General features: G+C 47.7%; 90 protein-coding genes and 1 pseudogene (1 of these 91 running past the window's edge). 35 read left to right on the top strand and 56 right to left on the bottom strand.

What is annotated here, in order from left to right; translation table 11 throughout:
- Positions 1–212: 212 nt before the first annotated feature.
- Positions 213–1,130, top strand: coding sequence for a fructosamine kinase family protein (locus QUA62_RS06195; protein ID WP_333403066.1), 918 nt, complete (start codon positions 213–215; stop codon positions 1,128–1,130).
- 202 nt (positions 1,131–1,332) lie between these two features.
- Here the strand turns inward: QUA62_RS06195 and QUA62_RS06200 are convergent, their stop codons facing one another.
- Positions 1,333–3,033, bottom strand: a complete 1,701-nt coding sequence (locus QUA62_RS06200; RefSeq protein WP_333403068.1) for an ABC-F family ATP-binding cassette domain-containing protein — start codon at positions 3,031–3,033, stop codon at positions 1,333–1,335.
- A gap of 335 nt (positions 3,034–3,368) precedes the next feature.
- Here QUA62_RS06200 and QUA62_RS06205 point away from each other — a divergent pair.
- Positions 3,369–3,763, top strand: a pseudogene (locus QUA62_RS06205) (element excision factor XisH family protein).
- 8 nt (positions 3,764–3,771) lie between these two features.
- The gene (locus QUA62_RS06210) at positions 3,772–4,140 is read left to right on the top strand and encodes a XisI protein (protein ID WP_333403070.1); all 369 of its coding nucleotides are present in this window, start codon (positions 3,772–3,774) and stop codon (positions 4,138–4,140) included.
- Between the two features lie 209 nt (positions 4,141–4,349).
- Here QUA62_RS06210 and QUA62_RS06215 read toward each other — a convergent pair whose 3' ends face one another.
- From QUA62_RS06215 to QUA62_RS06225, 3 genes are all read right to left on the bottom strand, one after another.
- A complete protein-coding gene (locus QUA62_RS06215; RefSeq protein WP_333403072.1) occupies positions 4,350–5,150 on the bottom strand; it encodes a GUN4 domain-containing protein in 801 nt (266 codons plus the stop codon).
- A gap of 88 nt (positions 5,151–5,238) precedes the next feature.
- Positions 5,239–5,502, bottom strand: a complete 264-nt coding sequence (locus QUA62_RS06220) for a hypothetical protein (protein WP_333403074.1) — start codon at positions 5,500–5,502, stop codon at positions 5,239–5,241.
- 79 nt (positions 5,503–5,581) lie between these two features.
- The gene (locus QUA62_RS06225; protein ID WP_333403076.1) at positions 5,582–5,893 is read right to left on the bottom strand and encodes a hypothetical protein; all 312 of its coding nucleotides are present in this window, start codon (positions 5,891–5,893) and stop codon (positions 5,582–5,584) included.
- Between the two features lie 230 nt (positions 5,894–6,123).
- Here QUA62_RS06225 and QUA62_RS06230 point away from each other — a divergent pair, with 230 nt between their 5' ends.
- Complete coding sequence (locus tag QUA62_RS06230) at positions 6,124–6,933, top strand: pentapeptide repeat-containing protein (protein ID WP_333403078.1); 810 nt, start codon at positions 6,124–6,126, stop codon at positions 6,931–6,933.
- A gap of 232 nt (positions 6,934–7,165) precedes the next feature.
- Here QUA62_RS06230 and QUA62_RS06235 read toward each other — a convergent pair whose 3' ends face one another.
- Positions 7,166–7,534 (bottom strand): helix-turn-helix transcriptional regulator, encoded by a 369-nt coding sequence (locus QUA62_RS06235; protein ID WP_333403081.1) that lies wholly within the window; start codon positions 7,532–7,534, stop codon positions 7,166–7,168.
- A gap of 149 nt (positions 7,535–7,683) precedes the next feature.
- Complete coding sequence (locus QUA62_RS06240; RefSeq protein WP_333403083.1) at positions 7,684–8,040, bottom strand: helix-turn-helix domain-containing protein; 357 nt, start codon at positions 8,038–8,040, stop codon at positions 7,684–7,686.
- Positions 8,041–8,067: 27 nt separating this feature from the next.
- Between QUA62_RS06240 and QUA62_RS06245 the strand changes: the two genes are divergently transcribed.
- On the top strand, positions 8,068–8,616 hold the full coding sequence (locus QUA62_RS06245; protein WP_333403085.1) for a hypothetical protein: 549 nt from the start codon (positions 8,068–8,070) through the stop codon (positions 8,614–8,616).
- Positions 8,617–8,631: 15 nt separating this feature from the next.
- On the opposite strand, the gene prfA is transcribed toward QUA62_RS06245, so the two are convergent.
- The 31 genes from prfA to rplC all read right to left on the bottom strand — a co-directional run bounded on the left by prfA (position 8,632) and on the right by rplC (position 28,064).
- A complete protein-coding gene (prfA, locus tag QUA62_RS06250; protein WP_333403086.1) occupies positions 8,632–9,726 on the bottom strand; it encodes a peptide chain release factor 1 in 1,095 nt (364 codons plus the stop codon).
- 339 nt (positions 9,727–10,065) lie between these two features.
- Positions 10,066–10,374: a 50S ribosomal protein L31 gene (gene rpmE / locus QUA62_RS06255; protein ID WP_006634974.1), complete on the bottom strand. Its 309-nt coding sequence runs from the start codon at positions 10,372–10,374 to the stop codon at positions 10,066–10,068.
- A gap of 194 nt (positions 10,375–10,568) precedes the next feature.
- Positions 10,569–10,982 (bottom strand): 30S ribosomal protein S9, encoded by a 414-nt coding sequence (gene rpsI, locus QUA62_RS06260; RefSeq protein WP_006634975.1) that lies wholly within the window; start codon positions 10,980–10,982, stop codon positions 10,569–10,571.
- Positions 10,982–11,437, bottom strand: coding sequence for a 50S ribosomal protein L13 (gene rplM, locus QUA62_RS06265; protein WP_015178725.1), 456 nt, complete (start codon positions 11,435–11,437; stop codon positions 10,982–10,984). Before rplM ends, rpsI begins: the two co-directional genes overlap by 1 nt.
- Before the next feature lie 139 nt (positions 11,438–11,576).
- Entirely contained in the window at positions 11,577–12,419 is an 843-nt protein-coding gene (truA, locus tag QUA62_RS06270; protein WP_333403088.1) for a tRNA pseudouridine(38-40) synthase TruA, read from the bottom strand.
- 29 nt (positions 12,420–12,448) lie between these two features.
- Positions 12,449–12,799: a 50S ribosomal protein L17 gene (rplQ, locus tag QUA62_RS06275; protein WP_333174645.1), complete on the bottom strand. Its 351-nt coding sequence runs from the start codon at positions 12,797–12,799 to the stop codon at positions 12,449–12,451.
- A gap of 125 nt (positions 12,800–12,924) precedes the next feature.
- On the bottom strand, positions 12,925–13,869 hold the full coding sequence (locus tag QUA62_RS06280; RefSeq protein WP_332958426.1) for a DNA-directed RNA polymerase subunit alpha: 945 nt from the start codon (positions 13,867–13,869) through the stop codon (positions 12,925–12,927).
- A gap of 174 nt (positions 13,870–14,043) precedes the next feature.
- Positions 14,044–14,442, bottom strand: a complete 399-nt coding sequence (rpsK, locus tag QUA62_RS06285) for a 30S ribosomal protein S11 (RefSeq protein ID WP_006634980.1) — start codon at positions 14,440–14,442, stop codon at positions 14,044–14,046.
- A gap of 84 nt (positions 14,443–14,526) precedes the next feature.
- Positions 14,527–14,910 (bottom strand): 30S ribosomal protein S13, encoded by a 384-nt coding sequence (rpsM, locus tag QUA62_RS06290; RefSeq protein ID WP_006634981.1) that lies wholly within the window; start codon positions 14,908–14,910, stop codon positions 14,527–14,529.
- An 83-nt stretch (positions 14,911–14,993) separates the two neighbouring features.
- Positions 14,994–15,107, bottom strand: a complete 114-nt coding sequence (rpmJ, locus tag QUA62_RS06295) for a 50S ribosomal protein L36 (protein WP_015178722.1) — start codon at positions 15,105–15,107, stop codon at positions 14,994–14,996.
- A 368-nt stretch (positions 15,108–15,475) separates the two neighbouring features.
- On the bottom strand, positions 15,476–15,700 hold the full coding sequence (gene infA, locus QUA62_RS06300; protein ID WP_006276978.1) for a translation initiation factor IF-1: 225 nt from the start codon (positions 15,698–15,700) through the stop codon (positions 15,476–15,478).
- Positions 15,701–15,992: 292 nt separating this feature from the next.
- Positions 15,993–16,574 carry an adenylate kinase gene (locus QUA62_RS06305; protein WP_190657968.1) on the bottom strand — a complete coding sequence of 194 codons (582 nt, stop codon included), beginning with the start codon at positions 16,572–16,574 and terminating at the stop codon, positions 15,993–15,995.
- A gap of 5 nt (positions 16,575–16,579) precedes the next feature.
- A complete protein-coding gene (secY, locus tag QUA62_RS06310; protein WP_190657970.1) occupies positions 16,580–17,884 on the bottom strand; it encodes a preprotein translocase subunit SecY in 1,305 nt (434 codons plus the stop codon).
- Between the two features lie 102 nt (positions 17,885–17,986).
- A complete protein-coding gene (gene rplO, locus QUA62_RS06315) occupies positions 17,987–18,433 on the bottom strand; it encodes a 50S ribosomal protein L15 (RefSeq protein WP_190657972.1) in 447 nt (148 codons plus the stop codon).
- Positions 18,434–18,579: 146 nt separating this feature from the next.
- A complete protein-coding gene (gene rpsE, locus QUA62_RS06320) occupies positions 18,580–19,125 on the bottom strand; it encodes a 30S ribosomal protein S5 (protein WP_006634985.1) in 546 nt (181 codons plus the stop codon).
- A gap of 162 nt (positions 19,126–19,287) precedes the next feature.
- Entirely contained in the window at positions 19,288–19,650 is a 363-nt protein-coding gene (rplR, locus tag QUA62_RS06325; RefSeq protein WP_190657974.1) for a 50S ribosomal protein L18, read from the bottom strand.
- A gap of 2 nt (positions 19,651–19,652) precedes the next feature.
- On the bottom strand, positions 19,653–20,201 hold the full coding sequence (rplF, locus tag QUA62_RS06330; RefSeq protein ID WP_006634987.1) for a 50S ribosomal protein L6: 549 nt from the start codon (positions 20,199–20,201) through the stop codon (positions 19,653–19,655).
- 122 nt (positions 20,202–20,323) lie between these two features.
- A complete protein-coding gene (rpsH, locus tag QUA62_RS06335) occupies positions 20,324–20,728 on the bottom strand; it encodes a 30S ribosomal protein S8 (RefSeq protein WP_190657976.1) in 405 nt (134 codons plus the stop codon).
- 22 nt (positions 20,729–20,750) lie between these two features.
- Positions 20,751–21,296 (bottom strand): 50S ribosomal protein L5, encoded by a 546-nt coding sequence (gene rplE / locus QUA62_RS06340; RefSeq protein ID WP_190657978.1) that lies wholly within the window; start codon positions 21,294–21,296, stop codon positions 20,751–20,753.
- 135 nt (positions 21,297–21,431) lie between these two features.
- The gene (gene rplX / locus QUA62_RS06345; protein ID WP_006634990.1) at positions 21,432–21,794 is read right to left on the bottom strand and encodes a 50S ribosomal protein L24; all 363 of its coding nucleotides are present in this window, start codon (positions 21,792–21,794) and stop codon (positions 21,432–21,434) included.
- A 1-nt stretch (position 21,795) separates the two neighbouring features.
- Positions 21,796–22,164: a 50S ribosomal protein L14 gene (gene rplN, locus QUA62_RS06350; protein WP_006634991.1), complete on the bottom strand. Its 369-nt coding sequence runs from the start codon at positions 22,162–22,164 to the stop codon at positions 21,796–21,798.
- Positions 22,165–22,291: 127 nt separating this feature from the next.
- On the bottom strand, positions 22,292–22,540 hold the full coding sequence (rpsQ, locus tag QUA62_RS06355; RefSeq protein WP_015178711.1) for a 30S ribosomal protein S17: 249 nt from the start codon (positions 22,538–22,540) through the stop codon (positions 22,292–22,294).
- A gap of 38 nt (positions 22,541–22,578) precedes the next feature.
- Positions 22,579–22,890: a 50S ribosomal protein L29 gene (gene rpmC, locus QUA62_RS06360; RefSeq protein WP_190657980.1), complete on the bottom strand. Its 312-nt coding sequence runs from the start codon at positions 22,888–22,890 to the stop codon at positions 22,579–22,581.
- Positions 22,891–23,050: 160 nt separating this feature from the next.
- Positions 23,051–23,470, bottom strand: a complete 420-nt coding sequence (gene rplP, locus QUA62_RS06365) for a 50S ribosomal protein L16 (RefSeq protein ID WP_190657982.1) — start codon at positions 23,468–23,470, stop codon at positions 23,051–23,053.
- Between the two features lie 114 nt (positions 23,471–23,584).
- Positions 23,585–24,313 carry a 30S ribosomal protein S3 gene (rpsC, locus tag QUA62_RS06370; protein WP_190657984.1) on the bottom strand — a complete coding sequence of 243 codons (729 nt, stop codon included), beginning with the start codon at positions 24,311–24,313 and terminating at the stop codon, positions 23,585–23,587.
- Positions 24,314–24,427: 114 nt separating this feature from the next.
- The gene (gene rplV / locus QUA62_RS06375; RefSeq protein WP_190657986.1) at positions 24,428–24,787 is read right to left on the bottom strand and encodes a 50S ribosomal protein L22; all 360 of its coding nucleotides are present in this window, start codon (positions 24,785–24,787) and stop codon (positions 24,428–24,430) included.
- A gap of 97 nt (positions 24,788–24,884) precedes the next feature.
- On the bottom strand, positions 24,885–25,169 hold the full coding sequence (rpsS, locus tag QUA62_RS06380) for a 30S ribosomal protein S19 (protein WP_190657988.1): 285 nt from the start codon (positions 25,167–25,169) through the stop codon (positions 24,885–24,887).
- 112 nt (positions 25,170–25,281) lie between these two features.
- Complete coding sequence (rplB, locus tag QUA62_RS06385) at positions 25,282–26,145, bottom strand: 50S ribosomal protein L2 (protein WP_333281702.1); 864 nt, start codon at positions 26,143–26,145, stop codon at positions 25,282–25,284.
- A 159-nt stretch (positions 26,146–26,304) separates the two neighbouring features.
- Positions 26,305–26,613 (bottom strand): 50S ribosomal protein L23, encoded by a 309-nt coding sequence (locus QUA62_RS06390; RefSeq protein WP_006634999.1) that lies wholly within the window; start codon positions 26,611–26,613, stop codon positions 26,305–26,307.
- Positions 26,606–27,238: a 50S ribosomal protein L4 gene (gene rplD, locus QUA62_RS06395; RefSeq protein ID WP_190657994.1), complete on the bottom strand. Its 633-nt coding sequence runs from the start codon at positions 27,236–27,238 to the stop codon at positions 26,606–26,608. The genes QUA62_RS06390 and rplD overlap by 8 nt, the downstream gene beginning before the upstream one ends.
- A 190-nt stretch (positions 27,239–27,428) precedes the next feature.
- Positions 27,429–28,064 carry a 50S ribosomal protein L3 gene (gene rplC / locus QUA62_RS06400; RefSeq protein ID WP_333039608.1) on the bottom strand — a complete coding sequence of 212 codons (636 nt, stop codon included), beginning with the start codon at positions 28,062–28,064 and terminating at the stop codon, positions 27,429–27,431.
- A 431-nt stretch (positions 28,065–28,495) separates the two neighbouring features.
- On the opposite strand from rplC, the gene QUA62_RS06405 reads away from it, so the two are divergent.
- The 3 genes from QUA62_RS06405 (at position 28,496) to QUA62_RS06415 (ending at position 30,255) form a co-directional block, all read left to right on the top strand.
- A complete protein-coding gene (locus tag QUA62_RS06405) occupies positions 28,496–28,972 on the top strand; it encodes an NAD(P)H-quinone oxidoreductase subunit N (RefSeq protein ID WP_006635002.1) in 477 nt (158 codons plus the stop codon).
- A gap of 119 nt (positions 28,973–29,091) precedes the next feature.
- Positions 29,092–29,697 carry a vWA domain-containing protein gene (locus QUA62_RS06410; RefSeq protein WP_190657998.1) on the top strand — a complete coding sequence of 202 codons (606 nt, stop codon included), beginning with the start codon at positions 29,092–29,094 and terminating at the stop codon, positions 29,695–29,697.
- A gap of 72 nt (positions 29,698–29,769) precedes the next feature.
- A complete protein-coding gene (locus QUA62_RS06415; protein WP_333403091.1) occupies positions 29,770–30,255 on the top strand; it encodes a salt stress protein, Slr1339 family in 486 nt (161 codons plus the stop codon).
- A 241-nt stretch (positions 30,256–30,496) separates the two neighbouring features.
- Here the strand turns inward: QUA62_RS06415 and QUA62_RS06420 are convergent, their stop codons facing one another.
- From QUA62_RS06420 to QUA62_RS06440, 5 genes are all read right to left on the bottom strand, one after another.
- Positions 30,497–31,036: a dCMP deaminase family protein gene (locus QUA62_RS06420; protein WP_190658002.1), complete on the bottom strand. Its 540-nt coding sequence runs from the start codon at positions 31,034–31,036 to the stop codon at positions 30,497–30,499.
- A complete protein-coding gene (locus QUA62_RS06425) occupies positions 31,033–32,562 on the bottom strand; it encodes a thymidylate synthase (RefSeq protein WP_333403093.1) in 1,530 nt (509 codons plus the stop codon). The genes QUA62_RS06420 and QUA62_RS06425 overlap by 4 nt, the downstream gene beginning before the upstream one ends.
- A gap of 98 nt (positions 32,563–32,660) precedes the next feature.
- Positions 32,661–33,992: a response regulator gene (locus QUA62_RS06430; protein ID WP_333403095.1), complete on the bottom strand. Its 1,332-nt coding sequence runs from the start codon at positions 33,990–33,992 to the stop codon at positions 32,661–32,663.
- Positions 33,985–36,858 carry an ATP-binding protein gene (locus tag QUA62_RS06435; protein ID WP_333403097.1) on the bottom strand — a complete coding sequence of 958 codons (2,874 nt, stop codon included), beginning with the start codon at positions 36,856–36,858 and terminating at the stop codon, positions 33,985–33,987. Before QUA62_RS06435 ends, QUA62_RS06430 begins: the two co-directional genes overlap by 8 nt.
- A gap of 1,108 nt (positions 36,859–37,966) precedes the next feature.
- Positions 37,967–38,590: a Uma2 family endonuclease gene (locus QUA62_RS06440; RefSeq protein WP_333403099.1), complete on the bottom strand. Its 624-nt coding sequence runs from the start codon at positions 38,588–38,590 to the stop codon at positions 37,967–37,969.
- 178 nt (positions 38,591–38,768) lie between these two features.
- Here QUA62_RS06440 and QUA62_RS06445 point away from each other — a divergent pair, with 178 nt between their 5' ends.
- From QUA62_RS06445 to QUA62_RS06455, 3 genes are all read left to right on the top strand, one after another.
- Complete coding sequence (locus QUA62_RS06445; RefSeq protein WP_333403101.1) at positions 38,769–39,338, top strand: HD domain-containing protein; 570 nt, start codon at positions 38,769–38,771, stop codon at positions 39,336–39,338.
- Positions 39,339–39,388: 50 nt separating this feature from the next.
- A complete protein-coding gene (locus QUA62_RS06450; RefSeq protein ID WP_333403103.1) occupies positions 39,389–40,522 on the top strand; it encodes an ABC transporter ATP-binding protein in 1,134 nt (377 codons plus the stop codon).
- Positions 40,523–40,876: 354 nt separating this feature from the next.
- Complete coding sequence (locus QUA62_RS06455) at positions 40,877–41,281, top strand: hypothetical protein (protein WP_333403105.1); 405 nt, start codon at positions 40,877–40,879, stop codon at positions 41,279–41,281.
- A 74-nt stretch (positions 41,282–41,355) separates the two neighbouring features.
- Here QUA62_RS06455 and QUA62_RS06460 read toward each other — a convergent pair whose 3' ends face one another.
- The 3 genes from QUA62_RS06460 to rbfA all read right to left on the bottom strand — a co-directional run bounded on the left by QUA62_RS06460 (position 41,356) and on the right by rbfA (position 44,193).
- On the bottom strand, positions 41,356–41,586 hold the full coding sequence (locus QUA62_RS06460) for a DUF4327 family protein (RefSeq protein WP_006635016.1): 231 nt from the start codon (positions 41,584–41,586) through the stop codon (positions 41,356–41,358).
- A 486-nt stretch (positions 41,587–42,072) separates the two neighbouring features.
- A complete protein-coding gene (locus tag QUA62_RS06465) occupies positions 42,073–43,695 on the bottom strand; it encodes a glycoside hydrolase family 3 N-terminal domain-containing protein (protein WP_333403107.1) in 1,623 nt (540 codons plus the stop codon).
- Positions 43,696–43,749: 54 nt separating this feature from the next.
- Positions 43,750–44,193 (bottom strand): 30S ribosome-binding factor RbfA, encoded by a 444-nt coding sequence (rbfA, locus tag QUA62_RS06470; protein ID WP_333403109.1) that lies wholly within the window; start codon positions 44,191–44,193, stop codon positions 43,750–43,752.
- 206 nt (positions 44,194–44,399) lie between these two features.
- On the opposite strand from rbfA, the gene QUA62_RS06475 reads away from it, so the two are divergent.
- The 3 genes from QUA62_RS06475 (at position 44,400) to sipA (ending at position 45,575) form a co-directional block, all read left to right on the top strand.
- Entirely contained in the window at positions 44,400–44,768 is a 369-nt protein-coding gene (locus tag QUA62_RS06475; RefSeq protein WP_190658018.1) for a GIY-YIG nuclease family protein, read from the top strand.
- A 4-nt stretch (positions 44,769–44,772) separates the two neighbouring features.
- Positions 44,773–44,979 (top strand): hypothetical protein, encoded by a 207-nt coding sequence (locus QUA62_RS06480; protein ID WP_333403111.1) that lies wholly within the window; start codon positions 44,773–44,775, stop codon positions 44,977–44,979.
- A gap of 356 nt (positions 44,980–45,335) precedes the next feature.
- Positions 45,336–45,575: a regulatory protein SipA gene (gene sipA, locus QUA62_RS06485; protein WP_333403113.1), complete on the top strand. Its 240-nt coding sequence runs from the start codon at positions 45,336–45,338 to the stop codon at positions 45,573–45,575.
- A gap of 212 nt (positions 45,576–45,787) precedes the next feature.
- On the opposite strand, the gene QUA62_RS06490 is transcribed toward sipA, so the two are convergent.
- Complete coding sequence (locus tag QUA62_RS06490; protein ID WP_333403115.1) at positions 45,788–49,150, bottom strand: EAL domain-containing protein; 3,363 nt, start codon at positions 49,148–49,150, stop codon at positions 45,788–45,790.
- A 530-nt stretch (positions 49,151–49,680) separates the two neighbouring features.
- On the opposite strand from QUA62_RS06490, the gene QUA62_RS06495 reads away from it, so the two are divergent.
- Positions 49,681–50,121, top strand: coding sequence for a pentapeptide repeat-containing protein (locus QUA62_RS06495; protein ID WP_333403116.1), 441 nt, complete (start codon positions 49,681–49,683; stop codon positions 50,119–50,121).
- A gap of 152 nt (positions 50,122–50,273) precedes the next feature.
- Here QUA62_RS06495 and crtH read toward each other — a convergent pair whose 3' ends face one another.
- The 3 genes from crtH to QUA62_RS06510 form a co-directional block, all read right to left on the bottom strand.
- Positions 50,274–51,818: a carotenoid isomerase gene (crtH, locus tag QUA62_RS06500; RefSeq protein WP_333403118.1), complete on the bottom strand. Its 1,545-nt coding sequence runs from the start codon at positions 51,816–51,818 to the stop codon at positions 50,274–50,276.
- Between the two features lie 30 nt (positions 51,819–51,848).
- Positions 51,849–52,025 carry a hypothetical protein gene (locus tag QUA62_RS06505; RefSeq protein WP_333403120.1) on the bottom strand — a complete coding sequence of 59 codons (177 nt, stop codon included), beginning with the start codon at positions 52,023–52,025 and terminating at the stop codon, positions 51,849–51,851.
- A 1,852-nt stretch (positions 52,026–53,877) separates the two neighbouring features.
- Positions 53,878–59,268 (bottom strand): AAA family ATPase, encoded by a 5,391-nt coding sequence (locus QUA62_RS06510; RefSeq protein WP_333403122.1) that lies wholly within the window; start codon positions 59,266–59,268, stop codon positions 53,878–53,880.
- Between the two features lie 378 nt (positions 59,269–59,646).
- On the opposite strand from QUA62_RS06510, the gene QUA62_RS06515 reads away from it, so the two are divergent.
- The 4 genes from QUA62_RS06515 (at position 59,647) to QUA62_RS06530 (ending at position 61,878) form a co-directional block, all read left to right on the top strand.
- On the top strand, positions 59,647–59,832 hold the full coding sequence (locus QUA62_RS06515; RefSeq protein WP_333403124.1) for a hypothetical protein: 186 nt from the start codon (positions 59,647–59,649) through the stop codon (positions 59,830–59,832).
- 349 nt (positions 59,833–60,181) lie between these two features.
- The gene (gene upp / locus QUA62_RS06520; protein ID WP_006635025.1) at positions 60,182–60,832 is read left to right on the top strand and encodes a uracil phosphoribosyltransferase; all 651 of its coding nucleotides are present in this window, start codon (positions 60,182–60,184) and stop codon (positions 60,830–60,832) included.
- Positions 60,833–61,057: 225 nt separating this feature from the next.
- Positions 61,058–61,525, top strand: a complete 468-nt coding sequence (locus QUA62_RS06525) for a TMEM165/GDT1 family protein (RefSeq protein ID WP_333215347.1) — start codon at positions 61,058–61,060, stop codon at positions 61,523–61,525.
- Between the two features lie 59 nt (positions 61,526–61,584).
- On the top strand, positions 61,585–61,878 hold the full coding sequence (locus QUA62_RS06530; protein ID WP_333215345.1) for a TMEM165/GDT1 family protein: 294 nt from the start codon (positions 61,585–61,587) through the stop codon (positions 61,876–61,878).
- 564 nt (positions 61,879–62,442) lie between these two features.
- Here the strand turns inward: QUA62_RS06530 and QUA62_RS06535 are convergent.
- Positions 62,443–62,949, bottom strand: a complete 507-nt coding sequence (locus QUA62_RS06535) for a DUF4149 domain-containing protein (RefSeq protein WP_190732542.1) — start codon at positions 62,947–62,949, stop codon at positions 62,443–62,445.
- Between the two features lie 322 nt (positions 62,950–63,271).
- On the opposite strand from QUA62_RS06535, the gene QUA62_RS06540 reads away from it, so the two are divergent.
- The gene (locus tag QUA62_RS06540) at positions 63,272–64,528 is read left to right on the top strand and encodes an MFS transporter (RefSeq protein ID WP_333403126.1); all 1,257 of its coding nucleotides are present in this window, start codon (positions 63,272–63,274) and stop codon (positions 64,526–64,528) included.
- 175 nt (positions 64,529–64,703) lie between these two features.
- Here the strand turns inward: QUA62_RS06540 and hisIE are convergent, their stop codons facing one another.
- A complete protein-coding gene (gene hisIE, locus QUA62_RS06545; protein WP_333403128.1) occupies positions 64,704–65,354 on the bottom strand; it encodes a bifunctional phosphoribosyl-AMP cyclohydrolase/phosphoribosyl-ATP diphosphatase HisIE in 651 nt (216 codons plus the stop codon).
- Positions 65,355–65,686: 332 nt separating this feature from the next.
- Between hisIE and hemL the strand changes: the two genes are divergently transcribed.
- On the top strand, positions 65,687–66,985 hold the full coding sequence (hemL, locus tag QUA62_RS06550) for a glutamate-1-semialdehyde 2,1-aminomutase (RefSeq protein WP_333403131.1): 1,299 nt from the start codon (positions 65,687–65,689) through the stop codon (positions 66,983–66,985).
- Positions 66,986–67,222: 237 nt separating this feature from the next.
- Here the strand turns inward: hemL and QUA62_RS06555 are convergent, their stop codons facing one another.
- Together QUA62_RS06555 and QUA62_RS06560 are read right to left on the bottom strand one after the other, a co-directional pair.
- Positions 67,223–67,624 carry a biopolymer transporter ExbD gene (locus tag QUA62_RS06555; RefSeq protein WP_333403133.1) on the bottom strand — a complete coding sequence of 134 codons (402 nt, stop codon included), beginning with the start codon at positions 67,622–67,624 and terminating at the stop codon, positions 67,223–67,225.
- A complete protein-coding gene (locus QUA62_RS06560) occupies positions 67,608–68,267 on the bottom strand; it encodes a MotA/TolQ/ExbB proton channel family protein (protein WP_190732534.1) in 660 nt (219 codons plus the stop codon). The genes QUA62_RS06555 and QUA62_RS06560 overlap by 17 nt, the downstream gene beginning before the upstream one ends.
- Positions 68,268–69,021: 754 nt before the next feature.
- On the opposite strand from QUA62_RS06560, the gene QUA62_RS06565 reads away from it, so the two are divergent.
- The 4 genes from QUA62_RS06565 (at position 69,022) to QUA62_RS06580 (ending at position 75,371) form a co-directional block, all read left to right on the top strand.
- Positions 69,022–70,617: a TonB family protein gene (locus QUA62_RS06565; RefSeq protein WP_333403135.1), complete on the top strand. Its 1,596-nt coding sequence runs from the start codon at positions 69,022–69,024 to the stop codon at positions 70,615–70,617.
- Positions 70,618–70,731: 114 nt separating this feature from the next.
- Positions 70,732–71,739, top strand: a complete 1,008-nt coding sequence (locus QUA62_RS06570; protein WP_333403136.1) for a TonB family protein — start codon at positions 70,732–70,734, stop codon at positions 71,737–71,739.
- A 102-nt stretch (positions 71,740–71,841) separates the two neighbouring features.
- Positions 71,842–72,915 carry a hypothetical protein gene (locus QUA62_RS06575; protein WP_333403138.1) on the top strand — a complete coding sequence of 358 codons (1,074 nt, stop codon included), beginning with the start codon at positions 71,842–71,844 and terminating at the stop codon, positions 72,913–72,915.
- A gap of 368 nt (positions 72,916–73,283) precedes the next feature.
- Positions 73,284–75,371 carry an acylase gene (locus QUA62_RS06580; RefSeq protein ID WP_333403140.1) on the top strand — a complete coding sequence of 696 codons (2,088 nt, stop codon included), beginning with the start codon at positions 73,284–73,286 and terminating at the stop codon, positions 75,369–75,371.
- Positions 75,372–75,488: 117 nt separating this feature from the next.
- Here the strand turns inward: QUA62_RS06580 and QUA62_RS06585 are convergent, their stop codons facing one another.
- From QUA62_RS06585 to QUA62_RS06595, 3 genes are all read right to left on the bottom strand, one after another.
- Positions 75,489–76,751: an MFS transporter gene (locus tag QUA62_RS06585; protein ID WP_333403142.1), complete on the bottom strand. Its 1,263-nt coding sequence runs from the start codon at positions 76,749–76,751 to the stop codon at positions 75,489–75,491.
- An 89-nt stretch (positions 76,752–76,840) separates the two neighbouring features.
- Positions 76,841–78,022, bottom strand: a complete 1,182-nt coding sequence (locus tag QUA62_RS06590) for a PepSY-associated TM helix domain-containing protein (protein WP_333403143.1) — start codon at positions 78,020–78,022, stop codon at positions 76,841–76,843.
- 263 nt (positions 78,023–78,285) lie between these two features.
- Complete coding sequence (locus tag QUA62_RS06595) at positions 78,286–81,117, bottom strand: TonB-dependent receptor domain-containing protein (protein ID WP_333403145.1); 2,832 nt, start codon at positions 81,115–81,117, stop codon at positions 78,286–78,288.
- 50 nt (positions 81,118–81,167) lie between these two features.
- On the opposite strand from QUA62_RS06595, the gene QUA62_RS06600 reads away from it, so the two are divergent.
- The 10 genes from QUA62_RS06600 to QUA62_RS06645 all read left to right on the top strand — a co-directional run.
- Complete coding sequence (locus QUA62_RS06600; protein ID WP_333403147.1) at positions 81,168–81,419, top strand: hypothetical protein; 252 nt, start codon at positions 81,168–81,170, stop codon at positions 81,417–81,419.
- Between the two features lie 497 nt (positions 81,420–81,916).
- A complete protein-coding gene (locus tag QUA62_RS06605; RefSeq protein ID WP_333403149.1) occupies positions 81,917–90,478 on the top strand; it encodes an amino acid adenylation domain-containing protein in 8,562 nt (2,853 codons plus the stop codon).
- Between the two features lie 34 nt (positions 90,479–90,512).
- Positions 90,513–95,273, top strand: a complete 4,761-nt coding sequence (locus tag QUA62_RS06610) for an amino acid adenylation domain-containing protein (protein ID WP_333403151.1) — start codon at positions 90,513–90,515, stop codon at positions 95,271–95,273.
- A 1-nt stretch (position 95,274) separates the two neighbouring features.
- A complete protein-coding gene (locus QUA62_RS06615) occupies positions 95,275–98,550 on the top strand; it encodes an amino acid adenylation domain-containing protein (protein ID WP_333403153.1) in 3,276 nt (1,091 codons plus the stop codon).
- A gap of 97 nt (positions 98,551–98,647) precedes the next feature.
- Positions 98,648–100,336, top strand: a complete 1,689-nt coding sequence (panP, locus tag QUA62_RS06620; protein WP_333403155.1) for a pyridoxal-dependent aspartate 1-decarboxylase PanP — start codon at positions 98,648–98,650, stop codon at positions 100,334–100,336.
- Entirely contained in the window at positions 100,326–101,867 is a 1,542-nt protein-coding gene (locus QUA62_RS06625) for a condensation domain-containing protein (RefSeq protein WP_333403157.1), read from the top strand. The genes panP and QUA62_RS06625 overlap by 11 nt, the downstream gene beginning before the upstream one ends.
- Before the next feature lie 66 nt (positions 101,868–101,933).
- Complete coding sequence (locus tag QUA62_RS06630) at positions 101,934–102,983, top strand: TauD/TfdA family dioxygenase (protein WP_333403159.1); 1,050 nt, start codon at positions 101,934–101,936, stop codon at positions 102,981–102,983.
- A gap of 22 nt (positions 102,984–103,005) precedes the next feature.
- Entirely contained in the window at positions 103,006–106,245 is a 3,240-nt protein-coding gene (locus tag QUA62_RS06635; RefSeq protein ID WP_333403161.1) for an amino acid adenylation domain-containing protein, read from the top strand.
- Positions 106,242–111,998, top strand: coding sequence for an amino acid adenylation domain-containing protein (locus QUA62_RS06640; RefSeq protein ID WP_333403163.1), 5,757 nt, complete (start codon positions 106,242–106,244; stop codon positions 111,996–111,998). Before QUA62_RS06635 ends, QUA62_RS06640 begins: the two co-directional genes overlap by 4 nt.
- A gap of 64 nt (positions 111,999–112,062) precedes the next feature.
- Positions 112,063–115,343, top strand: the 5' portion of a protein-coding gene (locus QUA62_RS06645) for an amino acid adenylation domain-containing protein (RefSeq protein WP_333403165.1). It continues 1,060 nt past the right edge of the window; only the first 3,281 of its 4,341 coding nucleotides appear in the window; its start codon is at positions 112,063–112,065; the stop codon falls past the right edge of the window.

A 115,343-nucleotide genomic window follows, 5' to 3' on the forward strand; every position in this document is an offset into this window, starting at 1 on the left:
CCCCATACCATCCCCAGCTCGCTTGTTAAACCCCCAGGTGCCTCATATATTTGCCCCCTCACTCCCCCTCGACAATACCTCTATGCCTGGAACGTTATTTACACCACAGATCCTATCTGTATAGATAGGATCTGTGGTGTTTTTGCTAATTAAGTTTTAAGTTGCTATACCTGTTAAAGTAATTCCGATCGCCCTCACAACGATTTGATACTATGTGGGACCAAATTGCCGCGCACATCTGTGAAGCAACCGGAGAAACATTTTCGATAGACAACCGCCGTTCAGTCAGCGGCGGCTGCATCAATCAAGGCTATGCTATCAGCAGCAGTTCCCGCACTTACTTCGCGAAAATCAATCAAGCTTCCCAAGTTGCGATGTTTGAAGCTGAGGCCCTGGGTTTGCAGCAAATGCTGACAACCCAGACGATTCGAGTACCTGAGCCGATTTGCTGGGGAATTGAGGGGAATTCAGCTTATATTGTGTTGGAATGGTTGGATTTGGGAGGACGCGGGGGCGAGAGAGCTTGGGAAGAAATGGGGGGCAAACTCGCCGAAATGCACAAATATACCCCCCCCAGCCCCCCCTCGCTAAGAGGGAGAGAAGAGTCTAATCCTCCCCTTTTGAGGGACTGTTTTGGTTGGGATATTAATAATACGATCGGCTCAACTGTGCAAATTAATAATTGGACGGCAAATTGGGCAGAATTTTGGGCCGAACATCGGATTGGTTATCAGTTAAAATTGGCGAGGCGTCGGGGTGGTCATTTTCCGCAAGGGGAACGTTTATTAGAGGTAATTCCTGAGTTGTTAGCAGGTTATGAACCGCAACCTTCGCTGGTTCACGGGGATTTGTGGGGGGGGAATGCAGGGCTAACATCTGCGGGGGAACCGGTAATTTTTGACCCGGCTGCGTATTTTGGAGATAGAGAAGTTGATATCGCGATGACGGAGTTATTTGGCGGGTTTTCGGCGCATTTTTATCGGGGATATAATCAGGTTTTGCCGTTGGATGGAGGCTACGAGCGGCGGAAAACTTTATATAATCTCTATCACATTTTGAATCATTTTAATTTGTTTGGCGGGAGTTACGAGTCCCAGGCGAATCAGATGATTAATCGAATTTTGGGTTAAAATTTACGTAGTAGCTGGATTCGATTAAGTCAAAAATGAAGTCTTGGCACTGTGGCATCGGTCGAGGGCGAAGCAAAGCGTGCATTCGTCTCTATCCGAGGGTCGGAGTTTAACACTCGTCCGAAGACGACTTAAGCTTTGAGGCAGGGGTTTAAACCCCTGCCGGACTGAAGGCTTCACCTAGTTGTTGAGACCAGTGGGTCTATTTTTGCTTAGCAGCCGCTTTTTTCTTTGCTTCTTTTTCCGCTTTTTTAGCGGCTTTTTCAGCTTCGAGTTTTGCTAACTGGGCCAGCTCTTTTTCTTCAGCTATTTTATCGAGATAGTAGTGGTAATCTCCCAAATAAGGGCGAAATTCTCCATCCCGAATCTCGACAATTTTGTTAGCGACTTGGGAGATGAAATACCGATCGTGCGAAACGATAATTACCGTACCGTCATAATTCTGAATCGCTTCTTCCATCATCTCTTTCGCCGGAATGTCGAGGTGATTTGTCGGCTCGTCCAAAATTAGCAAATTCACGGGAGTCAACAGCATCTTTGCTAAAGCCAGACGGGCTTTTTCTCCGCCGCTCAAAGCGCCGACTTGTTTGAATACTGTTTCGCCGGTAAACAAGAACCGCCCCAACAAAGTCCGAACTTCTTCATTTTTCCAGTCGGGTACTTCGTCGTGAATGGTTTCGATCACGCTTTTATTCAAATCTAAGGCTTCTGCCTGATTCTGTTCAAAGTAACCGGGGATGACGTTGTGGCCTCCCAATTTGACTGTACCTTCAGAAGGCTTTTCTAAACCCATAATCAGTCGCAGCAGGGTTGATTTGCCCGCGCCGTTGGGGCCGAGAAAGGCTATGCGATCGCCCCTTTCAATTAATAAGTCTGCTCCCAAAAATAGGATTTTTTCGCCGTAGGTGTGCACCAAATCTTCAATTATTGCTACTTCGCGACCGCTGCGGGGTGCGGGGGGAAAGCGGAAATGCAAAGTTTTTAATCCGCCGGTGGGCGCTTCGATGCGTTCGATTTTGTCTAACTGTTTCTCGCGGCTTTTGGCTTGGGTGCTGCGAGTGGCGCTGGCGCGGAATTTTTCTACGAATGCTTGCTGTTTTTCGAGTTCTTTTTGCTGGCTTTCGTAAGCGCTGAGTTGGGCTTCTCTGGCTTCTGCTTTTTGCAGCAGGTAGGAGGAGTAGTTGCCGAGGTAGGTGCTGGAAACGCCGCGTTCTGTTTCGACGATTTGGGTGCAGAGCCGATCGAGAAATTCCCGGTCATGGGATACGATTACCATCGGGGTTATCAGCCCTTTCAGGTAAACTTCCAGCCATTCGATGGTTTCTAAGTCGAGGTGGTTGGTAGGTTCGTCTAACAGCAGGATGTCGGGTCTTTGCAGGAGAATTTTGCCCAAACTCATCCGCATTTGCCAGCCGCCGCTGAAGGCGCTGACTAATCGATCGCCGTCTTCGGGTTCAAATCCGATTTCGGGCAGAATTTTCTCGATTTGGGCTTCTAAACCGTAGCCGTTTAAGCCTTCAAATTGCCGTTGCAGCCGATCCATTTTGTGGATCAGTTCGTCAAGATTTTCTGGGGTGGAGGCTTCCAAGTCTCGATGCACTTGCATCAGGGATTCGTGCACTTCGTTGGCTTCGCTGAAGGCGCGCCAAAATTCTTCTCTGACGGTGCGAGTCGGATCTACTTCAAATTCTTGGGAGAGGTAGGCGATGTGGAGGCTGGCGGGGCGAATGACTTCGCCTGCGGTGGGTTCGATTTCGCCGGCGATGATTTTGAGTTGGGTGGATTTGCCGGCACCGTTAACGCCTACTAAGCCGATGCGATCGCCTGGCTTGACTTCCCAGGTGACATCTTTGAGTACGACGCCTGTGGGGTAAATTTTACTGATGTGTTCGAGTCGCAGCATTGTTGTGGGGACTGGGGAAGGGCAGGTTTAGCGGCGGATGGGATGCCGGCGCTGAGGTCGAGTTAATCTTAACAAATTTTAATTATATTTAGGGTATTGCCAGATTTTGATTTGGTAGGAGTTACGCGAAGAAACGGGGTTTCTCTGAAAAATCGCAGATTCTCAGCTAGAGATATACGAAGAAACCCGGTTTCTGGCCTCGATATGGGTTCAGGACTATTTGGGTGGGGCGATCGGGCGATCGTGTGGTTTCAGATTGAATTTCTCGAATAATGGTTGAGACTTCTGCACATTATAATAGTGAGTGTCAACCTCGATAGCAAAAGAGAGCGATCGTGCCAGCAAGTGACATTTATCATCAAGTTGTCAAACAGGCTCTGATTAAGGCTGGCTGGACAATTACCCACGATCCGTATCCCTTGGCTTGGGCGAAGAGAAACCTATCGATATTGGTGCCGAACAGCTATTAGCTGCTGAGAACAACGATCGCAAGATAGCCGTTGAAGTTAAAAGTTTTATCAGAGAGTCTAGAATTGCAGATTTAGACCAAGCTTTGGGTCAATATACTCTTTACTATGACATCTTAAAACGGACCGAATCAGAAAGACAACTGTATCTTGCAATTCCACTAAATGCTTTTACAGAGCTTGTTGAAGGAGAAAATTTGGGTCAGATATTGCTAGATAATAACCGCCTCAATTTGGTTATTATTAACCAAAAAATAGAGTAAATAGTACAATGGAGAGCTTAAATAATTATCGCAAACTTGTTAAGCAGCTCCTTACTGAATACGCTGAGATTCCAGTTTTTGACAGTGGAACCAAAAATGAAATAATTTTTGATTGGGAAAATGACCGTTATATGTTAATAAATATAGGTTGGTTTAATGAGCAGCGCATTCACCATTGCGTGATTCATATTGATATTATTGACGGTCAGGTGTGGATTCAAGCAAATAATACCGATCGCCTGATTGCTGAGGAGTTAGTTGCAGCGGGAGTTCCTGCCGAATCAATTGTTTTGGGACTTCAACCGCCTGATGTTAGACCTTATACTGCTTATGGAGTGCCTACTAGGGAGCAGCAGCGAGAATCTTTGAAAGTATAATGGAGTGGAAGCGATTTGAGTCGGAGGGCGATTCCCTACGGGATAGCTTCGCTTCACGGACTTCAAAAACCTTTAAAGCAGGCGATCGGAGAAGGTTGTAGAAAGGTGGGGGTGATGAGGTGCTAGCTTTTAGGAGTGAAAGGGCGATCGTCACTCAATTTCATGTTTTCTACAAGTGTGTCAATAAGTTTATGTGACCAGAGTTTTGACTACAGAGCAATACCGCAACTTGAAAGCCTATTCAAGAGATGTACTAAGTCGTAACAACCAAACAGCGGTTGAGTTTCAAATGACCCAACATCGCCCCTAGCTCCTTCCTGCCAATAATTCGCCGTGGGAAGATGTCCATGTGGAGCCTGCATTGAAAAAGTAAGATCGTTATAGGTTTTTAAACCAAGAGTCATTCTACCAGCACTGTCCTTACTGTCAGGAGTGTACCATCCTATCCGTCGCTCAAAGCTCTTTCTTAAGTCCTTCCTTTTCTGACCTTCCTCATAGGAGGAGTTGAATTTACATATAAACGATATTGCATCCTCTCCTATTTCTGACATAATTCGATTTTGTATACTAAATCCAAAGCGACCATTGCTATATTTAAGCCAAAGTCGATCGATAGTACAAAGGTCAGCGCAAGGGAAGTACATCAAATGTAGGAAATCTAAACAGTCCGTCCTCGGGTCAAGGTGCGTCCATTCTCCATCCCGGACTTTTTTCTCTGCTGTTAGATATCCTACGGCGAGCATCAGCCGTCCTGTTTCTTTGTCAGCTTCTTTCCATTTGCCCTCTGCTAGTAGGTCACGAAGGTGTGTGTAGTTATAGTGAATAGACACGCTGCTGTCAAGTGATATTACTTCAAGATTTGAATAATCTACTTGATTAGTGTAATTCTGGCTTGATGCTTTACTAGCTTGAGTCCTACTTGATGCCTTACTAGCTTGATTACTGCTTGATGCTTGTGACACCACGAAGTAGGCAACTACAGCCAGCACAATTAAAATTAAAATCCACATTGATACTTTCCTTGATTAGGTAATCAGGGGAATTGCCACTCAATCCCCTGATGGTTGTGTCTACTGGTAAAAATTAATCAAAATTGCTTTATCCGCCATAATTACCGCTACCATAGCCTGTTTCTTTAGCTATCTCTAGCATAGTCGATTGACTTGATTTTACTTTTTTTAGTTCCCTTTCTACTCTCTCTCTTTCTGCCGGATCTGCTATTCCGATTTGCTCTTCAAATTGAGCTATTATTGTCGAGTTGGGAATATCAGAAACCTGTGAAGGAGATAAAATTCCTTGAGCCAAAGCCAAAGTAGCCATAATATTCCGAATTGTGTCGGCAAGGTTGTATGGTAAACTCACTTTTTTCAACTCCTATGCGTTGGTAATTTGTACAAATGAATTTGATTCATCTGCTGGTACTTAAACATCGCCAACACGATTAACAGTCAGGTAAAGACTGCAATTCATCGAACAAGGCATCCAAGTATTCACTAGAATCTGCCTGTTCCACTCCCCATATACCAGGAGCTATCTTCTCCTCGAAAATATGCTTATTCTCAATCTTAGTTTGAACGTACCATTGACCATTCTTTGTATAAAAGTGATCGTGCATGATTCCAGGATTATCTGGCTCAAGACCTAGCTTGTCATCAGATTCTAAAATGTTCCTTTCTCCCCTGATGGTTGCCAATTTATAATATAGACGGTTTTGTCTGTGATATTTTGGTCCATCCCAATCAGTATATGCCATGACAATTTCTTTCGTTAGTATTGCTAATGGAAATGTGTAAACATAATTTATAGTAAAGCTTCATCTTTAACTTGACCAGTGATAAAAAGTGACAAAAAGTGAGAAATAGTAGCAACATCTTAGAAATTGTGCTAAAATCTACCCACAGCAATTTGCGCGCACGGGCAAAGTGTCATAAACCAGGCCAGCACAAATTGAACTCGGACACTACCTTTAAGAGGATTTAACCCATGACTGTGGATGAAGCTCTCGCCATTGTCGAAACAGTCCTAGATGACGACGAACAGTTAAACGACGTGCAAGAGCTAATCTTCAAACAGTCCTGGGAAGGCAGACAGTCTTATGAGGAAATTGCTAAACTTTCTAAATATGATGATGAATATATTAAAGCGGCTGGCTATAAACTCTGGAAGTTACTCTCAGAAGCTTTTGACGAAAAAGTAAAAAAAAATAATATTAAAGCAGTTATAAAACGATACTTGCGGCGACATCAAGTGACTTTACATCGAACTCAAGTAATTGGAGTTAATCTCAGCGGTGCTAACTTAAGCGGAGCAAAACTATCATTCGCCAACTTAAGTGAATCAGATTCATCAGCAGATTTACATGGTGCAATTCTATCTGATTATCATACAGCATCAGATGAAATTATTAAGGCTGAAGACGCACATAACGAGGGAATTTTGTCGAGCATAAAAGAACGGATTTATCACTGGAATGATTGGCGCTTTCACAGCCAAGAACAAGTAAAAATAGCCGAAGCCCTCGATCGCACAAACACCCTCTTTTTCCCCAACTCCAAAGCCCGCCTCACCACACCCTCCGGCCGACAAAACCAAGAACCAGATTTTCTCATATTCCACCAAGGCCAATGGGGTATTCTCGAAATATGGCATCCCGACACAGAAAAAGATGAAACGCGCGATCGGCTGTTTGCATCTCACGGTATCAGCATCATCCAGTATTGCGACGCCCAAAGGTGCTGCGAAGATGCCGATCGCATTGTCCAAGAGTTTTTAGATTTATTGAGTCACGGATAGGGCGAGTGGTTTTCTGATAAGGGCGATCGTATAGGGGCCGAGAAACCGGGTTTTTTACGAAAAGACGCGTTGTCACCGACAGATTAGGTAAAAACCCGGTTTCTTTGTGGGAGTGCGTAAGTCTATAAGGGCGATCGTACTCCATAACAAAGTAGATTTTGACTTGACAAAATACTCGATTTGTGATAATAGAGTGGGGGGAATTTTTTAAGGGCGATCGGGCAAACACCGCTCAGCTATATTTCCCTGAAGACTCAGCAGCATTAGCCAGCCGCTCCACGCCCGCTCGGACAATTACCGCCAAATCTGCGATCGGCATACATTGAATTTTTTTAAGCATATCGTTCGTATCCATCGGTTCCCGCATCGGCTTCCCGTCGAGATGACTTATGAGTTCTTCTAGCGTGAAACCAGCTCTAATCGCAATCTGAGTCAAATTTTCCGTATCCGGGATACTCTGGCCTTTTTCCCACAACTGTACAGCAGTCGATGACACACCCAAAAGCTTGCCAAAAGCTCGCTGGCTGAGGTCGCCACGCGCTAACTTAACAATCTCGATCAGTTTTCTCTTACCTTCAGCATCCACAATCGCAGTGACCACTTAACCACATTTAACAAGTTTACTTCTCAATTTATGAATTTTCCACTTGTTATTGACAATAAAACTTCTCGCTGCTACTCTTAAAAGTATACCAATCAGTAACAACTATGATTTTAATAGCACCTTAAATAGCTCTACATCAACTCTACTTACCCAGAAGACTCAGCAGCAGCAGCGAGCCTATCCATCACAGCTCTACCAATCACTGCCAACTCACTAATCGGCATACATTGAATTTTTTTAAGCAGATCGTTAGTATCTACGGGTTCCTGCACCGGCTTGCCTTCAATATGAGCCATGAGCTCTTCCATCGTAAAGCCTGCTCTTGTCGCAATCTGAGTCAAATTTTTCGTATCTGGAAGTACCTGCCCCTTTTCCCAATACAAGACAGAAGCCGCAGAAACCCCCAACAGCTTGCCAAAAGCAGTCAGACTCATCGAGCCCCGCGCTAATTTAACCACCTCACTCAGTTTTTTCTTAGCTTCTGCGTCCACGATATCAGCCACGAGATAACCACAATTCCTAGTTTACTTGTGTACCAACAAATTTACCTGTCTTGCTTGACAGGAGAAGATTTAGCAGATAGTATTTTAATTACATTGAAAACTTTAATTTTAATTAAAACAGATTTAGGAGAAATAGCAATGACCAAGAGACGCAATCTAAAAACTCACAAGCCCAGCCACACACGCCAAAGCCTTACAGCCTCCGGTTGGCTAAAACCCCAGTGCTGGCAAATCTCCAAAAAAGAAGCAGCCGAAGCCCTGAGAATGCCCGTCAACCGCATAGTGCAAGTTTACCCCAAACAACATCAGGTAATAGTCGTTTACTTGAACAAAAAAGGACAAAAATGCAGTTCTTTTTTCAGCTACAGACTATTTGCCAGATGGCAACAAGAGGCGATCGCAGCAATTGCCAGTTGTAGACACCAGCAAATCCTAGCACCCCTAGAAGTCATTGTACAATACGACCTCGAACATTTCAAATATCCAGTGGCGATCGCCGATGCAATTTGGGAAGCCCTACTCAACCATATCTCCCGCGTAACAAGGGAACTGAGGCTGAGCAAACAATGCGCCTAGCCCCCCATCACTCCATCAATTAGTAGAAGCAGCCAACTCAGCCAAACGTTCCTGCTGATCCTGGGAAATGCAAGTTTGAATAATCCCCTCAATATCCCCTTCCAAAACACTATTGAGCGAGAAATTTTCCCCCAAACGGTGGTCGGTAGCCCGATTGTCCTTATAGTTGTAAGTGCGAATCTTCTCCGATCGCGAACCAGTACCAACCTGAGCCAAACGCCGCGACTTCACCTCATCCTGCTGCTCCCGCAACTTCATCTCATAGAGCTTAGCCCGCAAAATCTGCATCGCCCGCTCCTTATTCTGCAACTGACTGCGCTCCTCAGTACAGAAAATCCGAATTCCCGTCGGCTTGTGAAACAAATCCGCAGCGGTTTCCACCTTGTTCACGTTTTGACCGCCAGCGCCGCCCGATCGAGCCGTACTCATCTCAATATCCTTTGGATCGATGTGAATCTCCACATCATCAACCTCCGGCATCACAGCTATTGTCGCCGTCGAAGTATGCACCCGGCCGCCAGCTTCAGTCACAGGCACCCGCTGCACCCGGTGTACCCCAGCCTCAAATTTCAGCTTGCTGTAAACGCTGTCGCCTGTAATTTCCAGAATTACCTCTTTAAAGCCACCCATTTCCGCCAGCGACTCGCTCACCAACTTCACCTGCCAGCCTTGAGTTTGAGCGTAACGGGTATACAGCCGCAGCAAATCTCCAGCCCAAATACTGGCCTCATCTCCGCCAGTACCCGCCCGAATTTCCAGCATAATATTCTTGTCATCGTTCGGGTCGCGGGGGAGCAGCAAAACCTTCAAACGACTTTCCAAATTCTCCAGCTTCGCCTCAAGTTCCTGAACTTCCAGCGCAGCCATTTCTTGCATATCTCGATCGCCCGCGGCTTCCTTGAGAACCTGTCGCGCGCCCACCAAATCTTCCTGAGTGGTTTTCCACAGAGCAAAAGTATCGACCACTTCCTCCAAGGACGATCGAGCTTTCGCTACCCGTTGAAACTCTTGATTGTCCCTAGCTACATCCGGGTCAGCCATGCGGCGAGTCAACTCATTAAAAGTTTGCTCTACCGACTTCAATTTATCCAGCAAATAAGATTCAGCCATTGTCAGTTGTCCTTTGTCAATCGATTTTAGATTTTAGATTTTAGATTTTAGATTTTAGATTTGAAGAACAGTTGGAATAGAATCTCGATCGAACTCTACTGCCAGCCGTAGCAAGTCTTCAATCTAAACTCTCCCATCCGAGGGCGGATCGATTTTAGATTTTAGATTTTAGATTTTAGAACTCCTTAGCAGTTAGGATAGAATGTCGATCGAACTCTAGTCGATCGAACTCTACTGCCAGCCGTAGCAAGTCTTCAATCTAAAATCTAAAATCCGAGGGCGGTAAGTTGCCAGTAGAAAGAACTACTCTCAACAAACTGCGGACAAATGACAATCCGGCTACTTCTTCTTTTTGCCTTTACCAGCAGCCTTAGAAGCATCTGCTTTCGGCTCTTCCATTTTCAGCGGTCCTGAGGAAGCATCTGCCTTCGGCATTTCTACCTCCGTCATGCCGTATTTCCGCATAAAGCGCTCCACACGACCTTCAGTATCAATAATCTTCTGAGTGCCAGTATAAAAAGGATGATTTCCCGACCAGACATCAACTTGAAGCTTTGGTCTAGTTGAACCCACAGTCATCACAAGTTCCCCGTTGCAATAAACCTGAGATTCGGGATACCACTCAGGGTGAATGCCATCTTTTGCCATTGTTTTTTACTCTCTAATTTTTGACTTTACAACCATTTTAGCTGCTGCAGGACTTGTACACCAACAACAGCACCAATTTTGCCTTATATCTGTTGGAACCAGGAATCAGGAATCGGAAATAAACTTCAAAAAAAGGCAGATAAAATCTGGGTAGATAATTTTTGCCTTTTCTTTCTTCTTCCTTCTTCCCTCGATTACCGCTTCGAGTATTGAGGAGCCTTGCGAGCTTTCCGCAAACCGTACTTTTTCCGTTCTTTGGCCCGCGGGTCGCGAGTCAAATAGCCCTCAGTCTTCAGAGGCTTGCGGTTGTCCGGGTCTAATTGACAAAGTGCTCTAGCGACACCCAAGCGAATCGAGTCAGCCTGACCTGTCAAGCCACCGCCTTCGACTTTTACCAAAATGTCATACTCATTTTCCAGACCCAAAGTTTCCAGAGGGGCCTTAGCGAGAGCCAAATAAGTAGGGTTGAATTGCAGGTACAAATCCCCCTCTTTACCATTGACTGTCAGTATGCCAGTGCCGGGAACCAAGCGCACCCGCGCTACGGAACGCTTGCGGCGGCCGGTACCCCAGTACACAGCGCGACCGGATGTATCTGTTGCTTGCATTACTCATTTCCTCCCGGAATCGTGTGAACAATTAATTCTTCTGGTTTTTGAGCTTGGTGCGGGTGGTTGGGGCCAGCGTACACCTTCAGTTTAGTAAACAATTGTCTGCCCAGAGAAGTGTGAGGCAGCATTCCCCGTATAGCTTCTTCGACAATTCTTTCTGGCAAACGTGCTTGCAATTTGGCAAAAGTTTCTGTTTTCATGCCGCCCGGTCTTCCAGAATGGCGGCGGTAGATTTTCTGGGTGCGTTTTTTGCCAGTAACAGCGATTTTGTCAGCATTGATGACTATTACGAAGTCGCCGGTATCCATAGAAGGAGTGTAAGTCGGTTTGTGTTTCCCCCGGAGGTACATGGCAACTTCAGTTGCCAGACGGCCCAGCCGCTGGTCGGCGGCATCGACCACGTACCACTTGTGCTCTAGGGAGTCTTGAGTAGGGACGTAAGTTTTGTTCATTGTTTGTTGTTAGTTGTCTATTAACTGTTAACTGTTGTTAGTTGTCAGTTGTCAGTTGTCAGTTGTCAGTTTTTAATTGTTAGTTGTCCTTAGTTTTTTATTAGTAGTTACCTAATGACTAATGACTAATGACTAATGACTAATGACTAATGACTAATTTGGGCTGAGTGTCGTACCAGACATCTGGGGGAAAGGGAAATTCTGAATAGCCAACCCGCAGCAGGCACAAACCTTGAGCGGGAGCGGCATATTTTACCATTTCTCGGCGTTCGTTGACCCAGATATCTGTGAAATTGTCGATCGGCCTTTCCCCGCGACCCACCTGCACCAGCAACCCCACCAGCAGCCGCATCATCCCGTACAGAAACCCGCTCGCCTGAACCTCAATATAGATAAGAGACCCAGAACGCTGACACTCGGCCGCTTGCACGTCCACCCAGGAATGGGGGCGGGCAGAACCCGCACGGTGGAAAGCAGCCAGGTGATGCCGCCCGATTAGCGGTGTCAAAGCTGTCTGAATCAAAGATTCATCCACAGGGGCGTGATAGCAGTGCCAAGCAAAAGGACGCACAAACAAATTAGGGGTCGGGTCTGTATAAAGGGTGTAGCGATAGCGCCGCCAACTGGCTGAGAACCGAGCGTGCCAGGTAGGTTCCACCTTTGCCGAAGCTCGAATTAAAATATCTTTTGCCAGTCGAGAGTTGAGAACGCTTGCCCAGCGGTGAGCTGGAATTGGACCCTGGGCGTCAAAATGGGCTACTTGAGCAGCGGCGTGAACTCCCGCATCCGTTCTCCCGGCAGCGTGCAGCGTTACCGGGCGTTCCAGAACAGTCGATATTGCTGTTTCAATTTCTTCTTGTACTGTACGCTGGTTCGGCTGTCGCTGCCAACCGTGAAAGTTAGTGCCGAGGTATTGGATCACCAGAGCAACGCGCTGTATCGATTGGGGATTTTCGATTGGGGATTTTGGATTGTCAGTCATAAATCACAAATCTCCAACCCAAAATTGAATTAAACCAGTTCAACGATCGCCATTTCGGAATTGTCTCCTTGACGGGGGACTGTTCGTACGACGCGGGTGTAGCCGCCGTTGCGCGAGCCGTACCGTTCTTGTGCCGCCTCAAACAAGGCGTGCACTAACTGTTTATCGTAGATATAGCCCATAGCTTGGCGGCGAGCAGCCAAGGAGCCTTCTTTGGCCAGGGTAATCATCCTGTCCGCCTCTGAGCGCAGCGCTTTGGCGCGGGCGAGAGTGGTCGTGATTTTACCGTGGCGGATTAATTCGGTGGTCAGCGAGCGCAGTAGGGCGCGGCGCTGGTCAGCCGGTTTGCTGAGTTGGGGAACGCGACAGCGGTGACGCATGGCAGTTGGTAATTGGTAATTGGTAATTGGGCGCCGGGATAGTCCGCGAGTTTTGAGCGGTGAATTCTTTAACTTAAAAACTCACCGACTTAAAATTCAGAACTTTTTTACCCGTTACCCGTTGATTAACTTTTAGCTGATTTTTCTTGTGGCAAGGTAATGCCCAAGCGTTTTTGTAAAGCTTCAATCACTTCTTCTGCGGACTTCTGCCCGAAATTCTTGATCTCGAGCAAGTCTTCTTGGGTATAATCCAATAAGTCTGCAACTGAGTTGATCTGAGCCCGCTTGAGACAGTTGTAAGCCCGGACGGACAACTGCAATTCTTCGATCGGAATTTGGCTGGTAGGATCGGCCTCACCTGGATACTCTGGTTTGAGAGAATCTTGGGTGATGTCTTTGAGAGGTGCAAATAAATCTACCAGGATGTGGGCAGATTGACTCAAAGCTTCTTGAGGAGTCACGCTGCCATCAGTCCAGATTTCCATAATCAGCCGGTCTTTCTCGACCGTGCCGCCTACCCTAGCATCTTCAACGCTATAGTTGACTCTGCGAATCGGCATAAAGATGGCGTCAATTTGGAGAAAATCCAAAGCCGATCCATCATCGCGACTGCGGTCTACAGCTCGGTATCCGATGCCTTTTTCAATTCTGAATTCCATTTCCAGAACTGAGCCGGGCGAGAGAGTTGCAATGTACTGGGAGCGATCGATCAATTCCACCTCAGAGGGCAAATCGAAGCGATCGGCCGTAACTGTGACAGGGCCCTCAATCCGCAACCTGCCGATTTGCGGCTGCTGAGAATGAGTTTTGAGGACGACCTCTTTCATGTTCAGGAGAATTTCTAGAACATCCTCACGTACCCCTTCGATCGTGGCAAACTCGTGATTGACGCCCGCGATTCGGACTGAAGTTACTGCCGTTCCTTCTAAGTTTGACAGCAGAACTCGCCTCAGCGCATTCCCAACAGTTGTTCCCTGACCGCGATCGAGCGGTTCCAGGACAAATTTTCCGTACTGACTGCGGTCTTTGTCAGTGTTAGACTCTATACATTCAATTTGAAACTGCGCCACGGAGTGACCTCCCTTTTCCACTTTGGATTTTTGATTTTGGATTTTAGATTGCAGAGCATACCCCTGAACGGATTTCGGATTTTGGATGGACGGGGCAACAGTTAGAACCATTAGTTTTTGACTTTAAGCAGTTAGCCATTATCCAAAATCTAAAATCTAAAATCTCAAATCGTTTTAGACTCTACGCCGCTTGGGAGGGCGACAGCCGTTGTGAGGAATTGGGGTAACATCTCTAATCAGGGTGATTTCCAGTCCCGCCCCTTGCAGCGCCCGAATTGCAGTTTCTCGACCTGCTCCTGGCCCGCTTACCATTACTTCTATTTGGCGCATTCCTTGGTCGTTGGCTCTGCGGGCAGCACTTTCTGCTGCTGTTTGAGCTGCAAAGGGAGTTCCCTTCTTAGCTCCTTTAAAACCGCTGGAACCTGCCGATGCCCAGGATATCACTTCGCCGTTGAGGTCGGTAATAGTTACAATCGTGTTGTTAAAGGTAGACTGGATGTAGCCTACCCCATTGGGTACATTCCGTTTCTGCTTTTTTGCACCAGATTTCTTGCCTGTTTGTTGTCGCGCCATATTAGTCTCTTTAACGTTTCTCTCAACTAATGTTCCGAAGCGCTAGGAGCCAGCAGCCCCCAGCGTATTTTTCCAAAAAAGATGTTACTTCTTGGAAGGTGCCTTTTTCTTGCCCGCAACTGTTCGGCGGACGCCACGACGGGTTCTGGCGTTGGTACGGGTTCGTTGTCCCCGCACCGGCAGACCCAAACGGTGACGCCGACCGCGATAAGTTCCGATGTCCATCAGGCGCTTGATGTTCATTGACTCCCAGCGCCGGAGGTCTCCTTCGATTTGGTATGTGGTTTCTACATGAGCCCGCAGAGCTGTCACGTCGGCCTCTGTTAAATCCTTGACGCGAGTGTCAGGATTTACGCCTGTTGCAGCGATAATTTTTTGGGCTCGCGACAAGCCTATTCCGTAAATGTATGTCAGACCTATTTCGACGCGCTTATCGCGTGGAAGGTCTACCCCGGCAATCCGTGCCACACTTTTTCTCTCCCTAGTTTTCCTGTTTGGCTACAATGTTCAATTAGGATGCACCTGCGTGCAGTGCCCAATCTTCTTTTTTTCTAACCTTGGCGCTGTTTGTGTTTCGGGTTAGTGCATATCACCATCACTCGACCGCGACGGCGGATGACGCGACATTTCTCACAAATTTTTTTGACAGATGCTCGAACTTTCATCTTTCTTCCTGCCTGGAGAACCCCGCTCTACCGGAGAGCAGGCACGCTGGGACTGCCCGTAGAGCGGTGGGAGGAGAGGCTGGGCAAGGTGTAGGCCTCTCCTCGATTAAATTGTATAAAGTGCGGGTTGTTTCATGAAGGAGCCCGCTTGCACCCAGTCCCATTGCTGGGTAAAGTTCGCCTGCGCCAGAGTGTGGGCGAGCGATACTTTTACGGTGTAACAATGACTTAACCCGGTACACCGCTGGGTTGTTGACGCCCTTCTCGGCAACACTACAAACGTAGCATTATAGCATAAATTTGAAGCTTTTTACCAAATTCTCTCTAAATTAAACTTAGAATTAGTTTTTAGAAAGTTTTATCTAAGCCTATTTTTTCCGAAGGCGATAAGTAATCCTGCCTTTGGTCAAGTCGTAGGGAGTCAATTCGACTTTGACGCGATCGCCAGGCAGAATTTTGATGTAGTTGCGGCGGATCTTGCCGGAAATGTGAGCTAGCACGTTAAACCCATTATCTAGGTCAACGCGAAACATCGCATTGGGCAGGGATTCCGTCACTGTCCCTTCCATTTCAATTAAATCTTGCTTAGACAATTTGGTATTTACCTCAACTCTACATTTGATTAACTAGGAGTGTCCCGCTATTTGCCTCAAAACCTATTTACTGGTAGGAGTCAAACGGGAAAGCGGGGAAGAATTCGGGCGACTTTATCGACTTCTTGACTCAACCAACCGCTTGCTTTAGCTTTACTTGAGTAAAGTTGTGGCCATTAGTATCGAGTTCAATCCGGGAACTAGCAACCCTCACAAAACCTGATAGCACAAAAAGCTCCTAGTTAACATATCTTAGCAAAAGCTGGTGAGTAACAAGGTGTATTGAGAGAGTTCAAGAATCGCCAGAGAGAGCTTGCTGCAGTTCTGCGGTGACTAATTCCATCGCTCGATCGCCATCAACCACAACTAACTGTTCGCGGTTTCTGTAAAACTCAATCAAAGGTTCAGTTTGCTCCCGATAAACTTGCAATCGGCGGCGGATGGTTTCCTCATTGTCGTCCTGACGCCCCCGCGACAGCAGGCGAGCCACCAAAACATTGTCAGGAACGTCCAAATTGACAGCTCTGAGATCGCAGTCCTTTCCAGACGCACTTCCCTCACCGCCAACATCGCAGAGCAGTTTGTCAAAAAAAGCTGCCTGCGGCACTGTGCGGGGAAAGCCATCCAGAATCCAGCCAGCAGTAGCATCTGGTTGATTCATGCGTTCTTGCACGATATCCATCAATAACTCGTCAGGAACCAACTCTCCCTTATCCATGTAAGATTGTGCTTTTTGACCCAAGTCAGTTTTGGCAACTACGCAGGCGCGCAGGATGTCACCGGTAGAAATGTGGGGTATTTTCCAGAGAGCTGCTAAAAGCTGAGCCTGAGTTCCCTTTCCTGCCCCTGGAGGACCCATAAAAATCAAGTGCATTGCGATTACTTCACCATTCCTTCATATCGTTGGGAGATGACGTAAGTTTGAATTTGCTTAGCAGTTTCGATCGCGACACCTACTAAAATCAGTAGGGAAGTTGCACCAAAACCTCTAAAAGTTTGCACTCCGATCGCGCTTTCTACAGCAGTTGGTACAATAGCCACCAGACCGAGAAATATCGCTCCCAAGAAAGTCAAACGGTTCAAAACCTTCTCCACATAATCACTGGTTTTCTGACCCGGACGAATTCCAGGAATGCTAGCGCCCATTTTCTTCAAGTTCTGAGACATATCTACGGGGTTGACAATCAACGAAGCGTAGAAATAGCTGAAGAACAGAATCAAAGTCAGATAAAACAGCGCGTAAGCCCAAGGCGCGGGGCCGTTCGGACTCAAAACATTAGCAACTTGAACCAAAAACGGGTTATTGAGAGACTGAGCGAGGAAAGAAGGCACAATCAAAACCGAAGATGCAAAAATAATCGGCATCACTCCGCCTTGATTCAAGCGCAGGGGCAGATAGCTCCGGCTCTCCCGATAAACTTTGCGGCCGACTTGGCGGCGGGCCGAAATAATCGGAATGCGGCGAGTACCTTCCTGAACAAAAACAATCCCGACAATCGTTACCAAAAAGACCAGTAGCAGAACGACTACACGGCCGACAACTTGCGTGTCCCCGCTTTGAGCCAATTCAAAAGTTTGTCCCAAAGAGCGCGGCAATACCGACACAATATTGATAAAAATCAGCAGCGACGCTCCGTTCCCGATACCTCGCTCCGTCACCACTTCCGATATCCACATTACAAACATTGAGCCGGCTGTCAGAGCCAAAGCAGTTTGTGCTATGAATAAAGGCGCTGGAGATTGAGCAAAAGGGCTGACCCAAATCGCAATGCCAATACTTTGCAGAATTGCCCAGCCCAAAGAAACGTAGCGAGTAATTTGAGAAATCTTGCGCCGGCCTGCTTCTCCTTCATTTTTCTGCAAGTCTTCTAAACTTGGCAGAGCCGCAGTTAGAAGTTGCACAATAATTGAAGCATTAATGTAGGGCAAAATCCCCAACGCGAAAATCCCCAAAGCTGACAAGCCGCCTCCTGAGAACAAATCCAGAAAGCCAATTAAAGGGCTATTTTGGACGTTTTGGGCAAAGGCGACTCGATCGATGCCGGGGACTGGCAAGTGGACACCCAGGCGTACTAAAATCAGTAAGCCAATGGTTACGAGGATGCGGCCTCGCAAACCAGCAGCTTGAGCCATCTGCATGAACGTCTCTTGTGCAGTTGGCGCTTTCTCTCTACTAACGTCCATAGTTACGATGTTGGATTTTAGATTTGCGATTTTCGACTAAATCATTTTCTGATAACAAGCTTGAGGATTTGAGATTTGGACATACTCTCAAACCTCAAATCTTCACGCAACTAATTCGCAACTTCCGCCGGCAGCTTCAATTTTGGTGCGAGCACCTGCGGTAAAAGCGGAGGCGCGCACTTGCAAAGGTACATTCAGTTCGCCATCTCCTAAGATTTTCAGCGGTCCGTCGTCTGTGGTGACAATTTTTGCTTGGATCAAAGAGGTAAGAGTAACTTCTGTGTTTGCTGGCAGCGATGCTAATTTACTTACATTAATGGTAGTGTACTGTTTCCGGTTCACTAAGGGGAAGCTTTTGAGCTTGGGCAGGCGGCGGTAAAGAGGATTTTGACCACCTTCAAAACCGGGTCTAGTGCCACTACCGGCTCTAGATTTTTGACCGCGCATCCCTTTGCCGGAGCTCGCGCCTTGACCGGCAGAAATACCTCTGCCCAAGCGTCGGGGGCGCTTTTGGGAGCCTGCTTTGGGTCGGGCGTCTTGCAATCTCATAGTTTTAGTAATTGGTGATTGGTAATTGGTATTTAGAGAGCGGGTACGCAGTAGTTTTGAGTGCGTGAGTTTTGAGTTGCGAATTTTTTTATTTTCTACGCAAGCACTTAACACTCAAAACTTACAGTTTCCCATTCTCGCGAGCCCTAACCGTATAGGTTTTCTACTGGAATTCCGCGCTCTTGAGCAACTTCGGACAAGGTGCGGAGGGTGGAAAGGGCATTGACTGCGGCTCGGGCGTTGTTTAAGGGATTTCCGGAACCTAGCTGTTTGGCTAAGATATTGCGGACTCCTGCTAGTTCGAGAACAGTTCGCACTGCTCCCCCTGCAATTACCCCGGTTCCCGGAGCTGCCGGCCGCATCATCACTTTAGCTCCGCCACCGTCACCGTTGATGGGGTGAGGGATGGAGTTAGATTTGGTGAGGGGGACTTCAATTAGGTGCTTTTTGCCGTCAGCGACGCCTTTTTTAACGGCACCGATTACGTCGCTAGCTTTGCCGACTCCTACTCCAACTTGACCGCGTTCGTTGCCGATAATGACTATGGCGCGGAAGCTAAGTTTTTTCCCGCCTTTGACTACTTTAGTAACGCGCCGAATCTGAACGACCCGCTCTTGCCATTCGGATTCTTTTTCGCGCGTTTTATTATTGCTGCTTTTTTTCTTGTTGCGCTGTTCTTTTTGTTCTGCCATAGTTTTGTCCTGTGGGAATTAGTAATTGGTGAAAGGCGATCGGCAAGTGGTAATTGTTTGAGTAAAAAGTAAAAATAGAAGAAATCTGGATATTGCCTTTTAACTTTCAACTTTTGACTTTTTACTTTTTAATTACTCATTACCCGCTACCCATTACCCCCTCTAGAAGTCTAACCCCGCTTCGCGAGCTGCTTCTGCGAGGGCTTTGACACGACCGTGATAGAGGTTGCCCCCCCTATCGAATACGACTTTGACTATGCCAGCGCTGGAACAGCGTTTGGCAATCAACTGACCGACTTGCACGCTCGCGGAGCAGTTGCCGCCAGAACTGAGAGTTGACTTCAATTCGGGATCGAGGGTTGACGCGGCGACCAAAGTGTGCTGGGCGGTGTCGTCGATTACTTGAGCGTAGATGTGCTGCTCCGATCGAAATACCGCTAGTCTGGGACGTTCGGAGGTGCCGAACACCTTGCGCCGAACACGGCGGTGTCTGCGCTGGACTGATTCTTTGCGAGTAAGCTTCATTGTTACTTCTTACCTGTTTTGCCTGTTTTACCAGCTTTGCGCCGGACGACTTCGCCGCTGTAGCGAATGCCTTTGCCCTTATAGACTTCGGGCGGACGCACCGCGCGGATGCGGGCTGCTGTATTGCCTACGAGTTCTTTGTCAATGCCGGAGACAATGACGTTGGTGTTGCCTTCAACTGCCATTGTGATGCCTTCTGGAGGGGGCATTTCAACGGGTTTGCTGTAACCGACGTTTAAAATCAGGTTCCGTCCTTGAACCTGTGCCCGATAACCTGTGCCGATAATTTCGAGGCGCCGCTGAAAACCTTGGGATACACCTTCGACCATGTTGGCGACTAGGGTGCGGCACAAGCCGTGCAGTTGTCTGGCGACGCGAGATTCGTCTCGCCGGGTAACGAGTAAAGTCTCGCCTTCGAGTCCCATGACGATTTCGGCTGGGATAACTCGGGAAAGTTCACCTTTAGGGCCTTTGACGGCTACTTTTTGACCGTCTAGGGTGATGGTGACTTTATTGGGAATGCTAATCGGACGCTTGCCAATTCGCGACATAGTTTTTTGTCCTTTGTTTTTAGTTATTAGTCCTTGATTATTAGTCTTTAGTTATTAGTCCTTAGTGATTGATTTTGGAGTCTGTTGCCAACGACCAGCGACTAATGACTAATGACTAATGACTACCAAACATAACAAAGCACTTCACCGCCCAAACCTTGGCGTCGAGCTTCTCTATCCGTCATAATGCCGCTGGAGGTGGAAATAATGGCAATGCCAATTCCGCCTAATACTCTGGGCAATTCTTTACGGTTCGAGTAAACGCGCAGTCCTGGTTTGCTGACTCGCTTAAGTGCCGTGATAATGGGCTTGCGAGTTTTACCTTTGTACTTTAGAGAAAGCACTAAATGTCGCTTGACCCCTTCTGCTTCTGCTTCTTCAAATTCGCCGATGAAGCCTTCACTTTTGAGGACTTGGGCGATGCTGCGGGTCATTTTTGTAGCTGGAATTTGCGTTGTTTGGTGGCGCGCCATGCAAGAATTGCGAATGCGCGTCAACATATCTGCTATGGTATCGTTAGCTGCCATCTTTTGCTTCTTACTCTAGTGCTTAGTTGTCCCGGAACGGCATTCCCATTTCTTTAAGCAAGGCGCGTCCTTCTTCGTCGGTGTTTGCTGTGGTGATAATTGAAATGTCCATGCCTCGAATTTGATCGATGCGGTCATATTCTATTTCTGGAAAAATTAGCTGTTCTCTCAGACCCAAGCTGTAGTTGCCGCGCCCGTCGAAGCTTTTGGGGCTGATGCCGCGGAAGTCGCGGATTCGGGGGAGTGCGAGGTTGATCAGCCGATCGAGAAAATCGTACATCCGATCGGCGCGCAGCGTCACCATAACGCCGACTGGTACTCCTTTGCGGATTTTGAAGCCTGCGATCGCTTTTTTCGCCCGCGTCACTACTGGTTTTTGCCCGGTGATGATGCCAATTTCGTTGATCGACGAATCCAGTGCCTTAGCGTTTTGAGATGCTTCTCCCAAACCGCGGTTCACTGTGACTTTGACGAGTTTGGGAACCTGATGGATATTAGTATATTTAAACTGATCCATCAGTGTCGGAACGATTTTTTCTTGATAAACAACCTTGAGTTTGTCCGGCATAGTTTTTGTGTTTCGTTAACTGTCCCTGGGCTTGGTCAGGGAATTTGTCGCTTGTCAGTCTCACCGATGTTAGTTATTAGTTGAGAAGTCACTTGCCAGAAGGCGGACTAATGACTGAGGACTGATAACCAATCACTATTGATCGATGATTTCTCCAGTTTTTTTGAGCTGTCGCAGTTTCCGGCCGTCTTCGCTAAATGTATAGCAAACGCGGCTAGCTATTTTTTCTTTTTCGGAATAGTGCATGACATTTGAGCTGTGAATGGGAGCCTCAAACGTGAGTATTTTCCCGGACTCTCCCTCTTGCTGGGGCTTGACGTGCTTTGTTCTGATGTTTACACCTTTAACAATTACTTTGCTGACTTTAGGATATGTCTTTAAGATTTCTCCGACTTTTCCTTTCTCTTTGCCAGTAATTATTTGCACGGTGTCGCCTGCTTTGACGTGCATTCTGTAGCGCTGCGATTCGCTAGTTGGTTTACCCTTTTTTCCGTACATTTTAAAGTACCTCCGGGGCTAAGGAAACGATTTTAGTAAAGTTTTTGTCGCGCAGTTCGCGGGCGACGGGGCCGAAGACGCGAGTGCCTTTGGGGTTGCCGTCTACGTTGATAATAACGGCGGCGTTATCGTCAAAACGAATGCTCATGCCGCTGTCGCGGCGCAGGCCTTTGCGGGTTCTGACAATGACGGCCCGGACGACATCTGATTTTTTGACGGCCATATTGGGGATGGCGTCTTTGACGACGGCAATGATGACATCGCCGACTCCGCCGTAGCGGCGGTTGCCGCCTCCCAATACGCGGATGCACATCAGTTTGCGGGCTCCGCTATTGTCGGCGACATTGAGGTATGTCTGGGGTTGAATCATGGTGATTGGGGAAAAGGTAATTTGATGCTTGCTAACTGCTAACTGCTAATTGCTAATTGATGGGTAATCACAGAGTCGATCGATTTATTTGACGATCGCACACTTAAAAGCAATTAAGAATTAACTGTTAGCCATTTTTTGCACCGAAAATCTCAGCAACCGTCCAGCGTTTGGTTTTGCTCAGTGGGCGAGTTTCAGTGATGCGGACGCGATCGCCCGATTTGCACTGATTTTCTTCGTCGTGAGCTTTGTACCGCTTGGTGCGGACTACGATTTTGCCGTATTTGGTGTGGGAGGAGCGGTTTTCGATTGCTACCACGACGGTTTTATCCATCTTGTCGCTGACTACTACGCCAACTCGTTCTTTAATTGCCATAGCTACCTATTTTTGTTGTGCAATTGACTTTTTTTTAGCTACTGTGCGATGGTCGGCTCGGCTGCTTCTGACTCTTGGCTGACTGCTGGGGTTGGAGCAGGCTGTGCTACCTGTTTAGATGCGGCTAATTTTTCTGTCGCTTCTTTCTCAGCAACGATTTGGCGCTCGCGTTCAACTGTCATCAATTGAGCTAGCCGGTGTTTGGCGTGCTTGAACAGGTGAGGCTTTTCCATGCGACCAGTAGCTTGCTGGAGCCGCAATTCCATTAGTTGGCGCTTGACGGCTAAAATTTGCTCTGCTACTTCAGCATCGCTTAATTCTCTAGCTTCTTTAATCTTGGTCAAAGACATAATTGTGTGCTTTCTCGTTAGCGATCTCGGTATGACAGAAGACAGAATTGTCTAGATGGTGAATGTCGAAGGAAAGAAAAGTTATGAATGACCGATTTTAAATTGCTGTAGCCGTTTAAAATTTTGACCAATGCCGACCTACTTCTACCTTCGATTATCGCTATGACTGGTCTTCTTCGCGAGTGATGAACTTGGTTTTAATTGGTAACTTGAAAGATGCCAAACGCATGGCTTCGCGGGCAGTTTCTTCACTTACACCGCCAATTTCAAACATTACCCGGCCCGGTTTGACCACGGCAACCCAAAACTCTGGTGCACCTTTACCAGAACCCATCCGGGTTTCTGCGGCGCGCTGGGTGACTGGTTTGTCGGGAAAAATGCGAATCCAGATTTTGCCGCCCCGGCGGATATAGCGGGTCATGGCGCGGCGTCCGGCTTCTATTTGGCGGGAAGTGATCCAGGCGGGTTCGACAGCTTGGAGCGCGAAGTCGCCAAAGCTAACTGTATTGCCGCGGGTGGCAATACCGCTCATTCGCCCGCGCTGTTGTTTGCGGAATTTGGTTCTTTTAGGGCTTAACATGGCTTTGGGAGTTGGGTAATTGGTAATTGGTAATTGCTAATTGGTGATTGCTAATTGCTAATTGGTTTGGAACAACTCACACTTAACAAATGACAACTAACAGTTAACAATTAGCTAGCCTTCGTTCGATCGATCTTCAAAGTTCTGGCGGCGGCGCCTTTGTTTGGTGCGGGGCACTGCTGCATTTGGTGCAGCTTCTTGTTCTTGTCCGGGAATAATTTCGCCTTTGAAAACCCAAACTTTAATGCCGAGAATACCGTAGATGGTTTGAGCAGTGCAGTAGGAGTAGTCGATGTCGGCCCGCAGGGTGTGCAACGGAACTCTTCCTTCGCGTGTCCATTCGGTACGAGCGATTTCTGCGCCGTTGAGGCGTCCGCTGACTTGAATTTTGATGCCTTGGATGCCGACTTTTTGAGCGCGGGTGATTGCTTGGCGGACGACTCGGCGGAAGGATACGCGCCGTTCTAGTTGCTGAGCGATGTATTCCGCGATCAGTGTGGCATCGGCGTCTACTCGCTGAACTTCGACGACGTTGATGCGGATTTGGCGGTTGCTACCGAGTTGCTGCTGCAAACCGACGCGCAAGGTTTCGATGCCTGCTCCGCCGCGACCTACGACAACGCCTGGTCTGGCGGTGAACACTTCTAGGTCGATTTGATCGGCTTTCCGCTCAATTTTGACCGAGGAAATGCCCGCATTGTTGAGCGTTTTACGAACGTACTTGCGAATTTTATAGTCTTCTTGCAAGAGTTCTGGATAGTTTTTGGGGTCAGCAAACCAGCGAGAGCGGTGCTCTTGGGTAATGCCGAGACGAAAACCAATTGGATGTATTTTTTGGCCCATAATAGTTGATGAGTTAATTGGTATTTGGTAATTGGTAACTGGTAATTGGTAATTGGTGATTACCAATTTTTTTCAACTTTAAGCTGTTTATTACCTATTACGTTTTTCCCTGGTTTAGTTTTCTACGAGGGGAGCTACTACTACGGTAATGTGACAGGTTGGCTTGCGGATTTGGTAGGCGCGACCTTGAGCGCGGGGTCTAAAGCGTTTGAGGACTGGGCCTTGGTCTGCGTAAGCTTGAGAAACTACCAGCTTAGATTTATCCAATCCTGCGTTGTGTTCGGCGTTGGCTACTGCCGATCGCAAAACCTTGACGATTGGTTCGCAGGCGCGGTAGGGCATGAATTCGAGTAAAATCAGCGCTTCTTGGTAGCTTTTGCCGCGAATTTGGTCGAGGACTCGGCGCACCTTGAAGGGGGATGTCCGGATGTAACGGGCGATCGCCTTAATTTCGGATGTGGTATCTATAGCCATTTCGATTTGGGTAATTGGTAGTTGGTAATTGGGGAAAAGGTAATTGGTAATTCGGAAAAACTTTTTCCGACGACGTATTACCTGTCACCTAATTAGGCTATTTTTTACTTGTCTTTCTATCACCACTTTTAGCGTGACCTCTAAAGGTACGAGTGGGGGAAAATTCTCCGAGTTTGTGACCTACCATTTGGTCTGTGAGGTAGACGGGTACGTGCTGTCTGCCGTTGTGAACGGCGATCGTGTGACCTACCATTTGGGGCAGGATTGTGGAAGATCGCGACCAAGTTTTAATTACTTGTTTTTGGCCGGCGGCGTTGAGTTTTTCGATTTTTGTCATCAGAGCATCTGCGACAAAGGGGCCTTTTTTTAGCGATCGAGACATGATTTTTTAGTGATTCAGGAGTTATTAGTCAGCTTTCAGCCGTCATTGGTCATCAGTCCTCAGCCATTAGTTAGCCGTTAACAACTAAGCACTGAAGACTGCTGACTGATTACTAGCTTTGTCTACCGCCCTTGCCGCGCTTGGAAGATTTGCGGCGGCGGCGGACGATTAAAGCGTCGCTGCGCTTGTTTTTGCGTCGAGTTTTTGCACCCAATGCTGGTTTACCCCAAGGAGTGACAGGCCCCGGACGTCCGATAGGAGCTCTGCCTTCGCCACCGCCGTGCGGGTGGTCTACCGGGTTCATGACACTACCGCGAACGGTGGGTCTGCGGCCTTTCCAGCGGGTGCGACCTGCTTTGCCGAGGCTGATGTTTCTGGCGTCGGTGTTGCCCACTTGACCGATAGTTGCGTAGCAGTCGGCGCGGACTTTGCGCTGTTCGCCGGAGGGCAGTTTGAGGGTGACGTAGCTACCTTCTTTTGCCATTAGCTGAGCGCTGGAGCCTGCGGAGCGAACGATTTGTCCGCCTTTTCCGGGTACTAGCTCGACGTTGTGGATGCTCGTACCGAGGGGAATGTTCTTCAGGGGCAGGGCGTTACCGATCTCGATCGGCGCGTCTGGGCCTGAGACAATTACGGTACCGACGTTTAAGTTGAGCGGGTGCAGGATGTACCGTTTTTCGCCGTCTTTGTAGAACAGGAGGGCGATGCGGGCGTTGCGATTGGGATCGTATTCGATCGCCTTGACGGTAGCGGGAATGCTGTGTTTGTCGCGGCGGAAGTCGATGTCTCTATAAAGCCGTTTGTGACCGCCTCCCCGGTGGCGACAGGTGATGACGCCTCGGTTGTTGCGGCCTTGTTTGGTGTGCTTGTTGTTGGTTAGAGACTTTTCTGGTTCTGATTTGGTAATTTCAGCGAAGTCCGAGACGGTTTGTTCTCGGGTGCTGGAGGTATAAGGTCGGTAAGAACGGATGCCCATAATCGATTTTAGATTTTAGATTTTAGATTTGGGATGCAAGGACTTGGCGGTTTTGGATTTTAGATTTGGGATTATTCAGTTAACTTGGTAACTTTCTGGGTTTGGTATTTTCACCAGTTAACCGCAATCTAAAATCTAAAATCTAAAATCCAAAATTGGCTAAACTTCTGGGAATAGGAGTTTGCGGATCGAGTCTCCGTCGGTCAGAGTTACGGTTGCTCGCTTGTAACAAGGTTTAAAGCCGACGAATTTGCCAACTCGACGCTTTTTGCGCGGCGGGTTTTGGGTGTTGACGCCGATGACTTTAACCTTAAATAGTTCTTCGATTGCAGCTTTGATTTGAGGCTTCGTCGCTTTGGGGGCTACGTCGAATGTGAATTGATTTAATTCCATCATTCGGGTAGCTTTCTCGGTGAGAATCGGACGCTGGATCAAATCTGCGTAGTCGCGGGGGTCGATTTTACTCACCGTAAATCTCCTGAATTTTAGCTATGGCTGTAGATGTGACGATAATTTTGTCAGCCGCGAGAACGTCGTAAACATTCAGGGAAGTTGCCAAGATGACGTTTACTAATTCGATGTTGCGTCCTGATAAGTAGACGTTTGGTTGCGGTTCTGGCAAGATTAACAGAACTTTTGTATCGGGTTCGATGCCCCAGCGGGCGATCGCACTCAGCAATTCTTTGCTTTTGGGTCTCGGAAATTGCTCTGCAAATTCTTCAACCACAATGATGTCTTCGGTGCGACTTTGGAATGCTGTCCGCAAAGCGAGACGGCGTTCCTTTTTGTTCATTTTGACTTCAAAGTCTCTCGGTTTTGGTCCGAAGATGACACCGCCGCCCCGCCACAGCGGAGAACGGATTGAACCTGCTCTGGCTCGACCCGTGCCTTTTTGACGCCAGGGTTTGCGGCCACCGCCTCTGACTTCCGAGCGAGTTTTGGTGCAAGCATTTCCTTGACGGGCGTTATTCAGTTGCCGCGTCAATGCTCTGTGAACGATGTGAGAAGCATTTTCTTCTTTGGCTACGCGCAGTTCTAAAGTTGTTTCCCCAACTTCTTCGCCTTGCCAATTTCGGACTACACAATTAACCATATCTTTTGTCCTTTGTCTGTTGTTAGTTGTCTGTTGTTAGTTGTCTGTTGTCTGTTGTCTGTCGTCTGTTGTCTGTTCTCAGGTCTTAGTTTTCAGCTCTTAGTTTTCAGCTTTTAGTTCTTAGTTATTGCTTGCTACTAATGGCCAACCACTATCTACTGACTGCTGACTACTGACTAATGACTACTGACTAACGTCCTACTTTTTTCTCAGGCACAACATTGACTAAGGCGCCAGCTTTGCCGGGAACTGCTCCCTTAATTAGCAGCAAATTCTGCTCTGTATCCACCCGGACAATTGTTAGTTTGCGGACGGTGACTTGAACGTTGCCCATACGTCCCGCCATTCTTTTCCCGGGATAAACGCGACCGGGAGTAGTTCCAGGTCCGATCGATCCAGGCTCGCGGTGGTTCTTGGAACCGTGAGACATGGGGCCTCGTTTAAAGTTGTGGCGCTTTTGAAAACCTGCAAAACCTTTACCGATGCTGGTACCGATGACATCTACTATTTGTCCCGGTGTAAAGGTATCTGCTTTTAGTTGTTGACCTAATTCAAATGAACTGGTGTCTTCCAAGCGGTATTCCTGCAAGTGGCGCAGTGGATTCGCCCCCGACTTGGCAAGGTGTCCTAGTTCTGGCTTGTTGAGAGCCTTTGGTTTGACTTCGTTGTATCCAACTTGAACGGCACCGTAGCCGTCAGTTTGTTTTGTTTTGATTTGAGTTACTGTACAAGGCCCTGCTTGTATGACGGTGACAGGGATTGCTCTCCCTTCGGCGTCAAACACTTGAGTCATGCCTAGTTTAGTGCCAAGAATGCCTACAGACACGGATTTTTTTCCTTTTATTTACGCAAGAGGTTTCGGATTGCGAAATTTACGTCAATCCGCTTGCTCTTGTGCAGAAACATTTATTTCAGTGTTCCTGCAATTAACTGTTATCAACCAACAGCCTTCCTCTGTGTTTAAAATTTGAGTTTTAAATTTGGGAGCGAGCTTGTGGAAGTCTTGCAAGGGTTGAGATTCGCGGCTTTTTACCGACTCTATCTCCGAGTTTTGTCTCGGTCTTGCTTGTTTGTGCCAGGACTTGAGCAGCAAACTACTCAGTATCCTTTACGGCGACAATTCACAATAGTACATGAAGTGTTTGCCGTTTGTCAAGGCCGGGATGAGAATTTTTCGGCTCAACTTTAGGATTTATAATATTTCCAGCTCGCAAGCAGCGATCGACCAAATTTTGATACAGCAGGAAACACAAATTTATGGGACTGATTACGACGGGATCTGATGTGATTCGGGATTTGGAAAAGTCGGGGTCGCTGGCCCTGTACGTTCCTTTAGAGGGAGGATTTGAGGGGCGCTACCTGCGGCGGCTGAGGGCTGCGGGTTACGGGGCGCACACGATCTCGGCGCGGGGTTTGGGTGATTTGGCGATGTATTTGACGGGGGTTCACGGGGTGCGGCCGCCGCATTTGGGCAAGAAAACTACTGGCAACGAAGCGGCCGTGGGTTATACGTGGTTCGTGCCGCCGATTTTGCAAACTCAATTAGACAATTTGCCGCCGAAAGCAAAAGGACTGGTGCTGTGGATTATTGAAGGGCACATTTTGTCGAATCAGGAGATTGAGTATTTGACTGTTTTGCCGACGTTAGAACCGCGAGTTAAAATAGCAGTGGAGATGGGAGGCGATCGAGCTTTTAGCTGGAAGCCACTTAAAGACGCTTTAGTTGCAGCTTAAATTCCGCTATTTGCGATCGCAAATCAACTAAAAAAACGCAGCGAGCAACTAAAGCTCAACAGCTTCTGCTCGCTGGTTTTGATATATTTGGGAAAAACTTAATTAACAGGAAAAATCTTATGCTTCAGAACCGCGATTATACCATAATCATTGACAAAAGCGGCAGTATGTACACGAAAGACCAGATGGGCGGTAAAAGTCGCTGGGCGCTCATGCAAGAATCGACGATCGCATTGGCGAATAAATGTGAAGAACTCGATCCTGATGGCATAACAGTTTATTTGTTTTCCGGTCGCTTCAAGCGCTACGACAACGTAACATCCGCTAAAGTCGTGCAAATTTTCCAAGAAAACGAACCTTCGGGAACTACGAATTTAGGTGCAGTGCTGCAAGATGCTCTGAACAGTTTTTTTGAGCGCAAAGCATCCGGTAAGACCAAGCAAAATGGGGAAACAATATTAGTGGTGACCGACGGGGAACCGGACGATCGCAAAGAAGTGATGAAAACGATTATAGAGGCTTCGCGGAAGCTCGATCGAGATGAAGAGCTGGCGATTTCTTTCATTCAAGTAGGGAATGCGCCGGAAGCTACTAAGTTTCTCAAGATATTGGATGACGAACTGCAAAGCGCTGGGGCTAAATTCGATATCGTTGATACTGTCACGATGGAGGATATTGAAGGAATGACCCTGACGGAGGTATTGCTGAATGCAATAACTGATTGAGGAGGCGGGCGAATTTCCCGTGATTATATTGGGGGCAGTTGACCCAGCAGGATTTTTTAGGGGGTTTAAGTTATGGAATCGATCGAGCGCCTGTTAGGTGAACTTAAGGCAGAGTATCAAGCATCTCAAAAAAATGCTGAGTTGAAAAGTCAGGCGCCGGCGCAAGCACAAGCGCCGTCAAATGCAACATTTAAAACATCAGATATAAATTTGTATGCTAGTCCTTTGGATCGGGATTTAGCTCAAATTAAGGCTGAGTACGAATCGCAAAATAAAGCTCAGGAAGTCGCTTCACTGCAACCGCTTAAGGCTGAGCACGAAGCGCAAAATAAAGCTCAGGAAGTCGCTTCACTGCAACCGCAACCAGCAGAAAAAGTCGCGGGGCCGCAGTTGGACGTACAAACGCACAGACAGAAAGTTAGGCAAGCTCAGGTTTGGCTGAAAAAGTTGGATAAGAATTCCGATGAGGGATATTGGTTCGATCAGTTTGCTTTTAGGTATTCTTCGAGGATAGATGCGGCGATCGACTATTTGCAAGCTGTGAAGGAGTTTGATTGATTGAACTACACGGTATTCACAATTTGTAAGGACGTTTTTTGGTTAATTGCCATCTCTATTTGCTGTAAAGACACGGCAGTGCCGTGTCTTTACAAAGCGTAAAATAAATATCATTTGTATCACGCGGGATTTAGGATACGGCACTGCCGTATCCCTACAAATGACCAGCAAATAAATATCATTTATAGGAACACAGCACAGTTATTTCCTGTGGCTGCCACAACCACGGGGAGGATTGCTCCTATACTAAATTTTTGGACACAGATGTAGGATTCAACAAAAACAAAGCCGCCTTTTTTGCTGTATCTTCAGATAGCTGAATTTGTTTTAACTCAACAATACCTTCACTGATAAAAGTATCTCTCAAAGCAGCTTTTTCTCCACTGTTAAAACTCGTTTCGTAAAAAACTTCTCTAATTCCAGCGGCAATGACTAATTTCAAACAATAGATGCAGGGTTCTAAAGTGACGTAAATACTAGCCCCAGCAGTAGATATACCGTGTTTGGCAGCTTTAGCGATCGCATTTGCTTCCGCGTGAACCGCCCTTGATGGCAAAGTTTTACTGGCGTCGCAACTACTCAAACCAGGATAGCAGAAGCCTTGAGTAGTACAGTGTGCCGAACCTGACGGCGAACCGTTGTAACCCGTTGCTAAAACTTGCCTGTTTTTAGTTATCACTGCGCCTACGGGAAAAGCCAGACAAGTCGATCGAGTGGCAGCCAATTTTGCTAACATTAAAAAGTATTCGTCCCAGGTCGGTCTTTCTTCTTCTAAATTCATCTTCGATCCTGAATGTATTGCTCGCTCGTTTTCAGACACTGGGCCGCTTTCTGCAATTCTATTCCTAAATAACCAATATGCTCGCCTTTGATGGCAGGGGAAGCCGCACAAATTTCTCGCACTAACTTGAGAGGGTTTTTTCCAGAATAACAGGTGACAACTTCGCCGCTGCCTGGGGTGGTTTGCGTGACTACTATCTGATTGTCGGCTACTTCAACTAAAAAATTGCCCGCTGCATCGAAAAAGTCTCGATCTTCGCAGATTTTAGCATATTGGGTTTGAATTAGTCGATCGGCATTTTCAAAGGTATCGTCATACAAGTGAGCCGATTGACTCAGCGTTACCAACGGGCCCATTGTCAAATTATAATCGGAACGCCTCGCAATTTCATCTCGAATGTGCTGCTGCAAAGCCCGCAAACCCATTGCATTTGCCGGCCAAGCCGCAAACATATCGTTACTGCGGAGAGTTGCTGTTAGGGAGATTTCACCGTCAACAACTCGCACCCAAATGTGATTTAAACAAGGACTGCCGCTGTGCTGGTGGTCTGATGAACCGTCAGGCCTTCTGTTAATATTTCCTCCGGCATCCCACAAACTAATTACTGCACTGGCAGCATCAATTTCTTTAATTAGTTTGGCAATCACTTCTTCAATTTGATCGCGACCAAACCACGATCGCATCCGCTGTGCGTAGGTATATTTAATGCCTTCGCTATACGGAGCATCTTCCAGCATTTGCGGTTTGTACTGTTCGAGGAAATCGCGGTCTATTGGTAAGTAATTTGGTTCAGGAAAATAGAACTCCGCAGGTTCATCTGTAATGACTGCCATTAAGTCGATTAATTCTTGCCACTGTCCGTCGTAACCAGTCGGCCGCAAGGTGCCGGTGGTCTTAATTCGGTGGATAATTTTTACCCAAGTTTCGGCTATAGTTTTGCCTTCGATTCTGTGTCCGTATTTCTGACCGGGGAGTACAGTCGGGACGATTTCGACTAACGGAAAAGTTACGGTTTCTCCCCAAGGTTCAACAGATTCTTTTTGGGCAAAAGACTTGACAAGAGTCACTGTTTCTGCTATATTTTTGGCTTCTTTCCATTCTATTTTATGACGCAATAGTTCTAAGGCTTCTGCTGCTATTTCAATATCAATGTAGCCAAATATTGAAGATTTAATTAGCCAGCAATCTCTACCAGTATCGCTTTTGCCTGCTTCAAAGCCGTTGCGAAAAAAGTCGAGCAAGCACGCTGCCGCACCCGAATTGCGGTCTTCTTTGGTAGCGTTGAGAATTACTAAAAAGCGGACGTGGGGATTGCACAGCAAGTTTCTAATTAAGAAGTTGATGCCGCGAGTAGGAGAGTAGAGTTGACCGATCGCAGCATATTCTTGAGGTTGTAAATGTTTGCCGATCGCACTTTTTACTGTCCAGCCGCTGACAATGGCTGTTTGCCCCGTTCCGCAAATTAATTGATTTGGTTTGTATAGGGGTTTGTACTCAAATTTATTGACGAGATTTGTGACTGTCATGGTTTATCGTTTTTTGCACCGCGTACTACTATATCAATAGTTTGGATGGTTTTAAGGGGCGATATCAATCATCTTTATGCCGCCGCTGCAATGATTTGTTATGCTGCGTCAACGCAGATCGTTGCCTGAATGTCTTTTACAGCGAGCTCCTTCACCGGAATTGAAATCACAAATTCTGTACCTTGACCTAAAGTTGAGTTGACTTCTAGAGTTCCAGAGTGTTTCTGGACTACGATTTGACGAGCGATCGCCAATCCTAGCCCTGTTCCTTGCCCCACGCCTTTGGTGGTAAACAGATGCTCAAAGATTTTTGGCTTCACCGCATCCGTAATCCCAATCCCATTATCCTGAATTCGGATCACTGCCTGAGATTCCGACAATTGCGTCTTGACAGTAATCTGGTTGGGGTTGGCTTTGATCTGAGCAAAACTGCGTCCTTGATTTGATTCCTCAAGGGCATCGATCGCATTGGCCAGCAGATTCATAAATACCTGATTTAACTGTCCGGCAAAGCATTCTACCTGTGGCAGATCGCCATAGTCTGTGATGACTTGAATTTCCGGGCGAGATTCGTTGGCTTTGAGGCGATGCTTGAGAATCAAGATCGTGCTGTCAATGCCGTCGTGGATATTGTAAGGAATGGGGCGATCGCTATCCGAACGCGAGAAGGTTCTTAAACTGGTGCTGATTGTGCGAATGCGATCGACTCCTTCTTGCATCGAATCGATCAACTTGGGTAAATCCTCTTGTAAATATTCCAAATCTATTTCCTCCACTAATTCCTGTAGTGAGGCACTTGGATAAGGGAGTTCTTTTTGGTATAACTCAATTAGTTGAAAGAGGTCTTTAATATAGTCCTGAGCGGGTTTGAGATTGCCAGCAATAAAGCAAAGCGGGTTATTAATTTCGTGCGCGACACCCGCGACTAAATTGCCCAAAGCACACATCTTTTCGGTGTGGACTAAATGAAGCTGAGACTCTTGCAGTTGTGTGAGTGCTGCTTCTAAATCAGCCGTTTGCTCAGCTACACGCTGTTCGAGATTTTTAGTTAACTGCCGTAGCTGCAAATGAGTTTTCACCCGTGCTAGCACCTCCTGTTCTTGAAAGGGTTTGGTGATGTAGTCCACAGCACCCAAGACAAATCCTTTCACCTTACTGTCGGCATCGGAGAGAGCGGTCATAAAAATGATGGGAATACTGGCTGTTTTCGGATCTGCCTTCAGACGTTTGCAGGTTTCAAAGCCGTCAATTCCTGGCATTTGAACGTCGAGCAAGATCAGATCGGGAGGATAAGCTTGGACTCGCTTAAGAGCGCGATCGCCATCGAGCGCGGTTGCTACTTCGTACCCCGCATCACTTAAGGTTTCACAAACCACTTCTAAGTTCGCAGGGGTATCATCCACCACCAGAATTAATTCAGGACTAGACATCGGCTTTCTTCTCTGTGAGGTGTTGTTGTAGCAACTCTTCAATCTCTTCGGCTTTAAATTGCTTAGCAAGCCGAATAATTTGTGAGGCAAAATCTGCGTAGCCAGGGTTAGAGTGAGCCATAAGCTCTGTGTGTTCTCGGAGCCGTTTTAAATTGCCTTTATGTGCCATTTCTAGTAACGTATTTAACTCTAATGGGGAAGGAATAATCAGCCCTTCAGGGTTCTCTAATGGAGTCGCTGGAGTGGATGAACCAGACTCGTCTGAGGCTGTAATTTCATATTTCCACTTTAATTCCAAATGAGTGGCTAACAGGTTAAATAATTCACTGACTTCCACTGGCTTGGCCAGAAAATCATTTCCCCCTGCATCTAAACTCATCTGTCGATAGGCTTGTGCTACTGATGCAGAAGAGACAATGATCTTCTGGTGTTGCAAATCATTTGCACTGCGAATTTGTTTGAGCAGTTCAAAGCCATCCATGACTGGCATTGCCAAGTCTGTAATCACTAAGTCAGGTTGAGACTGTCGTATTTTTTCCAATCCTTCTTGTCCATTTTCTGCCTCACTAACTTGGAATCCTAGTGGCTCTAACAAGTTGAAGAGAACGGCTCGGTTTTCCCACCGATCGTCTACCACCAGAATGCTGCGTCGCTGTCCTTCGTAACCAATAATTTGTTTTCCAGTTGTGATGGAGTTTTGCTCGGCCCAATCGGTGGCGATCGCCAGTTCCACCTCAAAAAAGAATTCACTGCCGACTCCGGGTTGGCTCTTAACTTGGATTTGTCCGTTCATAAGTTGGACAATCTTTTGGCTGATGGCGAGTCCTAAACCCGTGCCCTCGGCTTGGCGCTGGCGATCGCCCACTTGTTCAAAAGCCTGAAAAATTTTATCCAATTGATCTGGCGCAATTCCTACGCCGGTATCCTCAATTTGAAATTTGAAAGAGCGAGTGGACCGATTGGGAGGATTCTCAACTACGGCAACCTTGAGCGTGACAGAACCTTTGTCGGTGAATTTAATCGCATTTCCCACCAAGTTGAGTAATACCTGACGCAGCCGTTTTTCATCAACAAAAATCCCTTCCGGCAACTGCGGATCGGGATCGTAAACGAAGTTAATGCCTTTTTGGTCGGCACGAATGCCGCAGATTTCAGCGACACCTTGGAGGAATGAGGGAAAGTGAATCCCTTTAGGTGTGAGTTCTAGTTTGCCGGCTTCAATTTTGGACAAGTCCAACACATCGTTAATCAGCGTCAGCAAATGAGAACCACACTGGTGAATGATTTCTACTCCATGACGTTCTTTCGCTGGCAACGCTTTGGATCGGTTGAGGATTTGAGCATAGCCCAAAATACCGTTGAGGGGAGTGCGGAGTTCGTGGCTCATGTTGGCAAGAAAATCACTCTTTGCTTTGTTGGCATTGTCTGCTGCTTCCTTTGCAGACTTGAGTTCGGCGGTGCGTTGTTCAACTCGCTGTTCAAGCTGCTGGTTAGTTTGCTCTAGGGCGGTGAAGGAATCGCGCAACTGCTGCGCCATTCGGTTAAAGGATTGAGCAAGTACACCCAGTTCTTTAACGCCAGAGGCTTCGACGTTTTGGTCGAGTTTTCCTTCGGCGATGGCTTCCGATGCGTGACTCAGCAGCAAAATGGGTCGAGCAATCCAGCGCGAGGTGTAGATACCCAAAACCGTTGCCAGTCCTAATGCGCCTAAGCACAGCCAAATCGTGTTGACTGTGTTGGCATTAATTCGTCCCATGAAATCTGATTCGGGCATGGCGACGACTAGCAGCCAGTCCAATCCCCATTCGTCCTGCCAGGGAGTTACTTGAACAAACTCCCGCTCACCCTGGAGCTGAAAGTCTAGCTGCTGGACGGTTTGAATGGTTTTGAGAGCGCCGAAGCGATCGCGGAGATACTTGGACGTGGCTTGAATTAGGGCGTCCTTACTCTCAAAGCCCCGCAGTCGCTGAGGTTTGCCGTTGGTCACTGAAAACACGGGCGCATCGCTAGAGCTGGCAACGATTAATCCGTTACGCTCCAGAATGAACACCTTGCTGGATTGACTAACCTTAATTTCACGTAAAAAGTCACTAATTTGCGAAAGGCGCTGCTCTACCCCCACGCTGCCGATCAACTGACCATTCTTGTTATAGATGGGGCGACTCGTGGCGATCGACAACGGGTAGTTATTAGTCTCCCATTGATAGATCGCGCTCCACCCGGGCTTGCCGGTTTCGACACCTTTAGCGTACCAGCCTTCCTTCTGGAACTGATACGCTTTGGTGATTTCAAACATTTTAGTTGGCTTGCTTTGGTCATTCGTAATGTAGTTGTACAAATCAGGATTGCCGTACCGCTTCGGTAGCACCAGGCTAATGTCAGGATTGCCGTTGTTGGGAATGGTTGACTCGCGGTAATATCCCGATGCGATAAAGTCGCCCGTTTTAGAGCCGTAGAGGATATAGCCAACCTTATAGGTTTTTACCTGCTTGGCAAAGAATTGAGCTAGGCGATCGGCATCCTGTAAGTTCAACAATCCCAGGTCAATTTGCTCGCCGTTGATTTGGGTCAAATAGCGGGTTGCAGCGGCATAGCTGTCGAGGTGCTGATCCACACGGTTACTCACCTCCGTTTGCAAGTTAGTCGCTAGTTCATTCACTGCTTTTTGTCCATTTCGCAGCGACAGATACCCTGTTAATCCTACGGCTGCGAAGATTTGCAGAATGAATGGAACAACCAGACCGGTTCGCAGGGGAACCTTACTAAAGCCTTTAGCAGCAGCAATTGTGGACTTCGACAGCATAGCGTTCAAAACATTAAAGATAGGGTACAGGGTTGAGAGTTCCCAAACCGGGTTTAGAGCCACCAGATTTTATCTGCAATAAACAGGGAAAATATCGGATCGGGTTGGACTTCTAAAAAAGCATGGCGGTTCAAGTTTTATAGGATCAAATTCCGCACCACTTGGTAGCTGAAATAGGCCCCGACACTAACAATTAATGTCGTACCTCCAACAAGCAGTCGCATTAGCAAGTTGCCAGTGGTTTTCTCTTGTTCACGGAAGTGCAACAATCGCTGAGTTGGTTGATGTGCCGTTGATTGGTGGAGTGGCTGGGAGGCGGTTATCAGTTTTGATCTGTTAGCCGGCTGTTCTTTTTACTCGATCGGGCGATCGTTCTGGCTCAAATTTAAAGGCGATCGCACTCCACCAACAATCTCTCAACCCCATTGCAATCGAAGACTACCGCTTACAGAAAATCGCAGAGAAAGCCCAGGGATTCTAGTCGTGGGATGAATCTGCTGACCCTTTAGGGTCTAGTCCTTTTCAGTCTACGCCTCAGTCCCCTTCAGAGTTCTTAGCACAACAGGTTTGATTTCTCACTTCTGGCTCGCAATATTTATTTAGTAATTCTTTCTCTTCTTGAGTGACGCCAAACGTAATAAATACATCGGGCTGGGGCATGGACAGATACCACCGTTAGAGATACCTTAATTATAGTGGTTAGGGTATTAAACCACTTTACCTTCTGGAAATAACTCAGTAGTTGTAAGTTCGGGATAAAAATAATTAACTGTGATGCCCCGCGCTCCTACCTCTTTAGCAAACACCCCTGTTAACAACTATAGCCCTGCTTTGGTTGCTGAGTAAACGCCATAACTCGGCAACATCAAACGCGAACAGACGAATAAAAATTGATTACCCGTTCATTATTATGAAGCATAGTTGTCGCCTCTTTCCAGCACCGAAAAACGCCTTTGGCTTTGATTAAAAAAAGCGGCACTTATAGAACAATTAGGAGCAACTGTATCACTACATCAAAATTACATCTGTACCTACGACGATATTAAATTCGCTTTTCTCACTCCCACATTCTCATTAAACCGCGTCTTAAACTAAACTAAATTTTCTCACCTTGAATTTATTTTTATAAGCTCACTTTTTATCGTCTTAATAAATTAATTAAACAAATTCCTCAAGCCAACAATTCACTGACGGCTACGCTAAAACCTGCAAGCACACTTTGACTGTTAACAACTTCATCGCCATTAAACAACCGCCAGCGTTGCCCTGCATTGACAAATATTAATCTAGCTTCAGGAAACAGCAACCAAACTTCTAAACATCCCGATTCCAAATATTCCTGAGCTTTGGCAAATAACTCTTCGCCGCTATCTTCCGGGGAAGCAACTTCCGCTATCAAGGGAAAACTTTGGGAAAATGCTGTAAAATTGCCTGATTGTGGCAACAATTCAGGAGTGATGTAAGCAACATCGGGACGGCGACCCTGTTTGCCAGTGCGGCAAACTATTTCGGTAAGAACTTCTCCTCCCTGTCCGCTAGAGTCTTTATAATTTCCCCAGAAACGGGCTAATTTAGATTGAGCTAGACTGTGCTTGAATGTCATTCCTGTTTTCTCCACTAAGTTGCCGTCAACCCATTCTATTCTATCAGTAGGGTTGACTAAAAACTCTTCTAGAGATATGACTTTTTTAGGTTCAGATTCCGGCTGATTGTCTGCTATATTTTCTAATTTTGGCGGGAATTCTGGATCTAATTTTGGGTCTGCATTTTTGGGCGAAATTGTAGTAGCTGTCACAAGCGCAACCTCTATTTGATGATTTTAAGTTTACACACGATCGCTCTCGATCGCATCTTTATGATCTTATTGAATTGGGCAGGGCGAGTGGATATCAGCTATCGAGAAAAAACAATTTTTGTTTTTTAAACTTAGCCCTACAATTTATATATCATAGCAATTGACAAAGGTGACTTTCATGATTCTCTCAAACCGTTTTTCTGAAGCCCTCACCTATGCCGCCGAATTGCACGCTACCCAACTTCGCAAAGGTTCGGGCGTTCCCTACATTGCCCATTTGTTGGGCACGGCTAGTATAGCTTTAGAATATGGGGCAAATGAAGATGAGGCGATCGCAGCTTTGCTTCACGATGCGATCGAAGATCAAGGTGGCGCCACCACCCGCGAAGCCATCCGCCGTCGCTTTGGGGATACCGTCACAGCGATTGTAGACGGCTGTACCGACAGTGACGCGACGCCGAAACCCCCTTGGCGTCAGCGAAAACAAGCTTATATCGATCGCATTTCTACAGCTTGTGGCTCAGTGAGATTAGTCTCGGCTGCTGATAAACTTTATAATGTTCGATCGATCCTGAAAGATATCCGTCAATTAGGAGATACTGTTTGGGAACGCTTCAAAGGTGGCAAAGACGGTTCTCTCTGGTATTATCGTTCTTTAGTAGAAGCATTCCGCAAAACAGAGTTAACGCCTATAGTTGAAGAATTAGACCGCACAGTTTTAGAATTGGAACAGTTTTCTGAAGGCTGAAGACTGAAGGTAAAAATCACTAATTATCAATTACCAATTACAGTCGCAAAATGGCAAATGTTCGCTTAGAAAATATTACCCGACGCTACCAAAACGTCACCGCGATCGAAAACATCAGCTTCAAAATCCCGGACGGGGAATTTTGGGTATTAGTCGGGCCATCCGGCTGCGGGAAATCCACAATTATGCGGACAATTGCAGGTTTAGAAACCGCAACTTCCGGCAATCTTTACATCGGAGATAATTTAGTTAACAACATTCCGGCGAGACAGCGGGATGTAGCAATGGTGTTTCAAAATTACGCGCTTTACCCGCACATGACTGTCGCCGAAAACTTGGCCTTTGGATTGCGGATGCGGAATGTTGACCCGACTAAAATTCAAGAACGAGTCGAAACAGTAGCCCGATCGCTCTCGATCGACCACCTCCTCAAGCGTAAGCCCAAACAGCTATCAGGCGGACAGCAGCAGCGGGTAGCACTGGGAAGGGCGATCGCCCGCGAACCGAAAGTATTTCTTTTAGATGAACCGCTTTCCAACCTCGATGCTCAACTGCGAGACGACACTAGAGCAGAACTCAAACAACTGCATCAACGGCTGGGAATTACCACAATTTACGTCACCCACGACCAAGTGGAAGCGATGACTTTAGCTGATAAGATTGTAGTCTTAAGTGGGGGTAAAATTCAACAAATTGGAGACCCGCAAAGCATTTATGCTAAACCAACTAACCGCATGGTTGCCACATTTTTAGGCAATCCCGCCATGAACATTTTGCCTGCAATTTATACTAACGAATCCTTTCAAGTAGGAAATCAAGCTTTAGCCTGTCCGCCCTCGATTCAGAAAAAATTGCAGGCGAGAGAAGGACAAGGATTTGATTTGGGCATCCGTCCAGAAAATATAGAAATGTTTACGCCACCAAACGCAGTAGAAGATGATTTGAAAGCCGATGTTTGGGCATTAGAAAAAGTCCCTCTTGATGTAGAGGTAAAAGTAGTGGAACCTCTGGGGCGAGAAACTTTAATCCGGGCGAGTTTGCCTTCGTTGAACGCTGAAACTACTTTACAGGTGCAAGTACCTGCGAGTGTTCGCTTGCGATCGGGCGATCGGCTGACGGTACAGCTTGACTTCGATCGACTATTTATATTTGACCCTTCCACCGGTGAAGCGCTGTATCCTTAACGGGCTTGAACAGGGCTTACGCACGGTTGGCCAGCAACCAGGTTTTTTTAGTCGCAGTGGGTAAGTCCTGTGCAATCTCCAATCTCAAATCTCAAATAGACTGAGCCTTCCACTGGGAAAGTCTCGATTTGTAGTTACAAAACTTTACACTTGACATTTATTAATTTACGAAGTAATGATACACTTAGTATTGGCACAACGGAAAAACCTCCCCCCAAAAGCTCCTCTTTCCTGACTCAGGGCGATCGGAACCCACAACGCAAGGATATTCCCGCTAAGAAGCGGCTTTACGCCCTCACTTGGGAGCAACTAGCGAACCAAAAACTCAGAAAAACGTTCTAGCGGCATTTTTAGATGAACCCCGACAACCTGCCTCAAATGCTGCAAACAGGATTTCACCTAACTTTAGGTGCAACTTCCTTTTTAATTGAGACATTGCAAGATCCCGTGAAGCGAGAAGAAAATCTTGACAAACTGAAGTCAGATTTGGGCCAGCTAGCCGATGAGCTGCTGGAAAAAGGAGAAATGACCGATCGAGAAGCCCGGAATTTTGTAGATACTATTTTCTCTCAACCGGACGATCGGGAGAATGCAGAGAGCGAATCTGTCTCGCCCAAGCAATCGGATGCAACCACTGATGCTCCTCCCGAGTCGGTTGTACAGCCTAACGTAAAGCTAGAGATTCAAGAATTAACTGCACAGATGGCAGCGCTGAGGACCGAGTTGGAAAATTTGCGTGTCAAAAATTCCCAGCATTAAAGAATCAAGAGTCTTTAATACAGCCGGAGTTTATTTGCAAAGTGATTTACCAACTTATTTAAAAGAACCAAACTTTAGTCATTGTCCCAGTTTTCAGAACCGATCAGGTCGGCGATGCGATCGCGCAGCAAGAAGTCGCATTTTTCTAGCTCGCACTCCACGCAAGCCCATTCCCGGGGCGGGATGAATTGGCAGAGCGTGTAGATAGGCTGTTGGCGGCTCAGCACGCCCTCGTGCACGAGGTGACGGGCTTCATCCTGGATGACATCTAAAGAGTATTTGATTTTGATAGTGGACTGAATCATAATGCGCCCTCAAGGTTTTAGTAAAAAAAAAATTATGACCTTTGTAATAATATAATCCAAAATTCCAGATATGTAAGTTAAATTTTGTCAGTATAGAGGTATACAATTCACTACGGTTAAGTGAAAAAAATTCTAGCAATGAGGAATAAGTGATCGAATCAGTCTTGGGAGGTAGAGACGTGGCACATTTTTCCGGCTAAGAGGTGGATCTGTTGGAAAGCTCATACCCTTCTATATTTCAGACCTCAGTCGAGCGATTTTAGATTTTAGAATTGGGAATGAATGACTGGATATGGGTTTGTAGCTTGCCTACAGTTGCATTCTTTTTTGAAATTGGTATCACTTCGGGACTTACGCACTAAAGCCCGATTCCCGGTTTCTGGATGCTTCTCCCCCCAAAGGCAGAATTTCACGCGAGAAACCGGGTTGATGAATTAAAATCTTGAGGTAGCAAGCTGCAAAGGAAAGATTCAGGAGTCCGGCAACTCAAGCATTACCAGTTTCGTTAATGCCGAACAGCAATTCTAGAGCGAGAGATTGCGCGGCCGGCATCTGCCCAAAACAGAATACATAAGGAATACTCGGAGGCAAGTGTGGCAAAAATTGCTCTAAAACGTAGGGGCTTCCGTAAATTAATACAGCTTGCAGTTCACCCGTCTTTAATAATTTCTTAAACCAATCTTGAGCTGCTTCGGTCAAACCAGCACTGCCTCGGAAGCAATTGCCGCGAATGAAAATTTGCAGCAGCGTCGGAGAAAAATGCTCTGCACCTGTATTTTCAGCGATCGCGCCTGTGCGATCGTCAATTAGTTGCAATTCGTAACCAAACTGTTCGGGAATGGCGATCGCCGGAGTGTGGTTGCCCAAAAACTCGCACCCCAAAACATCATCTACAACAATCAAATTCCGCAAAAGCTGGTTTTCTAAGGGCTTTTTCGCCACTAAAGGCAGAGAACCTCCAAATTTCAAAGAATCTCGCAAAATATCCGCAGCAGTTGCCCTTGCCTCTGGGTTTGCCAGCAAACTTAAGTCGATCGACTCGATCGATGTTGAATTTACTGCTTTTTCCTTTTCCTTTACTAACAAACCGACTTTAGCTTTAGCCGACCAAATTCGCTTGACAGATTCCTTTATTTGTGATCTAGAAAGCCGCCCTTGAGAGACAGCTTCGCAGACAGCCAGAATCGCCCCTTCCGGGTCAAGCGGCATCAGCAAAACATCAGCACCAGCCTCAGCCGCCAAAACAGCAGCTTCATTAGTGCCGTACTTATTGGCGATCGCACCCATCACCAAAGCATCCGTCACGATCAAACCTTCAAATCCCAACTCTTCTCGCAGCTTCCCGATCAAAATCTTGCGAGAAAGAGTAGCAGGAAAGTCGGCATCCCAACCCGGAATCAGCAAGTGAGCACTCATCACAGCATCGGCCCCAGCGGCGATCGCCTCGACAAAAGGAGGTAACTCAACCTCAGTCAATCTCGCTGGCGAATGCGGCAAAACCGGCAATTCCAAGTGAGAATCAACCGCCGTGTCTCCGTGGCCGGGAAAATGCTTAGCTGTAGTCAAAACCGGGTGTTGACCTGCGCCGCGAATAAAAGCAGCGGCTAATTTCCCGACAATTTCCGGTGTCTCGCCAAAAGCGCGGACGTTAATCACAGGATTGTCGGGATTGTTGTTAACATCAACCACTGGTGCGAAAATCCAATTTAGACCGATCGCCCTAGCTTCGATCGCAGTCACCGCGCCCATTTGTTCAGCATATCGATCGGCTTTACCTGAATCGTGCCGCGCCACTTCAGCAATCGCCATCGGCGGCCCGAACCAAGTCGCCCCGGCGAACCGCTGGCCGACACCTTCTTCAATATCAGCCGCCAGCAGCAGCGGAAACTTGGCCCAAGACTGCAATTGGTGCGATCGAACTGCCAACTCCGCAGCACTTCCCCCGACCAAAATCACACCGCCGACGCCCAACTTTTCGAGATAATAGCGGAGTTTGCTGGCTGTTGGTTCCCATTCGGGATAGCGAATTTGGTGGTCGAACAAGCAGCCAGAAGCGCGCACCACGAACATCTGGGCCACCAGTTCTGGTAAGGAAAGATTGTCAATCATGGGTAATGGGAAATTGTGGACTGTTGAGTGTGGACTGTTGACTACCTTCAGACACTAATCCTCGTCTGCTTCTAAATCATCATCATCATCATCATCATTTTCATTGCCATCGGCCAATTCTTCGTCATCAAACATACCTGGTTTGCGATCGGCAGAAAGCTGATTCAGCAGTATCAACATTTTATCGCCCCGTTCCAAAGAATGGTCTTCGAGAAAAATCACTTCCGGCGTCCGGCGCAGTTGCACCCGTTGACCCAACTGGTTGCGGACGTAGCTAGTAGCAGATTTCAAGCCCTCCATAGTCTCGGCCTTTGCCTCATCAGTACCGTAGATGCTGACAAAAATTTTTGTATGCTGAAGGTCTCCCGAAACAATTACGTCGGTAACGCTAACCATACCAGCACCTACACGGTCGTCCTTGATTCCATTCAGCAACATCAGGCTGACTTCCCGTTTAATCAGTGAAGCTACACGCTCAATGCGACGATTTGTAGCCATAGAAACTATCCCCTACTTTTAGATCAGCCATTTTCATCCCGATTGACAATTGTAGCGCGATCGGTATCGGGTGTTATGTGCGATCGGGGAGGAAATTAGGGTTTGAGATTGCAGCGCGCAGCCAATAATGACATAAACTTGCCCAATTTGCTACTTTTGCGATCGCTCAATATAAAATCATCCGGCAAATACGATCTCCTATCATCATGCCCGATTCTATCCAACAAGAAGCCCGCCAAATTCTTGACACCCTTGCCTTCACCCCATTCGAGCAATGCCAACCCCTCAGCCACAACTTTAATACCATCCCCTCTCGCCCTGGACTTTATGCTGTCAGACATCGTGTGGATGGCCTGCTTTACATCGGTAAAACCAAAAGCTTGCGCGGTAGATTTAGTGGCGGACACAAAGCATTTCTCTGGGCATGGCTCGACAAATACAACTGGGAAGATGTTCGGATCGCCATTCACCCGCTCTCGGCGTGGAGCAACCCTGCGTTATTATTAGAGCTAGAAGCAATTATTCTGAGAGCAACTGAGCCGCCCTACAACGTTCAAATCCCACCGGAAAACTAGACTCATGCAATCAAAAACTCTGGAACAACTATCTGCTGCTGATGCCGAAGCCATCCTAAAATACCTTCCAGAACGAATTCGTTCCGCCCTCATCGCCCGTGCTGCGGAAATTGAATATCCGATCGAAATTGTTGTGGAAATGGCAATTGCTAATTTCCTCGATAGCGAAGCACTTGGTTTTGCCGATTGCAAACCGGGGCGAGGCAACTAAAGAATCGGAACTTGAAATCAGAGAATCATGACTCAAACTATCGCCACGCAACACCTTTCTCCCGAAGCAATTCATCAGTTTGTCGATTATTGACCAGACTAGGAAAAGCTGCCCTATTGTCCCAGTCCAATGAACTTAAATGTTCTCTCTCCTACGCGATAGAAATGGCAATATCCAGGTTTTTAGATGAAGAATCCTTTAGCTTGGAGAATTGTATGCTGGTCAAACACTTGAAAGATAAGTAAGCCTACCTAAAAAAAAACACCTACCCACATCCGCGACTTATTGAAGAAGTCTGGGCTCTAAAAGAAGAACGTTTTACTAGATTAAACCGATCGCCAAAAGGAATAAAACTCATGGAAAAAGAATTTACAATCGGTCAAAAAGTCCGAGTTGTGGCGATGCCGCCTTACGTCAAAACTGCCGAACCGATGCCGATGCTGCGGCCTGCGAATTTAATTGCGATCGGCGCTGAAGGCGTTGTGATCGATCGGCGCCCCGGCAATTATTGGGGAATTCGCTTTGAAAAAGGTGCTTTTTTGTTAGACAGTCAGTACATTGAATCGGCGGAAAGTAATGTAGAAGGTAATGGGTAGTGGGGAATGGGGAATTGATCTGATATCAAATTCGTTGGTATCAGAATTATTCACCTCTCTCTTCGGGAGACTCAGCGCCCTCTGCGGTTAAATCATTCCGAAACAACAGTAAACGATGTGAGAACTTAAAATCTCCCTTTTCCTTCTTACCTCCACATCCCTGCCTTAAATCCGTTAAATCCCATTGCTTGCTCGTTGCCCAACTTCCTTCTTCAACAAGCCAGCTTAGCCTTAAAAGCCAAAGAATTAACAGGAAACTCCCCCAAAACTTCTTCTAAAATAGGAGATGTGAAGTTACAAGGCTGAGGTTTTCCCAAATGATAGCCTTGAGCGTAATCTACCCCTAGTTCATTGATTTTATCCATAATTGTTTGATTTTCCACATACTCGGCAATAGTTTTAATGCCCATGACGTGGGCGATTTTGGTAATAGCTTCCACCATGGCGATATCAATAGGATTATCGACAATATGCTTAATAAAATTGCCGTCTATTTTGAGATAATCAACCGGCAAGCTTTTCAGGTAAGCAAAGGAAGACATCCCGCTGCCGAAGTCGTCCAAGGCAAACTGGCAGCCTAGTTCCTTGAGTTGCCAAATCAAGCTGGCTGCCTTACTGAGATTACCGATCGCCACGGTTTCTGTAATTTCAAAACAAATTATTTGCGGCGGTATTTGATGGATGGAAAACTGTTCCTGAATAAACTCGATAAACTTTTCTTCGTTGAGGCTGTCCCCAGAAAGGTTGATTGAATAAAGGCTGGGATATTTGCCAAATGACGATTGCCTATCAGAAAGAGAGCAAGCAGGGAAGGTAACTATTTTATCGCTGCCTACCCCGGGGTTTTGGACTAATAAATTGGCCGTGAAAATTTTAGATAAATTGCTAAATAAAGTGCGAATTACCCAGCGGTCGATCGCGTGCATCAAATTGTAGCGTTCGGCCGCCGGAATAAACGCCATCGGCGACACCAACTCACCAGTTTCAAGCTGGAGGCGCAGGAGGATTTCGCAGTGGGTTCCGGTGTTTGGAGAGTTGAGCAAAGGTACGATCGGCTGAGAATACAAGCAAAAGCGATTCTCTTCTAAAGCTTGATGAATTTGCACTACCCACTCGGTTTCGCCGTGCTGTTTGATTAATTCTCGATCGCCGGCTTGATAAACCTGCACCCGGTTGCGACCTTTATTTTTAGCAGCGTAGCACGCCATATCGACCGCGCTCAAAATCGCAGATGTGGAGGCTGTTTTGGGATTGATTGCTACCAAACCGATACTGACGCCGATCGAAAAAGTTTTGTCCTGCCACCCAAACCGGAATCCCTGAATGCTTCGCAGCAGGGTTTCAGCAACATTCAATCCTCGTTCGACGGGACAACTATACAGGAGTACAGCAAATTCATCGCCGCCCAGACGCGCCAAAATATCGGTTTTGCGGATATTGCTTTTAAATAGCTGGCTGACTTGGCGCAGCAGTTCGTCCCCTGCAGCATGACCGCAGGTGTCGTTAACTATTTTGAAGCGATCGAGATCCAGGTAAAGCATCACGTGTTCTTGCCCGTAACCTTGAGCGCCGTGTAGGGCGTGCTCTAGCTGGTACTCAAATTCCCGGCGGTTGACTAATTGCGTCAGGGGGTCATGAGTTGCCTGCCAGGTGAGTTGCCGCGCTTGAGTTCGCACTTGCGTGACATCTCGGAACACAACGACGGCCCCGACAATTTCGCCGCTGCTAGCGTGGATGGGGGCGAGGCAGTGGTCGATCGCAAATTCGGTGTTGTTGCGGTCAATCAGCAAGCTGTTGTGTCCTTGGTCAACAATCCGACCTTCGCACAAAGCGATTTCGGCGATATTTTCGGTGGGGCGCCTGGTAGTTTCGTCAACTATTCTCAGCACGCTGGCGAGGGGCAAACCTTTAGCTTCCAATGTAGACCAACCCGTAAGTGTTTCGGCAACTGGATTCAGGGTGGAAATGCAGCCGTCGGCGTCAGTAGTGATGACGCCATCGCCGATCGATTGTAGAGTAACCTGAGCGAGTTCTTTTTCTTCAAAAAATGCTTGTTCCATGCGCTTGCGATCGGTAATATCTCGCTGCACCGACACCCAGTGGGTAACGTTTCCGGAGGTGTCGGCAATGGGTACGCTGTTGAGTTCCACCCAATATGTTGAACCGTCTTTGCGGTAGTTAATCAATTCCAGGCGTAGGGGTTCTCGGCGAGAGAAAGTACGGCGAATTTTAGCGACTTGGGTTGGATCGCTTTCTGGGCCGCGCAAGCAACTGGGGGTTTTCCCGATGATTTCTTCGGGTAGGTAGCCCGTCATTTGGGTAAAAGCTTCGTTGGCATAGATGATGGTGGGGTCGGAGATATCGCTGTCTCCGGCATCCATAATCACGATTGCGTCGTTAGCGTTCACTACAGCAGATTCTAAAAGGTGAAGCCTGGCCTCGGCCCGCACGCGGGTAGCAATTTCGCTTTCTAGTCTGGCGTTAGTCAAGCTGAGCGATGCGATCGCTTTTTGCAATTCCTTAGTCCTTTCTGCCACTGCATCGTGCAGAACATCGATCGCCCCGGACATTTCCATCGGGTCAAGTACGCGGAGTATGTTGGTTTGAGTAACTATTCCCAGGAGTTCTCCCTGTTCCCCCGTTACTACTAACCTGCGGACTAAACGCTGGTGCATTTCCTGATGAGCTACCCACAGCGAGTCTTCTTGCTTGAGGCTAAATAAGGGGGTGCTCATCACAGTTTGGGCGATCGTTTTCGACAAATCTATATCTAAAGCTTGAAATTCGACAATATCCCGTTCTGTGACTATACCTACTGGAATGGGGAACGGTAAATTTCTCGATAATTCTGTTGATTCAGTAATTACTACGCAGCTAACGCGGTGCTGCGCCATCAACTCGGCTAAACTCCTAACTGACGCAAAGCGAGGTGCTTGAATGACTTGTGCGGTCATTACTTCTTTCACGCGGCGCATTTTTAAGATATTTGCCGGTTTCAGCATGGCTTGGCGAATGCTTTCCGGGGTAATTACTCCTAAGAGTTGACCTTCACTATCCAATATTGGTAAATGCTTAGTTCTTCGTTGCCCCAGCAGAATTAGGGCGCTGAAAATGTCTTGAGTCTCGGATTTTGTGAGAGTTGCAGCAGGCTGCCTCATTACTTCTGCAATGGTGATACCTTTTAAGTTTTTGCCCGAGGCAATCAAATCGACAAGATCCCTTTCTGTGAAGATTCCTTGCAATTGAGAATGTGGAGCAGAGTGCGAGGATAATTTTTCTAGGGATTCTTCCACGACAAAGACGCAGATACCTGTCGCGTCTCTAAATGCGCTTGAGGTGGGGGGATTTGCTATTTCTGTTAGTGGCTGATAGATATCGGTTGGTGGAATGTCTGGGTTTAGAGAGCAAGTTCCGCGCCGTTGACCCATCAGGGTAATTACTTCTGCTAGTGGGGTATCGGGTGCAACTGTCAAGGGATAGCGGTCAATTACTTGAGCTAAGGTTGGGAGATACTTGGATGAATCGTTTTTGAGCATATTTAATTGAGTTTTGCGATCGCGTGGACTCTGCGACATTCCAAAAAAGTGCTGCTTTCCAAGCACTAGGTGGATTTTTACGGCGCTGCTGAGACCTAATTAAAATTTATTGTTAAAAATGCAGCCGAGATTGGACTGGGGATCAAGCCAGTGACTGCTTTTCCTCTACCTATAAAGGTATAAGCTTATCTTTATTTTAAATTAATTTTTCAGTCTCGTGACACTTTTATTAAAAACAAAGTATTTTATGTAAACTTTTTGCGATAGGATCATCCCTAAAATCATCCCTCGTATTGCGAATCATCTCCATCTTCAGAAAGACGCATCTGTTGCCTATCCTAGGTAACCTAGAAAAGGTTACTACAAAAAGGCACTGTATTAAGTTCGGCAGTGTTAAGTTTTGCGAAATTATGTTTTGCGAGCTTGTCGAGACCATCTATGCGTTGTTGAGGGGAATCGATATCACAGCCCATCTGTGAATTAGATCGCAGCTTCCGAAAACAACCGTGGTAAGATTGTAGATATCAAGACAAGAAGTTAAATACAGAGTCAGGTGAGGAAAAGGGATTATGAAACGCAATCTATTAGCCGCTACTTTTTTAATTACTCCCCTACTGTTGGCCGGTCCGGCTCGCGCTGAAAATCCCGCTCACGTCCAACAGTTATTGTCAACCGGGCAATGTTTTAAGTGCGACTTGTCAGGAGCAGATTTAACGGGAGCTCATTTAATTGGTGCTGATTTGAGAGAAGCAAATTTACGAGGAGCAAACCTATCTAGTGCCAACCTCGAAGGTGCTGACTTGACGGGTGCTAACTTGACGAGTGCTAACTTAACCCAAGTTTTCCTGACTAATGCCAGTTTAAATGACGCAGACCTCGATCGGGCAGATCTGACCGCAGCCATCATTAACACCGCTGACGTATCCGGCGCATCGATGGAAGATATGACGATCACAGATGCGAAAATCTACAATACCCAAATCGGCATCGGCGGCAGCTACGACCAGTAAACTCATTAAAAGAATGGAAAACACCAATTTTGAGGTTATAAACCCGGTTTCTCTCCAGAAACCGGGTTTTTAGTCTTTTTGTAGGCTGCCCCGGAGCCTCACATTTTATGTCGTATTTCAAGCGAACAATTTGACGCACCCTACTACGACCGCTAAAAACCCAAATCAACCGCAATTCGGTGCGCGCAAGCAAACCCAGAAAATGCCACGGCATTTAAACCCTGTCCGGGAAACGTACTGTCGCCCACACAATACAAACCAGGCATAGAAGTTCGATTAAACGGCATTCCCAGCAAACCCATTAGCTTCTGTCGCGGAATCGGCCCGTAAGTTCCGTCTTCGCGCCCCAAAAAGCGGCGGTGAGAGCGCGCTGTTCCAACTTCCATATAATCCAAACCGGCATCTAAACCGGGAAAAATCTTTTCTAATCTTTCAATAATTCTCCCTCCCGCCTCTTCCTTTTTCTCCTCGTATTCCTGCTGTGAAAGTCCTTCCCACTCTTCCATCCAACTCGAAGTAAAAGCGTGAACGATGTGATATCCTGCGGGAGCTAAATCCGGGTCGAGCACGGTCGGGATTGACACCAAAACAGTTCCCTCCGGCGCTTCCATTTTGTCCCAATCTTCTAACAAAATGTGGTGGCAGGCACTACCCGCAGGGATTACGCTTGCTTCCACTCCCAAATGCAAACTCAAGAAACTGGGGGCTTTTTGATAGCGCTGCTGCCATTTCTTCTCGCTAGCGGGCATCTCTTCTGCAGGCAGCAACTTCTCGAAAGTATCCCATCGCGTGGCGTTAGAAACTATCCGCTTTGCCCGGTAAACTTCGCCGGTTGCTAGCTCGACTCCGACAGCGCGACCCTTTTCTGTAATAATTTTTTTCGCCTTAGCTTTGTATTGAATTTTCCCGCCGCATTTTTCTAATCCTTCGACTAATTTTTGGGCAATTTGACCGACTCCGCCTTTGGGATAATTTATGCCGCCGTAATGTCTGTCGGAAAATACCATGCCGGCGTTAATCATCGGCGTCAAGTCTGCAGGTACTACAGACCAGTAGTAGCATTCCATGTCGATAAATTTCAGCAAAGTAGGGTCTTTTATGTAGCGCCGCGCAATGTCGCCAGTATTTTGAGGCAGATATTTTACTAATCCCAAACAGGCTAAAGGATTCTGAAAAAAGACTCGGACGAGATATCCGGGTTCTTCTAGGGATAGCAATTCCATCCCGTTGAGGCAGTTAAAGACGTTCCAGCATTCGCCGTAAAATTTGTGGATTCCTTCGCGTTCGTGAGGGAACCTGTCTGTTAATTCTTGCAAGTATTTGTCATAAGGCTGGGGAACTTCAAGTTCCAAGCCGTCGGGTAAGTGATAGTGAAGCTGTACGGGGTCGGGAATAGTTTCTAGGGTGACGTTGACTGCTTTCAGGGCGCGGGTGAGGAGGTTGGTGGTGCCCCGCTGTCCGAAACCAAAAATCATGGAGGCGCCGACATCGAATCTGTAGCCTTCTCGATCGAAATATCCAGCGCTACCCCCCGGAATTGTATAGCTTTCTAGCACCAAAACTTTGGCTTTCTTCGCCGCTAGCTGGGTGGCCGTCACGAGTCCACCAATGCCGGAACCGATGACAATCACATCAAACTCTTGCTGTGTAGGGCGGGAGTTGGGAGAAAATAACTGGGATTGGGTAGGAGCTGACATTAGGTTAAAAATCTTAATATTTCTATGATTTTACAGTCGATCGCTCCCCAAGCAAGAAGTTCGGTAAGAGATTATGTAGCGGATGTAACGGATGTCAGGAAGACCGAAATTCGGCAATGCCCAATGCCCAATATCCAATCCCCAATGCCCGATGCCCGATGCCCGATGCCCCTGCTTAAAAAAAAAAATGCGGGAACAGTCTACCATTGCCGACTGCCCCCGTCTGCCGATCCTTTGAGAGGAGAACACTAAAAATCACTATAGCCTTGTTGCTAATTAATGTCAATACTATTGGAAAAATATTTCAATAAGCTGATGAAGGTCGATCGGCGAATGGGTTCTAACTTAGATCTGGCACAATTCTCAAGAACAGGCTTTCGGCCCGGTTCGACAAAGAGTGAGTTTTCTTGTGGCGAGTAGGGTTGGACAGGAGAGACCGCCGGTGAAAGGCTTATTAACTTGAGGGGGCAACAAGGAAGCTAAAAATGTTGCTGGATAAGCATCATAGCCTTCAGGCCCTGCTGATAAAATGGCTGTTTATTGCCAACGGCAGCCATCATTTGCCTGGGGGGGTGACAAAAAGAGCTAAGAGCTAGACCTAATCTGAATTACAGCCCTCATCCCCCGTTGATAAAAGTGGCGCTTATTCAAGGTTAATTTCATTAACTCTTGAACTGCTCCGGTATATTTGTCCTTGTATGTAACCCATTGTTGGCTATCTAGACCGCTGCCAAAGGTACTCCGCCTCTGATACTTTCTTTTTGATTCTTTAGGACGAACAATAAGCTGAGGCGCATCTAAATTTGACAATCAAATTCGAGCAAATTCTTGTGGGGTAGGCGTCCCGCCCCCCAAAAATACAATTTAGATGCGTAACAGCTTATACTTTTTGACCGATTTCATTTTCACCGTTGTCCCTTGTATGATAGCATTACTATAAGCGAGTGCTATTAATCAAATGAGGGTCATCAGTCGCGTACCTTTTAAGCCTGTTCCCTCTAAATAATAACCTCGACTTTTATAATCTCGGAACATCTCTTCAATTCCCATGCGCTTTTGGTAGGCAGCGATCGCACTCGCTTAGAGAGCCTAAATTGGTCAGGATAAACCAACCCTCCTTAACCAATATGCCCCGATATTTTCTTTTCCATTTACCAGCTACATCAAATCCCCCTATCGGTTGAGTCTTTCTGACTTTGACTCCAGGGAAATAGAGAGAATTTCCGGGAACTAATCCTAGCTGCTTCAACGGCTGCCAGATTTGAGGTTCGGTTTCGATACCAAGAGAGCATTTAAGCCGAAACAAAAATATACACCTGCCTCCCTGAGCCACTTAGCCAGCTCGACCGAGCAAAATTCAGGCGTCTCCTAAAACCACTACTTTATAATCTTTCAAGAGCGGTAAAAGTTCTGCGATCGCATCCCAATGTTGCTGTCAAATTACTACTTCAAGGCTTGGGTAACAGCGATTAGGATAAAGGAATAGCTCTCTTCTCGCACACCAGGCTTACAATGAGTAGGTTTATACAGCCCCATTGGGTGCGATCGATGACAATTGATAAAGTCTGACCCACTTGGCAATAGGTGGTTAACCAATAAGTTATCAGGGGATACCAAATCTGGCGGAGGGTTAATTGAGGTAAATTCAAGAACCTTTGTAATTTCCGACGCCGGCAAAGGGCGGTAATCGGGTAGGGAAACCAGAGGGCTAATTGCTCCAACTTAACTTGTCTTTCCGATTGCAGCAGATTGAGTAGGATACTTAATACTAAAAACTGAGTACGAGTTAAGTGTTGTTGGAGAGGCGTCTGATAAAATAGAGGTAACATAATTTGTGATAAGTTGTCGGTACTTTGAACCGGCCTATTTTTTTTTACCACAAGTGGGTCAACGCCTTACCTTATCTAGCTTCTAACGGGGTGGTCACCCCCCCCAGTGGGGCAAGCTATAGGCAATAAAAAATTATGTTTGGCCGAACTTGAAAAACTAATCAATTGCTACGAGTGATTTTTTCTAACTTATTCAGCAAGCCCTAATTACTCCCAAAAAACAATCTCCTCTACTTTTGTTTCAACACCACCAAGGCAATATCATCAAAAACTTTTTGCTCGCCAATATGCCGCCGCACATCTTCAATTACGACTTGCCGAATTTCCTCTACCCCTAGGTGGTGATTTCTGGATATGACTTCGCACAGTCTCTCCAAACCGTAAAGTTTTCGATTAATATCGAAAGCTTCAGTAATCCCATCGGTATAAAGCACCACTACATCTCCCGGATTCAGCAACACTTGAGTTTGGGCAACAAAATCAGCAATCTCCACATCCAAACCAATCGGGAAACCCAGAGATATTGTATCTATCCGCTCGACGCTGCTATCAGTACGCACCACTATTATCTCTTCATGTTGACCGCTGATATTGAGGATGCTATCTTGATACTCTAATAATGCCAATGTCATATTTTTTCCAGAATTCATCCGCTGGAGATTGCCGTAAAGGGTTCGATTGAGCACATCCATAAACCTCACCGGGTCTGTTTCATTACTTTCTTGAAGCGTTCGGACAGCGGTTTGTGCCATAATCATTATCACACCACTTTCTAACCCGTGTCCCGTAACATCGCCGATGCTGAAATAGACTTTGCCCTTCTTAGATAGCACGTCGTAGTAGTCGCCACCCACTTCATCTGCTGGTTCCATAAAAACAGCAATTTCCAAGTCTTCAATTGCCTCCATTTCTGATGATTTTGGCAATACCATTTGTTGCAGTTGTCTCGCTACATCTAATTCGGCACTTAAGCGGATATTCTCTTTTTTCAAGCGTGAGTTGAGCGCAGTAATTTCTTCATAGGCAAGAGCGAGTTGGCGGTTGGAATCACCTAGTTGAGCCGTGCGCTGTTGCACTTTTTCTTCTAAACTTTGATAGAGGCGAGCATTTTCAATCGAAATAGCAGCTTGAGCAGATAATACTTTTAAAAGTTCCAATCTGTCGGCTGTAAATGCAGCCTCGGTTAAATTATTTTCTAAATAAAGAATGCCACGGCAAATTCCTTGATGTTGAATGGGGAGACACAGTAGCGATTTAGGATGACGCTGGATAATATAAGGCTCGGCAGCCCAATTAGCTTCCTTAGTTGCATCATTAATTACTAGAGTTTCAGCCGTGCGCCAAACATAATTAACGATTGATACCGGAATCTCTTGGCTGCTGTCAACTAAGATAGATTGCAAGTGACACTCGCTACCAAGCGATTGAGCGGTGATAAATAATTCACCCGATTGTTCTAAAATCAGAGCGCCGCCTGTTGCTCCTGCATTCTCCATCACGACGTTCATTAAAGTTGAGATTAACTGATCGAGATTAATTTCTCCAGATATGACTTGAGAGGCTTCGATGACTGTTGTTAAATCTAGAGCTGATGAAATACCTGTACCAGTGCTAGTTGTAACTTTTAGCGCGGCGATTTCATGAGTCGTCAGAGTTACTGTATCGCCCAATTGCGCGCCTGGATTTCTAGTAAAAATAGGGGCGAGTAATTGAGGATAGCGTTTTTCTAAATCTTCAATTTTTGCTTTAGCTCCCCAGCGAGAGTAAGCGTAATAAGCTGCTACAATGTAGGTTTGAGCAATGGTTTCTTTGCCCCAAGCTAAGTAAAATTTGGCGGCAAGTTCGTTGGCGATTGCTTCTTCATTGACGTACTCGTTTTCTTTGGCGATGGAAATAGCGCGATCGTAATCATCCATTGCTTCCACATTTTCACCCAGAACCCGATGCCGTTCTGCTTCCACCAGATAAGATTTATGCAAGTGATTCATCGGCGCGTGTTCAGCCCAGGTCTTGAGTTTTTGCTGATTGTGTGCTACTTTTTCTAAAATTAGCTCGCGATCGCTTGTGGATGAATCAGTCCAAATCGCTAGCTGTACCAGGGAGTCGTAGAAATGGAATAGGGGTACGCAAAGAAGAGCGATCGCGCTATCAATATATTCCTCTGCCTTGGCAGTATTTGCGATCGCTTGCGGCAATTCCTCAAATAGATAACAGAGCATCAGCTTGTTTAAATACAAATAGTGCAATCCGTTTCTGTCGTTGCCTTCTAAATGTTGCGATAGTAATTCTACTTCGTCATAAGCTTCACCCACTAAAAGGCAGGGATTTTCCGACTCACCTAATAAGTTAAGCACTGCCTGCCGAAAAATCTCATTATAATTAAACGAGGCAATTTGTTTTAGTTGTTTGAGGGCGTGACTGTAAGACGCCATTTCGCGTTCTAATTCAGTTAGTTCCGCCCCAGCAAAATATAAATGGTTACAGGCGTAACAGGCACTGTAAGCCGCAAATTCTAAATCTCCAGTTTCCAATCCAATTTGGTAACTCTCCAGCAAAGGTTTTAATGTTTTGCGGACTGGTTCTTTCCAATGGGCGACCATACCACCAAAAATAAAGAATGTTTTTGGCTTAATTTCCTTAACGTTGAACTCCGAAGCCACTGTTAAAGCTAAAAGACCAAATTGGTAACCCAATTCAATATCTCCCACGACGCCGCACATAATTAATCCATAGGTGGCATAAGCAAAAGCCGACCAAGCAGCATTGCCATATTGCAGAGATAAATTCACCCGATGGCACACCGTCAGCGGATACATTTGAGGCGCAGAAATATAGGTAGCAGAAGATAAACTTGAAAGAATTTGCATCGCTGCCAATTTTTCTGGGTCGGTCATCGCTGGCAAGTTAATCAAGTCCTCGATTGGGCGAGAACCCAAATTTTCTCTCGTTTCCACCATTGCTTGCTGAATATCTGATGGTTGGGTATTTTCTGGAAAATCTATCCCCAAAAGCTTCAGCACTTGTAGCCCCGTTCTCACGGCGTCTAAACCTCGGGTTTGCGCCATGTATGCTTGAATTTTGACTTCATAAACTTTCACTTTATCTAGCAAAGTTTTAGCTTCGTTCAAAACAAGTGCTGACCACACCTCCATCTGCTCGAAGTTACCCCCCAAATAGGCTGACTCAGTGGCTAATTCATACAGTGCCAGCGTTGGATCGTAATTCGTTTGCCAGCTATCTGCCGTTAGCAGTTTCATGCCTACAGCTAAATAACCGAGCGCGGCCGCATAAGCTGTAGAAGCTTTGGCTTTACGTCCCGCAACTAAATTTAACTGCACCAGTTCTTCTTGTTCTGTTTGACTGTCAATTAAATCGACGGCAATATTCAACTGGTTAACAAGATCAAAAATTTTCTCTTCCCGTTCTGTTTCGGGGGTATTTGCCAACAGCAGCCGTCCCATTTTCAGGTGAGTTGATTGTTTTTGGTCTTCGGGAATTAGAAAATAAGCCGCTTGCTGCACTCGATCGTGGAGAAATTTGTAAGGAACTGTCAGTTCTACATTCTCTTGACTCGTGATCGAGGAATCATCTTGGAAAAATTTGTAAACTTCGCTAATCGGAATAACTAGACCTTCTTGCAAAGCTTTCCATAAGTCAGCCGCTGTCTCGGCTTGGGATTTTTCGCGGACAATTGCTAGGGTAGCGAGGTCAAAAGTGTTGCCGATGCAAGCTGCTAATTTCAATACTGTTTGAGTATTTTCCGGCAGTTTCTGCAACTGTGTTGCCATAAACTCGACAACATCATCGCTGACGGAAATTGTCTTAACTTGTGCAATATCGCACTGCCAATAGTTGCAGCTAAAATCAAACGATATTAATCCATCTTCGTAAATCGATTTGAGGAATTGATTCGTAAAGAAAGGATTGCCTTTGGTTTTTACGAGTACCAGTTCTGTTAAAGAAATTGCTCGCTCGGGCGGACAACTCAGAGTATCGGCAATGAGGCAGTTTAAGGAAGGTTGGTCTAAAGGTGCTAAGGTAATTTGATTAACCGTCGCATTAGTTTCCTTAATTTCATCTAACGTCAGCATCAGTGGATGTGCGGGAGAAACTTCGCTGTCTCGATAAGCTCCTATTAGCAACAGACAACGGGTATCCCCATCGCTTAAAAGCAATTGCATCAACTTCAAAGAAGCTGAATCTGCCCACTGTAAATCATCTAAGAAAATCACTAAAGGATGTTCTTGAGTCGCGAAGACTCGGATAAACTTTTGAAACAGCAAATTGAAGCGATTTTGAGCCGCACTTCCTTCTAGTTCGGGGGCGGGTGGTTGCTTGCCAATCAGCAGTTCTAGTTCGGGGATTACCTCAATAATGACTTGGCCGTTTTCTCCTAAAGCGGCTAAGATTTTAGCTTTCCATTTCTGCACAACAGCCGCAGTTTCAGTCAGCAGTTGTCGCATTAAATTTTGCAGAGCTTGTACCCAGGCCCAAAAGGGAATATTGCGATTAAATTGGTCGAATTTTCCTTTAATAAAATAACCGCGTTGGCGGACAATGGGTTTGTGAACTTCATTGACAACGGCAGTTTTACCAATGCCGGAAAATCCTGCTACTAGCATGATTTCTGAATTGCCAGAACTGATGCGTTCAAATGCTGATAAAAGCGTTTCTACTTCTGTTTCTCTGCCGTAAAGTTTTTCTGGGATAACGAAGCGTTCGGAAATGTCCCTTTTTCCTAATTCAAAGGGTGCAATCTTACCGCTAGCTGCGTACTGTTCCAAACACTTTTCTAAATCGTATTTAATCCCAAAAGCTGTTTGATAGCGGTCTTCAGCGGTTTTTGCGATCAATTTCATTACGATGTCATTTAAAATTTGGGGGATGGCGGGATTTACTGCAATGGGGGGAATGGCTTGACGGGCAATATGACAGTGAACTAATTCCATCGAGTCTGTTGATCGAAAAGGCAACTGACCCGCTAGCATTTCGTAAAAAGTTACACCCAAAGAGTAAAAGTCTGTACGATAGTCAATCCCCCGATTCATGCGTCCTGTTTGTTCCGGGGAGATATAAGCGAGGGTTCCTTCTAACTGATTGGGGTTTTGAATTTCTTGGCTTTCTCTGGGTAAAAGCGAGGAAATGCTGAAGTCAATCAGTTTGACTTGTTTAGTTTGAGGGTTAATTAAAATATTCTGGGGTTTAATATCTTTATGAATAATTCGGCAGCGATAAAGTCCTTCTAACGTCGTGACAATTTGAAGAGCTATGTCAAAAAAGTTAGCGAGGTTATCGGTTATTTTTCCTGTTTTTTCAAGAACCGGGGAAGTCAGGTAGTTAGCCAGGGAAATGCCACCATAATCCTCCATTATCAGAGCAAAACCATTTCGATAGTTTTCCAAGCTTAAATGTTTGACAATTCCCGGAAAGTCGAGATTTTTGGCAATTGTGTATTGATTGCGGAACTGTACCAGTTCGGTGAATGTTGGATATTCCGACTGAAGCAGTTTGATGGCAACTGGTTGACTGTCTAACTCTTTAACCCCTAGGTAAACTTGGGTTCTGTTACCATTGTAAATTTGTTCGGTGATGTAATAGCCAGGAATTTTTAGAGTTGTCATTTTCACTCGATATTGGTGGTAATTTACAATTTTTAATTCTTGGCTTAGCGATCTACATCATACATCGACTTTACGGCTGTATCAGTATTGTATATTTGGCTACTTTTGAGCATAGATAGAAGAATGAATCTTGCAACTTAATTGAATTACATTAACCTTATCCTTTATTTAGTAAGTTTACAAATAAAATTGAGAGTCCCAATATTAAGTCTTATTGGGATTTATTATAATATATTAACTATTCATAAATTTCCTTGCTCGAACGAGGGGACTAATAACTTGTATGAGTAATATTGTTGGCACGCAGATAAATTAATGGGTGCGATTTAAAAATCAGTACAAGGCTCAAACTGAACGGGTATCTTCGGGGAGTTGTTGATGGATACAATTTTAGAGGTGTTCTTTCTACCACCGATGGCGATCGCGCGTTTGGGTAGCAGCGATACACCAATGGAAAATTTCACTTCGACAGAAGATCCCAGCATCTTTGGTGGCGATATGACCGTTATAGCCCCCCAAGTCAGCTTAGAAGTCAGAGAAGATGGCTCTCTGCGTTCTCAATAAGCACAGTTTTTTTCTCCATTTTTTTCAGGGGTGTGTTGCTTGAACAGCTTTTCCTGTCTAGCTTTTACCTTCCTTCTCGCCCCCTCAACTTATTAACAATGGTGCAAGATGTCAGTTCGAAGCGATGGCTGGTGCTTGTTGCAATAGTCCGGGATCTCGGCGGAGGTTTGAGCCTGTGACGGCAATCTTAAAAATAGTGCAAGATGTCGATTCTCAATCTCTGGCTTGTATGCGCCCTCAAGGATGTGATAAGTTGCACAGAGCGATCGATCGCCCGTTGGCGAAGCCCTCGAAGAAGATCGACCGCAGCATAAAATGCCTCAAACCTAGCAATCTCCCCAATTTTCTAATGTCCCTGCAACTGCGCGTTTACGTTCCCCCGCATCCATTAATTAAACACTGGCTGGCTGTTGCCCGCGACGCCGCCACCCCCTCGGTACTTTTTCGTTCTGCAATGACAGAATTGGGAAGGTGGCTGGCTTACGAGGCAATTCGAGAGTGGCTGCCGACAGTGGAAACGACGGTGCAGACCCCTGTGGGCGAATGTCCGGCGACTTTTATCAACCCGGAAGCTCCGTTAGTTGTGGTACCGATTTTGCGGGCGGGTTTGGCACTGCTCGAAGGAATTCAGACGGTTGTACCGCTGGCTTCGGTTTACCACCTCGGCATGGCAAGAAATGAGGAGACGCTGCAACCGACTTGTTATTTGAACAAATTGCCGGCACAGTTTAACCCGGAAACGCGGGTGATAATTAGCGAGCCGATGCTGGCGACTGGCGGCACGATTATAGCGACAATGCAGGAATTGACGAAGCGGGGAATTGACCCGAGCTTGATTCGGATTATCTCTGTGGTGGCTGCTCCTCCGGCTTTGAAGAGGCTGAGTGCAGAGTACCCGAGTTTGATGATTTACACGGCAACGATCGACGAAATAGTCAACGAACAAGGCTTTATTGTACCTGGTTTGGGAGATGCGGGCGATCGAACTTACGGCACATGAACAAGTCAGTCAGTCAATTTTAGATTTTAGATTTTAGATTTTAGATTGACTCGACAGATAAATCTGGGGGCTTGTATCCCTTTGTGGGTGCGGTGAGTGGTTCCAGGAATCAGTTGCTGAAATCTCGGGGGAAAAAGATGACCCTGGTTTGGTAAAAGCAGGCACAGAGAGAGTTAGAATCAAAAGTACAAGTCAAAAATAAATAGCTTTTAGCACTCATTGCCCGTGAAACTTGATTCTGTTCCGCCAAGCTTGTCTGCTTCTGACTCAGTAAACCTCAATTATGATTTGCCACAACAGGTACAACTACAAATAAAAGAGGTTACTGATATTTGTGCTGCTTTAACCCCGGAGCCCGCTGAACTCTCAGGGACTGTAAATCCCGATATTTGTCAGGAACAAAAGAAACTGAAGTCGAAGCACTGGGCAGTTTTTGCTTCGACTTTTGCAACTATTTTTTTAGCTGAAATAGGAGACAAAACTCAGCTTGCGATTTTGCTAATGACGGCTGAATCCCGAAATCCTTGGATCGTGTTTGCGGGTGCGGGTTCGGCTTTGATAGCAACCAGTTTGCTGGGGGTTTTGCTGGGAAGGTGGCTGGCTAGTCGGATTGCTCCGAGAACTTTGGAGAGAGCAGCCGGAGTGATTTTGCTGGGGATTTCGGCGATTCTACTGTGGGAAGTGCTGGGTTAATTGTCTGCCTGTCGGTAAGTCGTTGATTTCTACAATAGCTAACTAAGAACTAAAAAAACATGGACTGGCAACTTTTGGGAATCAGTTTTATTACAGTGTTTTTGTCAGAATTGGGAGACAAAAGTCAATTAGCTGTTATCGCCCTGGGCAGTAGTTGTAACTCGCCGCGGGCTGTATTTTTCGGTACGGCGTCGGCGCTGCTGCTGGCGAGTTTGATCGGGGTGGCGATCGGCTTCAGCACCGCAGAGGTGTTGCCGGAACGACTGGTAAAGGGACTCGCAGCGATCGGATTTGCGGTGATGGGCTTGCGTTTGCTGTGGCCAAAAACAGATTTACCGGAAGCATCCGAGTAGGGCGTGCCATCGGTCGATTTTAGATTTTAGATTTTAGATTTTAGATTTACTCCACAGATGAATCTGGGAGTTTGAACAAGAGTCTAAAATTTTGAGTTCTCCACAACAGGAGTCGTTGGCAAGTATCCGTTTTTGGGCGGGTCAGGAAGCTTGACAGTATAGTTATATCAAATCTGTTAGCATCGGAATTATTCCTATCTCTCTTCTCGACCTCTGCGTGAATTAGCGTCAATCCATTGTCATCTGCGGTTAATACATTCTCTTTTTTTAACCGCCGATGAGGACAGATTTACACAGATTAACGCAGATGACTTCTATCAATTCCGGTTGCACCCTCAGTGATTTTTGACTGTTGACTGGATTTTACGCCTGACGATGCTAACAGATTTCATATTATGGGATAAATGTTTGATTGATAGGGAAACCGCACATGCAACGCAGGTGCATTTCAAGCCTAGTTTACGATCGCGTTAAAATTTTAAAAATTAGCGGGGGGCGTGAATTCACGCCCCCCGCTGCTGGTTGAGTTTTTTTTCTGCACTCAACATCTGAGTCTCGTGTCGATTAAACTTGGTTTTGGTAGCACCAGCCCAGCAGCGTACCGGCGACACCCAACTTCAGCGCTTCCAATGCAAAATAGCCTTGGTGCAGTAGATTCATCCCGGCGGGCACTTCTGCTGTCTCACCGAACAGATTTAGCTGGATTCCTAGGGCACTCATTTGGGGTGTCAGGCCGTAGGTGTCAATCAGGGCGATCGCCAGAAGTACCAATGATAATAAAATTGCTGTGCGGCTGCGCTTGCCGAAGTCACCGACTAAATTGCTCAAAACCATCAAACCCGTTGCCACCAGGCCCGAACAGATTAACTCAACCCGGTTGAATCCCCAGAACATTAAATTCCCAGCCGTTGTAAACTCGGGAGATGTCATCATGCCAGATACGTAGAGACTGGGCATAATGACTAGATCCAAAATCAGGCTAACGCTGAGCCAAAAAATTAGGGCCACCATGACAATTGCTTGCCAGCGCGGTTTGATTGATTCCACTCTTGATGTTGTAATAGCTGTCATATAATTCGACCCTCTAAAATTTTCTTCTGCCTTTTCTAGAGTTTAACTAACTTTTTTCTAAAATTCTGTTAAGTATTTTTAAATTAATGGTAACTTTTGTGTAACATACCCTGAAGAATTGTTAAGCTCACTTATGTTTGTCATCACTTCGGTTAACTAATACTAATTCGGAAAAAGTACGGAATAAATTAATAATTACTCACAGGACTTATGCACTGCGGCCAAAGACATCTGTTGTTGACCCTGATTAAACACCGTAACGTATTTTTTTTATAAAAAACCCGGTTTCTGCGTCCAGAAATAACTCCTAATTCAACTGTATATGCCTAAATTTCAATTATCCTCTTGGTTGCCCCGTCTCCCCCCTCAAGTCTGGATTCTTGCTGCCGGCAGATTCCTCTCCCAAAGTGGCACCGGTTTTACTTTATTTTACGCGCCGATATTTTTTGTCGATCGCGTCGGTTTATCTGCTACTGCTGTTGGGATTGGTTTGGGTAGCGGTTCTGTTTCGGGAATATTCGGCAGAATTTTGGGCGGTTCTTTTTGCGATTCAAAATTTTGGGGAAGGCGGCGAACTTTATTGCTGGCGGCAGTTATTTGTGCTGTGGCTTCTTTTGTACTGGCGGCGACTAATGATTTCGTTGGCTTAATTGCGGGCAATTTACTGATGGGTTTTGGGGTGGGTTTGTATTGGCCTCCAACCGAGACGATGGTGGCGGATTTAACGGAGGGTGAACAGCGACAGGAGGCTTTTGCTTTGACGCGACTTGCTGATAATTTGGGTTTGCAAGTTGGGATTATTTTGGGCGGTTTGTTGATTGAGTTAACGGGGAACTATCGATCGCTCTTTATTATTGATGGTATCTCGTTTTTAGTGCTGTTTGCGGTGGTGGCGATCGCGATCGCCGAAACCTACAAACCAGCTAATCCTGGGGAGAGAGGAAAAAAAAATCGGGAAAATGGTTGGATGGTGGCGCTGAGCGATCGCAGTCTTCTAGTTTATGCTTTAGTAAATACCCTGTTCACATTATATATTTCCCAAATCCAAACCACAATGCCGCTCTACTTTAGCAAGTTTGTCGCGGTGGGGACGGAAAAAGGTTTTTCAACAGGTACAATTACCGTTTTGTTTGCTTTTAGCACGTTTTTAACTGTGGCTTTGCAACTGCCGGTTGTTAAAGCTTTGAGGCCATTTTCCCATCCAAAAGCTTTGATGATTTCTGCGCTGCTGTGGGGAATGGGATTTATTGCGATCGGCTTGACGGGAATGGCTGCAACTGCCAATCTATTGTTAGCTGTTTTAGGCTTGAGTTTTTTGTCGGTTGCGACTGTTGCTTATACGCCTTTTGCTTCTGCTTTGGTGGTGGATTTAGCGCCAGAGTCTTTACGCGGCGTGTATTTGGCGGTTAATTCTCAGTGTTGGGCGATCGGCTATTTAATCGGGCCGCCGCTGGGCGGTTTGGCTTTGGATAGAGGTAAATGGGCGGCGGATAATTTTTGGTTGGGTTTGGCTTTGAGTGTCGGCGCGGCTATTTTTATTTTGCAAAAGCTCGATCGAATGTTGAAAAGTAGAATCTAATATTCAGTTGTTCGTTTAGGACTAAGACCAAAAAAAACCGGTTTCTGCGTCAATATCTCTCGGTTCGATACCACGATTTTTCAGAGAAACCGGGTTTGTGACCCCGCGTGCGTCCAAGACTGTAGTTGTTAGCATTAACAGTCAACAGTCAACAGTTAACCGTCAACTAACTAATTTATTTTCGTCGATCGCCCAATTTGCGGTAAACTGCTCTTAAATCAACTTGATGGTGAGCCAAAGCAACCAAAGCGTGATAAAATAAATCCGCAACTTCCCCAGCAATCCCCTCTTTGTCGTCATCTTTGCAAGCCATCACAACTTCCGCCGACTCTTCGCCAATTTTCTTGAGAATCTTGTTGTCGCCGCCCTCGAACAACTTGCAAGTATAAGAACTTTCGTTAGGATGGTCGCGGCGATCGCAAATTACCGCAAATAATTGAGATAACATATCCCCTGGCGGCGGTGAAATTTCCCCATCAACTTGGTGAAAACAACTTCTTTCTCCCGTGTGACAAGCAATATCTCCGACTTGTTCGACAGTCACCAGCAAAGCATCGCTATCGCAGTCGTAACGCAGCCCTTTGACATTTTGAACGTGTCCCGAAGTCGCGCCTTTTGGCCACAATTCGCAACGAGAACGACTCCAGAACCAAGTTTGCCCGGTAGAGAGCGTTTTTTGCAGCGACTCGCGATTCATCCAGGCCATCATTAACACCGTACCGTCCAAATAATCTTGGACGATCGCAGGCACTAAACCGCGATCGTCGTAACGAATCTTTTCAATTGGGATCGATCGGCTCAAACTCGATAAATCAGTAGTAGACATAATTTTATTTCAACTTTGTAATATAGATTAACGCTTTCCTGTCGGAGATTGTTTTTTTATTAACCGCAGAGAACGCAGAGGACGCAGAGGAAGAGAAGAGAGAAGATTGAGCAAGGGGTGGGTAAATTGTCAAGAACTCTTTTACAAAAAATTACACTTTAGGGCGATCGATGCGGGTGCTACAAAGCCTGAAAAACCCAAGCTACTATTGCTACTCATTGGTTTGTACCTTAAAATCTATTAACATAGTTTCCTTGAATCGACCTAACCATTATCCTGAAGTCGCTATAAAAGTATCCTACCAACAACAGACCTTCACTAAGGAGAAAACATTGGTTTCCACAACCTTGAAAACGACCAAATCCGAAGAAATTTTCGCCGCCGCCCAGAAGTTGATGCCAGGTGGCGTCAGTTCCCCCGTGCGCGCCTTCAAATCCGTAGGCGGACAGCCCATCGTCTTTGACAGGGTAAAAGGAGCCTACATTTGGGACGTTGACGAAAACCAATACATTGACTATGTAGGCACTTGGGGCCCCGCCATCTGCGGCCACGCCCACCCGGAAGTCATCAAAGCCCTGCACGAATCTTTAGAAAAAGGTACGAGTTTCGGCGCACCATCGGTGTTGGAAAACGTACTGGCCGAAATGGTCATCGATGCCGTTCCCAGCATTGAAATGGTGCGATTTGTCAACTCTGGCACCGAAGCCTGTATGGCCGTTTTGCGGCTGATGCGAGCTTTCACCGGACGCGATAAACTGATTAAATTTGAAGGCTGCTATCACGGACACGCCGATATGTTCTTGGTAAAAGCCGGTTCCGGCGTTGCAACTCTGGGCCTTCCCGACTCTCCGGGCGTCCCGAAATCCACTACTGCCAATACCCTCAACGCTCCCTACAATGACTTAGAAGCAGTCAAAGCTTTATTTGCCGAAAATCCCGGCGAAATAGCAGGCGTAATTCTCGAACCAGTGGTGGGGAATGCCGGTTTTATTACCCCGGATGCAGGTTTTCTCGAAGGTTTGCGGGAAATTACTAAAGATAACGGTGCTTTGTTAGTTTTTGATGAAGTAATGACCGGTTTCCGCATCGCCTACGGCGGAGCTCAGGAAAGATTCGGTGTCACCCCGGATTTGACTACTTTGGGTAAAGTTATCGGTGGCGGTTTGCCGGTGGGAGCTTACGGGGGAAGGCGGGATATTATGGGGATGGTGGCTCCTGCTGGGCCGATGTATCAAGCGGGTACGCTTTCGGGAAATCCTTTGGCGATGACTGCTGGGATTAAGACTTTGGAATTGCTGCAAAAACCCGGCACTTACGAACAGTTGGATAAGATTACCAAAAAACTGTCCGACGGATTGCTAAAAATTGCTAAGGAAACCGGACACGCGGTTTGGGGTGGGCAAATTAGCGGGATGTTTGGCTTGTTTTTTGCGGCTGGCCCGGTTCACAATTACGAGGATGCGAAGAAGTCGGATTTGACGAAGTTCAGCCGCTTTCACCGGGGAATGTTGGAACACGGAATTTACCTGGCTCCTTCGCAGTTTGAGGCGGGATTTACTTCTTTGGCTCATACTGACGAAGATGTCGATCGAACTTTGGCAGCAGCGCGTGAAGTGATGGCAAGTATTTAACGTGTGTAGTAAGGATGTTCGTCCTTAAAACTCAGGAATAAATAATTAAAGTCCTTGCTGTTTGTTGGCAGTAAGGACTTTAATTTTTAACTGCTTTATAAAATAAAGTCCTGAATCGTAGAGACTATTCTGGACTACCTTTTAATCAGGCTTACAGGCTTTTTTTAGTAAATTTTCACCGGGTAATTCCTGTTTAATGGTGTGAGGGAATTACAAATTAGTAATTATAGGAACTCTCTACTTTACCGTAGCAATCCCTAACTTAGCTCCCTTAATTCGGCGTAATCGATCCATAACTTCCACAACATTTCCGTGATTGACGCTTTTATCCGCATTCAGCACAATTAATGAGTTCGGATTTGACCCCATTACCTGTCGCACTGTACTCTCAATCTGCTCTAAGTTGACTGACTTTTTATCAACCATTAATTTTCCCTGAGCATCAATGGTGACGGTAATTTTAGCAGGCGAGTCCTGAACTTGAGAGGTTGCTGCTTTCGGTAAATTTACGGGTAGACCCTCGGATTTGGATAAAGACAAAGAGGAAACAATGAAAAACGTCAATATGGCGAAGGTTACATCAATCAGTGGCACGATGTTGATCTGGGGAATACTATCAGGTTCATCGGGTAGGCGCATAGTTAGATTCTCTTGGTAGTTTTTCGTAGTGGTGACGGTACAATAGCTCTAGCTGGCCTCCGGCTTCCTGCATAAAAGCTATCTGCTGTAAGTAAAACCCACGAAACATATTAGCAAATACGAGCGTAAAGATTGCCACTACTAACCCCATTGCCGTAGAAACGAGGGCTTCGCTAATCCCCCCGGTAACGCCCGCGGCATTGGTGCCTGCAGCATCTCCCAGTTTGAGGGAGTCAAAGGTGGTAATTAAGCCCAAAACTGTTCCGAGCAACCCAAATAGCGGGGAGAGGGTGATAATGGTGTCAAATATTGTATTGAATCGCTTCAAAACGGGGATTTCTGCCTGAGCTGCACTCTCTAAGACCAAACGAAATTCTTCGATGTTGGGCGAGTCTAATTCTAATGCTTCCAAAAAAATTCTGGCTAACGGCAAATCAGCGTTTACTTGTAACTTTTTGATGGCGGAATCCGGGTTTTGACCGTAAAGTCTTAGCACTTCCCGCACGACCCGCCGCTGTCGCCGATTCACTTTAAACCAAAAGACAAGACGCTCTAAAATCAGTGCGACTGCTGCGATTGACGAGGCAAGCAGCGGCCAAGAAACAATGCCCCCAGCGCGAAAAATGTAAATGAAATTATCCATTAGTTTGTATTCTCGTTAGCTGTGTTGAGTGATCGCAAGCTGCCTAATGGTGCAATTAGCCCGATCGAAGGCTGGTAGAGTTTCTGCGTCAAGTCGGCACAAGTGATTCAGACTGCGAATTGTTTCACTCAAAGGCGATCGCGCGATCGCACAAACGCATTACCTGTATGTGACTATCTTCGTCTTTACCCAAAATGCTTCTACTGCGATCTCGACCGATTTTTCTCCCAGTGCTTGCTTGCTAAAGATTTGCCTTAGGACTTGACAATAATCTTCAATAATTTAAAAGATTCTCAACTAGGTTTCCACAAATATCAGTGTTTGTCAAGCCATCATTTACAATATTAAATAATATTTTCTTATTTAAAATAAGTTTATTAATTTTTAGTGCTTATGTAAAATCACCTGTGAAAAGCTTGAGAATGTTGAAATTTGTTGGTAGATTACGGGCTACAGTATTGCATTTAAGGCATTTTGAAACCTTGCCCTGCCAGAATCAGAAAATTGACAGCACCCACGAGAGCGACGTAGGCGCACCCAAAGGAAATGCTGATTGGTAGCGTCTACTTGCTCTATCCAAATAAAATAATGAAAATTAATTGCAAGAGTCTTGAACAGGGTGACAGTCTTCTTATAGGATGGGTAGGTTCATCAGTGATAGCAAGCTCAACCCGCAGTTGGTAGCTTGTTTCGGGTTATGTGGGGGAGCCAGCGAGGACGTTGCCAACCCATCCATCAAGGAGATTCGTAAGGCATGAGTTTTTCAAATATTTCGGCGACGCAAAGAGAACAACAAGAAGAAGCTCTCAAAAAAGTTCTGGCGATCAGTCTATTAGCCTCAAGCTTACTGCACGGTGTCGCGCTGCCGTTGAGCCTCAACTTGGTCGAACCTGCTGAATTTGCAGAGGAACCCATTGAAGTTGTTGTGCTTGATGAGCCCAAAGTAGAGGAAACCCAGCCAGAGCCAGTTATTCCAGAAAAGGTATCTCCCCCACCTGAGACGTTCAAACCAGAACCGCCACCAGAGCCAACTCCCGCAGAGGAGCCACCCGTAGCGGTAACGCCACCGCCGATTCCAGAGGAGCAGCCGGTAGCGGTAACGCCCCCGCCGATTCCAGAGGAGCCACCCGTAGCGGTAACGCCCCCGCCGATTCCAGAGGAGCCACCCGTAGCGGTAACGCCACCGCCAATTCCAGAGGAGCCACCCGTAGCGGTAACGCCACCGCCGATTAAGGAGCCACCCGTAGCGGTAACGCCACCGCCGATTAAGGAGCCACCCGTAGCGGTAACGCCACCACCAGAGATTAAGAAAGAGCTGCCCTTAACGGAAACTCCGCCACCAACTCCTATCGAGCCTTCCCCCCCACCTCAACAGGATTTCAATTCCCCAGAAACTCCTAAAACCCCGATCGCCCAGGAACCCGAAACCCCTTCGCCCGATCCTCCAAAAAGCGAACCACCCGTTACCGCCTCCCGCCCCAAGGGTGCTGGAAGTTCCACAGACTTTACAAAAGATGCTGCAAATCCCAACTCCTCCGACAGCCCCGAAAAAAATAACCCGCTCTCACCATCTGCTTCAGCCGGTAGCGGGGAACCTTCCTCAGAGCCATTAAATCCTTCTTCCGGGCCCATACAGCGATCGCCCGGGGCTGGGTCGCCAGTCACAGCTACTAGACCAGGAGGCGGTGGCAATTCTGGAAATGCGATCGGAGGTTTAGGAAACCTTGCCTCTGGTGGCCCCGGAGGCGGAAGCCCTGGAGGTGGAAGCCCTGGAGGAAGTGCCTCGAACTCACCATCTGGCGCCAGCGAAAATGGCGACCTACCTTCCTCAGAGCCATTTGGGGATGGTTCGGGGCGATTGGGAAGATCGGCGACGGCTGGCTTACCAGGTTCTGGAGGCGGAGGCCCTGGAGGCGGAGGCTCTGGAAGCGGAGGCTCTGGAAGCGGAGGCCCTGGAGGCGGAGGTTCTGGAGGCGGAGGTTCTGGAGGCGGAGGTCGTGGAGGCGGAGGCTCTGGAAGCGGTTCGGGGTCAGGGCAAAAACCGACAAATCCAGGAAGAGGGGGGAGTCCTTCGCGCGCTCCCGGCACGCCTGGGGGCACTTGCATTAGTGGCTGCGGTAAACCTAACTATCCGAGCGCAGCCAGAGAAGAAGGGCGCCAAGGCCAAGTGGAACTCATTTGTGACATTGACCCCAACGGTAAGACAGTCAACATCAAGATCTTGACTCCTAGCAAATACAACGACTTGAATCGCGCAGCGATGAAAACAGTAGAAGAAAGGAAATATGCCCCATCAGAGAGTGGCATTCAAGGAGAAAGAATAACCATTACCTTCCTGCTCACTGACTAGGGATTTTTTTGAGACTCTAGCAATTTGGCTGGAAATTCTATAGCACCGTCCAAGGAATAGTAAAAGGAATAGCAAAGTTAAAAGTTGAATTTTTTGTGAATTATGAATTTGGGAATGTCGTCAGCAATATTAAGTAAACTTCAGCGAGTTGGACTCGCTCTATTACTTGGTTCCAACTTGGGAATTGCTTTGTTGTTTGCCAACCCTCACAGCGCAATGGCAGGAGTAATTACTTTACCCGATGGCGGACGTTGCGAGGGAGAATTGAGTGAGGGAAAACTCAGCGGCCCCGGCAGTTGTCAATATGCCAACGGCGATCGCTACGAAGGCCAATTTCTCAACGGCAAACCTCACGGTCAAGGCATCTATACTTTTAAAGAAGAAGGTCGATACCAAGGAGAATTTGCCGATGGTGAATTCAACGGTCAAGGTGTCCGCGAATTTGCTAACGGCAAGCGCTACGAAGGCTCTTTTACCAATGGTTCTCCCAGCGGTCGCGGGGCTTTTACGTTCAGTAATGGCACTCGTTGCGAAGGAGATATTAAAGAAGGAAAAGTTAACGGCAAAGGCGTCTGTCAATATGCTAATAAGAACCGCTACGAAGGAGAGTTGCTGAATAATGTGCCTCACGGGCAGGGAATTTATACCTTTGCTGAAGGAGGCCGTTATGAGGGGCAATTTAGGGAAGGGCAATTTCACGGTGCCTCCTCTGGTAGCCCTGGAGGAAGTGCATCGAACTCATCACCCGGTGGAGGTGGAAATGGCGGCGGCGGTTCCTCAGAACCATTTGGCAGCGGTTCGGGGTCGGTACCAAAACCGACCAATCCAGCAAGAGAGGGGAGCCCTTCGCGCCCGAAAGGCCCGCCTCCCGCCACTTGCATTAGCTGCGGTGGATCTGAAGATCCGAGCTCCGCCAGCACACCACCGCGGGAAGGCAGAGTGGAACTCATTTGTGACATTGACCCCAACGGTAAGACATTCAACATCAAGATTTTGACTCCGAGCCAGCACGACGAGTTCAATCGCGCAGCGATTAAAATAGTACAAGAAAGGAAATATACCCCATCAAAGAGTGGCATTCAAGGAGAAAGAATAGTCATTATCTTCCGGCTCACTGACTAGGGATTTTTTTGAGACTCTAGCAATTGGGCTGGGAATTCTATAGCACCGTCCAAGGAATAGCAAAGTTAAAAGTTGAATTTTTTGTGAATTATGAATTTGGGAATGTCGTCAACAATATTAAGTAAACTTCAGCGAGTTGGACTCGTTCTATTACTTGGTTCCAACTTGGGAATTGCTTTGTTATTTGCCAACCCTCGCAGCGCAATGGCAGGAGTAATTACTTTACCCGATGGCGGACGTTGCGAGGGAGAATTGAGTGAGGGAAAACTCAGCGGCCCCGGCAGTTGTCAATATGCCAACGGCGATCGCTACGAAGGCCAATTTCTCAACGGCAAACCTCACGGTCAAGGCATCTATACCTTTAAAGAAGAAGGTCGATACCAAGGAGAATTTGGGGATGGGGAATTCAACGGTCAAGGTGTCCGCGAATTTGCTAACGGCAACCGCTACGAAGGCACTTTTAAAAACGGTGAGTTCGACGGTACAGGAACTTTTACCTCAACTAACGGCATTCGTTACGAAGGCTCTTTTACCAATGGTTCTCCCAGCGGTCGCGGGGCTTTTACGTTCAGTAATGGCACTCGATGCGAAGGAGATATTAAAGAAGGAAAAGTTAACGGCAAAGGCGTGTGTCAATATGCTAATAAGAACCGCTACGAAGGAGAGTTGCTGAATAATGTGCCTCACGGGCAGGGAATTTATACCTTTGCTGAAGGAGGTCGTTATGAGGGGCAATTTAGTGAAGGGCAGTTTCACGGTAAAGGGGTTCGCGAATATCAGAACGGCAACCGCTATGAAGGAGAGTTTGTCAAGGGCAACACTCAAGGTCAGGGGGTGCTTACTTTTAAAGAAGGGGGACGTTATCAAGGGCCGTTTGACAATGGAGAATTTAGTGGTGAAGGTGTCCGTGAGTTCGCCAATGGGAATAGCTATAAAGGCACTTTCGTCAAGGGTAAGATGAGCGGGAAAGGAGTTTTTATTTTTGCTAATGGCGATCGCTGCGAAGGCGAATTTAGCGATGGTCAGTTCAACGGCAAAGGTACCTGTATTTACGCCAATGGCGATCGCTATCAAGGTGAATTCCTCAACGGCCAGAAACACGGGCAAGGTTCTTATCTATATGCAGATGGAACGAAAGTAGAGGGAACTTGGCAACAGGGGCAGCTTAAAAAATAACCTTATAACCTATCTCGCCCTACTTGTTTACCCCTCCTCCTCACCAATGGCATTAATGCGCTTTAGGGCCGACACACGGGCGTTTTATAGCGCTTTTCAAGTTGGTGAGCGTAGCGGAGGGCTTTTAATTTCACATCCGATTTACACAGGGTGTTTTTTCGGATTTTCTGGATGTCTCGAAGAGGTGTTATTTTTTTAACAGCAGATGGAGGCAGATAGACGTAGATAAATTACGTTTTTGGGCATCGGATTTGTATAATTTTCTCCATTGTTCTCCATAAAAGGAATTTAAATCCTCGGCGTTTTGTTCGTGCAGCTTGTTGAAAATGCTGTTATGTCTCAGTTTAACCCTAGCCAATTAATTTCCAGTGTTTCTACAACTAAAAAAACAAGGTCGCCGGATTGTCTCGTTATTGATGAGTTTTATTTTAGTTTTGCTTCTAAATAATGGGGTTCAATCCTCGCCTGAAATCGGCACTCAAATTCTTTGGGATACCTATGGAATTCCACACATTTATGGAGAGAATACTAAAAGCCTTTTCTACGCTTTTGGGTGGGCGCAAATGCAAAGTCACGGTAATCTGATTTTGCGTCTTTACGGGCAAGCTCGCGGGCAAGCTGCCGAATTTTGGGGCGAAGATTATCTGGAATCCGATCGCTGGGTGCAAACGATGGGAATTCCTAATCGTGCCAATGCGTGGTATGAATCACAAAATCCCATTTTTCGCAACTATATCGATGCTTTTGTTGGCGGAATGAATGCCTATGCAAAAGAACACCCAGAGGCGCTCACCCAAGAATTAAAGGTAGCATTGCCCATCAAACCGGTAGATGTATTGGCACACGCGCAACGCGTCATCAATTTTACTTTTGTAGTCGATCCAGAGGACCTTGAAGATATCGCTGACAATGATACCCCCAAAGGCTCTAATGGTTGGGCGATCGCTCCTTCGCGCTCTGAAAGCGGCAATGCCATGTTATTGGCAAATCCTCACCTTCCTTGGTCGGATTTATATTTATGGTACGAAGCACAACTGGTTGGCCCAGAAATTAACGCTTACGGAGCGACTCTTGTCGGATTTCCTGTATTAACCATCGCCTTTAATGACAATTTGGGATGGACTCATACTGTCAACACTCACGATGGCTGGGATGCCTATGAATTGCCCCTCGCTAACGATGGCTATCGCTTCGATGGCGAAGTGCGAAAATTTGACAGAGAAGAGAAGGTTTTAAAAGTCAAAGAAAAGAATGGAAATTTGCGATCGGAATCTCTAGTCGTGCGCCGCTCTGTTCACGGGCCGATTGTCACAGAAAAACAGGGCAAAGCGATCGCCCTGCGCGTTGTCGGACTCGATAAATCAGCAGCCCTTCAGCAGTGGTGGGATATGGGGCGGGCCAGGAATTTTTCTGAATTTGAAGCCGCTTTAAAGCGCTTGGAAATTCCCATGTTTACCGTCATGTATGCCGATCGTGAGGGGCATATCATGCACTTGTTTAACGGTCAAGTCCCCATACGCAAAAAAGGAGATTTTAAATACTGGTCAGGCACGATCGCAGGCAATACGTCAGAGACTTTGTGGAGCAAAAATCATCCCTATGCGGATTTGCCGCGCGTTGTCGATCCGCCCAGCGGTTGGTTGCAAAATACCAACGATCCGCCTTGGACAACGACGTTTCCCAGCCCGATCGCACCGGATAAATATCCCGCATACATGGCACCGCGCGGCCCGATGGATTTGCGATCGCAGCGATCGGCAAAAATGCTCTTAGAAGATGACAAAATCTCTTTCAATGAATTGATGCAATACAAACATTCCACTCAGGTAGAACTCGCCGATCGCCTCCTCGATGATTTAATTCCCGCCGCACGGCAAGGCAGTGAAAAAGCGCGCCGCGCTGCGGAAGTTCTCGCCACTTGGGATCGGAAAGTCGATGCTGACAGTCGCGGTGCGGTGCTGTTTGCCTTTTGGAAAAATGCGATGGATGCCGATCGGTTATTCGCTAAACCTTGGAGCGAAGATGCGCCGCTAACGACGCCAGACGGGTTGGCAAATCCTGCGGAGGCGGTGCGGGTGCTGGAAGCGACAGCAACCAAAGTTGAGGTAACTTATGGCGCGTTAGATGTGGCATGGGGGGAAGTCTTCCGATTGCCTGGGGAGGCGAATCTGCCTGCAAATGGAGCTGACGGTGCTTTGGGTGTATTTCGCTCAGTATGGTTCGCTCCTGGGAAGGACGATCGCTTTCAAGCGGTTGCGGGCGATTCTTTTGTCGCTGCGATTGAGTTCTCGAATCCGGTGAAAGCGATGGCGCTAAACAGTTACGGCAACGCCAGTCAACCTGGTTCGCCTCACGCCGGCGATCAGTTGCAGCTCTTTGCTCGCAAACAATTGCGCCCTGTATGGCGATCGCGATCGGAAATTGAAGCTCACCTGAGTTCGCGCCAAAAACTATAGCAGAAGGAAGTTCGGCAACGAGCAATGTACGGGATGTAACGGATGGAAGGAAGAAGGAAGAAGGAAGAAGGAAGAAGGAAGAAGGAAGAAGTTAAAAGACCTTTTTCCGTTTCCCCTTTAGCCATCGCGCAGCAGCCGGCAAGCATACCCACCGACTGCAACGAGGAATAAGCCTAGGGCGGAGATAGCGTATAACAAAGCCATGCCAGCACCGGCACCTGTCCCCAGAATTCCGCCAAAAATAGCTGCTAAAAAACCTCCCGGTTGCATGGCGGGTTCAAAGACGCGATCGGCAAGTGGACCTGCGATCAATAAACCGATCGCTGACGCCAATTGCACGATCACTGCTCTGGTAGCAAAAACGCGGCCCTGTACCTCTGGTGCGACTTTCGCCAGCCAGATTGCCTCGTTGGAACTGCCGAGGATGGGGAAATTGAAAGACGAACAAAATTGAGCGGGAATCCAGATGGAAAGCGCCTGACCGAAAGCAAAGACTATTTTACTCAAGCCCGCGCCTGCCATGCCGAGCAGAAAGCCCCGGATTCGGCGTTTGGGGCCGCCCCAAATACTGACGATCGATGCTCCTAAAACGCCGCCTGCCCCGGCGGCTGAAAGGATAGTACCGAGGATTCTGGCATTATTGCCGGTGCGTGCCAGTATCATCGGTGAGTAGAGGGCCGCGCCGATGTCGTGAGCAAACCAGAATAGCGAAAATGACACCAGCAAGGCAAGCAGGCTGGGACGCTGGACGATGTAGCGGAATCCGAAGCTGAGTTCTTGCAACAGGTGGGGGCGAGTCGGCTGGGGATTGGAGGCGATCGCGGGCTGGGGTATTTTGACACTTACTAGCGTGGCGATCGCGATTGTAAAAGTTGCCAGGTCGATCGTAAAAATCCCGCTCAACCCAATCACAGAATAGAGAATCCCCGCCAGCGTCGGAGCAATAATACTCGCGCCGTATTTTGCCAAAAAACTTAAACTGCTAGCGCGGCTGTAATGCTTTTCTGGCATCATTGTGGCGATCGCTGCGGAGTAAGCTAACTGCTGAAGTTGGTCAAAAATTCCGTTAATCGCAGCCGCTACATATATATGCCATATTTGCAGGTTTTGGCTGATATAAAGTAATAGGATAGTGAGCGTTAACAAAGCTGAAACCGCATCACCGCTCCCCATCAAAAATTTTCGATTCCAGCGATCGACGAGAATGCCAGCAACCGGAGCAAGCAAGATGCGCGGCAATTGAGTAAAAAACATCAACAAAGCCAAAGCCGTCACTTGACTGGTGGACTCCCAAATCCAAATAGTCAGCGCAAACGCGGACATAGCGCTGCCAATCATCGAAGCAGTTTGTCCGAGCCAGAGTTGAATAAATTTTTGCATTAAAGAAGCGATTGATAGGATTTAAAATTCAAAGGAGAGGGTTTTTAGGCAGGAGAATCACACCCGCATCAAACCGCACGCCGCTCTCCTTAAAACCAAGGCCATTGCTGGCTAAGTGGAGATAATTCTTCATATTGCTGTCTCGCCTCCTTGCGGTAAAATTTCGCCAAATGCCGCTGCCGCCACATTAGTACACCCGTAACAAACAGTACAATCGCTGCTAATCCTGCGATCGCTTGTACAAGTCGCAAGTAAATTCCGCCATAGCTGCCAATATGTAGCGGATAAAGCGAGTTTAGAATTCGATTTGCTACAGAAGCTGAATTTACACTGTCAGCCTGCAATATTTTGCCACTATATTGGTCGAGATAAATGGTGCTAACCCCGTTTGGGTGAGGCTCATTGGGAAATTTTTTCCGTACTTTAAAAGTTGCTTCAGCCTTCAAAGGCAGAGAAATAAAAGTGGTTTTAGCTTCCGGCCAAACGGTATTAACTTGGTGTAAGATTTCGTCAAGGTTTTGCCTCGAACTGCTAGAGTGGGGATGAGAAGTCAAGGCGGGATGTGGCTTTTCATTCGTGATCCAATAAAGCGTCGATTGAACCGGCGCGTAAAAAATTATCGCTGTTCCTGTAGCGGAGATGAGTATGAGAAAAGCGACCGATACAATGCCAGAAACGTTATGTAAATCAAATACAGTCCGCTGCCAGTGAGCTTGCCAATTAATAGAAAACCCGCGAGCCAAATTGCGCCAACCAGTCCACAATACCAAGCCAGTAAAAGTTAGTCCTAGCATTACTAGACCGCAAATACCTACAACAAGATGACCGAATTCTCCTCCCGCTAATTCCGCGTGTAACGTAAAAATAAAACCTGTAAAAGTTTCTTTCCAAAGGCGCCCGCCCGTAATTTTTCCACTGTAAGGATTGACATAAACGCTAAATATTTCCTCACTCTTTGACAGCATTGAAACTTGGCAAACATCCTCCGCTTCTCGTGGCAGCAAGATACTAAGAGCTTGATTTTGCGGATAAGCTTTTTCGACAATCTGCAGGACATTTTCCAGCGGTATCCGTTCGGCTTGAGGAATTACTTGCAGAAGTTGGGGATTGAAGAACCGCTCGATTTCGGAGCCGAAAATTAGCAAGCTGCCCGTTAAAGCAATTACTGCTAGAAATATTCCTACCACCAACCCCAAATACAAGTGCAGTTTGAATGCGAGTTTGCGGAACTTCATCTCTAAATTTTTCTCAAAGCCGTTAACTGTTGTCATTAAGGTAAAACCGATAGTCCGACAGGGAATGAATTCCCTGTCTCAAAGCTAAAGTCCTCGCTATGAGGACTGAGAAAAACACTTTTCAACTCATTAGTCCTCTTGAGAGGACTTTAGCTATTAGACAGGGGTTTCAACCCTTGGCGGACTAGCGGGTGGGCGCGAGGACTAGCGGACTAACAGCTTAAATGGACACCAATGGGTTATTGGAGTGTGCCTACGGGGATATTGAATCTACCTCATAAACCTGCAATCTGCTGTAATTACCAGTTAAGGCGGTAATTAACACTGAGAGTCAAACCTCTCCCTGCATAATTAGAGCTGTCCGATTCAAATCCAGCGGAGTATTGCGAGATCACGGGAAAATATTGATTATTCAATAAATTCTCGACTTTGACTTCTAGCAGCCCAGAGCCAATTTTAACCGCGCTGATGTAATCCAGTGTGAGATAGCTGCTAATCGGGCCGCCATCCGAGCCGTCTTTGAATGCTCGATCGCGATTTCCAGAATATAATAACTGTAACCGATTGTTCCATCCCGGCAAAGTTTCGTTTTGAACATAAGCTGTTAGCTTGAGTGGTGGAATTCGGCTGCTATCGAGGGCGAGGTAACTGTTTTCGTCCTCATATTCGCCTTGAATATAAGTAGCAGTCCCGCCGAGCGACCATGCTTGTCCAGGTTGCCAATCCAAAGTCCCTTCTAAGCCATAAATGCGTTCTGGGGAGCGCTGTAGTTCCAGGCGGCCTGTGTTGCCAACTGGTGTAAAACGGACTCCTAGATCGGAGGTATTGTAAAAAGCGGCAAGCGACACTTGCACGGATTGCCACCCTCCTCGAATGCCAATTTCGTAGCTGTTGACTTTTTGCGGTTGAGTTACTTCTAACGAAGATTCAATTCCGACAAAATCGTCGGGGGGTTGGCGGAGGATGCGGCCGAAATCTGGAACTGAGAAACCTTGAGAAAAGTTGCCAAATATGTTGAAGTTGTCAGTAATTTTATAGACAGCCCCTGTATTAAATAGGGTGGCGTTAAATTTGCGATCGCCTCCTTCGATCTGGCGCTCATTAAAAGTGGTATAATCATTGACGTTTAACCCGAGGCGTTCGTGACGTATCCCACCACTTAGAATGACGATATCGTCAATATTCCATTCCATTTGACCGAAAAAGCCAAGGCTGTTGAAAGTGTAAGGAGGGACGAAAGGACGCTCGGAGATTTTCCGGTAAACCCGACCGCCACTTGCGTCAAATCTCTCCGGGTCGTACAGGTCGAAACGCTGTCTGCTATCTTCAGTAACATAGTCAGATCCCCAAGTTAATCGAAGATTTTCGGCACGCGATAAAGGAGTGTTGATCGCAAGCCTTCCTCCTATTTGTTCGGTGTTGGTGCGCGAACGAGTAACACCGACAAACGGCCCAAAGAAATCGGACGTGCGGTAATCTGAAGGAACACCTACATTGGAATGCGTTCGATAGTAAATTTGACTTTGAAGGCTGCTGCCAAAAAGGTTTTGGTTGGTGTAACTTAAGTTGAGCTGTGTATTCCTATTTCCCGGTGTTTCCCCGGCGATATCCAAATTTCCGGTTCGGATGGCGCGGGCTTTTTGCCGTCCTTCCTGGTCGTCAACACTAAAGTCTGGAATTACATTGGGATCTTGAGTTTCCCGATAGTGATTGACAGTTAGTTGCAGCCGCTGTTCGGTGTCCAAATCTACCCCGACTTTGCCCATGACGTTGAAGAGGGTGCTGCTATCTCCGCCGAGTTCAAAAAAGGGAATGCGATCGCCTTTGGCATCGTAAAAAGCTCCACTTCTGGCGAGCGACACAGTGCCGGTCAGATCGAAATTACCCGTTCGGCCAGAAATTGTCTGCTGAGCGTTAAAGCCTAAAGCATCTCTTGTGTTTGTTAAAGCGCTACTGACGCCCACTTCAGTTACAGCAGTTAGCCTTTCCTCAGTTGGCCGACGAGTAATAATATTAACCACGCCACCTGTAGCCTGAGCGCCGTAGATTGCGGTAGACCCCCGCACTACTTCAATGCGTTCGATCGCACTGGGATCGATGTTTCTAAAATCCCTGACAAAAGATTGAAGATTGGTTGTTTGCGGCACGCCGTCAATCAGAACGGAAACGTTGCGACCCCGCAAAGTTTGACCATAAGTGCTCGTAGTTTGAGTCGGCGGCGCGAAACCGGGAACCTGATTTGCCAGAGCTTCCCCGACATTTCTCGATGCCCCTGTGTCCCGCTGAAGTTCTTCTGAGTCTATCACCGTTATAGAGCGCGGCACGTTTGTCACTCTTTCTGCGGTTCGTGTTGCAGTGACGACGATTTCAATCGGGTCTCTCCCCACCTGTGGCGTTCCGGGTGGCTGTGTCGGTGTTCCTGGTGGCTGTGCTGTAGGCGGTAAGGGTTCTCCGGGCGTTCCTGGTGGCTGCGCTGTAGGTGGCAAAGGTTCTCCGGGCGTCCCTGGTGGCTGCGCGGTCGGCGGTAAGGGTTCTCCGGGCGTCCCTGGTGGCTGCGCGGTCGGCGGTAAGGGTTCTCCGGGCGTTCCTGGCGGCTGCGCTGTAGGTGGCAAAGGTTCTGCGGGTATCTCTACCTGCTGCCCTGTCGGTGGCAAGGGTTCTCCGGGTGTCCCCGGCCGCTGTGTTGTAGGAGCCGGTGCAGGCGGGCGAGCAGTCATCTGCGAGGTGGGTTGTAAGCTGAGAATCAGACCTGCAGCGTTAGGAATCACCCGTGCCACTGGTTGGCCCCTCTCCCCAATGACTCTGATTCGGATGCTGTTGTTATCTAAAGGAGTAACGGTGACAGAAGCAATTCCCGCAGCCGGTTTGTCTTGACGAAACTCATTTCCCCCCGGTAGTCGCAGTTGAGCGGTGATGGCATCAACTTGTAAAGTTTCGCCAAAGGTGGTGGTGAAGACTTGCAGGGGTCTTCCATCTTCAGTGTCTAGGATGATTTCAATACCTTCTGACGTGGGGTTGAGGCGAACGCCCGTCACCTGCGCGATGTTGGAAGCGCACGCCGACTGAGCGACTACCGCCGACACGACTCCTGCCAGCCCAAGGCTACTTAATAATTTCTGCGATATGTTCATTAGTCTTGAATCAACAATTGATAGAACTTCGGATATGTGGTTTGCGTTGTTTGCACAACATGATTTGTGGCAGCGTTGCTGCTCTTCTGGGCAGGAGTGAAACTGACCTGCGGAAGATACGACCTAGTTGTCGGGCGCACATCGATCCGATTCTCCCGTCGCTAGCAGCCTTTGTCTGGCAGGAAGCGTGTGAGGGCGAAAGCCTCAGTCCGGTGGCCCTCTGGACGATCGCCCACGGTGGGCATTTTCCTCGGTTAAAGGAAGTAGTCGCTGGACGCTTAATGAGAAAGTGCCTTAATTAGATAACACAGCACTTACATCTGTCAAGAGTTAACTAATGAAAACTAATTGCATTTTAATATAGGGGGTCTGACCCCTCTACTTAGTTGTGCACCACTTGCCTATTATGGTTGCGGTAAGGGCTAGACAAACGATCGCCTAAAATGCTATGGCAAGAGTTAGAAAAGATTGTCATATAAGAAACCATAGGAGTCAACAAATTTGCTAAACGACTCTTGACAATAAATATCATCTAGCCTACTATGCTTAAAGTCGATAGCCGTAAAGCCCCTGAAGCTGATATCGAAGCTGGCTCGGACTGAAATCGCCCCGGAGCCATTGCCGAACAGCGCGATCGACAACAAAACCTCAAAACAAGCGCTAATACCCGAATTAAGACTAAAACGCGCTAATGGGAGACTCGTAACGCCCGACAACAGTTCACAGAAAGTCTATGTGGAAAGAATTTGGCGGAACTGGTTGGCGTACTGCAAACAAGATTTATAGGTAAAAAGAATCGATGAGTGACGCAAGCATTAAGGGAAACCAACTCACCGAAAGTTGTACCAATTTAGTAGAACTTCTAAAAAACAGAGCATTACACCAACCAGAGCAGAAATATACTTTTCTGTTAGACGGAAAAACTGAAACCGCCAGTTTGACTTATCGAGAGTTAGACGCGATCGCCCGATCGCACGCCGTGCGACTTCAGACATTGGGAGTCACTGGCGAACGAGCCTTACTGCTTTTCCCACCAGGATTGGACTATCTCGCCGCCTTTTTTGGATGTTTGTACGCCAAAGTGATCCCGGTTCCCCTCTATCCGCCGAAGTTGAAGCGGAATTTAGCGAAAATTAGTGCGATCGCCAAAGACGCAGGAGCAACATTTGCGATCGCTCCCGCGCGACACCTGGAAAATTTAGAGCAGCTATGCGAGCAAGCGCCGGAACTCAAAGGGCTGCACTGGCTGACAGCAGAGGCGCTTGGCGATGACGGCGAAAAGTGGCAGCAGCCACCCATCCATCCCGACGAAGTGGCTTATCTTCAGTACACTTCCGGCTCAACCTCCACCCCCAAAGGCGTAATGGTGAGCCACGCCAACGTTTTGTACAACATCGAATACATTCACCGAGGCTTTCACCACGATGCCGAAAGCGTTGCCGTAACGTGGCTTCCCCCCTTTCACGACATGGGGTTAATTGACGGATTGCTCAAACCTTTGTATCTGGGAATTCCCTCTTACTTCATGCCGCCAGCGGCGTTTATTCAGAACCCGATGTGCTGGTTGGAAGCGATTTCACGCTACAAAGCTACCCACAGCGGCGGGCCAAATTTTGCTTACGACTTGTGTGCTAGCAAAATAAGCAAAATCTTGGGCGATGGCCAAAAAATGCTCGACTTGAGTAGTTGGCGCGTCGCCTATAACGGCGCAGAACCCATCCACAAAGAAACCCTAGAGAGATTTACCAAAGCTTTTGAGCCCTGCGGTTTTCACGCGGATGCCTTTTGTCCTGCTTACGGAATGGCAGAAACCACGCTAAAAATTGCCACGGTTCGCAGCGGCGCAACACCGACTTTCTTACCTGTTGACGCTGGGGCGCTGGAAAATAATCACATTGTAGAAGTTGTGGAAGGCGAGGGGGGCGCGAGAACTTTAGTCGGCTGCGGTTTCCCTGAATTTGGCACTAAAGTTGCGATCGTCAATCCCGAATCTCTGACGCAATGCCAGCGGCAGGAAGTCGGAGAAATTTGGGTAGCTGGCGAAACAGTTGCGCGAGGCTATTGGAATCGCCCAGAAGAGACAGAAAAAACTTTTCAAGCATATGTTTCAGATACCAGCGAAGGGCCCTTTTTGCGAACCGGAGATTTAGGCTTTTTACGAGACGGAGAACTGTTTATTACAGGGCGACTCAAAGATTTGATTATCATCCGAGGTCGCAATCTTTACCCCCAAGATATAGAAAGAACTGCAGAGCGCAGCCATCCCAGTTTGCGGCAAGGGGCGATCGCGGCATTCTCGGTGGAAGTCGCAGGCGAAGAACAGCTCGTTATCGTGCAAGAATTACAATCTCGCAAAGCGCCGGATAATGCCGAGGAAATTATCAGCGCCATCCGCTCCAGCATTGCTCAAGAATATGAAGTGCAAGTTTATGGAGTAGTGCTGATTAAACCCGGAAGCATTCCGAAAACGACCAGCGGTAAAATTCAACGTCGCGCCGCCTATGCTGACTTTCTAGCTGACAATTTGGAAGTTGTCGCTAGTAGCGTTTTAGAGATATCTGATTTTGTTGAAATAGAGAATCGCCTCACGCGAGAAAATCTACTGACAGCCGAGTTAGCAGAACAGCAGGCACAGTTAGAAACCTATTTGCGACAGCAGGTAGCGAGGGTGCTGAAAGTCAGCATTTCTCAAATCCAATCGGCACAGGGTTTTAGTAACTTGGGTTTGGATTCATTGGCGGTATTTGAATTTAAAAATCAGATCGAAAGCGATCTAAAAATAGCTTTATCAATAGAAGACTTATTTCTGGAATTAAGCCTTGCTCAACTGGCTGCAAAAATTTTAGAAAATTTGGCAGAAGCCCCGAAAATTGCGTCTATTCAGGCAGTTGCTCGCCTACAAAACATCCCCCTGTCTTTTGCTCAAGAGCGCTTATGGTTCTTTGACCAATTGGAACCAGGAAACCCCTTTTATAACCTCTGCGGTGCAGTTCGGATCACAGGACAACTTAATGCAGAAGCACTCAGGCAAAGTATTGAGAAAATTATCGAGCGGCACGAGGTTTTGAGAACTGCGTTTGCCGCTGTGGAAGGGCAACCGATACAGGTTGTCGCTGCTGCAGGCGATTGGACGCTGCCGCTGATAGATTTGAGCGATCGCTCCCCAGACGATCGCGAGGCCCAGGTACAAAGGCTGTCTGCGGAAGAAGCGCGAGATCCCTTTGACTTGGGGCAAAGCTCTCTGCTGCGCGCCAAACTGCTGCGCCTCGACGAAACAGAGCACGTCTTACTTCTAACCGTGCATCATATCGTTTTTGATGGTTGGTCCCTGGGCGTATTTCTTCGGGAGTTGGCAGAATTTTATCAAGCTTTTTCTAGCGATCGTTTACCCTTGCTTTCCCCGCTGCCAATTCAATACGCCGACTTTGCCGCATGGCAGCGCCAGCAGTTGCAAGGAGAAATATTAGAGACGCAACTGGCTTACTGGAAGCAGCAGTTAAGCGGCAGTTTGCCGATTCTAAATTTACCAACAGACTTTCCTCGCCCCGCCGTTCAAACGTTCCAGGGTGCGAGACAAACTTGGGAGTTGCCCAAAGATTTGAGCTTGGTGCTGGTCCAAGTGGGCCAGCAAGAAAAAGCCACCCTATTTATGACATTGCTGGCAGCTTTCAAGACGCTGCTTTATCGCTACACGGGGCAGACAGATATTTTAGTTGGCTCTCCCATCGCCAACCGCAATCGCAGCGATATTGAATCATTAATTGGGTTTTTTGTCAATACTTTAGTGCTGCGGTCTGACTTAAATGGAAATCCGACTTTTCGAGAGTTGCTAAGGAGCGTGCGAGAGGTGGCATTAGGCGCTTACGCGCATCAAGATGTACCGATTGAGAAGCTTGTCGAGGAGTTGCAGCCAGAGCGAGATTTGAGCTACTCGCCACTGTTTCAAGTGGGGTTTGCCTTGCAAAACGGCTTGACGCAGACTCTAGAATTGCCAGGGCTGACCTTAAATTCCCATGAAATTGATACCGGAACGGCTAATTTCGACTTGATGCTATTTTTGGAAGAAACCGATCGGGGGTTGACGGCGACGTGGGAGTACAGCACCAGCCTGTTTCAACCCAGCACGATCGCGCGGATGCACGGGCATTTTCAGATTTTGCTCGAAGGAATTATCGCCAATCCCGACACGCGCATTTCAGAGTTGCCATTGTTGAGCGATCGCGATCGGCATCAACTCCTAATTGAGTGGAATAATACGCAAGTCGATTATCCAAAAGATTCCACCATTCACCAATTGTTTGAAGCGCAAGTACAGCAGACGCCGGATGCCGTTGCAGTAGTGTTTGAAAACCAACAACTGACTTATAAAGAGTTAAACCAAAAAGCGAATCAACTCGCGCACTACCTACAAAAACTCGGCGTCAAACCAGAAGTTTTGGTGGGAATTTGTACGGAGCGATCGCTCGATACAATTGTCGGCATTCTGGGAATATTAAAAGCCGGGGGCGCTTACGTTCCGCTCGATCCAACCTACCCGCGCGATCGCTTGGCTTTCACGTTAGAAGACGCGCAAATTTCGCTGCTGATAACCCAGAAAAAATGGGCGAATATCTTGCCAGAATCCCGCGCAGAAATCGTCGAAATAGAGCAGTGGAAAGCGTCCGATAATCTTTCTGAAACCTCCCCCTTTGAGGTTAAAATAGAGCGACCAAATTCTTCTAGTTTAGCCTATGTAATTTATACATCAGGCTCCACTGGCAGGCCCAAAGGAGTCGCGATCGAACACCGCAGCGCCATTGCCTTTTTGCACTGGGCAAAACAGATTTTTTCGCCGTCTGAACAGGAAGGAGTTCTCGCTTCAACATCGATTGGCTTTGATTTATCAGTTTTTGAGATATTCGCGCCTCTAAGCTGGGGCGGCACAGTTATCTTGGCAGAAAATGCCTTGCACTTGCCAACTTTAAAAGCAGCAGAAAAAGTAACGCTGATTAATACCGTTCCCAGCGCTATCGCCGAATTACTGAGAATTAATGGCATTCCCAAAACAGTCCGCACCGTCAATTTAGCAGGCGAAGCGCTGCCGAATACTCTAGCGCAACAGCTTTATGAGCTTCCTCACATTCAAAAAGTTTTCAATCTTTACGGCCCCTCAGAAGATACCACCTATTCAACCTTCGCTTTAATTGAAAAAGGTGCCGAGAGAATAGCACCTATTGGCCGCCCAATTGCCAACACGCAGATTTATTTATTAGATCGGCACCTACAGCCAGTGCCAGTAGGGGTATTCGGAGAACTGCATATCGGCGGTGACGGATTAGCAAGAGGATATCTCAATCGCCCAGAATTAAACGCTGAGAAATTCATCCCAAACCCTTACAGCGATCGCCCAGAGGCGCGTCTTTACAAAACGGGAGACTTGGCACGCTATCTTCCAGATGGAAACATTGAGTTTCTCGGTCGCATTGACAATCAGGTCAAGGTGCGGGGCTTCCGCATCGAACTCGGCGAGATTGAAGCGGCATTAAGCCAGCACCGGAACGTGCGACAAGCTGTGGTTGTGGTTCGAGAAGATGAACCAGGCAATAAATGTTTAGTGGCTTATGCAGTGCTCAGCCAAGAGGGCGCGATCGCTGCAAGTGAATTGCGTTCTTTCCTGAAGGAGAAGCTGCCGGAATATATGCTGCCTTCAGCTTTTGTGCTGCTAGAGGCGCTGCCGCTGACGCCGAATGGAAAAGTAGACCGCAAAGCACTTAGAGCGTGCGATACAGAAAACTTCCCATTAAACGCCGCTTTTGCACCGCGCACTCCGGAAGAACAGTTACTCGCTGAAATTTGGAGTAAGGTTCTCGGCGTCAAACAAATAGGAATTGACGACAATTTCTTCGAGTTGGGAGGACATTCCCTGCTGGCAACGCAACTCATTGCTAAAGTGCGAGAAATGTTTCAGGTAGAGTTGCCGCTACGCAGTTTGTTTCAGTCTCCGACGGTGGAAAGTTTGGCAGAGGCGATCGCCATCGCTAAAGCGCAGCAGACGAGCGAACCCCGCGCCCTTGTGCAGCTGCCGGAAATCGTCCCCGATCCTCAAAATCGCTGGGAACCCTTTGGGCTCAATGAAATGCAGCAGGCTTACTGGCTCGGGAGAAATAGCTTTTTTGAAATGGGGAATGTCGCCATTCACGGCTATGTAGAAATTGAAGGCGACGATATAGATTTAGAGCGGTTTAGCCTCGCGTGGCAGCGAGTGGTGGAACGCCACGATATGCTGCGCGCGATCGTCCATCCAGACGGGCAACAGCAAATTTTAGAAACAGTGCCAGCTTATGCAATTCCAGTATTAGATTTGCGCGGACAAAGCCCAGAGGCGGTGAATTCCCAACTCGAAGCAATTCGCGAGTCCCTGTCTCACCAAGTGCTGCCGCTCGATCGCTGGCCGCTTTTCGAGATTCGCGCCTCGCTTCTGAGCGATCGCCGCATCCGCTTGCACGTCAGCATTGACGCCTTGTGCATTGACGGCTGGAGCTATCAAATTCTCTTCCGAGATTTGGTGACGTTTTACCGTAATCCCAACGCAGCGATCGCGCCTTTGCAACTGTCATTCCGCGACTACGTTTTAGCGGCGATCGCGCTCCAAGATTCCTCATTTTTCCAGCAATCTTTAGAGTATTGGAAAAATCGCCTCGCCACTCTGCCACCAGCGCCCGAACTCCCCTTAGCCAAGCATCCGAGTTCCCTGACACAGCCTCGCTTCAAGCGCTGGAGCGCTCAGCTAGAGCCGGAAACGTGGAAAAAACTTAAAGCCAGAGCCGCGCGATCGGCGCTTTCTCCCACAGGCGTTTTGCTGGCTGCTTATGCCGAAGTTCTGGGCCTGTGGAGCAAAAGCCCTCGGTTTACCCTCAACGTGCCGCGCTTCAATCGCCTTTCGCTGCACCCGCAAGTCAACGACATTATCGGCGAGTTTGCCTCGTTTACTTTGCTGGAGGTAGACAACTCGCGCCGAGAAAGTTTTGAAGTTCGGGCGAAACGCCTGACTCAGCAGCTTTGGCACGATTTAGAGCACCAGTACGTCAGCGGCGTGCGCGTTTTGCGAGAATTGGCGCAACTGCACCGGATGACATCGGCGGCACCGATGCCAGTGGTATTCACGACTAATCCGCAGAATAACCCCGGACAAAGCGATTCTTCCATACTGGGCGCGATCGCAGAAATCGGAGAGGTTGTTTACGTCGTCGGTCAAACTCCCCAAGTTTGGATAGACAATCAGTACAGCGAAGCTGGCGGCACTCTATTCTTGAACTGGGATGCGGTGGAAGAACTCTTCCCCCAAGGGCTAATCGACGATATGTTTGACGCCTACTGCCGCCTGTTGCAGCGCCTCGCAAGCTCGGAGTCAGCTTGGCAAGAAGAGGCGCAGTTGCAGCAGCAACCCGTCGCTAAGGGCATCGAAGCAGCCATTCCCGATGTATTGCTGCACGAGTTGTTTGCTCAGAAAGTCGCCTCGCGATCGCAGCAATCCGCCGTGATTACTTCAACGCGCACCCTCACCTACGAGGAACTATATCTGCGATCGAATCAAGTCGCTCACCGATTGCGGAAGCTGGGAACTCGCCCCAACCAGTTGGTGGCCGTCGTCATGGAAAAAGGATGGGAGCAAATCGTCGCTGTGCTGGGCATTCTCGCATCCGGGGCAGCTTATTTGCCCGTAGATGCGGCGCTACCAAAAGAGCGGCTGTGGTATTTGCTGGAAAATGGCGAGGTTGAGATTGTTTTGACGCAATCTCAGTTAAATCAGCGCCTGGAATGGCCGGAAAATGTGTGGCGAATTTGTCTCGATACCGACGAATTGGCTGCCGAAAGCAGCGAAGCTTTGGAGTCGGTGCAGGAACCGGAAGATTTAGCCTATGTGATTTATACTTCCGGCTCAACTGGCTTGCCGAAAGGCGTGGCGATCGCGCACCGAGGTGCAGTCAATGCGATCGCTCAGACCAACCAAGTGTTTAATGTGATCGAGTGCGATCGCGCGATCGCAGTCACCGCACTGCACCACGATATGTCGGTTTACGATATCTTCGGCATCCTAGCGGCAGGGGGCGCGATCGTCGTTCCCGATGCCGCACAACGGCTAGACCCCGCTCACTGGGCCCAATTGATGGTAAAAGAGCGCGTCACCATTTGGAACTCGGTTCCCCCGATGATGGAAATGCTGCTCGATTATGCTGCCGGACGTTCTGAAGTGTTGCCGGAGTGCTTGCGCTGGGCGTTTCTCGGCGGAGACTGGATACCGATAACGCTCCCTGAGAGGTTAAGGGCGATCGTCAAAGAATGCCGCGTTGTTAGCGTCGGCGGACCAACCGAAACTACCCTTTGGAATATTTGGTATCCGGTAGAAACTGTTGATTCTTCTTGGAACAGCATTCCCTACGGATCGCCGATCGCCAATACACGCTATTACATTTTGAATCAAAGGCTGGAAGACTGTCCCGTCTGGGTTGCCGGCGAGATGTGCTGTGCCGGAGTGGGACTAACAAAAGGATACTGGCGGAATGAAGAAAAAACTCGCGCCAGCTTCCTCACGCACCCCGTCACGGGCGAACGCTTGTACCGAACGGGAGATTTAGGGCGCTTTCTCCCTGACGGCAACATCGAATTTTTAGGGCGAGAAGACTTCCGCATCAAAATTCGCGGATTCCGCATTGAGGCGGGAGAAATTGAAGCCGCTTTGAACCAGCACCCAGCAGTGCGATCGTGTGTAGTAACGGCATTCGGGGAAGATCGCAGTCAGAAACGGTTAATAGCCTATGTGGTTCCCCAACAAAATGCAGCGCCAGAAACTTGCGAATTGCGGCAATTTCTGAGCCAAAAGCTGCCCGAATATATGCTGCCGTCTGCATTTGTCATGCTGGAGGCGCTGCCGCTATCTGCCAATGGAAAAGTAGACCGCAAAGCTCTTCCCGCACCCGATGCCGCCTTTCTTCCGAAAACCTTTGTCGCGCCTAACACCCCGGTTGAAAAAGTTCTCGCAGGCATCTGGGCTGAAATACTCGGAGTGGAAAAAATCGGCATTCACGACAACTTTTTTATCGATTTAGGAGGGCACTCCCTACTAGCAACGCAAATCATCTCAGCGGTGCGCGACACCTTCGGGGTAGATGTCCCCCTGCGCTCCTTCTTCGAGTCGCCTACCGCATCCGAGCAAGCCGCTGCCCTGGTGGAAAATCCCGCGCAGCGAGAGAACGTTGAAAATACCGCTCAATTGCTGCTGAGTCTTGCGGAACTTTCCGATGAAGAAGTAGAGCGAATGCTAGCCGAGAAAACTTCTCTCCCCGATCGGGAATTGGCCATCGCCTCTCCCTCTACTTATTAATTCCAGCAGTCTAGTCAAAATTAATCAGGGTCAAATGAGCTATTTGAAACTATCTGCAAAAAAACGCGCATTGCTGGAAGTGATGCTACGAGAAAAGGGGGTAGAATCCTCAAGCGATCGCAGGATTCCTAGAAGGAAAGAAGGCGACTCGCTCCCCTTGTCTTTCGCCCAGCAACGGCTGTGGTTTTTCGACCAGTTCGAGGCAGGAAAATCTTTCTACAATCTCCCAGGCGCTATCCGGCTCAAAGGCAAATTAAATGTCGCCGTGTTGGAGCAAACTTTCAACGAAATCATCAACCGGCACGAAGCTTTGCGCTCGACTTTTACTGAGGTTCAGGGACAGCCCGTTCAAGTCATTGCTCCCCCTGTTTCTCGCCTGCCGCTGCCAGTAATAGACCTGCGAGAACTGCCCCAGAGCGATCGAGAGGCAGCCGTAAAGCAGCTATCTGCAAAGGAAGCGCAACAGCCCTTTGACTTAGAACGAGGCCCCTTGCTGCGAACATCTTTGCTAGAGCTTAGCGAAGAAGAATACGTCCTGCTGCTGACGATGCACCACATCGTTTCAGATGGCTGGTCGATAGGAGTGCTGGCGCGGGAACTGGCGGCAATTTACGAAGCCTTATCCGCCGGAAACCAACCGCAGCTTCCAGAGCTTCCCGTGCAGTATGCCGACTTTGCGATCTGGCAGCGCAACTGGCTCTGCGGCGAAGTGCTGCAAACTCAGCTTGCGTACTGGAAGCAACAGTTGGAGGGAGCGCCTCCCTTGCTGGAACTGCCTGCCGATCGACCCCGACCTCCAATTCAGACCTCCGAAGGCGCAACCCAGTCGGTATTGCTGTCTCAGGAGCTGACAGCAGCCCTCAAAAACCTCAGCCAGCGGGAGGACGTTACCCTGTTTATGACGCTGCTGGCGGCATTTAAAGCGCTGCTTTACCGCTATACAGGGCGGACAGACTTGCTAGTCGGCTCGCCGATCGCCAACCGCAACCGCGCGGAAATTGAAGGGCTCATTGGCGTATTCGTCAATACGCTGGTGTTGCGGACTGACGTTTCCGGCGATCCTACTTTTCGAGAATTGCTTCAACGCTTGCGCGAGGTGACTTTGGGAGCCTACGCGCACCAAGACTTGCCATTTGAGAAACTGGTTGAGGAACTGCAACCCGAGCGCAGTCTGAGTTATAACCCGGTATTTCAGGTTATGTTCCAGTTGCGGAACAACCCCATGCCGCCCTTGGAGCTGCCCGGATTGACTTTAAGTATGCTCGAGGTCGAAACCAATACGACGCAGTGTGATTTGAGCTTGGATTTAGAAGAAGTGGGGGAAAGGCTGCAAGCCTCAGTGGAATACAGCACGGATTTGTTCGATCGCGCCACCATTACCCGGATGCTCGGACACCTGCAAACCTTGTTGGAAGGTATCGCCGCTCATCCAGAGCAGCACCTCTCCAGCTTGCCCCTGCTGACTGCTGCCGAAAAGCAGCAACTGCTGCAGTGGAATAACACCAATACGGGTTATTTGCCCAACCAGTGCCCGCAGGATCTGTTTGAAAAACAGGTGGAGCAAACCCCCGACGCCCCGGCGGCAGTCTTTGACAACCAACAGCTAACCTACCGACAGCTCAACGCCAAGGCAAACCAAATCGCGCATTACTTGCAAAAGCTGGGAGCAAGCCCAGAGGTGCTGGTGGGCGTTTGCGCCGATCGCTCCCTGGAGGCGATCGCGGCTTTTCTGGGCGTCCTCAAAGCAGGTGCAGCCTACCTGCCCCTAGACCCCGCTTACCCGCCGAAGCGCTTGGCTTATATGCTCGAAGACGCCGGGGCACCACTGCTGCTGACGCAACAACACCTGTTAAACAAGCTCCCCCCGCACTCCTGCAAAGTCGTTTGTTTGGACGCAGACTGGGAGCAAGTTGCCCTGGAGAGCGAAGAAAACCCCTCTAACACAGCCACGCCTGAAAACCTCGCTTACGTTACCTACACCTCGGGTTCTACTGGACGCTCTAAAGGGGTGGCAGTCAATCGCAGCAGTCTGGTCAATGCCTATTTAGGCTGGGAAACCGCTTATGAGCTTCGCTCTGGGGTAACATCTCACCTGCAGATGGCCAGCTTCTCATTCGACGTTTTTAGCGGCGACTTGATGCGATCGCTGTGTTCTGGCGGCAAACTGGTGCTGTGCGATCGCGATTTGCTGCTCGCGCCGCAGGAACTCTACGAACTGATGCGGCAGCAAAAGATCGACTTTGCCGAATTCGTTCCCGCCGTCTTGAGGAACCTGATCCAGTACCTAGAAGAGAGCGGACAGCGGCTCGACTTTATGAAAATCCTCGTCTGCGGCTCAGACAGTTGGTATGCCTCGGAATATGAAAAATTCCGGCAATTTTGCGGCCCTGAAACTCGGTTGATTAACTCGTTTGGCATCACTGAAGCCACCATAGACAGTTGCTATTTTGAAAGCGCGACGGGAAATTTAGCGGGCGAGCAGTTAGTGCCCATCGGACGGCCCTTTCCCAACACCCAGCTTTACATCTTAGACGCTGCCTTGGGGCCCGTGCCGATCGGCGTTCCCGGAGAACTGCACGTCGGCGGTGCAGGCTTGGCGCGGGGCTATCTCAACCGCCCCGAATTAACCGCTGAGAAATTCATTGCCAACCCCTTCTGCGAAGAAATTTCTTCTTTCCTGCCTTCAAATCGCCTTTACAAAACTGGGGATTTAGCTCGCTACTTGCCAGACGGCAATATCGAGCTAATTGGTCGCGCCGACAATCAGGTGAAAATTCGCGGATTCCGCATTGAGCTGGCAGAGATTGAGGCGGCACTCTCCCAGCATCCGGCCGTGCGGGAAAGTGCGGTTTTGGTGTGGTCCGAGACGAACGCTCGCAAGCGTCTGGTTGCTTACGTCGTCCCCGATGCCCGCGTAGGGGCGGGCACGGGGGCACCGCCCCTACAGTTATCTTCTAGCGAGCTGCGCCAGTTCCTGCAAGAACGCTTACCAGAGTATATGGTGCCGTCTGCCTTCGTCTTGCTGGAGAAATTGCCTCTAACGCCTAACGGCAAGCTCGATCGGGCTGCGCTGCCAGCGCCCGACTTGACGCGATCCGAATTGGAAGAGACTTTCGCGGCTCCTTGCAGCAGCATCGAGCAGCAGCTAGCCAGTATTTGGATGGAGGTTCTCGGAATCGAGCGAGTGGGCATACACGACAACTTTTTCGAGTTGGGCGGAGATTCGATTCTCAGCATTCAGATTGTCGCCAAAGCCAATCGAGCGGGGATTCAACTGACTCCCAAACTGCTATTCCAGCACCAGACGATCGCGTTTCTGGCAGCCGCTGCTGGCACTGTCGAGGCTGTGCGAGCCGAGCAAAAACCGGTGACGGGCGCGGTGCCGCTGACTCCCGTGCAGCAGTGGTTCTTTGAAGAAAATTTTGCCTTTGGGCACCACTGGAATCAAGCCGTGATGTTAGAAGTGCGGCAACCCCTCGAAGCAGTGCTGCTGGAGCGAGCGTTCGCGCAACTTCTGACGCACCACGACGCCCTGCGCCTGCGCTTTGCGCCCGGGGAATCTGGCTGGCAGCAGTTCAATGCCGAACCGGGGGGAGCCGTGCCGTTTGAAAAATTAGATTTATCTAATTTATTGACAAGCGATCAAAATTGTGCACTTGAGTCTAAGACCAATGAAGTACAGGCAAGCTTAAACCTGTCAGAAGGGCCGATCGCGCGCGCTGTTCTGTTCGATCTGGGGGCCCAGCAACCTTCGCGCCTGCTAATAGTTATCCACCACTTAGCTGTCGATGGCGTATCGTGGCGAATTTTGCTGGAAGACTTGCAGAATGCCTGCGAGCAGTTGAGCAGGGGTCTTGCAATCTCGCTGCCGCCGAAGACGACATCTTTCAAACAGTGGGCACAGCGGCTGGTTGAATACGCTCAGTCAGAAGCGTTGCACCAAGAATTCGATTACTGGCAGGCACACCTGCAAAAGCCGATTTCTCCCCTGCCAGTAGATTTCGCTGGGGGAAGCAATGCGGTAGCGCAGTCGCGCATCGTGTCGGTGGCGATCGCAGCAGAAGACACTAACGTCTTGCTGCACGAAGTTCCCAAAGTCTACCGAACCCAAATTAACGACGTTCTGCTGGCAGCACTGGCGTGGGCGTTTGCCCAGTGGACCCTAGAGCCATCGCTGCTGGTTGATTTAGACGGGCACGGGCGGGAAGATATCTTCCCAGATGCAGACGTTTCGCGGACTGTGGGTTGGTTTACCTCCGTGTTTCCGGTACTGCTGTCGATCGGCGAGGCTTCCACTCCCGCAGATGGCTTAAAGGCTGTGAAAGAACAGTTGCGCGCCATCCCGAATCGCGGTATGGGTTACGGGTTGCTGCGATATCTCGCTGGCGGCGAAATTTCCCAGAAATTGCGCTCGCTCCCTCCAGCGGAGGTGAGTTTCAATTACTTCGGACAGTTCGACCAAGTTCTCCCTGAATCATCTTTATTTGCGCTGTCTGGGGAATCCGTCGGGCAGCCTTTTAGCCCCGAAGGAAACCGCAGCTATTTGATAGAAATTAACGGATTTGTTGCGGGCGGGCAGTTGCGAATGGATTGGACTTACAGCGAGGAAATTCACCGACGTTCTACGGTGGAGAATTTAGCGCAAAAATTTGCCGAAGCCCTGCGAGCGATCGCCCTGGCTTCCCAGGAACCCGAAGCAGTCGGCTGCACTCCCTCTGACTTTGCAGAATTCAAGTGGAGCCAGTGGACGCAAAACGACCTAGAAGACATTCTTTCAGCAATTGGAAAAGTTTGAAATGGGCAAAAGCAACGTTGAAGATTTTTACCCCCTCTCGCCCATGCAGCAGGGGATGCTCTTTCACACCATCTACTCTCCCAACTCCGGAGTTTATTTCGAGCAATTAACTTGCACGCTTCGCAAACTGGCGAACCCGCAGGCATTCAAGCAGGCGTGGCAGCAGGTGACGGATCGACATCCCATCTTGCGTACTTCCTTCGTCTGGGAAGGCCTCAAAGAACCCGTTCAAGTCGTGTACCGACAAGTCCAACTGCCTTGGGAGGAGTGCGACTGGCAAGGGCTCGCGGCCGCAGCACAGCAACAGCAGCTAGAAACCTTTCTCAAAAGCGATCGCGATCGGGGTTTCGATATGCGACAACCGCCGTTGATGCGGATGACTCTGATCAAACTGGCAAAAGATACTTATTATTTCATCTGGAGCCACCACCACCTGCTGCTAGATGGCTGGTCTAACCCCACGATCCTCACAGAAGTCTTTGATTTTTACCAAGCCTTCCTTAACGGCGAGCAATTATCCTTGCCGCGCCCGCGCCCCTATCGCGACTACATTGTTTGGATACAGCAGCAGAATTTGTCTGAGGCTGAGTCGTTTTGGCGGCAGCGCCTCGAAGGCTTTACCGCACCCACGCCGCTGCCAATTGAGCGGGATTTTGGGTCCGCAGCGGGAGAAGAAAGCGATCGGGAACAGCAAATCCTGCTGCCTGTAGCGACAACAGCAGCGCTGCGATCGTTAGCTCGGCAGCAGCAATTGACGCTGAACACTCTAGTGCAAGGAGCCTGGGGGCTGCTTCTGAGCCGCTACAGCGGCGAGGAAGACATCATTTTTGGAACGGTTGTCTCCGGTCGTCCACCAGACTTGGCGGGAGTAGAATCGATGGTGGGGCTGTTCGTCAACACCCAGCCCGCGCGCGTCAAGATTCGCCCAAAAGACTCGCTGCTGTCTTGGCTCAAGCAGTTGCAGGACAGACAAATAGAGGCGCGGCAGTACGAATACAGCCCCTTGGTAGAGGTGCAGCGGTGGAGCGAAGTGCCGCGCAGGCTGCCTTTGTTTGACACGCTGGTAGTTTTTGAGAACTATCCCTTAGAGGCTTCTTTGCAGAAGCGGGTTCAAAACCTGGAAATAGAAAGCGTTCTTTCTTTTGAAAAGACGAACTATGCTCTAACGCTGACGGTGGTGCCGGGTGAGGAGTTGGCGCTCAAAATTGGTTACAATAGCAACCGCTTTGAGGACAGTGCGATCGCGCGGATGCTCGGACACCTGCAAACTTTACTAGAGGGAATGACTGCCAATCCTGAGCGGAAACTGTCAGAATTGCCTTTATTGAGCGCCGCCGAACGCCAGCAATTACTTGTCCAGTGGAACGACACCCAAGCGGATTACCCCAAAAATTCCTCAATTCACGAATTATTTGCAGCGCAAACAGAGCGAACCCCAGATGCAGTGGCTGCAATTTGCGAAAATGAACAATTGACTTACCGCGAATTGAATGCCAAAGCCAACCAAATCGCGCATTACCTGCAATCTCTAGGTGTAAAACCCGAAGTTTTGGTGGGAATTTGCTTAGAGCGATCGCTGGAAATGCTGGCGGCCATTTTGGGCATTTTAAAAGTCGGTGCCGCTTACGTTCCTGTCGATCCTGCTTATCCCCAAGAACGCCGATCCTTCATGCTGGCCGACGCAAAAGTTCCGGTGCTTTTGACTCAAAAAAACCTCCTAGAAACCCTCCCCGAACACAGCGCTAAAGTCGTCTGTATCGACGCCGAATGGCAGGAAATTTCCCGCCAGAGCGATCGCAACCCCGCTGTTAAAGTGGAAGCCGATCACCTCGCTTACGTCCTCTACACTTCCGGCTCGACAGGCACTCCCAAAGGCGTACTCGGCACCCACCGAGGCACAGTCAATCGCTGTTTTTGGAACCCCTACCCTTTTATCGAACAAGATATTTGCTGTCAAAAAACCTCCTTAAATTTTGTCGATTCGGTTTGGGAAATCTTTGCTCCTTTGCTGCATGGGTTGCCAACTGTGATTATTCCCGATCGCTCCGTCAAAGATATTAACCAATTCCTTCAAACCTTATCAAAACAAAATGTAACGCGACTGGTGCTGGTTCCTTCTTTGTTGCGCGCTCTCTTAGATTCCTTCTCTGATTTAGACAGGCGTTTGCCTCAATTAAAATATTGGATTTGCAGCGGAGAAACTCTGCCGATGGAACTTTGCCAGCAATTTCGAGAACAGATGCCCCAACGGGTATTAATCAATCTTTATGGCTCTTCGGAAGTAGCTGCGGACGTGACGTGGTACGATGCAACTCACTGTGTCGAGAAAGTTCCAATCGGTCGCCCGATCGCCAACACGCAAATTTATCTGCTCGATCGCAATTTGCAACCCGTTTCCATAGGAATTCCCGGCGAGATTTACGTCGGCGGCGATGGATTGGCACAGGGCTACTTAAACCGCCCAGACTTAACCTCGGAGAAATTCATTTCTAACCCGTTTGGGCAAGAAAAATTAGATTTTCTCGGTAATTCTCCTCAAAAAGTTTTGTTCAAAACAGGCGATCTCGGTTGTTACCTGCCGGATGGTAATATAGAATTTCTGGGTCGTGGCGATTGCCAAGTAAAAATTCGCGGTTTCCGCATCGAACTAGGAGAAATAGAGGCAGCACTTTCTCAACATTCTTCTGTGTCCACCGCTGCTGTTTTGCTTCAAGAAAATGAACCAGGCAGTCAACGCCTAGTCGCTTACCTAGTTCCTAACTCAGGGCTCATAAATCAGCACCCAGAACTTATTTCCGAACTGCGTTCATTCTTGAAGCACAAACTGCCAGATTACATGGTGCCTTCAGCTTTTGTGCTATTAGATGCGCTGCCACTAACGCCCAACGGAAAAATTGACCGCCTCGCCTTATCTCAAAGGTGCGATTATGTTTCTGATGAAACAGCATTCACTGAGCCACAAACGCCCACCGAGAAAGAAATTGCTGAGATTTGGACTGCTCTTTTAGGGCTAGAAAAAGTAGGAACCAACCAAAACTTTTTTGACCTCGGCGGTCACTCTCTGATGGCAACACAGTTAATATCGCGAGTGCGATCGTGCTTTGGGGTAGAGTTAGCGATGTGCGATTTTTTTGCCGCTCCCACCATTGAGAATTTAGCTGAACTAATCGAGGAAGAAATTCTGGCAAACGCCGATTCTAACCAGATAGATGAATTGCTCGACCTCTTAGAAAAGAGTGAGGGAGAGTCAGCACAAACTGTGATGCTGACTGAGTAAATATCGGGTTGGGAAAAAAGCACAAACAGCCCTTTTCTCCTTAAGGCTTCGGTGGGAAGAAGAGACAAAAAAGCCCATTTAACAGGATTGATGCGGGATGAATAAACTAACAGTAAAAGCCAAAGATTCTCAAGATGTAATGCAGCCATTAAAAGCTTCTGTTACCCCACTTGAAGAAAAGTTAATGGAGCTATTCAGTGCTTCAGAAAAGTCCTTTTTGGCAGAAGAAGCAATGGAGGAGCGAATTTCTGCCCTAGTTCAAGACTTTTTGTACGCAAAAACCGCTAGTACAGATATTGACTTAGAGCTAATTATTCAGGAGTTTAGGGAAAACCAAATTCCCGCCCTTCCTACAGATGTTGGCAATTATATCGATGATTTGACCCAAACCCTCGTCGCCCATTCCATTCACACATCTTCCCCCCGATATATCGGTCACATGACGAGCGCACTTCCCTATTTTGTGCGCCCGATCGCGAAGCTGTTAACCGCGATGAATCAAAATTTAGTCAAGATGGAAACTGCCAAAGTTTTAAGCCCCTGCGAGCGCCAGACTTTGGCAATGATGCACCGATTAATTTACGATTTTTCTGAGGATTTTTATAACCAGCACATTCAAAAAAGTGACAGCACGCTCGGTATCATGACAACGGGTGGCACCCTAGCTAATATCACAGCTTTGTGGTGCGCTCGCAACGCTTCTTTAGGGCCAAAAAATAACTTTAGTGGCATTGAAAAAGAAGGCTTGTACGCAGCTTTAGAGTTTTACGGCTACAAGGGAATGGTGATAATCGGCTCCAATTTGATGCACTATTCTTTTGAAAAAGCTGCCGGTTTATTAGGCATTGGCGATCGCAATCTCCTAAAAATCCCTACCGATTCCAATCACCGTATGGATTTGGCAGCGCTGCGCCAAACTGTGGCCGAATGTCGCGATCGCAATCTGCACATTCTGGCAATTATCGGTATTGGAGGCAGCACCGATTCGGGAAGTATCGATCCGCTGCCAGAAATAGCCGCGATCGCCCAAGAAGCAAACGCTCACTTTCACGTCGATGCCGCTTGGGGCGGCCCCGTGCTTTTTTCCGAACGTCACCGGCACAAATTCGCAGGCATTGAACTAGCAGATTCCGTCACCATAGATGGACACAAACAAATGTATTTGCCAATGGGAATCGGTCTGGTTTTATTCCGCAATCCCCAAACCGCCAAAGTTATTGAAAAACACGCACCTTACACGGTGCGAAAAGACTCCATCGATCTAGGCAAGCGCTCTCTCGAAGGCTCTCGACCCGGTGCGAGTTTGTACTTGCAAGCCGCGTTGAATATCATCGGCCATCAAGGCTATGAGTTTTTGATAGATGGAGGCATCGATAAAACGCAGCACTTGGCCAATTTAATTCGGGAAAATCCAGCCTTTGAATTGCTGCTCGAACCAGAAATTAATATTCTTTTATACCGCTACATTCCAGAAACCTTCAGGGAAAAAGCAGCCAAAAAACAACTAGCCGAAGCAGACAACCAATTCATCAATCAATTTAACGAGCGCCTTCAGGAGGCCCAGCGGCGAGCCGGTCACACCTTCGTATCGCGAACAACCCTGCAAAACACCTGTTATGGCAAAACCATTCCCATTGTTGCTTTTCGAGTCGTCCTTGCCAACCCCCTTACCACTGAAGCAGATATCAACGTTGTTTTAAACGACCAGCTCAAAATAGCAGCAAAACTTTCCTTAACTATCACAAACAGCGACCACTGCGAGGAGGTGAATCATCATGTCTACTAATCGTTCAGAACGACTCAAAAACCTCTCGCCCCAGAAGCGAGCGCTCCTCCTCAAAGCATTGGGCAAAGAGGCAGTACAGGCTGAGCAATCTAAGCGCATTCCCAGGCGATCGCAGCAAAATTCTGCTCCCCTTTCTTTTGCCCAGCAACGGCTGTGGTTTCTCGATCGATTGTCTCCCGAAAACCCTGCCTACAACCTTCCTGCTGCTGTGCGTTTGCAAGGACAATTGAATTTGTCGGCACTGCAACAAACACTCAATGAAATTGTCCGGCGTCACGAAGTTTTACGGACTGCTTTTGCAGAAGTGGACGGGGAACCTGTTCAACTGATTTCTCCTTCCTTGGATTTCGCTTTGTCGGTGGTAAACTTGCAACATTTACCAGAAACTGAGCAGCAAGCTGAAATTGAGCAGCGTACTCTGGAAGAAGCCCAACGCCCCTTTAACTTAACGCGAGATCCCTTACTGCGGGCCACTCTGCTGCAACTGGGTTCGGCAGAATATGTGTTGCTGCTGACGATACACCACATTATTTCTGATGGTTGGTCTATGGGGGTATTGGTGCGAGAAGTAGCCGCACTTTATGAAGCTTTTTCCACTGACAAACCCTCCCCGCTGCCTGAACTTTCCGTACAGTATGCCGACTTCGCCAGTTGGCAGCGGCAGCATTTCCAGGGAGAGAAATTAGAAAAACAGCTCGCTTATTGGAAACAGCAATTGGGAGGCGGTTTAGCTGTGCTGTCAACAGATAAGCAGCGCTCTGCCGTGCAAACTTTCCGAGGATCGCAGCAATCTTTTGTGATTTCTGCTTCTTTAACTGAAAGGCTGAAAACGCTCGCCCAGCAACAAGATGTCACCCTATTTATGACGTTGTTGGCAGCATTTCAATCCTTGCTCTCCTGCCAAATAAAGCAGGACAACCTCGCTATTGGCTCTCCAATTGCCAATCGCAACCGCATTGAATTAGAGGAACTGATTGGATTTTTTGTCAATACTTTAGTGCTGCGAATTGACACGGCAGGTAATCCAACTTTCCGCGAACTACTCGGTCGAACACGCGAGGTAGCGTTAGCAGCTTACGCTCACCCCGATGTTCCTTTTGAAAAGCTTGTGGAGGAATTGCAGCCGGAGCGAAATCTCAGCTATAACCCGCTGTTTCAAGTGTGGTTTGTACTCCAGAATGCGCCCATGCCACCCCTGGAGTTAGCAGGTTTGACCTTGAGCATTCTGGAATTCGATGTCGGTATGTCGAGACACGACTTAAGCCTCACTCTCTGGGAGATTTCAGAAGGAATTCAAGGCTTATTTGAGTACAAAACAGACTTATTTGAGGCTGCGACCATTGCCCGAATGGTGAGAGGTTTTCAAATCCTCCTCAACCAGGTAGTCATCCAGCCAGATATCAGGCTCGACGACTTGGCAGAAATTCTTGCCGAAGCAGAAAGGCAGCACCAAATCGAGCAGGAAAAACAAATTCATCTTTCGGGAATTCAAAAATTAAAAATGGCTAAACGCAAAGTTATGAAAAGTTGAAAATGATGGCTCAATCTCTCAGGTTTTTTCGGGAAAAATCGCAAGAATTTCACCAAACCCAAAACTATGACAAATACAGAAACAAAGAATCTCAATTCCCAAAAGTTAGGATCAGTTAGGCGCAAAGCCGTCACCCTGTCCTCAGAGGAATTAGTCAAAACCGCCTACCTCCAGCCCGAAAACCTTCTACCTCTAGTTCTTCAGCCAACAGTAGAAAAATTAAATCTCGCAGGTTGGGCACAGAACAATCGCTCATCAATTGAAACACAGTTATGGAAGCACGGAGGAATACTTTTTCGAGGCTTTGAAGTCGGCGGGGTGAATGGTTTCGAGCAGTTTATTCAAACTATTGCTGGCGACTTGCTGGAATATTCTTTTCGCTCAACTCCGCGCAGTCAGGTGAGCGGAAATATCTACACTTCCACCGAGTATCCTGCCGAGCAATTCATCCCCCTGCACAATGAAATGGCTTATTCTCGAAATTGGCCGCTGAAAATCGCTTTTTTCTGCGTCAAGAAAGCCGAACAGGGAGGAGAAACCCCGATTGCTAACAGTCGCAAAGTGTTTGAAAGCCTGGATTTAAAGATTAGAGAAAAGTTTGCCCAAAAAAAGGTTATGTATGTGCGAAATTACGGCGGTGGCGTAGATTTGCCCTGGCAAAATGTCTTCAATACTGATAGCAAAATAGAGGTAGAAGAGTATTGCAAAAAAGCGGGAATTGAGTTAGAATGGAAAAGTGGCGATCGCTTGAGAACTCGGCAAATATGTCAAGCCGTCGCCCAGCACCCAAAAACTCAGGAAATGGTGTGGTTTAATCAAGCTCACCTCTTCCACATTTCCAATCTCGAACCCGCCGTTCGCAAAGAGCTTTTAACTTCTTTTAAACAGGAAGATTTACCCCGCAATGCTTATTACGGCGATGGCTCGCCCCTTGAAGATTTTATATTAGACGAAATTCGTCGCTGCTACCAGCAAGAAACGATTGTTTTCCCTTGGGAAGAAGGAGATGTCTTGCTGTTAGATAATATGCTAGCCGCGCACGGACGCACGCCATTTTCAGGTTCGCGTCGGGTTGTTGTCGGTATGGCAGAAGCGTTTAGCTGTCAAGATATTTAGGCTTATTAAAGGAACTTTAGAAATGCAAAACGAAACAATCGAAGGGTTTAGAATCTCTCCACAGCAACGGCATTTGTGGGGGTTACAGCAAAATAAAACCCAACAGACTTATCGCGTTCGAGGTGCAATTTTAATTACCGGAAATCTCGACAAAGAGATGCTTAAAAGTGCGCTGCAAAATGTCGTGAATCGGCACGAAATCCTGCGGACTAGCTTTCACTGCTTTTCTGGGATGACACTACCCCTGCAAGCGATCGCCAGCACTGGTGAAGTTCCTATCTCGGAACACAATCTGAGCGGTTTGTCTCCCGAAGAACAAGAAGCTAAAATCGCAGCGCTTTTTCAGCAACTAAACCTGCTTCCTTTTGATTTTGAGCGCGGCCCACTTTGGCACATCTCTTTAGCCACTCTGGCCCAAGACAAGCACCTATTGCTGGCGAACTTCTCTGCCTTAATTGCAGATAGTGCCACCCTGAAAAATTTTACCCGCGAACTCAGTCTTTCCTACTCAGCCTGCGCGTGCGGGGAAGAGTTCTCTGATGAGTCAATGCAATATGCCGATATTGCTGAGTGGCAAAATGAGTTACTCGAATCAGAAGAAACGGCAATCGGCCAAGAATACTGGCGAAAGCTGAACATTGAATCTTGGGATTTATTAACGCTTCCTTGGGAAAAGAAGAATTCCGAAACGGAATTTAAGCCGCTAGTAGAAAGGGTGGAAATTCGGGGTGATTTGTTGAACAGCTTGGAAGCGATCGCCCAAAAACACCAAAGCGATATTTCTGCCTTCCTGCTGACTTGCTGGCAAATTCTGATTGGGCGGCTTACCAGAGAGCAAAACCCGATAATCGGCGTAGCGATTGACGGCAGAAAATATGAAGAATTAGAACACTCTCTGGGGCTGCTGGGCAAATACTTACCCCTACAGTGGCAAGTGCAAGACGAGTTAAATTTCTCACAAGCGAGGCAGCAAGTTGAGCTTAATCTCAACGAGATGTACAACTGGCAAGAATATTTTAACTGGGAACAAATCCTAGGAAACGAAAAAAGCAGCAGCTTTTGGCCCGTTTGCTTTGAGTTCCAAGGAGAGCCTAAGAACTATGGTAATTCAGACGTTTCATTTTCCATTGTTCGGCAAGATGCCTGCTTAGAGCCATTCAAACTCAAGCTCTCCTGCCTCCGCCTGTGCAATTCCCTAAGCGCTGAATTTCACTACGATTCCGCTTTATTTGCTGCGGCAGATATAAAGCGTTTGTCAGAACACTTTCAGGCGCTTTTAGAAAGCGTAGTCAAAAATCCAGAAGTCGCTATCAGTCAGGTAGACATACTGAGCGCTCGCGATCGGCTGCAACTTCTCATTGACTTTAACCAAACTCAAAAAGATTATCCGAAAAATAAATGCGTTCATCAGCTTTTTGAAGAACAAGCAGAACGCCACCCAGACAGCATTGCCGTCGTCTTTGAAAGTGAACAAATCACCTACCGAGAACTAAACGATCGCGCCAATCAACTCGCCCATCACCTGCAAAACTTGGGAGTTGAACCAGAGGTCGTTGTTGGCATTTGCCTCGATCGCTCTTTAGAAACAATCGTAGGAATGCTGGGCGTACTCAAAGCCGGTGGCGCCTATTTACCGATCGATCCAACGACCCCAATAGAGCGCAAAGCGCTAATGCTAGAAGACGCTCGGGTAAAGGTTTTGATCGTACAACCGCGGCTCATCGAAAGCTTGCCGAAAACTCAGGCAAATATTGTTTGCATCGATACAGACATTCCCACTACTTCTGCCTCTTACACGCCTCGCGCCTCTTCTGACAATTTAGCTTACGTCATCTATACTTCCGGTTCCACTGGCACGCCCAAGGGAGTAGCGATCGAACATCGGCAACTGCTCAATTACCTGCACAGCATTCAGGAAAAATTAAACCTACCCGCGGATGCCAGTTTTGCTACCGTTTCCACCTTCGCCGCCGACTTAGGAAACACAGTGATTTTCCCCGCCCTTTGTTTCGGCGGTTGCCTGCATATTATCTCCCAAGAACGCGCCACCGATCCAGAGGCACTGGGTGAATATTTCTGCTGCAATCCCATCGACTGCCTCAAAATAGTTCCCTCTCACCTAGCCGCCCTTTTAAATTCCTCTCAACCCAAGTCAATTTTGCCTGGTAAACGGCTTATTTTAGGAGGTGAATCTGCCAACTGGAGCTTAATTAAAACACTTCGCAATCTTGCTCCCAGTTGCTCAGTATTCAATCATTACGGGCCAACAGAAACAACTGTAGGTGTCCTGACTTATCAAGTGGAATTTGATAAAATTGGGTGCGATTTTGACACAGTTCCACTCGGTCATCCGATTGCCAACACTCAGATTTATATCTTGGATTCTTACTTGCAACCAGTGCCGATAGGCGTACCTGGTGAACTGTACATCGGCGGTGATAATTTGGGACGCGGATATCTTAACCGCCCTGAATTAACCGCAGAAAAATTTATTCCCAATCCATTTGACACGCAAGCAAAGACGCGACTGTACAAAACCGGCGACTTGGCTCGCTATTTGCCAGACGGAAACATCGAATTTATCGGGCGAATTGACGGCCAAGTAAAAATTCGCGGTTTCCGCATTGAATTGGGAGAAATTGAGGCGGTGCTGGGGCAACATCCAGATATCGTGCAGGCTGTAGTTGTGGCGCGGGAAGACGAGATGGCCCAAAAGCGCCTGGTGGCTTATTTGGTTTCCGAGCAGAAACAAGCACCTACCCACAAGGAAATTCGCAATTTTTTAACGTCAAAATTGCCGGAGTACATGGTGCCTTCTGCTTTTGCGATCCTCAAAAGTTTTCCTTTAACTTCTAACGGAAAAGTAGACCGACGAGCCCTGCCCGCACCTGACGAAATGCGACCGGAGTTGACAGAAAACTTTGTCGCGCCTCGCACAAATATCGAGGAAGTTTTAGCCGCTATCTGGGCTGAAGTTCTCAAACTTGAAAAAGTCGGCATTTACGACAACTTTTTTGAATTAGGAGGGCATTCCCTATTAGCAACTCAAGTAATTTCCCGAGTGCGCCAAGCATTTCAGGTCGAGTTGCCTTTGCACCGTTTATTTGAGTCGGCCACAGTCGCCGATTTTGCTGTAGCGATCGCGCAAAAGCAAGTCGAACAAACAGACAATGAAATGCTCGCTCAGGTGTTAGCAGACCTCGAGCAACTGTCAGAAGCACAAATTCAGGAAATTCTCGCCCAGCAAGGAGTCAGCAAATGAGTGATTTAATCGAACGCATCGCGGCTCTTTCTCCTGAAAAGCGCGAGTTGCTGTTGCAGCGACTAAACCAGAAAAAAGAAAGCGTTTCGCTAGAAAAAATTCTGCCTCAAAGTCGAGAGTCTAACACTTTTCCTCTATCGTTTGCTCAACAGCGGTTGTGGTTTTTTGAGCAACTAACTCCAGGCAACTTTACCTATCACATCCTCGCCGGCGTGCGTTTGACGGGAACACTCGACGCGAGAGCCCTCGATCGCAGTCTCAACGAACTTGTCAAGCGTCATGAAGTTTTGCGAACGGCTTTTAAGACAATAAACGAGCAACCCGTTCAGGCGATCGCTTCCAATCTGGAATTGAAAATTTTAGAAATAGATTTGCGATCGCTTCCTGAAACTGAGCGCGATCGCGAAGTTGAACGGTTAATCGCCGCAGAAGCAAAGCTTCCTTTCGATTTGTCACAAGCACCCTTATTGCGTGCCAAATTGCTGCACTTGAGCGATTCAAACTGGGTGCTGCTATTGAGTACGCACCACATCATTTCCGATGCCTGGTCAATGGGAATATTCATCCAGGAACTCGCCACGTTTTATCAAGCCTTTTCCACTGGCCAACCCTCTCCCCTTCCCGAACTGTCAGTACAGTACGCAGACTTTGCAAGTTGGCAGCGCCAGTGGTTGCAGGGAGAAGTTTTAGAGACGCAGCTTGCTTACTGGAAAAAACAGCTTGGAGGCAATCTCCCCGTACTCAATTTGCCAACCGATCGCCCCCGCTCGGCAGTACAAACCTTCCGAGGTGCGGTGCATAAATTCACCATTCCCAAGGCAATCGCAGAGGAAATTACCCTATTAAGCCAGCGGGAAAAAGCTACTTTATTTATGACCCTGCTGGCAGCGTTTAAAACCTTGCTCTATCGCTACACCGGGCAAGAAGATCTTTTAGTTGGCTCCCCCATTGCTAACCGCAACAGACGCGAAATCGAGGAAGTAATTGGCTTATTTGCTAACACCTTAGTTTTCCGCACCAATCTGTCGAGCAACCCGACTTTTAAAGAGTTACTGGGTCGGGTGCGAGAAGTAGCTCTCGGCGCGTATAACCACCAGGATTTGCCCTTCGAGAAACTGGTAGAAATCATTCACCACGAACGAGATTTAAGTCATAATCCGCTATTTCAGGTATTGTTTTCTCTGCGAAATGTTCGGACGCCGCAGATAAAATTGCCAGGAGTGACGTTGAGCAATTTAGAAATAGAACGGAAAACGGCGAGATTTGATTTAGCGCTTGACCTGGAGGAAGGATTAGAGGGTATTAATGCAACGCTTGAGTATAGCCAAGATTTGTTTGACGCTAGCACTGCACGGCGGATAGCCGGACATTTTCTAACCTTACTAGAAAGTATAGCTGCTAATCCCGAACAGCGCCTTTCAAGTTTGCCAATTTTGACGAAACCTGAACAGCAGCAACTGCTGTTTGAGTGGAACAATACTCAATCGGAAATTCCTAAAAATCAGTGCGTACACGAATTATTTGAAGCGCAGGCAGAGCGGACACCGGATGCGATCGCTGTCGTCTTTGAAAATGAATATCTGACTTACCGAGAACTGAACAAAAAAGCAAATAATCTCGCAAGTAACTTGCAAAAAATTGGTGTCAACCCAGAAGTTTTGGTGGGAATTTATGTCGAGCGCTCCCTAGAAATGATGGTAGGGCTTCTCGGCATTCTCAAAGCCGGTGGCGCTTATGTTCCCCTCGATCCTGCGTATCCACCAGAGCGCCTTGCATTCATGCTGGAAGACGCGAAAATTTCAGTGTTACTCACTCAGAAAAAGCTATTAGAAACCCTGCCAAAAAATAGCGCCTCCCTCGTGTTTCTGGATGCAGATTGGGAAAGCATATCGAGCTGCGACGAGCCAGTCGTGGGTTTACAAAATTCGTCCAATTTAGCCTATGTCATCTATACTTCAGGCTCAACAGGTACACCCAAAGGGGTGCAAATTTCCCACGCCTCTGTCGTTAACTTCTTGAGTTCTATGCGCCAACAACTTGCGATCGCAGAGCGAGATGTTTGGCTAGCAGTAACATCCTTATCTTTTGACATTGCAGCGCTGGAACTGTTCCTGCCTATTACAACAGGTTCTCGCGTTGTTGTAGCCAGCCGAGAAGTGGCATCTAACGGGGAAAAGCTTTTAGAAACATTAACAAATTCTGGCGCGACAGTCATGCAAGCTACTCCAGCCAGTTGGAAAATGCTTTTAGCAGCAGGATGGCAGGGAAACCATCAATTAAAAATACTGTGCGGGGGAGAAGCTTTACCGCGACAACTAGCAAATCAGTTGCTTTTGCGCGGCGCTGCTGTGTGGAATTTATACGGCCCTACAGAAACCACTATCTGGTCTACTCTCTATCAGGTTGATTGCAAAGATGAATCAGTTTCCATCGGTCGCCCGATTGCTAACACTCAAATTTTCATATTAGACCGCTATTTAATGCCGGTTCCCGTTGGCGTATTTGGCGAACTGCACATCGGCGGCGCCGGCTTATCTAGAGGCTACCTAAACCGGCCGGAACTGACAGCAGAGAAGTTTATTCCTAACCCCTTTGCAGAGGACGGAATTCATGCTTCATTCATCCTTCATCCTTCATCGTTTATTCTTTCGGAACGCCTCTATAAAACCGGGGACTTGGCTCGCTATCTCCCAGATGGAAACATTGAATTTATGGGGCGCAGCGACCACCAGGTGAAAGTTCGCGGATTTCGCATCGAATTAGGCGAAATTGAAGCGGTACTCAGCCAATACCCAGCCGTGCGAGAAGCGATCGCACTGGTTCGAGAGGACAATCCGGGCGACAAGCGTTTAGTAGCTTATATCGTTGCTAACTCAGAACTCCGGGGCGGAGACGGGGACACTACTCCTACGCATTCAGAATTTATTAATCACTTGCGCGTCTTTCTCAAACAAAAACTGCCGCAGTACATGATGCCGTCAGCGTTTGTGCTGCTGGAAGCAATGCCTTTAACGCCTAACGGAAAAATCGATCGGCGATCGCTACCTGCACCTGACACAAAGACAGCAGAATTCGAGAGCAATTTTACCGAGCCTCGAACTCCCGACGAGCAATTAATAGCAGAAATTTGGGCGGAAGTTCTCGGTTTAGAGCGAGTTGGAATTCACGATAACTTCTTTGAATTGGGAGGTCATTCATTGCTGGCTACTCAGGCGATTTCTCGCCTGCGAGAAGCTTTTCAAGTTGAAGTACCCTTGCGCTCTCTTTTTGAATCGCCTACCGTCGCAACGGTGACCGAAAGCCTCTTGCAATATCGCGGCGAGCAAAAACTGAAAGCACCCCCTATCAAGCGGGCTTCAAGGCAGGGAGAATTGCCCCTTTCTTTTGCACAACAACGACTGTGGTTTCTCGACCAATTGCAGCCGGGGAATCCTGCCTATAATATCCCAGCAGCCGTGCGCTTGAAGGGAGCGCTCAATGTAGCGGTTCTAGAGCAAACTTTTCAGGAGATTATCAAGCGGCACGAAGCATTGCGGACAACTTTTAAATCGGTGGAAGGACGACCCGCTCAGGTTCTTATTTCATCTTTTAATTTCACATTGCCGATCGTAAACTTAAGAGAGTTATCGCAAGCTGAACGAGAAGCCGAGGCAATGCGACTCGCCGCTGAAGAAGCGCGACAGCCTTTTGACCTCACAAAATGGCCGTTACTGCGCGTCACTTTGTTACATCTTGACGAGACAGAATACTTGCTGTTACTGACAGTACACCACATCGTAGCTGATGGCTGGTCGATGGGGGTACTCGTGCGGGAAGTGGCGGCGCTTTATGAAGCTTTCGGCAGTGGCAAACCTTCTCCCCTACCCGAACTTTCTGTACAGTACGCAGACTATGCTGTTTGGCAAACAAATTGGCTGCAAGGCGAAGTTCTGGAAGCAAAACTCGCTGACTGGAAGCAGCAGTTGGGTCAAATTTTGCCCCCGCTGCAATTGCCAGCAAAACAACCGCGTTCTGCTGTTTCTAGCAATCAAGCTGAGATTCAAGAATTCCAGCTTGATTGGCAAGTTTCAGAAGCGCTAAACGCACTCAGTCGGCAACAAAATGTCACCTTGTTTATGACATTGTTGGCAGCACTTCAAACGCTGCTTTATCGCTACACAAATCAAGAAGATATTGTCGTCGGTACTGATTTGGCAAACCGCACACAAGTTGAGACTGAAGCTTTAATTGGTTTCTTTGTCAATATCCTCGTCTTGCGAACCGATATGCGCGGCAATCCTACATTCCGCCAACTGCTCGATCGCGTCCGCGAGGTGACATTAAAAGCTTACACTCACCAAGATTTGCCCTTCGACAAACTGGTAGAAGAACTGCGTCCCGATCGCACCCTGAGTCAAACACCGCTATTTCAAGTTTTATTCGTCATGCAAAATGCGCCTATGCCGGCTTTAGAAATGGCGGGTTTAACTTTAATCCCGGTTGCCATTGATAGCGGTACGGCTAAATTTGATTTGGCGCTATTTGTGTCGGAAACAGAGAGAGGAATTGTCGGCAGTTGGAAGTATAATTCCGACCTATTTGACAGAGAGACGATCGCTCAAATGTCAAATCGCTTTGAAACCCTCCTAGGCAGCATTGCGGCGCAGCCTGACAGTCGTTTGAACACTTTAGAAATTCTCACAGAAGCCCAGAAGCAGAAACAAGCCATGCAAGAATTAAAGCGTGAAAAAAGCAATTTTAGTAAGTTCAAAAGCGTCAAGCCGAAAGTAGTGGCTTTGCCGCAGGGCGAATTAATAAAAACCGAGTACCTGCACCCCGACGAACTCTTTCCTTTAGTGGCAAAACCCGCAGTAGCCGATGTCGATCTCGCAGACTGGGCGAAAAATAACCGCGAATTTATAGAAGCAAAATTGCTACAGCATGGAGGGATTCTTTTTCGAGGGTTCATCGACCCTGCGGTTTCCGCATTCGAGCAGTTTGCACTCTCAATTTGTTCGGAATTATTTGGGGAGTACGGGGATTTGCCACGCGAAGGAGTTAGCGGAAAAGTTTACGGTTCAACTCCTTACCCAGCAGATAAAGCTATCTTATTTCACAGCGAGAGTTCGCACCTGCACCGCTGGCCGATGAAAATCTGGTTTTTCTGCGTTCAGCCAGCGCAACAAGGCGGAGAAACGCCGATTGTTGACTGCCGTAAAATTTACCAGTTGCTAGACCCGAAACTCAGAGAAAAATTTGCCCAAAAGCAAATTATGTACGTCCGTAACTACACAGACGGACTAGATGTAAGCTGGAAAGATTTTTTCCAAACGGAAGACAAATCCGTGGTTGAGGAATACTGCCGCCAAGCTGGGATGGAATTTGAGTGGACAGCAGGAAATAATTTGAGAACTCGCAAAATTCGTCCCGCAATTGCCAAGCACCCAAAAACCCAAGAGATGGTATTTTTTAACCAACTTCCCTTGCACCACATTTCCTGCTTAGATGCGGCAACCCGCGCTTCCTTGCTCTCTGTTTTTGGAGAAGAGAACCTCCCCCGCAATGTCTATTACGGTGACGGCACTTCTATTGAAGACTCGGTAATGGAAGAAATTCAGGCAGTGTACGCGCAAGCTGCTGTTAGTTTTCCCTGGCAAGCAGGAGACATCTTAATGCTAGATAATATGCTTGCCGCTCACAGTCGCAATCCATTTATCGGTTCGCGAAAAATTGTTGTAGCGATGGGCGAAATGATTCCTGAATCAGTAATTTAATTCCCTCTCATCTCTTCCAGGCAAAGGTAACGATAATAAAGTAGTGCTTTGATACATACGAACAATGCAAACAATTAATGGATTTCGGATTTCACCGCAGCAAAAATATCTGTGGCTGTTGCAGCAAGACAGCCCTGCTTATCGCGTTCAATCCGCTATTTCGATCGAGGGAATTCTTCAAACTGATAACCTAAAGAAAGCTTTAGAAAAAGTTAGCGAGCGTCACGAAATTATCCGGACAAGCTTTCAGCGAAAGGCCGGGCTAAAAATTCCTATACAAGTTATCTCCGAACATAGCTCTGTTTCGTGGAACTGGGTTAACTTAAGTGAAGCGACTCCCCAGGATCAAGAAGCCAAACTTGAAGAGATTTTTCAGCAAGAAAAGAGCGCTTTATTCAACTTCGAGCGCAATCCTGTTTGGCACTTGTCTTTAATTACACTTTCATCGGAGAGGCATATTTTACTGGTTAGTTTGCCCGCACTGTGCGCCGATAGTCGCACACTAAAAAATCTGGTTCAAGAAATCAGCCAGTGCTATGCCGCCTGCCTTCACGGCGAAGAAATTACCGATGAAGTTGTGCAATACATTCAATTTTCAGAATGGCAAAATGAATTGCTCGAAGATGAGGAAGCCGCGGAGGGCAAAGAATACTGGACTGGGCATAATTATTCAGCGCTAGCGAGTTTAAGGTTGCCGTTGGAAAATAGATTAATTAACGCGCCAGCTCAATTTATTCCCCAAGCTTTTGAGGTCAAATTAGAGTTAGCGTTGCTGGTTCAAGTGGAAGCGATCGCCCGCCAGTACAACACCTCACTTTCTACATTCTTGCTCGCTTGCTGGAAAATTTTGCTCTGGCGGCTGATTGGCCAATCAGAGATCGCTGTTGGCGTGGCATTCGACGGTCGAAAATACGAAGAACTAGAGCCAGCGCTTGGGCTGTTTGCCAAATTTTTACCGCTGCAGGGCCAACTAACAGAAAACTTTTCCTTCGCGGAAACCTTGCAGCAAATTCAGCAGGAAGAACGCGAAGCATACAAGTATCAAGAATATTTCTCCCCCGAAGATATAGGCAACTCTTCGGGCTTTCCATTTGGTTTCGAGTTTGAGGAACACCTCGAAAAGCATTCGGCTAGTGGCGTAGATTTTTCGATTTACAAGCAGTATGCGTGCTGCGATCGCTTCAAAGTTAAACTCTCTTGCCACCGCCAAAATGACTCGCTCGCCGCTGAGTTTCACTACGATCCTATCTTCCTTGCAGACAACAGTATCCGGTGCTTGGCAGAGCAATTTTACGCCGTGGTGCAAAGTTTAGCCAGCAACCCACAAACCGCAATCGGCAAGCTCGAAATGCTGAGCGATCGCGCCCGAGATCAATTATTAGTAGAATTCAACAGCACCAAAGCAGATTACCCGCTCGATAAGTGCGTGCACCAGCTATTTGAAGAACAAGCAGAGCGATCGCCCAACCGTATAGCTGCTGTTTGTGAAAATCAGCAAATTACCTACAGCGAACTCAACGCCCGCGCTAACCAAATCGCCCATTACTTGCAGCAATTAGGTGTCAAGCCAGAGGTGATTGTCGGCATTTGCGTCGATCGCTCTTTAGAGGCGATCGCCGGAATGCTGGGCATTCTCAAAGCAGGCGGCGCGTACTTGCCACTCGATCCGGCCATGCCAAAAGAGCGCCTCGCCTTAATGCTGCAGGATGCCGAAGTGGCAGTGCTATTAACTCAACAACAGCTAATCGAAAAATTGCCAAAAACTCAGGCAAAAATCGTTTGCTTAGACGCAGAAATTCCCTCTGTCTCCCCCTCTCCCTCTCCCCCTCTCTCTGGTGAAAATTTAGCTTATGTCATTTACACTTCCGGTTCCACGGGCACGCCAAAGGGAGTGGCAATTGAACACCGATCGCTCGTCAATTACCTCTACAGCATTCAGGAACGGCTAAACCTGCCATCAGGTGCCAGTTTCGCAACCGTTTCTACCTTAGCAGCAGACTTAGGAAATACAGTAATTTTTCCAGCTTTATGTACCGGAGGAAGCCTTCACATCATTTCCCAGGAACGCACCACCGATCCAGAGGCGATCGCTGCTTATTTTCAGCAGCATTCCATTGACTGTCTCAAAATCGTTCCCTCCCATCTAAAAGCTTTATTAACTGCTTCTAATCCGGCGCAGGTTTTGCCGAAAAAGCGATTAATCCTTGGTGGCGAGGCCTTAAGTTGGAATTTGCTCGAAACTATTCAGAAATACGCCCCAGACTGTTCAGTCTTCAACCATTACGGGCCAACAGAAGCAACCGTAGGCGTGCTGGCTTATCCCATTGAAAAGCGAGAAAATTGCATTTCGGAGACAGTTCCTCTCGGTCGCCCTATCAATAACGCGCAGATTTATTTACTTGATTCGCACTTGCAGCCAGTTGCCATTGGCGTGTCCGGCGAGTTATACATCGGCGGTGCTTCTTTAGCTCGCGGCTATCTAAACCAACCCCAATTAACAGCAGAAAGATTCATCATCAACCCCTTCGACGCCGAACCTGGAGCGCGTCTGTATAAAACAGGAGATTTGGCTCGGTATTTGCCGGACGGAAATATTGAGTTTTTAGGGCGGATCGACAGCCAAGTTAAACTGCGAGGGTTCCGCATTGAATTGGGGGAAATAGAAGCAGCGCTATCTCAACATTCCGCTGTGCGCGAAGCAGTAGTTTTGCTACTGGAAAATGAACCGGGGAATCAGCGCTTAGTGGCCTATGTTGTACCCGCGAGGGAATCAGCGATCGCTATTAACGAGCTGCGGTCATTTTTAAAAGAAAAACTGCCCGACTACATGGTTCCTTCTGCTTTTGTCGTACTGAAAGCATTGCCCCTCACGGCTAATGGAAAAATAGACCGGCGGGCGCTGCCAGCGCCGGAGGCGGCGAGAGCCGATTTAGCAGATACTTTTGTTGCTCCTAGCACTCCCATTGAGAAAATGCTTGCTGAGATTTGGGCGGAGCTGCTAGGGCTGGAAAAAGTGGGAATTTATGACAATTTCTTTGATTTGGGGGGACATTCATTACTGATTACTCAGTTGCTAGCAAAGGTAAGAGATTCTTTCCAAAAGGAATTGCCCTTGCGCCGTTTCTTTGAAGCGCCTACCATCGCTGCTTTAGCAAAGAATATTGAGGTGAAGCATGGGGCGGATTCTGCGGGCGCTCGCACTGCAAGTTTCGATATTAACGCTGAAGTTGTTTTAGATCCGGCAATCCGCCCTGCAACTCCATTGAGCGAGCCAAAAACTGAGCCAGCTTGCATTCTCTTAACAGGGGCGACGGGCTTTTTGGGAGCCTTTTTACTCCGCGACCT

Source organism: Microcoleus sp. MON1_C1 (assembly GCF_036701945.1).
In the GTDB taxonomy this organism is placed as follows: Bacteria; Cyanobacteriota; Cyanobacteriia; order Cyanobacteriales; family Microcoleaceae; genus Microcoleus.

What these genes read in the sequence shown, in the direction of transcription:
- QUA62_RS06195 (WP_333403066.1), top strand. Translation starts at nt 213, where the DNA reads ATGTGGGACCAAATTGCCGCGCACATCTGTGAAGCAACCGGAGAAACA.
- QUA62_RS06200 (WP_333403068.1), bottom strand. Translation starts at nt 3,033, where the DNA reads ATGCTGCGACTCGAACACATCAGTAAAATTTACCCCACAGGCGTCGTA.
- QUA62_RS06210 (WP_333403070.1), top strand. Translation starts at nt 3,772, where the DNA reads ATGGAGAGCTTAAATAATTATCGCAAACTTGTTAAGCAGCTCCTTACT.
- QUA62_RS06215 (WP_333403072.1), bottom strand. Translation starts at nt 5,150, where the DNA reads ATGTGGATTTTAATTTTAATTGTGCTGGCTGTAGTTGCCTACTTCGTG.
- QUA62_RS06225 (WP_333403076.1), bottom strand. Translation starts at nt 5,893, where the DNA reads ATGGCATATACTGATTGGGATGGACCAAAATATCACAGACAAAACCGT.
- QUA62_RS06230 (WP_333403078.1), top strand. Translation starts at nt 6,124, where the DNA reads ATGACTGTGGATGAAGCTCTCGCCATTGTCGAAACAGTCCTAGATGAC.
- prfA (WP_333403086.1), bottom strand. Translation starts at nt 9,726, where the DNA reads ATGGCTGAATCTTATTTGCTGGATAAATTGAAGTCGGTAGAGCAAACT.
- rpmE (WP_006634974.1), bottom strand. Translation starts at nt 10,374, where the DNA reads ATGGCAAAAGATGGCATTCACCCTGAGTGGTATCCCGAATCTCAGGTT.
- rpsI (WP_006634975.1), bottom strand. Translation starts at nt 10,982, where the DNA reads ATGCAAGCAACAGATACATCCGGTCGCGCTGTGTACTGGGGTACCGGC.
- rplM (WP_015178725.1), bottom strand. Translation starts at nt 11,437, where the DNA reads ATGAACAAAACTTACGTCCCTACTCAAGACTCCCTAGAGCACAAGTGG.
- truA (WP_333403088.1), bottom strand. Translation starts at nt 12,419, where the DNA reads ATGACTGACAATCCAAAATCCCCAATCGAAAATCCCCAATCGATACAG.
- rplQ (WP_333174645.1), bottom strand. Translation starts at nt 12,799, where the DNA reads ATGCGTCACCGCTGTCGCGTTCCCCAACTCAGCAAACCGGCTGACCAG.
- rpsK (WP_006634980.1), bottom strand. Translation starts at nt 14,442, where the DNA reads ATGGCGCGACAACAAACAGGCAAGAAATCTGGTGCAAAAAAGCAGAAA.
- rpmJ (WP_015178722.1), bottom strand. Translation starts at nt 15,107, where the DNA reads ATGAAAGTTCGAGCATCTGTCAAAAAAATTTGTGAGAAATGTCGCGTC.
- QUA62_RS06305 (WP_190657968.1), bottom strand. Translation starts at nt 16,574, where the DNA reads ATGCACTTGATTTTTATGGGTCCTCCAGGGGCAGGAAAGGGAACTCAG.
- secY (WP_190657970.1), bottom strand. Translation starts at nt 17,884, where the DNA reads ATGGACGTTAGTAGAGAGAAAGCGCCAACTGCACAAGAGACGTTCATG.
- rplO (WP_190657972.1), bottom strand. Translation starts at nt 18,433, where the DNA reads ATGAGATTGCAAGACGCCCGACCCAAAGCAGGCTCCCAAAAGCGCCCC.
- rpsE (WP_006634985.1), bottom strand. Translation starts at nt 19,125, where the DNA reads ATGGCAGAACAAAAAGAACAGCGCAACAAGAAAAAAAGCAGCAATAAT.
- rplR (WP_190657974.1), bottom strand. Translation starts at nt 19,650, where the DNA reads ATGAAGCTTACTCGCAAAGAATCAGTCCAGCGCAGACACCGCCGTGTT.
- rplF (WP_006634987.1), bottom strand. Translation starts at nt 20,201, where the DNA reads ATGTCGCGAATTGGCAAGCGTCCGATTAGCATTCCCAATAAAGTCACC.
- rpsH (WP_190657976.1), bottom strand. Translation starts at nt 20,728, where the DNA reads ATGGCAGCTAACGATACCATAGCAGATATGTTGACGCGCATTCGCAAT.
- rplE (WP_190657978.1), bottom strand. Translation starts at nt 21,296, where the DNA reads ATGCCGGACAAACTCAAGGTTGTTTATCAAGAAAAAATCGTTCCGACA.
- rplX (WP_006634990.1), bottom strand. Translation starts at nt 21,794, where the DNA reads ATGTACGGAAAAAAGGGTAAACCAACTAGCGAATCGCAGCGCTACAGA.
- rplN (WP_006634991.1), bottom strand. Translation starts at nt 22,164, where the DNA reads ATGATTCAACCCCAGACATACCTCAATGTCGCCGACAATAGCGGAGCC.
- rpsQ (WP_015178711.1), bottom strand. Translation starts at nt 22,540, where the DNA reads ATGGCAATTAAAGAACGAGTTGGCGTAGTAGTCAGCGACAAGATGGAT.
- rpmC (WP_190657980.1), bottom strand. Translation starts at nt 22,890, where the DNA reads ATGTCTTTGACCAAGATTAAAGAAGCTAGAGAATTAAGCGATGCTGAA.
- rplP (WP_190657982.1), bottom strand. Translation starts at nt 23,470, where the DNA reads ATGTTAAGCCCTAAAAGAACCAAATTCCGCAAACAACAGCGCGGGCGA.
- rpsC (WP_190657984.1), bottom strand. Translation starts at nt 24,313, where the DNA reads ATGGGCCAAAAAATACATCCAATTGGTTTTCGTCTCGGCATTACCCAA.
- rplV (WP_190657986.1), bottom strand. Translation starts at nt 24,787, where the DNA reads ATGGCTATAGATACCACATCCGAAATTAAGGCGATCGCCCGTTACATC.
- rpsS (WP_190657988.1), bottom strand. Translation starts at nt 25,169, where the DNA reads ATGTCTCGATCGCTAAAAAAAGGCCCCTTTGTCGCAGATGCTCTGATG.
- rplB (WP_333281702.1), bottom strand. Translation starts at nt 26,145, where the DNA reads ATGGGCATCCGTTCTTACCGACCTTATACCTCCAGCACCCGAGAACAA.
- rplD (WP_190657994.1), bottom strand. Translation starts at nt 27,238, where the DNA reads ATGGTTAATTGTGTAGTCCGAAATTGGCAAGGCGAAGAAGTTGGGGAA.
- QUA62_RS06405 (WP_006635002.1), top strand. Translation starts at nt 28,496, where the DNA reads ATGGGACTGATTACGACGGGATCTGATGTGATTCGGGATTTGGAAAAG.
- QUA62_RS06410 (WP_190657998.1), top strand. Translation starts at nt 29,092, where the DNA reads ATGCTTCAGAACCGCGATTATACCATAATCATTGACAAAAGCGGCAGT.
- QUA62_RS06415 (WP_333403091.1), top strand. Translation starts at nt 29,770, where the DNA reads ATGGAATCGATCGAGCGCCTGTTAGGTGAACTTAAGGCAGAGTATCAA.
- QUA62_RS06420 (WP_190658002.1), bottom strand. Translation starts at nt 31,036, where the DNA reads ATGAATTTAGAAGAAGAAAGACCGACCTGGGACGAATACTTTTTAATG.
- QUA62_RS06425 (WP_333403093.1), bottom strand. Translation starts at nt 32,562, where the DNA reads ATGACAGTCACAAATCTCGTCAATAAATTTGAGTACAAACCCCTATAC.
- QUA62_RS06430 (WP_333403095.1), bottom strand. Translation starts at nt 33,992, where the DNA reads ATGTCTAGTCCTGAATTAATTCTGGTGGTGGATGATACCCCTGCGAAC.
- QUA62_RS06445 (WP_333403101.1), top strand. Translation starts at nt 38,769, where the DNA reads ATGATTCTCTCAAACCGTTTTTCTGAAGCCCTCACCTATGCCGCCGAA.
- QUA62_RS06450 (WP_333403103.1), top strand. Translation starts at nt 39,389, where the DNA reads ATGGCAAATGTTCGCTTAGAAAATATTACCCGACGCTACCAAAACGTC.
- QUA62_RS06455 (WP_333403105.1), top strand. Translation starts at nt 40,877, where the DNA reads ATGAACCCCGACAACCTGCCTCAAATGCTGCAAACAGGATTTCACCTA.
- QUA62_RS06460 (WP_006635016.1), bottom strand. Translation starts at nt 41,586, where the DNA reads ATGATTCAGTCCACTATCAAAATCAAATACTCTTTAGATGTCATCCAG.
- QUA62_RS06465 (WP_333403107.1), bottom strand. Translation starts at nt 43,695, where the DNA reads ATGATTGACAATCTTTCCTTACCAGAACTGGTGGCCCAGATGTTCGTG.
- rbfA (WP_333403109.1), bottom strand. Translation starts at nt 44,193, where the DNA reads ATGGCTACAAATCGTCGCATTGAGCGTGTAGCTTCACTGATTAAACGG.
- QUA62_RS06475 (WP_190658018.1), top strand. Translation starts at nt 44,400, where the DNA reads ATGCCCGATTCTATCCAACAAGAAGCCCGCCAAATTCTTGACACCCTT.
- QUA62_RS06480 (WP_333403111.1), top strand. Translation starts at nt 44,773, where the DNA reads ATGCAATCAAAAACTCTGGAACAACTATCTGCTGCTGATGCCGAAGCC.
- sipA (WP_333403113.1), top strand. Translation starts at nt 45,336, where the DNA reads ATGGAAAAAGAATTTACAATCGGTCAAAAAGTCCGAGTTGTGGCGATG.
- QUA62_RS06490 (WP_333403115.1), bottom strand. Translation starts at nt 49,150, where the DNA reads ATGTCGCAGAGTCCACGCGATCGCAAAACTCAATTAAATATGCTCAAA.
- QUA62_RS06495 (WP_333403116.1), top strand. Translation starts at nt 49,681, where the DNA reads ATGAAACGCAATCTATTAGCCGCTACTTTTTTAATTACTCCCCTACTG.
- crtH (WP_333403118.1), bottom strand. Translation starts at nt 51,818, where the DNA reads ATGTCAGCTCCTACCCAATCCCAGTTATTTTCTCCCAACTCCCGCCCT.
- QUA62_RS06505 (WP_333403120.1), bottom strand. Translation starts at nt 52,025, where the DNA reads ATGGTAGACTGTTCCCGCATTTTTTTTTTTAAGCAGGGGCATCGGGCA.
- QUA62_RS06510 (WP_333403122.1), bottom strand. Translation starts at nt 59,268, where the DNA reads ATGACAACTCTAAAAATTCCTGGCTATTACATCACCGAACAAATTTAC.
- QUA62_RS06515 (WP_333403124.1), top strand. Translation starts at nt 59,647, where the DNA reads ATGGATACAATTTTAGAGGTGTTCTTTCTACCACCGATGGCGATCGCG.
- upp (WP_006635025.1), top strand. Translation starts at nt 60,182, where the DNA reads ATGTCCCTGCAACTGCGCGTTTACGTTCCCCCGCATCCATTAATTAAA.
- QUA62_RS06530 (WP_333215345.1), top strand. Translation starts at nt 61,585, where the DNA reads ATGGACTGGCAACTTTTGGGAATCAGTTTTATTACAGTGTTTTTGTCA.
- QUA62_RS06535 (WP_190732542.1), bottom strand. Translation starts at nt 62,949, where the DNA reads ATGACAGCTATTACAACATCAAGAGTGGAATCAATCAAACCGCGCTGG.
- QUA62_RS06540 (WP_333403126.1), top strand. Translation starts at nt 63,272, where the DNA reads ATGCCTAAATTTCAATTATCCTCTTGGTTGCCCCGTCTCCCCCCTCAA.
- hisIE (WP_333403128.1), bottom strand. Translation starts at nt 65,354, where the DNA reads ATGTCTACTACTGATTTATCGAGTTTGAGCCGATCGATCCCAATTGAA.
- QUA62_RS06555 (WP_333403133.1), bottom strand. Translation starts at nt 67,624, where the DNA reads ATGCGCCTACCCGATGAACCTGATAGTATTCCCCAGATCAACATCGTG.
- QUA62_RS06560 (WP_190732534.1), bottom strand. Translation starts at nt 68,267, where the DNA reads ATGGATAATTTCATTTACATTTTTCGCGCTGGGGGCATTGTTTCTTGG.
- QUA62_RS06565 (WP_333403135.1), top strand. Translation starts at nt 69,022, where the DNA reads ATGAGTTTTTCAAATATTTCGGCGACGCAAAGAGAACAACAAGAAGAA.
- QUA62_RS06570 (WP_333403136.1), top strand. Translation starts at nt 70,732, where the DNA reads ATGTCGTCAGCAATATTAAGTAAACTTCAGCGAGTTGGACTCGCTCTA.
- QUA62_RS06575 (WP_333403138.1), top strand. Translation starts at nt 71,842, where the DNA reads ATGTCGTCAACAATATTAAGTAAACTTCAGCGAGTTGGACTCGTTCTA.
- QUA62_RS06585 (WP_333403142.1), bottom strand. Translation starts at nt 76,751, where the DNA reads ATGCAAAAATTTATTCAACTCTGGCTCGGACAAACTGCTTCGATGATT.
- QUA62_RS06590 (WP_333403143.1), bottom strand. Translation starts at nt 78,022, where the DNA reads ATGACAACAGTTAACGGCTTTGAGAAAAATTTAGAGATGAAGTTCCGC.
- QUA62_RS06595 (WP_333403145.1), bottom strand. Translation starts at nt 81,117, where the DNA reads ATGAACATATCGCAGAAATTATTAAGTAGCCTTGGGCTGGCAGGAGTC.
- QUA62_RS06605 (WP_333403149.1), top strand. Translation starts at nt 81,917, where the DNA reads ATGAGTGACGCAAGCATTAAGGGAAACCAACTCACCGAAAGTTGTACC.
- QUA62_RS06610 (WP_333403151.1), top strand. Translation starts at nt 90,513, where the DNA reads ATGAGCTATTTGAAACTATCTGCAAAAAAACGCGCATTGCTGGAAGTG.
- QUA62_RS06615 (WP_333403153.1), top strand. Translation starts at nt 95,275, where the DNA reads ATGGGCAAAAGCAACGTTGAAGATTTTTACCCCCTCTCGCCCATGCAG.
- panP (WP_333403155.1), top strand. Translation starts at nt 98,648, where the DNA reads ATGAATAAACTAACAGTAAAAGCCAAAGATTCTCAAGATGTAATGCAG.
- QUA62_RS06625 (WP_333403157.1), top strand. Translation starts at nt 100,326, where the DNA reads ATGTCTACTAATCGTTCAGAACGACTCAAAAACCTCTCGCCCCAGAAG.
- QUA62_RS06630 (WP_333403159.1), top strand. Translation starts at nt 101,934, where the DNA reads ATGACAAATACAGAAACAAAGAATCTCAATTCCCAAAAGTTAGGATCA.
- QUA62_RS06635 (WP_333403161.1), top strand. Translation starts at nt 103,006, where the DNA reads ATGCAAAACGAAACAATCGAAGGGTTTAGAATCTCTCCACAGCAACGG.
- QUA62_RS06640 (WP_333403163.1), top strand. Translation starts at nt 106,242, where the DNA reads ATGAGTGATTTAATCGAACGCATCGCGGCTCTTTCTCCTGAAAAGCGC.